Origin of the sequence: Sinomonas sp. G460-2, assembly GCF_047759905.1 — a bacterium.
Taxonomy (GTDB): Bacteria; Actinomycetota; Actinomycetes; order Actinomycetales; family Micrococcaceae; genus Sinomonas.
Genome location: NZ_JBKZWT010000001.1, coordinates 1 through 86,218 on the forward strand (window position 1 = coordinate 1; position 86,218 = coordinate 86,218).

Sequence of the window (86,218 nt, forward strand, 5' to 3'; positions counted from 1 at the left end):
CCGCCGAGTCCGGCGTCAGGGTGGGCTGCTTCCGCCCGCCCTCGGTGCCCGACGGAATCTCACGCCTGCGGCTCACGGCCCACGCCGGCCTCACCCCCGACGACATCGACCGCGCCTGCGCCGTGCTGGCGAGCCGGCTGAAGGAAGCCCTGTGAATTTCGCTTCAGGAGACATCCCCAGTGTCATCGTCGTCACTGGGACGGACACCGGCGTCGGAAAGACCGTGACGACCGCGGCCCTCGCGGCCGCGCTCCATCGGCGCGGCCGGACCGTCGCCGTGTACAAGCCGGTCCAGACCGGGAGCGCCCACGGCGACTCCGACATCGCCGAGGTGCGCCGCCTGTGCGGCGACGTCACAGCTCACGCGGGCACGGTGCTCCGCGAGCCGCTCGCCCCTCTCCCCGCAGCGGAGTTCGACCGCATTGCGCTCCCGACGGTCGCCGAGCATGCACGCCGCGTTCGCGAACTCGCCCGGGTGCACGATCACGTGGTGGTCGAGGGCGCGGGGGGCCTCCTCGTGGAGCTCGACGATTCCGGGGCGACGATCGCCGACCTCGCCCAGGCAATGGACGACGGCGGCACCCGGCCCGGCGTCGTCGTCGTCACCCGCGCGGCGCTCGGCACGCTCAACCACACGGCCCTCACGCTCGAGGCCCTCGAACGGCGCGGTCTGCGCGTCCTCGGGCTCGTCCTCGGCTTGCGGCCCCGGCAGCCCGGGCTTGCCGAGAGGGGCAACATCCTTCGGCTCGCGAGCTGGGATGTTCCGCTCGTTGGAGCGATCCCCGAGGGCGCGCCGCTCCTGGCGTCCGAGGAGTTCGGCGCGAGCTCGGCGGTGTGGCTCGCCGGGCTGGTGCCGGCATGAGCGCTGCATCTCTCAGTGCCGCAGCTCCCAGTGCCGCATCTCCCAGTGCTGTACCCCTCACCGCCTATCACGTCGTGCGGGACCCGGGTCTCGCGCGGGAGGTCCTGCACCGGCCCCAGGACTTCAGCCCTGCGAACGCGCTCGTCGCCGTCACGCCCCTTACCGGGGCGTCGCTGCGCGTCTTGCAGCGCGCGCGGTTCGCGCTCCCGCCGATCCTGGCCAGCAACGACACCGACTCGCATGCCGGCATTCGCAAGGTGGTCGCTGGCTTCTTCACCCCGGCAACGGTCGCGGCGATCGAGCCGCGCATCCGCGAGCTCGCCCGGGAGTCGGCGCGGACGGCGGCCGCGCTGAGCCTGTCCAGTGGCGCCCTGGGAGACCGCATCGACCTCGTTGACGCCGTGGCCGCGCTGCCGCCCGCGATACTCATGCTCGAACTGCTCGGCATCGACGTTCCGGGCGACGAGCTCGCTGCGCTCAAGGCGTGGAGCAGGGAGTCACTCGAGCTGTTCTGGGGCTGGCCGGATCCGGACCGCCAGCTCGAACTCGCCCACAGCGCCGCCGAGTTCTACGACTGGCTGCGGGATCTGGTGGACCACTCCGTGGTGTCGCCGTCGCGGAATCTGTTCGGAGCGCTCGATGCGCACGGCCTCTCGAATCCGGCGATCTGCTCGCTCGGCTACTTCCTGCTCATCGCGGGCCAGGAGACCACGACCCAGCTCATCAGCACCGTGCTGTTCCGGGTGTTGGAGGGCTCGTGCTCGGTCACGTGGGCGGAGGCCTCCGATCCGGCGCTCGCTCGAGAGGCGGTCCGGCGGGTCCTCGCGACCGAGTCGTCCGTACCAACGTGGCGCCGCGTGGCCGCCCGGGAAACCGAGCTCGGCGGGGAAACGATCCCCGCCGGCGCAGAGATCCTTCTCGAACTGACCGGCAACCATCGGCTGGCCGCTTCGGGGCGCCCAACCGACTACGGTCTCGCGTTCGGCTCAGGTATCCACCGCTGCCTCGGCGCGAAGCTCGCGGAACTCGAGGCCGCCGTCGTCGTCCACGAAACCGCCGCCGCACTCCCGCGCGTCCGCCTTGCCGACCCGGCCCCCGAGTGGATTCGCCTTCTCTCGTTCCAGGCGCCGCGCATGGTCACCGTTGAACGGGTGAATCTGGAGGCAACGTGAGGTCGTCGTGCGGCCTTGTGACGGTGGACGACGCGCATCAAAAGTCCTCAGGCAGCCGCGGCGCGCGCACGGCCATGAGCTGGCGCAGGTCCTCGTTGCGGCGGTCGAAGGACTGGTCGATCTCGGCAGCTGCGGCCCAGGACCGCCGCAGGCTGTCGCGGAGTCGCTCGATGCCGGCCTCGATGCCCCGGATCAGGAGCGCGCCGGCATGCTCGATGCGAAGCCCGCTGACACTGAGGGTCCTCTGAAGCTGCGCGATGGCGGTCATCGTCGTGCCTTTCTCTGAAATGGTGTTCCCTGTTCCTCTATTCGATCGCCTGCTGGGACCACCCACATCCGTGTTCAGTACGGATTTCCGAAGCCGGCATGTGCCATGATGAATTCATGAGCGTGGGCGAGGTTCCTGCGACTCTGCGGCACGCTGGCGTCACGCAGCGGGAACTGGACGTGCTCCGTCTGGTGGGGCTGCGGCTGCGCAATAGCGAGATTGCCGCCCAGCTATTCGTGTCTGAGCGCACCGTAGAAAGCCACGTCTCGGCATTGCTCCGCAAGCTGGGCGGGAGCGATCGGCTCTCCCTGGCCGCCGCAGCCGAGCTCTTGAACCGCGCTGGGGTCCCAGCGTGGACGCTGCCGCGACCGCTGACCTCGTTCATCGGGCGCGAGGAAGAGATGACGAGGCTGTCGGAGCTCCTCACGCTCCACCGACTCGTGACCGTCACCGGACCCGCTGGGACGGGCAAGACCCGTCTGGCTCTCGAGGTGGCCGCCAGCTCGGAGCGCGGGATTCCGCTCCTCATCGACCTCGCCTCATTGCCGCCCGAGGGGGACGTTGCGGTCTTCGTCGCGGACTCGCTCGGACTCGAGCACGGAGGCGGCAGCCTCCCGGACCGCCTCACCGAGGCCCTCCGGGAGAGCGAGACGTGGATCCTGGCGGACAACTGCGAGCACGTCGTCGAAGCCCTCGCCGAGCTGCTCCGCGAGTGGATGCCGCGCTGCCCGGCCCTGCGAGTCCTGACAACGAGCCGGCGGCCGCTTCGCGTCGAGGGCGAGTCCCTGTACGAGTTGGGCCCGCTTTCCGTGCCGTCCGAGACCGACGACCCGGACGTGGTGCTGGCATCCTCGGCCGGACGGCTGTTCGCCGAGCGGGGAGCGAGCTCGCTGGCCAGCTTCTCCGTCAACCCCGAGAATGCCGGCGCCGTGGCGGCCGTGTGCCGACATCTCGACGGTCTCCCGCTCGCGCTCGAGCTCGCAGCGGCCCGCCTTCGTGCGCTCACGCCGCAGGAACTGCTTGCCCACCTCGACGAGGCACTTCTCAGGTCGGGACCCGGCGGTGCCATCACGCGGCACAGCACCCTAGAAGCCGCCCTCCAGTGGAGCCTTGAGCTCCTCTCCGACGAAGAGCTGTTCCTCTTCGAACGATGCTCTGTGTTCCCGGCGGACTTCGACTACGGCACCGCAGAACAGGTCCTGGCCGCCCCTCCGCTCACCAGCCCCGACGTGCGCCGGTTGCTGCCCCAGCTCGTAGACCATTCCCTCGTCTCCGCGCGAACGGTCGGCGGCATCACGGTCTTCAGGATGCTGGACAGCGTGCGGCACGCGGCTGCCGCCCGGCTCGCGGAGCGCGGCGAGTCAGAGCTACTGGCCAGGCGCCATGCCCGGTACCACTTGGACCATGCTCTCGAGCTGGCGCAGGGGCTCCGTGGCCCGGACCAGCCGCGGGCACTCTCCTGGTTCGAGCAAAGGTGGCCGGATCTGCGCACCGCGATGTCTTGGACGCTCGAAAGCGGCCAGACCGCGGATGCCTGGGCTTTCCTGGCTGGCATCGGGATGGGCTGGGAGACCCTCGGGGTCCGGCGAGAGATCTTCGACTGGCTCGACCAATTGGAGAAGTCGCCGCCACCGGCGGCTCTGAACGCAGGCGCCTGCGCCGCAGCCGCCGTCGTCCTCTGTTGCCAGGACACGGGAGCGGCGCTGGACAGGGCCCGACAGGGGGCTGCGCTGGCCGCCGACGGCGACAGCGCCACCGTGGCACTGACGCAGCTGGCCTTGGGCTGGGCCTTGGGATACCACGAAGGCTCGGGGGCCGGCCAGGCCGAACTCGAGGCAGCGGAGCGGACCTTCGGTGCGTTCGGCGACCGCTGGCACCAAGCCCTCGCGTTGGAGGGCCTTGGCCTCGGCGAGGAAGCGACGCCCCGTTCGGTGGCGAGCCTCCTCAGGGCAGCAGCGCTATTCGGAGAGCACGGCGATCAGGTCAAGCGGGCCAACTGCCTGAACCAGATGGCTCATCGCTGCGTGGACGCCGGGATACGGCTGGACGAGGCGAGTGCGTGGCTCGAGGAGGCCCGTGCGCTCGCGCTGGCCACCGGCAACGAGCACGAGCTGCTGCACTCAGACCTTTTCCGAGCGCGGCTCGACCTCAGAACTGGCAACCGGGTAGCCGCGGCAGCCGGCTTCGGGCTGCTTCTTGGTGGGTTCCGGCGCATTGGGGACCGGCGATGCGCCGCCCGCTGCTTGCTGGGCCTAGGCCAAACGGCCGCGCTGCGCGGAGACTCGAGTGCGGCGGTCGGGCTGCTGACCGAGAGCGCAGGGATGGCCGCCACCACCACGGACGCCTACGAGTTGACTACCGCGCTGGCGCTGCTGGCCACGTCAGCGCTGACAAGGAAGGGCCCCCGCGCGGCAGCGGTGCTTCTTGGCGCCGCCGAGGCCGCTGCCGTCCGCCTCGACGACGCGCGCCGAGATGCCATCCCGGAACTAGACGAGGCCCGCGCGGCGCTGCCAGGGACTCTGAATCGCGAGGAGTGGGAGGCGGCGCTCGCAGAGGGTGCGCGGAGCCCGATTCCGGCGCTGCTGCACTTCTGATCCTCAAGTACGCGGTCTTCTTGTCGTAGAGGTTTTGCCATGCCGAACGACGACGAAGCGCCGCTGCGCAAGTTGCCCGTCTCGGAGTGGACCGCGCCAACAGGGTTTGGCCGCGAGCGGGAGTAGGATCGCGGGCATGCATCGGTCTTCGGTGTTGATCTGCGGTGCCGGTATCGCTGGGCCGACTCTGGCGTACTGGCTGGCGCGATATGGGTTCCACCCGACGATTGTGGAGCGCGCCGAGGATCGGCGTTCGAGCGGCAACCCCGTCGACGTCCGCGGCGAGGCCGCCCAGATTGCCAGCAGGATGGGAATCTTGCCGGGCCTGCGCGAAGCCGCCACCTTCGCGACCGGTTTTGCCTTCGTCACCGACAGCGGTCGCCCAATCGGTCCGCTGCGGCTGGGCCGGCCACGCAGTGACGAAGTCGAGGTGCCAAGAAACGACCTCGCGGCCATCATCAGCGACGCCGCTCGCGACGACACCGAATTCTTGTTCGGCGACTCGATCACCGCGCTGCGCCAGGACCCCGGCGGGGTTGAGGTCACCTTCCGCCGCACCGCCCCGCGCCGATTCGACCTGATCGTCGGCGCCGACGGACTGCACTCGAGCGTGCGTACGTTGGTGTTCGGCCCTGAGGAGGAATTCGTCCACCACCTCGGCCTGTACATCGCCACCCTGCCGCTCGATCGCCCCGCCGCCGACCCGACCACCATCCTCATGTACAACGCGCCGGGTCGTTCTCTGACCGTGCACCCGGTGCGCGGCGAAGCAGGAGTCGGCTTCATCTTCCGCGGGCCGGCCATCCCCGACCTTGGCCATCGCGACACCGAAGCCCACAAGCGGGTCGTCCTCGACGCCTACGCCGACGACAGCTGGCATCCGCCCGACATCCCGGACCTCCTGGACCGCCTGCGCGCCGTTCAGGACCTGTACTTCGACTCGATCAGCCGGGTTCGGCTGCCGGTCTGGTCGAGCGGCCGGGTGGCACTCCTCGGGGATGCGGCCTCCTGCGTGTCCCTTTTCGGAGACGGGTCCAGCCTGGCCATGATCGGAGCAGCAACCTTCGCCGAGTCTCTGGCCGCCACGCCCAACGACCACGCCGCCGCGTTCCGCGCCTATGAGACCCGCCACCGCAAGGCGAGCGGCCCGCGCCAGCGCGGCTTTGCCTTGGCCGCCGCGTTGCTGGTCCCCGCGACGCGTACCGGCATCACCGCTCGCAACCTCATCGCTGGCATGCTCCCGCGTGTGGATGGCTGAACACCGCATGATCCCGGTGGCATCACGCTCAGCGGCAGCGCTCATCGGCCCGGTATCCAGCGGACGCTACGCCGAATCGCCACCGATGGCCACGGCGATCTGCGCCCCTCCGTCGGCAGCTTCGCAGGGCGTGCCTTCCGTCGACGATGGCCACGCTTGTCGGAGGTGACCAGGGGAAGCGCCCCAGGCGGCGAGGATCGTAAGGATCGCCTGTCGCATCCACCGGGGACCCAGATGACGATGTGCAGGTCGCCCCCAAGAGCCGTTGACCATCCTGCCCACGCGGCGACCATGTCAGGATGGGCTATGACCGAGCGCCTCATGCTCCTCGACACCGCCTCGTTGTACTTCCGCGCCTTCCACGGGGTGCCCGAGTCGATCCGGCGGGAGGACGGGACGCCGGTCAACGCCGTCCGCGGACTGCTGGACATGATCGCCCGGCTCACCGTGGACTTCGGCGCCACCCACCTCGTCGCGTGCTGGGACGACGACTGGCGCCCGCGTTGGCGCGTGGACCTCATTCCCTCCTATAAGGCCCACCGGGTCGAGCGGAACGTGGCGGACGGCCCCGACGTCGAGGCCGTCCCCGCAGGCCTCGTCGCCCAAATCCCGCTGATCCGCCACGTGCTGGGCCTCGCCGGGATCGCCGTCGTCGGCGCCCCGGAACACGAGGCAGACGACGTCATCGGCAGCTATGCCGAGCATGCCACGCTGCCCGTAGACGTCGTGACCGGCGACCGCGACCTCTTCCAGGTGGTCGATGACGCCCGCGACGTGCGGATCGTCTACACCGCGCGCGGCATGAAGAACCTCGAGACCGTCACCGAAGCCGTCGTAGTGGGCAGGTACCGCGTGCTGCCCGAGCAGTACGCCGACTACGCGGTGCTCCGCGGCGACGCCTCGGACGGGCTCCCAGGCGTGGCGGGTATCGGCGAGAAGTCCGCCGCTACCCTGATCGGGCGCTTCGGCACGCTCGAGGGCCTCCTGGAAGCGGCCGAGGATCCCGACAGTGGGCTGCCGGCCCCGATGCGGGCCAAGCTCAACGCAGCCGCCGATTACCTCGAGGTGGCTCCCGCAGTGGTGAATGTGGTCCGCGACCTCGACCTCCCCGCGCTCGACGCCGCCGGGGCACGGCTCCGGGCGGTCGACGACGGCCCCCGCCTCGAGCTCGAACGGCTCGCCTCGGCGTGGAACCTCGGCGGATCGGTCAAGCGCCTGCTCGCGGCGCTCGACCGGCACGGCTGACCATCCCCGCCCCCAGGGACTTCAGGTGAGCCGCAGCGTGGGAGAAGGGCCCCAACAGGACTGCGTCTTCTGGTTCGTCCGCGAGGAGCACGAGCCGGGCCACCCGGATCTGGAGTCGTACTTCCCGCCGGGCCACTCGGCCCCTCGAGCCGACGGCGCGCTCTGACCCGCGGTCTTAATGAGCTTCGGACTTCCGCTGCATCTTTTCACGGTAGAAAACTAGATCGCCCGCCTGCTGGGGGCTTACAAACGGAACACTCGCAGGATTTGACTGATGGGGCCCGCGTTACCCCAAAGCGTTCGGGTAACTGGGTCTATACGCCTCGCAGTGCGCTCGCACCCTTGAAGCGTCCTCGCACGTGCTCAATGCGCATCGATTGGATCAAGGCTCAGGGCGTCAGGACAGGGCGGAGTCTCTCGGTGAGCGGGGCCTCGCGGTTCGCGAAGTCCGCCGGGGTAATGCTGATCCCTCGGCCGAGGATGGCCTTGACTGCGTTGAAGTCCTTCGGAGCGCCGATGGTGTCTGCGGCTAGGAGGATCCCTTCCTTGAAGTAGCCGACAACCAAGGTGTGGTCAGTCTGTTCGCGGATGACCTCTTCGTCGAACCCGGTGAGGATGCCTGCGGTCTGCAGCTTGAACTCGTACTGGTTCGACCAGAACCACGGCACGCCGCGCTCGGGGATCGGCTGCCCGAGCAGGTCGGCGGCGACGAACCGTGCATGTTCTGTCACGTTCGGCACAGACTCGAGACGGAGCCGTTCACCCCCGAGGAAGTATGAGTTCCGCTGCGAGGCGATGTCACCGACCGCATAGACGTCGGGCAGGGTGGAACGGCAGGCCTCGTCAACTACGACGCCGTTGGACACCTCGGCACCGGCCGACGAAAGCACCTCGACACGGGGAGCGACGCCGACGCCGACGACCATGATGTCGGCCGGAAGCCGTTCGCCGTTCTCCAGCATCACTGCTGTTGCCCGATCCCCATCGGTTTCGATGGCAGCGATCCGGGCTCTCGTCACGACCCGCACGCCGCGAGCTTCGTGCGCCTGTTGGAGGTGCCCGGCGAGCACTGGGCCGGCGACCCGTGCGAGCAGCCGATCAGCCGCTTCCAGCACGGTCACACAGAGGCCGAGCTTCGAGAGCGTCGACGCCGTCTCTAGGCCGATGTATCCGCCGCCGATGAGCACGGCGTGCTTCGCTTGACGCGTGAGTTCGGCGAGCCGTTGCGCGTCCTCGAGGGTCCGGACCGAGACCACGTTCCGTGCGTCTGCCCCCGGCAATTCCAGCCTCCGGGCGGCAGCCCCGGCCGCCCACACCAAAGCCCCGTAGCCTATGACCCTGCCGTCCGCGGTCGTCACCGTGTGCCCGACCGGATCAATCTGGGTGACCGTCACGGCAGTGAGGAGCTCAGCCGCTCCGCCGGCCCAGTACTCCGCCTGGCGCAGCAGTAGTTCCGCTCCGCCGACCTCGCCCAGCATGTATCCCTTGGAGAGCGGGGGGCGTTCATAGGGCAGCTGCGCCTGGGCCTCGAGCACCCCGATCCGGCCTTGGTGGCCGGACTTGCGCAGCTGGCCCACGAGCGCGACACCCGCGTGGCCGCCGCCGACGATGAGGACATCGAATCGTTCCATCAGCGTTCAGTCCTCAGTGGTCGCGACTGTGACACGCACGCCGTCGTGCTCGGGCCTCAGCTTGAGCTGGCAGCCGAGCCGGCTGTCCGGCTGGCGGTCCACGATGTCGAGCATGACAGCCTCGTCCCAGTCCGGCTCCGAGAACTTCATGCGCCAGGACTCGGCGACCCGGACGTGGCAGGTCCCGCAGTTCATCTCGCCACCGCACTCCCCCTCGATGCCCGGGATGTCATGGTTCACCGCCGTGGTCATCACCGAGTCGCCGGGCGTGAACGCTACTTCGTGCTCGACGCCGTCAGCCGGGGTGATGTACGTGATTTTGGGCATTGGTCTCGTTCCCTTCTTCAGGCGATGGCAGGTACGCGCGGCTCGAAGGCCAGCGGAAGGCTCGTCAGGCCTGTGGTGTTGGTGGAATGCACCCACTCCGGCTCTCCGGCGAGGTGCAGGTCGGGGAAGCGTGCGAACAGCTTCTGCAGGAGGACGCGCAGCTCGAGACGCGCAACGTTCCGGCCAAGACAGATGTGCTCGCCGTCGCCGAAGCCGAGGTGCGGGTTCGGATTGCGGGTGATGTCGAACTCGGTCGCGGACGGGCCGAACACCGTCTCGTCGCGGTTGGCCGAGACGACCCACCCGACCACCCAATCGCCCTGCTTGATCTGCCTGCCGCCGATCTCCAGGTCTCTGGTTGCCACGCGCAGTCGGTTCTTGGACGGGGTCACCCAGCGGATGATCTCCTCGACCGCGGTCTTCGCAGCCTTGTCGTCTTGCAGTAGCGCAGCCTGCTCGGGGCGCTTCGCAAGCTCCATAATCGCGATCGCGGCAGCATTGCGGGTCGTCTCCAGGCCGCCTGCCACGACGGTGAAGCCCATGTTCCCGGCTTCCCGCTCGCTGAGAAGCTTTCCGCGGTAGTCCTTGTTCGCAATGAGGGTCGCGAAATCGCCGCCGGACTTGCCGCGGCGGGCGAGCACATGGTGGGACATGTAGTCGTTAAGCTCGCCCATAGCGTCGGCGATCATCGCGTTGTAGTCGGTCGCGTTCGGGTCTCCCCAGCGGGGATCGTCGGGGTGCAGCATCCGCAGCGTGATGCCGCGCACCTTCTGCCAGTCCTCGCGCGGCACATCCATCAGGCTCAGGAAGAGCCGGACGGGCAGCAGCGCGGCGATCTGGGTGACCCCCTCCGCCCTCCCGTCTCCGGAGATCTCATCGAGAATCTCGTCGACGATCCGGTCGCAGTCTTGATGAAACTTCGCGACGGCAGGGACGCTGAAGTGCGGGTTGAACGGAGCACGCAGTGCCTGATGCTTCGGCGGGTCGAGCACGACGAGATTGACGTCGTACCCCATCTTGTACCGCTCCTCTTCGGTGAGGTCGCGGCCGTTGGGAGGGATGTGGGTGCCCGCAGCGCTGGAGAAGTTCTCCGGTTCCTGGAGCAGGCGGAGGCAGTCCTCGTAGCGGGTCAGCGTCCAGAACCCGCGCGAGTACCCTGGCGCATCCGTCCAATGCACGGGGTCCTCCTCGCGGAGCTGCTTGAGCACGGCGTGGAACTCGGTGCCGGCGAAGAACTTGGGATCGACGAGCTTTGCGTCGATGTCCTCAGGCAGTGTCATGGCGTTCTCTCCTTTGGTCAGTATCCGCGGTAGCCCTGGACCCAGAGCTGGTTGCGGGCCTCGAGGTACTCGATGGGGGCGGGGTGTGTGAGGCAGTAGGGGTCGTTGTGCACGATCGCCTCGACGACCTGCTTGCCGACGTTCTCGGCCGTCTTGGGTTCGTTGTGGGCCCATTTCGCATCCCGGACCTGGACGTAGGCGATGCCCTGAGACAGGTCCTCCCCAGTTTCCAGCTTCCGGATGTCCCGGCTGCGCTCGCCGATGCCGGTCGTGATCTGGCCGGGGTACAGCACGGTGACGCCGAAGTCGTCGCCATGGTCGATCAGCTCCTCGCGGAGGGTGTCGCTGAGGCCATCGACGGCATGCTTCGCGGCCGTGTACAGGCCGTGGCCAGGCGTGAGTGACGTGGTCGCCATCGACGAGGTGTTCAGGATCTGCTTGCGGCCTTCCTGCTCCCGCATCCGCGGAAGGAACGCCATGACGCCATTCACGACGCCGAAGTAGTTCACCTCGGTCATCCAGCGGAAGTCCGCGAGCGTCGCGTTCCACACTGCACGGAAGGGCCGCCAAGTAACACCGGCGTTGTTGTGGAGGATGTCGACCCGGCCGAACTCGCTGAACGCCTCGTCCGCCAGCGACTCGACCGCGGCGTAGTCGGTGACGTCGAGCTTGCGGGAGCGGGCCGTGCCGCCCGCCGCGCTGATCTCCTCCGCCGCACCGGCCGCAGCGTCGCCGTCGAGATCGGCGATGAGCACCCTGGTGCCCAGACGCCCCAGCTCGAGGGCAATCGAGCGGCCGATCCCGTTCCCAGCACCCGTGACGACGGCGCTCGCGCCGTCGAACTTCATTTCCGTGACCACTTTGAATGAGTCCTCTCCACTCGACGGTGCATCCTCTTTGATGCGACTTACCGGCGAGCCGGTCTCCCTGTACTGTATGGAGGGCCAACCATGCTTCACTAGCATGTAGCTATACTTTTCAATACGATTTGTGAATAACGAGGGAGTCGCTCGTGAAACTGATCTGGCCCATCCGGCGCAGCTTCGTCGGTTATGTCCGCGGCAGCGAGGGAACCGTGGCCCTCGGCGACGGCGCAGAGGAGACCGAGGAGGGATTTGTCTTCCAGGGCATTCCCAGGTCCTCGCTTGCCTTTGTCGGGAGCGTGCACTTCCAGGCGCACGGCGGAATGCTCGACGTGTTGATCGGCGATCCGGCCTTTGCCATCGACGGCGAGGTCGGGACGCTGAGCATCACAACCGGCCCGGGCGCGGCACGCAACACGATTGCGAGGCTCACTGGGATCCGCGACGGCGACCCGGCAAGCGGGCAGCTACTCCTGACGTACGAGGGCACCCGGCTGCTGGGAGACGTCTACGAGCCCGGCTCGCCCCTCGACCCATTCCGGATCGAGCACGACGATGCTTGACATCGTCAAGCTCGAGCAGTTCACCGTGCTCGCCCGCCATGGCAGCTATACGTCCGCAGCGGCGGCGCTGCACGTGTCGCAGCCCACGCTCACGCGCACCGTCCAGAGCCTCGAGCACACCCTTCAGGCGAAGCTGCTCGATCGGGGCCGCAACGGCGTTGCCCTGACCGAGATCGGCACCGAGTTCCTGCAGCACGCAGAGGACCTCCTCCGGCACGCAGTCAGCATCGAGGCCGACATCGCCGACCGCTCGCGGGGCATCAAGGGCACCGTCCGCTTCGGCGCCGGACCTGCCATCGGCGGAGTCATCGCGCCGGACGTGGTGCAGTCCGTCGTCGAAAGCGGGCACGAGGTAACGCTGAGCATCGTGCTCGCCCGGGCACAGGCCATGTACTCGATGATGCTCGACGGCGACCTCGACTTCTTCATCTCCCGCGCACCCAACCCCGGCTGGAGCGACAAGCTCCAGTCGACCGTGCTCGGCTACGCCCGGACCGAATTCTGGGTGCGTCCCGCGCACCCTCTGGCGGCACAGAAGCGCGTGACGTTCACCGACGTCGGGAGCTTCCCCCGGGTGTGCGGCACCGCGTGGAACGAGCTGCTGTCGGCCCGGACGTCTCCCGAGCTCGCCAAGCTCGTTTACGCCACCATCGAGGTCGACGACTCGGGCATCATGAATCGGCTCGCCCAAGACACGGACGCCGTGCTCATCTCGTACCTCGATCCCGGTCTCGATGGCATGGTCCGCCTCGAGATCGCCGACCGCGGCGAAGAACTCGGCGATCAGCCGGTCATGCTCAGCAGGCCTGCGCACCGCACCCTCTCGCCGGCTGTCCGCTACGTCATGAGGCTCGCGGCCGACCGCGCACGCGCGTCGTATTCGCTGGAAGAGGTCAAGCACCCCTGGTGATCCTCGGGGAAGAACTGCGGGGCAATCCGGCGGCTGTGCCCGCTGGCGCCACCGACCTCACCTCAGAATCCCTCAGTCTCCGGCATGGCCGGCCGCAGGAATCCTGGCGGAGTCGCCCGCGTAGTCGACCTCCTGGACTCGACGTGGCCGCCGTCGCGGCACCAGCAGACCGATTCCCGCGCCGGCCAGTCCAGCCGACGCGCACGCGATCAGTCCCACCGTGAACGCCGCCGAGGTCGGCCCGCCCTGCACCGCGAGAATCGCCCCCGGGATCGCCGCGCCCGCCGATGTGCCGAACGTGCGGATCTGCGCATTGAGCCCGTTGGCCGCGGCGATCTGGGCGCGCGGCACCGAGGCCATGATGACCTGCGGGAAGGCGGAGAACACGAACGCAAAGCAGACGCCGACCACGATGTTCACGACGACGATGACCCAGATGCCCGATGGGGCGAATGCCGGTGCCGCAATCGCCGCCGAGCCGATCCCTGCACCGGTGATGAGCATGGCCTGTGGACCGGCCAATCGGCCCATGCGGGCCACGAACGGGGTTGCCAGCATCTGGGAGAGCGCCGCGGCCATCATCACGAGCGAGGCGGTCAGCGGATCCACGCCGAGGCCCATAAGACGCGGCTCGGTCATGAGCTGCGGGAGGACGACGTTCGAGCCCATGTTCGCGAAGTTGATCAGCAGCGCGGCCGAGTTCGTGAACAGCACCGGTCGCCGCAGGGCCACGCGCACGTCGATCAGCGGCTGGGGCGTACGCAGCATCCAGGCGTTCGAGAGAAGGAGCGCGACGACGCCGGCACCGATCAATCCCAGCACAGGTTCGGACGACCAGCCCCATTCCATGCCTTGGGCAATGGCTGTCAGGAGCGCCGCCGAACCGAGAAGGGTGCCGGCGGCTCCGAGGAAGTCGAACCGTCCGGCCGGCGGGCCGGCGCGCTGCGGCACCGCCGCTGCCAGCCACGCCGAGCAGCCCGCCCCGAGCAGGGCGCACAGCCAGAACACGACGTGCCAGTCGAACCACCGCGCGATCGCCGCGCCGATCGGCATACCGAATGCCGCACCGCCTCCGAGCATCCCCGATGCGAGCGCGATCGCTCCCGGCAGGCGCTCCGGTCCCACAACATCCCGCATGATCGAGACGGACAGCGGGACGACGCCGATCGCGATGCCCTCCACGATCCGGGCAGCGATCATCACACCGGCATCCGAGGTCAGGGCGGCCGTGATCGAGCCGACGGTGAACACGACCATGACGGCGACCGCTGCCCGCTTGCGCCCGTAGAGGTCTCCTGCGCGCCCGCTGATGGGAGCGAATCCGGCCGCCCCTGCCGCAGCACCCGTGACGACCCACGCGGTCAGCCCGCGCGGCGCGCCCAGGAGCGCGGGAAGCTGCGACTGGAGGGGGATGACGACGGTCTGCAGCAGGCCCGCCGTCAGACAGGCTCCCACAAGCGCCGCGACCGTCGAGCGGCTGGAGTCGCCGGACGGTCGCGTGCGTATCGCCCCCGCGGAGCACTCAGTCATCGACATTCGGGTTGTTGGCGTAGTCCCTCTGCATCGACCCTGGGAGGTACTTCTCCTCGTAGCCCCGGACGTCCTGGTAGCTCGGCCTGACGAACCTGTCCCCGGGTCCGACGAAGAGGTCGGTCCCCTTCAGCGTGTGGTGCTTGGCCATGTAGTCGGCGAGAGGCTCCGAACTGCCGTTCTCCCTGATGTCGAGCAGCATCTTCCACGGCTCGATGACACCCGGATAGATGAACGGCGTGACCTCGATCGACTGCCCCATCCCGGTGAGCTCGGCAAGACCCGGCCTGGTGTTCAGATTGGACGAGGGTATGACGTACGCGGGCGTGCCTGGGGTAGCCGCGAGCGCCTCACGGATCTGCTCCCACGTGTGCAGGCCCTCATAGAAGACGACGTCGGCGCTGGTCTCCTGAGCATAGAGGCGACCGCGCCGAATGGCCTCTTCGAGACTGCCGCCGCCTGCCCCATAGCCATCAGTGCGGGCGACAATGACGAAGTCGGGGTCGAGTTCGTCGCGAGCATCGCACGCTGCGTTCAGGCGGCCGATCGCGACCTCGTCATCGACGAGCGCGATGCCTGTCTGGCCGCCGGCCTTCTTCGGGTCGGCCTGGTCCTCGATGTGGATGCCGGCCACACCCGCCCCGATGAATTCCTGGACCGTACGGCGGATGCTAGCCGGCCCTGGGCCATACGCCGTGTCCGCGTCGCAGAACACGGGGATGTCGACGGAATCGGCGACCCGCTTGCAATGCGCCACCACCTCGGTCATGGTGAGCAGGCCGACGTCCGGCACGCCGTACCAGAACGCGGTCATGCCACCGGACACCTCAAAGGCCTCGAATCCCGCGGCCTCTGCCATCTGCGCGTGGATCGGCATGATGCCGAACGGCATGATGACCGTTTCAGGGCGATGGAACAGCGCCTTGAGCCTCGTCGTCTTCTTCTGGGTGATGGTCACCTGAGTCCTCGCTCTCGCCGTCGAATGGGCGGCGCCAATGCAGCGCCGCCGGTTCAACGCTAGGGATCGGAAGGCGATAGGGCCAATGCATCTTAAGTGGTACTTGAATTCATCTGGTGCATGGAATGGAGGAGCGCATGCGAGAGCCGCGCAGCCCTCCGACCACGCGGTTCTCGCCCTTCGGCTTGCTTCGCTCAAGCCTCGATCACCGACGCCGCGATGGGCTCTGCCGCTCGCGAGCCGAGATTGCGACCCGAACGGAGGTCGCCGGCGCCCGGCAGGAGCCGCTGGACGGTGAACAACGCCATCCCGACCACGAACAGCCCCGCGCCGAGCCAGATGGCGCCCGTGTAGGAACCAGTCCGGTCGATGATCTGCCCGAATGCAATCGGGAAGAGGAGCCCGCCGATCCCGGACGCGATGTACGAGACCGCGAACAGGGTCCCGAACCGCGAACGCGGATACTCCCGCACGACGAAGTACGCAATGATGTCGCCCTCTGCGCCCTGATTGACGCTCACCAGGATCGCGCCCAGACCCACCAGCACCACGGGCAGCAGCCTGGCCTGGGTGAGCAGCAGCGCTCCGATCAGGGAGATGCCGAGGAGGATGTACGCCGCCTTGTACCTGGATACGACGTCCAGCAGGAAACCACCGCCGAGTCGGCCTGCCACCGCGCCGACGCTGAACACACTTGTGATCACGGTGGCCGCCACCACACCCAGACCACCGTCGAGCAGGATGGGCGCCATATTCGAGAGGAACGCGTTGGCCGCCCCGGCCACGAACAGGTTCGCGAACATGAGCGCCCAGAATCTCGGCATCTTCAGCACGTCACGGACCGTCCGCCCGTCGCCATCGAGCGGGACTTGACCTTCGGGCGCGACTCCTGCGTCGGCCTCTTCCACGGCCGCGGCCGCAGACACCTGGACTCCCTCACCAGGCATCGGCTTGACGATGCCGAATAGCACGGCCGGGATCGCGATGACCAGCGAGAAGGCCGCGAGGACAAGATAGCCGGTGTGCCATCCCCATGAGTAAACCGCCCAGCTCACAAGCGGCACCCCTGCGAACGGCATCAGGGTCCCTCCTGCGCCGACCAAGCCGAACGCCGTCCCGATGCTCTTCTCGAACCACGGAACGATGGCCCGGTTGAGAACGACAAGGTAGCCGAATGATCCGAAGAAACCGATGAAGGCGGCCACCGTGTAGAAGAGGAACAGGTTCGAAGGAATAATCGCGAAGACCACCAGCAGGATGGTGTAGGCAACAAGGCCGAGGCCAGCTGTCAGCTTGACACCGCGACGGTCGGCGACGCGGCCAGCGATGACGGAGAAGACGCCGAACATCAATGAGAGCCACGGAGAGATCAGCACCTCGGTGGTCGTCCAGCCCGTAGCCGCGATCGTCGGCTTGATGAACACGCTCGCCGTCGTGAGCATGAGTACTGGACCCGCACCGTAGGCGAACGCCGCGGCGAAGGCTGTCCGGCCGCCTCCGCCGCCCCATTCGCGCTTGGCCGAGGGCCGCTGCCCTGACGTCCCCGCGGTCACACGAGGCCCCAGATACCGAAAGATGGAGTCATGGCACTTGCGCTCCTTTGCGCTCTGACTGATGGGTGCGCGGGTGCAGCAAGATCAACAACCGGCGCCCGCTTCCACGAATGTAAGAGGCATCACAATCCCACGTCCAATGCAATCAATCCCTTGATCCGATACGCGTGGTGCATAGATGTCGTGGCAGAGGCTACGTTGGGCCCGAGTTTCAGGACCCGCGGAGCCACTGAGCGTTTCCGATGATTCATCTGAGCGATAACTGCACTCTCTGGCCCAACTGACGACCCAAACGCCACCGGCCCGAGGGGCACCAGCCATGCCCAGATGCTCAATTGCGCAGTGAAACCCCTCGCACGAGCAGGTCGCGGGCTTCCTTCCTCGTCAATTTCGTCGCACTGGGTGCACCCAAACGCCCCATCACCCAGAACCGCTGTTCCGCGGGGCAATAGGGTGGTTCGAGGCCTTTCGCAACGGTTCCGTGCAACGATCTAGAGCTGGTGCAGCGTCGGCTGAACTAGTTGGCGGATCGATCTCGCCGCGCATGGCAAAGGTCTTCGGAAAGGGCATACATGCCGCTGGACTGCAACTTGCTCGGCGTCCGCCGAACAGATCGTGAGCCTCCGCGGCCTAGCATCCGAGGAAGCTGCAAGTCGCGAACAGCGGAAATGGACGGCCTATCTGCAAGTACTTGCAGATAGGCCGTCCGCTTTTTGCAAATAGAGGATCAAACTTGCAACTAGACCTCTATCTCACACTCTCTCTCTCAGAAGGCCCAGTTCTTGCCCGTGAAGTCGGGAGGCGCGGAATCCTGCGGGTTCGGCAGTGCTTCCGCCCATTCATGCCTTCTACGTGCCACTCGCAACGAGAACCGCGTCAATTCGCACGCGAAAGAGCCACACGCGGTATCAGTTTACTCGCTCCATGCTTCTAAACGCCGGACAACCACAGCAGAGCAGCCCAGGCTCCACCTTGACCCCCAGGTGCCCGGATCACCCCTCTAACCGCCCTTGACCAGAGGTTTTGGCTTTCACGGCTGCGCTCCATGAGTCACGTTTTGCAGGTTTTGCAGGCTGTAGGTCACCGAGTGGTCCACTTCAAACGTCACCCGCACTTTCAGCCGACCAACGGGATCGCCGACGCAGCTTATTGAATGAGTCGCTCCCGGACTCGGTCTTACCCTGAGCCTGGGAGCACCTGCCGGCTGAAGCCGAGGAATAACATCAACACACCCGGCGTAGGTAGACCAGCGGCGCACCTCCGCGCCGGTAGACTCCGGCCTAGGTCCCCAGTGGGACTAGGCATCGAGCCGGTTTGGAGCAGATCACGGTTGATCACCGCCTGCCTCCACTGGGGCCGTCGTCGCAAGTCGGCTGCCCGCATGGTGCACATTTTGCCTGGACTCGAAGCTGACGCTGGGGCTGAGCATACTGCGCAGCCCCAGCACGTTATCGAAGATGAGGGAGGTGCTCATGTGGTGGAAGCTTGATGAGCATGTCCGGGGAGCGTCCGTCCGGCTCATCAAGGAGCATGAGACATACGCGAAGTTCGTCCACGATGAGAACGTGAGGCGCCGCAGGCGCAGCACGGAAGCCCCGACGATCCTTCCGGTTCGCCGCCCTGAGACGTGGAATCTCGATCCGGGCTTTAACCCCTACGTCGTTCGCTCCCACCACAAACGCATCGCCCATGCGATCACGGAGCGACTCAGAGACCGCGCCTACTCACCCAGGCCTCCAGCCGGATTCAGCGTACCCAAGCCTTCGGGCGGCAAGCGCGTCGTCAGCACCTTTCAGATCGCAGATGAGGTGGTCTCCAACCGTCTACTGAGATCTCTCACGAGGAAGAACCTTCCACGGATAAGCGCCCGCGCCTACGCTTACAGGCCGGACCTCGGTCCGCACGACGCGATCTCATACGTCTCGACTGAGTTCAGAAGGGAGCACCGACTATTCGTCGCCGAGTATGATTTCAGCAAGTTTTTTGACACGGTTGATCACGGATTCCTGCTGGAAACACTCGACACGATGGGAATCACGAGGACACCGCTTGAACAGTATGTGATCGAACGCTTTCTTGAAGCCCCTGAACCTTACCTCACGGCAGCAGACAAATCTGTAAGTAAACCATCGCGCACGCAAGGGATCCCCCAAGGAACCTCACTTAGCCTGTTCCTTGCCAATGTTGCCGCGTCTCAGCTCGATCGCGCTCTGGAGAGGCTTGGCGTGGGTTTCGTTCGCTACGCAGATGACACTCTCATTTGGAGCACGGACTATGGACGCATCGGCGAGGCCGCCTCCATCCTTCACGATGCATCAAGCCATATCGGCTCGCCAATCAACTCCGAGAAAAGCCTTGGCATACGGCTCCTCGCCAAGGAGGAGACAGCGCATGTCGAGATGTCCTCAACAAAGCACGTGGACTATCTCGGGCACCGACTTGGATTGCGCAACGTAAAGATGAAAGATGCCTCGGTCGACCGGATTAAGGACAGAATCGGCGATCTGATTTTTACCAACCTGCTTTTAGAGCCGCTCAAGGGAACGCAAGAACCAAGTCGTCTTAGTGATGTTGATCGAGACTATGCAACTCTGATTTGGCAGCTCCGGCGCTATCTCTACGGCCCCTTGTCCGAAAAGGATATCCGACGGTTTCAGACAGGCGCTATACCGCCGATGTCCTTCGAAGGAGTCATGTCATTCTTTCCCTTAATAGACGACGAAGACGGTCTCCGAAAGCTTGATGCATGGATCGCGGCGCGTATCTGGCTTGCGATGCGAAAACGTTCGCGCCTACTCCGAGCCGGCGGCTTAACCGTCCCGCGCCCTCATTCGCTTGACAGGGCTCAGCTCATCGGCTTCACGTCAAAGTCTTCCCGCACGGGCGACATAGTAGATTTGAGGATGCCAAGCGTCCGCAAGATCGCGAAGGTCATCCGACTGGCCGTGTCTACTCACGGTCTCGGTGTTGTCTCAGGCCGTGCACCTCTGTACCTCTACTCCGAGGATTAATGACCGGTGCGGTCAGCTCAGGGACGAGCATGACGCTCTTGCCCTTTCCCATGGGGCAGTGCGCGGGCGGGCCGGAAACGCTCGACCGACCCGTGCGTGGCAGCCCGTGTCAGCGATCACGGCATATGCCACGATCTCCCGCATGGCGTACCGCACGAGTCACGCATACGGGTCGCGCGATACACCGCATTGGTTCCCGCACGAGGTCCCGCATCGATCCGAGCTAGAGGCGCCCGGGGACATTTAGGGGCCATCATCGCTCTGAACTAGGAAGCACAGGGCCTACGTCTCGTCCAGCCATCGCTCGAAAGCTTCACGATTGAGTGCGCACGGGGGCTGGTGGCGTCCTTTGTTCCGGAGGACGTGAACGTAGGACCAGAGGGTGTCCCTGTCAACGAATCCGCGCCGGGCGGCCACACGGAGCAGCTCCCAGGTTGTGACGATGGAGACCTGGAGCCCGTTGTCGGGCTGCTCTTGGATGGCTCGGGCTACGCCTTTGTCGTCGGTGACGAAGATTCCCCTCATCGAGCGGCTTTCGATGATGGCAAGGGTCTCGGCCTCCCCGTAGTTCTTGTAGGGGGCATCTCCGGGGCGGGCGATCTTGGTTCGATAGGTCTGGATGGCCACGTGCTCTGCGCCGGAGTCGGGCCTGAGTGGCTCGCCGAAGATGTCGTTGGCCTCAACAAGGTCTTCGAGGTCAGGCTCCTGGGAGGATTCGTTGCATTCGTGGGCAACAGTGGCGCACCATGCGGGGTTCTTAGCGAGCTTGCGCAGGAGGTCCATTCGGTGCAGGTACGCGAAGTTGATCAGAACGGTGTTGTCGGGGAACAGCTGGATCGACACAGAGGGCGGCCTGCCGCTCAGAGGCCCAGCGCGGCGGACAGCTCGTCGGCTGACATCGTCGGTTTCGGCGCGGGCTCGTCCACTTCGAGGCTGTCGGCTTCGACGCCGAGCATCCATGCAAGGGTGTCCTTGCGGACCCTGCCCTGGGCTATGAGGGAAAGGTGGGCGTCCTGAAGCGCCAGGGGGAACCGCCTCGCCGACGCGGCGTCCATTCGACGGGTGATCGGGTCGCCGTCCTCGGTCGGGACCCAGTGGCGGCGCAGCAGCTTCTGGGTGGTCTCCGAAGCCCATTCCCCCACAACGGGCGACGCGGTGATGCGGAGGCTGTTCAGCCTCTTGGCAAGGGCGTCTGTCGACACGCCGAAATCCCAGACCCTGCCCGCAAGCTCGGCCGGGGCCACCGTCAGCCAATCGAGGGACCGCATGCGCTCAGCTGGCAGAAGCAATTCGGCGGCGAAGGCGTTGGCGTTGCGCTCGTTCTGGTCCTTCACAGCCGTGTCCGGTCCCGGATCGGAGTGGCCCAGCACGAGGTGGCCCAGTTCGTGGGCAAGGCTCCAATTCTCCCGGAACCAGTTCCCGCTCCCCTGGATCACGATGACCGCGCGGCCGAACCGCAGCAGCGAGTACGCCGTGGAGAGGCCCGGCAGCCTGACGACATCGATGCCGAGCGCCTCAAGACGGTCGATGAACGGACGAACGAAGTCAACGCCGCCCAGTCGCTCGCGCGCGTCCTCGACAGAGGAGGGAATGATCGACGGGGCCAGACCAGTCAGGTCGGCCTGCCGGTAGGCGAGGTCGACGTAAGACAGCCCCTGTCTGTCCCCGTCAGCGCCGGGAACCGTACGACGTCCGGTTGCGGGATCATAGTCATGCCGGGCTACGAAGACTGCGCGCGCAGGGTCCGGTTCTCCCGTGATCAGATAGTGCAGGTCAGCATCGAGCAGATCGGCAAGCTTCGCCAGCTCGATCGCCGCGAACCCCCTCTCCCCGCGTAGGGCGCGCGAAAAGGCATCCGGAGCCATGCCGATCTCGGACGCGACGGACTTCTGAGTGCGATCCTCGGGAATCAGGGCAGACACACGCGCACCAATGCTGTCCATGCACTCAATAGTAACTGGTCAAGTTGGGAAAATCCCAAGCCCTGCTCCTGGCCTGCCGTGAGACGATGCAGAGGGGTATCAGTGGCGAGCCGCCCCTCGAAGATCTCGGCATGAGGCCTCTGCGCGAGACGCCGGGTGCGCTCTGCATCGTGTCGGCGTCTCCTGCTCTGTCTTCCGCAGCAGCCCGGCTCTCGCTGTTGCCGAGTAGTTCCCCGTTCCCTTCATTGAGGCCACGCATCCCGTCCAGACGGGTGGGACACTTGCCGGCACGAGAGAAGACGCGGCCGCAGACCGGGCCAAATCGGACACCGTCACAAAGCCACGATATTCCTCGCATATACATGGCGGTTCTAGGCGATGGAATAGACGATCGATGGAACAGGCAGCCTCCATCGTTTCGAGAATGTCCCGTTCTAGAGTGAACTCTGGTCGGGTTTTCGTATGAGGTGGAGGTTAGAGTGTCGCGGCGTCGGGGGTTCCTTGCAGAGTTTCAGCGTCAGCAGCGGTTGGCCCAGCAGCGGGCGAATGCGGCCCAGCGGGCTGCTGCTGCAGCTCAGGCCAGAGCGGAGAGGGCGTATGCCGCTTCCGTGCGCGCGGCCGCTGCGGCTGAGCGTGCGTCCGAGGCGGAGAGCAAGCGGCTCGAGAAGGAGGCCCGCGCCGCCCACGTTGAGGCCCAACAGGCAGAGGTCGAGAGGGTCAACGAAATCCTGAACAACGAGTACGCCGAAGTCGATGGCATCCTCGCCGCCACTCTGGAGTCTGACGACTGGGTCGACCTGCAGTCCCTGAAGCGGACCGTACAGCACCCACCGTTCCCGCGCCCCGACCTGGAGCGCCAGAACCCTGGCCCTGCCCCGATCGAAGTGCCCCCGCCTCCTGTCTTCCGGGAGCCGATGCCCCCGACCGGGCTGTTCGGCCGGAAGAAGAAGCTTGAGGCCGCGCGACAGCAGGCCGAGGCCGAGTACCAGCAGGCCATGCAGGAGTGGACCGCATACCGGGATTCGATCCCCGCAAGGGAGGCCTCGCTCAAGGCAACCCACGCTGCCTTCGAGGAGGAGCGGCTCCGGCAGCTCAAGGCCGAGATCGCCCGGTACGAGACTGACTGCAAGGAGCGAGAGAAGGAGGTCGTCGAGCACAACACCGCGATCGACGACCTCGCAGCCGGCCTCGCCTATGGCGCCGTGGACGCGGTCGAGGAGTACGTTGGCATCGTCCTGGCGAACTCGGCCTACCCCGAGCACTTCAAGGTCCGGCACGAGGCTCAGTTCGATCCGGAGACCGCCGAGCTGAAGCTGAGCGTGGTCGTGCCCGCCCCGGAGGAGCTCCGCACCGTGAAGGCCTACCGATATGTCAAGGCCAGCGACGAGATTACTGAGACCCAGCTGTCGAAGAAGGAGGCGAACGACCGCTACGCTGGCGCTCTGCATCAGGTGGCCATCAGGTCCCTGCACGAGATCTTCGAATCCGACCGCCAAGGGATCATCCAGGCGGTCTCCCTGCAGGTCGGGCCCCAGACCAAAGACCCCGCGACAGGGCGGGACACCTTCATCCCCCTGGTCGCCGTGACCGCGCCCCGCCAGAAGTTCCTGGAATTCGACCTCTCCGGGGTCGTCCCCGCGGCTACCCTCCAGCACCTCGGCGCGGCGGTGTCGAAGAATCCCTCGTCGCTGGCCGCGGTCGACCCGGCCGGCGTCCGCCGCTCATGAGCCCCGAGGGATCGCGCTTCAATCCTCCCCCCGGATGGCCGCCCGCACCGGCAGGATGGAAGCCCCCGGCCGAATGGAAGCCGCCAAGCTCCTGGCCCGCTCCCCCGCCCGGATGGCAGCTCTGGCTCCCCGACGAAGACGCAGGGGAAGACACCGTCCCCGGGGACGGCCCCTCGGTCGTGCAGGATCGCGGAGACCAAAGCGCCGAGTCGGTTCTGAAGGGCACAGAGCCCGACCACGACGGGCTCGCGGGGGACGGGGTCCGGCTGGAAAGGCTGAGAGCGCTCGAGGCCGAGAACGACAGGCTCCGCCAGCTGCTCGCTGACGCGTCGGCCTCCGACGCCATGGTGCAGCTCGATGACCAGAAGGTGCTCCAAGAGGTCGGCATCTACCGTTACCACCATCCCCTCGAGAACGCCGCCGCGTACCTCCCTCGCCTCAACGGCATCGAGGCCCGGCTCGCGGCCCTCATCCGCGACCGCCACGCGATCGAGAAGTCGAACATGTTCGCGTTCGACAACTCCCTGGCCAAGGGACGGAAGATGTCCGACGATCTGGCCAAGCTGATGCTCCGCGCCTACAACGCAGAGGCCGACAGCAGCATACGGACGCTCAAGGCCGGCAATGTCCAGACCGCCAAGCGGAGGCTCGAAGCCTCGCGGACCGCGATCGCCCGGCTGGGGGCGATGATGCAGATGCGCATCGGCGACGCGTACCACGCCCTGCGCCTCGAGGAGATCGAGCTCACAGCCGACTGGCTCATGATGAAGCAGGAGGAGAAGGAGCACGAACGCGAAGAGCGGGCCCGCCTGCGCGAGGAGCGGCGCGTGGAGAAGGAGCTCGCCGAGGAACGCGCACGGCTCGACAAGGAACGTGCTCTGCTCGTGCAGACCCTCGAAGCCCTCACCGTCGCCGGGACCACGAACCCCGACCTCGTCCAGCGGCTTGCCGACATCGACCAGGCCATCGCGGAGAACGACTACCGGGCGGCCAATATCCGCGCCGGCTACGTCTACGTCATCTCCAATCGAGGCGCCTTCGGCAAGGGGGTCGTGAAGATCGGGCTCACGCGCCGGCTCGAACCCGCCGAGCGGGTCAGCGAGCTCAGCGGGGCTTCCGTCCCGTTCCGGTTCGACATCCACACCATCTACTTCTCAGAGGACGCCGTCACCCTCGAGACCGAACTCCACCGGCATTTCGCGGACCGCGCCCTCAACCAGGCCAACCCAAGGAAGGAGTTCTTCTTCGCCACACCTGCCGAAGTACGCGAGGTCCTGGCCTGCAAGGTCGGCAACCTCCTCGAGTTCACCGAGGAAGCAGAAGCAACCGAATACTTCCAGTCCCTCAGCTCATGGCCCGCCCAGCGACGCGCCTTGGACGGAGACACCGGAAGCACACGGTAAGGACAATCCCCGAAGGCGAGATCACCCGCCACGTCGAGGCCTTCCTGCGCGCCGAGGACCAACGAACGCCGTGGTCGAGGCGACCGGAACGGTGCTGGGACTTCTCCTTCGACCATTTCCAGGACCACCCGAACCCCACCGAGGTCACGGAGCTCTCCTGCCTCCACCTTGGCTACTAACTGGCCTCGTGGGACGCTCGGACTCAAGACATCATCGGCTACAACACAGCAATAGGGGGCACCAGCGTCGGACCCAGCGCGCTTCAAGACGTTTCATAGGTCTCGAGAATTTTCCTCGGCCCCAAACCCGAGCAAATCCGCGACGACCTGAAAGAGCCGTACGCCGGCTCACACCCGCCCGGTCGCTTCCGGCAAACTACCCCACGCGCCAGCCCCGGTTTGTCCGACCCAATGAATCTGGCCCCTGGCCATCGATCCGGGCCAGGAAGCCTAGGCGGGATTCGAACCCACGACCTCAAACTACGTATCAGGTAGGCGCTCTATCCGCTGAGCTACTAGGGCACGAAGTGCTCATCGGTCCCTCCCCCGACAACGAGAGCACCGATCACGACCACGGCGACGATGCCGTCAGCCCCCTCCAATATCCGTGTCACGCTCTGATCACATCACCCAAGGAGTCCACTTGTCACAGACCGACGAATTCCCTGGCCGATGTGCTGGCCGGCCGTGCCGCCGCTCGCGAGTGACTTCGTGCGACGGCACGAACGATATGCAAGGGCGCGATCCACAGCTTTGGCTTGATGCCTCACAGTTGTATGGGTTTACCAATTGTGCACCGATGCCAAGGGTTCGTGAGGCATGTGACCTATGCATCGAGGCGCCTCATCGACCGGCGAGACACCGCCCCTGACGTGAACCACTGCACGAGTATTACTGCGGCCATCACCGCAATCTCGGCTTCTTCCTGGGTGATGTCGAGCCGCTGAGCTTCGTGGCCGCCGTGCCGATCGGCATGCCCAGCCCACAGCATCTTCATGATTCCGAATAAGGCGGAGCCGCTCGTCACGTCCGGATCGTCACGCTGCATCGGAAGGGACCAGTTCTTCTGGTCTCGCATCTGCCTGATGACGGTGCCTAGCGTGGGGTTGCCAGCCGTGGGGCATACGAGTGGAATGGCCGCGTCCTCTACCGCTTTGACTGAGAGAGCGTAGGCCTTGGAAGGGTCCGGGCGCATGCCGAATGTCGCTGACCATGCTTCAGCAAGGCGCTTCCCGGCGTGACCGGATGATGCCATCGCTCGATCGGCCGCATCCTGGACTGCTTCGGGCACACGGCGTACGAGACCAGGCTTGCCGGCACGTGTACCGACCTTCCACATCGAGCCGGCCTCATGCAGGATCGTCTCCAATGACTCGGCACGTGACGGATGGCCCTCGGCGATGAGGAAGTCGGCGAGAGTGAGTTCGAGTCCCTTACGCTCGAGAGCTCTCTGCATGTTTGCGAGCTCCTTGCCTACGTTGGGGTCAGCAACAAAGCCAACGCGCACGCGGCACCTCCGCTCGAACCGCATGAGCCGGTCACGGTCGAACCCGAAATCTTGCCCGCTCTCGTAAGCTTGCTGGGCGTCGAGAGGGACGTGGAAGGCTGTGAAGACCCACGACCAGAACGACGAGTGCATCCATTCAGGAACGCCGTCGACCAGAGCGTCGTATGCATCTACCTCATCGTCTTCGACCCCGAACGGGCGCCACGGTTCACTCATGCGCCCAGTCTCTCAAACGCGCCTAAGCAGGGTCCGGCCGCTGTGGGCACGTGGCGCGGCCTCATTCCTCGCTCGACCGTTGGCGGATTTCGTGACGATCACCGGGTCCAGAGCTGCGACTTCCTATGGGGAGCGCGTCGCCGAGGACCTCCCGAGCTCGGCGGCACTGGGCGCGTGGTGTTGGCCGGTGGGGCTTACGGGATCGAAGGGGCCGCTCACGGCGCAACCGTGGCAGTCCGCGGGGACACGATCGCGGTAATCGCCGGTGGCGTCGACCGGCCCTATCCGAACGGGCACCGTGAGCATCTGGAGGGGATTGCGGATGTCGGTCTTCTGGTGAGCGAGTTGCCGCCGGGGTCGACGCCGACGCGGCAGCGGTTCCTGGCCCGGTGACCTCGGTGACCAGCGCGGGCCCTCATGCGCTGCTGCGCAATGGCGCCGCGCGTATCGTCACCGGTGCTGTGGATGTGGAGGACTTGATGAACCGCGCACCGTAGCGTGGAGCCGGGCGGACGGCGCTGGGGCCGGAGTTCGCTCGCCGCCCGACACCGTTCAGGAATGCCCGGACTCGCTTCATTTAGATACTTCCTTCCCCCGGGTCCGGTATCCGAAGCGGTGCGAGGCGCCCGCTGTCGTGTCCGCGGTCGGCGCCTATAGCCTGAGTTCGCGGGTGAGGTGCTGCGTGGTTCGCCGTTCCTGGCCTTGGTCGTGCGGGTTGGTCAGTGCTCGGAGTGCGGATTCGGCGCGGGCGCGGTCGATCCTCTGCGCGGTCGAAGCCGGTGGGGTGCCAAGCGGCGTGGTGTCGGCGATGGCGTAGCGATCCCGGTAGGCCGCTACGACCCGTGCACGCTGACGCCACAGTCGCTGACCGTGCGCGTCCTTCGGCATCGCCCCGAGCGTCCGTGTCCAGGGCTCGTTGTCCTGCAGGGCGGTGTCGAGGACGGCCTCGGCTCGGGCTGCGATGAGTCGGCGGCGCTCTTCGAGGGCATCGCGCATGTCCTGGCTCATCGGTCCGTCGGCGTGCGGGATGAGGCCGGCGATCAGACGCGGCGGTTTGCGGGTGCGCCCGGAGCCGGCGGGACGCGCGGTAGAGCTTGCGAGGCGGTGGTGGATGACGGAGGCGATGTCGTCGGCATCGTCGAATCCGCGAGCCTGGACGAGGCGCGGCAGGAGCGTATCGAGGTCGTGGTGGTTGGCCTCGGCCTGCCGCAGTTCGGCTGTGAGGGCACCGAAGGCGTCGGAGTCGATGACGGCCTCGGCCTGGTCGGCCCTGAGGCCGCTGGTGCGGATGAGGCGGGCCCAGCGGTCGTGTTGGGCGGCTTGGGCGATGGTCTCGTACTCGGCGGCGAGCCGGCCGATCGAGCCCCACGCCTCCTGCTCGGCGGTGATGGCCTCGTGAGCGGAGAGTTCGGCTCCGGCGTGCTGGAGCACCCCGTACAGGACGCTCCGTGCGGTGGCCTCGGGGTTGTCGGACGGGTGGGGTGCGGTGTGGTCGTCGGGCCTGTTCAGCACCACGTATGCCTGGTTCGCTTCGCGTCCGCGGGTCATGGCGACGTAGAGGTTCTCCCGCGTCGACGTCGGCTCCACCAGCACGTGGGCGGTGTCGGTCGTGATGCCCTGCGCCCGGTGGGCCGTGACCGCGTACCCGAGATCGACGTGCTCGGCCACGTACGCGGCAGGCAGCACGATCGAGCCGCCGAACCGGCGCGCGGCCCTGCGGACGGTGATGGAGCCGTCCCCGCGGACCGCGGTGATCGTCCAGCAGTCTCCGTTGCGGGCCCAGTCCCTGCCGTTGCGCAGCCGCCGGTCGTTGCGGCGGGTGATGACCGTGTCACCGAGCCCTGCTTGCGTGCCGTCGTTCAGTTCGACCTCGCGCCCGGGTGCGAGGACGCCGTCGAGGATGAGGTCGGCGCGGGCCCGGTGGTTCAACGCGGTCACCTGTTCGCGGGACTCGGCGATCAGGACCGACACCCGGCCATTCGCGCGGTCGGCCCGCCAGGCCGTGTAGGCGGCCTCGCTCATCTGCTCGACCTCTCCCCCGGCAATCCGGCCGTGGTCGCTGTACGTGTCGATCGCCTCGATGCGCCCGGACCGCAGCGCCAGGGAGGCGGTCTTCTCCCACTCGTGGGTGAACCGGTGGACATCGAGGAGCTCGGGGGCATCGGCGCGGTCGGAGACCAGGAGGCTGAACGCTCCGCCGGCGTCCACGGACTGGAGCTGCGCGTAGTCGCCGACGAGCAGGACCTTCGCCCCGGCGTCGGCGGCGACTCGGGTGATCCGGTCCAGGGACAGGGTGCCGGCAAGGGAGGCTTCATCGACGATGACCAGCTGCCCCGCCTCGAACGTGCTGCCGTGGAGCTCGTGGCTGCTCCACCACTTCGCCGTGTTCTCTGTCCCGATCCCGACCTCGTCCGCCAGTACCTGCGCTGCGGCCGCCGACGGGGCGAGCCCGACCACGGAGCCCTTGCCGTATTCTGACTCCCAGGCCCGGCGCAGGGCGTTCATCGCCATGGTCTTGCCCGCCCCGGCCGGCCCGACGAGGACATCGACGACGCGGCCGGATGCCGCGACCGCGGCCAGGGCGGCGGCCTGATCCTCGCCGAGCACACGGGCCTCCCTGTCGGGCCCGGCGGCAATCTTCTCTAGCGTGGCGAGCGGGACCGTGGGCCCGGCAGTGTTGCGGGAGCGTTCGAGCAGCCGGTCTTCGGCGGCCAGCAGGTGCTCGGAGGAGAACACGGTCGAGTGCTTCGGCCGGAAGACACTGGACCCGTCCGGGCGGCGGAACAGTGCCGGGCTGGTCGCGAGCTCCGGCGGGGTCAGCCGCAGCGACGCGGCCTCGGCCGCGTCCACGACGAGCCCGACGACGGCCTCGCGGTCCTGCGTGCTGGCGAACCGGTAGCCCATCGTCTGCCGTGCGGCCTCGGCGACCAGGTTCCACCGTCGCCATGTGGATCGCTTCTCACCGACCGCCTCGACCACGGTGCGGCCGAGGCTGGCGACCATGTCCAGCGGGATGTCGTCCGCGCGCAACAGCACCGCCGGCCCGTTCTCCGTGACCTGGCGAGCCCATGCCGTGGCGTCCTCCCCCAGCATGCCGCCGGCACGGCGGCGCCAGTCCGCGGTGAGGTCCGCGAGCGAGCGGACTTCCTTCTCCGGCCGCGTGGCCAGGCTTGCCTGGGCGCGGAGCTTCAGGATCGTCGCGGTCGAGGGCTGTCGTCCATGGCGCTGGACGTATTCCTCGATCAGCCGGTCCTTCTCCGCCTCGATATGGCGGGAGCGGGTGGAGAACTCCGCCACCAGCCCCTCGGGAACCGCGCTGATGGCCCACGCGGGGTTGCGGTCGCGGCCCATCTCGCGCTGCTCCCAGCCGAGGCCGAACGCGCGGGTCAGGTGGTCGGCGAAGACCGCCTCGTGCAGCTCCGAGAGCGCCACGGTCGCGGCGTGCATCGGCCTCCCATCCAGCGACCGCCACCTCCCGTCCTGGGCGGTCTTCACCTTGTTCGAGATCACCACATGGGTGTGCAGGTGCGGATCGCCCGCCCGCGAGTCGTAGTGGTCGAAGGCGGTCGCGACCACCCCGCTCACGTCGACCTGCGCAACCGCCCCATCGGCCCCGGTTGCACCGATCCGGGTCGCTGCAACCTCACGCTCGAGGAACGCAACCATCTCCGCAACCGCAGCATGATGCGCGCCCGCGATCAGCGCCTGCGTCCCCGCATCGGCCACCGCCCACAAAACGCTCGCGGACTTCGGGATCGAGAACGTGTAGTCGAACCCCGCAACCGCCCTGCGCGTGCCGCGCGCGGCCTCTTCCGACTCGATCGCGGCGATGGCGTCTGCCCGCCCGGCAGGACCCAGTTCAGGGTCGAGCCCTCGCACTCGCCCGGCGACCCGCTCCGAAGCGGGCCGGTACTCGGGATAGGCCCGGCCCAGGGGCTCACCGGTGATCGGGTCCCGGCCCATCCCGACCAGCAGCTGGAGCTGAGGCTCTGAGACCTCGTCGCCGGCACGAAGCTGCCCCGCGCCCAGGGCGGGCAGCAGGCCGCTGCCGAGCCAACGGCCCGGCGGGGTCCCCGCCTCGGCGTAGTACCGGGTCAGAGGGGTCGACAGCGACCTGTCCCCGTCGGCAGCGGCCACCGTGCGCAGCAGGTACCTGTACCCGTCCCCCGCGCTCATCACCCGCATCGAAACCGTCACCACCGCCTCCTCCACGGTAAGGTGAGCAGCAAGGGCCTGTCGCATCTGACACGACTCGGGAATGCGCTTTCCCTCGAATGCAAGACGCGTGGCGGTTTGGATGGTGGTACAGTCGCCGGATCCGTGACCGCGTCGAGGCGCTCATCAATGCGGGCGTAGAGGGCGACCGGATGCCCACCATGGGCGAGCTCCGCCGCCGCTTCGACGGACCTCCAACGGCGCCGTCTAGCAGGCACTGGAGCCTTTGAAGGCTTCCGGCGCGGTCGTGACCACCCGCGGGCCCCAAGGCGGCCACTTCATCGGCCCCAAGGCCGCCGCCGAGCCCCGGAGCATGCTGCGCGTGCTCAGGGTACAGCTCGACGCCGACGCCTCGGCGCTGCGAGCCGCCGAATCGCTCCTGGGCGAGCTGGAGAACGTGAGGGGGAACCCGGGAGCCTCGTAGCTCCGCTGCATCGGCACAACCGAAAGCACCGCAGCGCTCGGAGCGCCGCGAGCAGGCGCCTCAGGCGTGGACTGGCCTGCTCACGGGTCCCTGCGCCGTGTCGACGATGTTGGCCCCGCTGCCGCCGGGCGACACTATCTGGCCAACGCAGTTCGGGGCATTGAGCAGGTGGTTCGAAGGGCGTTGCGCCGGGTGTCCCTGTCCCGAGCCAGCCACGAAGGACGGGCTGCTCGGGCTCTTCGGGGCTGGTTCTCGGCCGCCGATCGTCGAGGGAGCACCCGAGTCCCTCTCGTGAAGGCGGGCCGCGTTGGCTTCCCGGCTGGTCTTTGTGTCATCGGGTAGCTGAGGAGGTGGGAGTGCTGTCAGCTTTCCAGGGGACGCCGACCCAGACCTGCTTCTCGCAGGTGGTGCCGTGGGGGATGCTGTCGTGGAGTTCGATGGTGAACTCCGAGGGTGAGCGGCGGGTGACGAGGATTCCGGGTCCTTGCGTGGCGATGGAGAGCTGGCGGAGGGCTGCGACGCCCTCGTCGAGCGTGCGGTCCATCTCGTTTCGGGTTTCGACCCGCACGTTGATGGTCTTGTCGTCGGCCCAGGCGAGGCTCATGGTTCTCCTTGCGGTGTGTGCAGAGTTAGCGTCATCTGGCCCCCTGCACGGGGTTGGTCATTTCGCCGATGCCCTCCGCCGAGACCGTGACCGTTTGGCCGGCGGCCAGGGTTGTCCGGCCTGGGGGGCTTCCCGTCAGGATCAGGTCCCCTGGCTCGAGGGTGAAGATGTCGGCTGCGTAGGCGATCAGTCCGGCCACATCGATGACCATCTCGGCCGTTGTTCCGTCTTGGACTACCGCCCCGTCCACGACGCCGCGCAGAACGACATCTCGGGGATCCAGCTGCGTTTCGATCCACGGCCCGACGGGGCAGAACGTGTCGTAGCCTTTGGGCCGCGTCCAATGACCATCGCTCATGTAGTCGCGCGGTGACGTCGTTGACGACGGTGTAGCCAAACACTCGGTCCAACGCGTCACTATCCTCGATTCGGTGTGTCCGGGTGCCGATGACGACCGCGAGCTCAGCCTCCAACTCAACTTGGCGGGCGCCGCTTGGGAGGATGATCGGTTCGCCCGGCCCGATGACGGCGGACGGCGGTTTGAGGAATGTGACGGGAGCTCCCTCCCGCCATGAGCTCACGCGGGGAGCTCCGGTGAAGTTCTTGCCGAAGCCCACAATCTTTGTGGGCCTGGCCACGGGAGCGAGAAGGCGGACCATCGAAATGGGGAGTTCTCTCCCAGTCCTGGCAACCGAAGGACCGTCGTGGAGGGGGTCCCCGTCGAGAACGTGGAACTGGAGTTCCCTTGAGCTGTCTGTGACGTGGCCGAAACATACGTCGTTGCCGATCTGTGCCCGGGCTATCCTCATTCCACACCTTTTCGCCTTTGTGCCGTCGCCCTGGACTGATGAGTCCGTGGGGGGGATGAGGACCTCCTCGTCACTGGGCTGGTCGCCCGCCTTGACTTCGGAGGTCCCCACCTTTTGTTTGCTCACCTCATGCGCTTCAGTTCCAGTCGACGACCAGTACCTCGTGGGCATCGATGGAGCTGACCGTGACGCTGATTGCGCCCCCGAGGTCTTCTGCCGGCGTGTCGGCGCCGTGGACGCGGAGCCGGATGGCGGATGCCGTGCTGGAGGGCGTTGGCTTGGCGATCCGGACAACGGCCGGACCCACGGGGTGGACGCGGTCCTGGCGTGCCGCGATGGTCGAGGTGGCGATGGTGTTGGTCAGGTGCACGATGGTCCTGTCCTTCTGGGCGTAGGCGTTGACTGCAACAGCCCCCGGTGTCGTGGCCGAGACCAGTGATGCGTCTCCGATGGCCCAGCGGACAATGCCGGCGAGCAGGGACCGGGCGTCGGGCAGCTGGTTGCGATCGGCAAGGCGGTCGAGGTCGGCCAGTACCATCGCGGTCCGGCGGCCGTCCGATTCGCCGATGACGAGTGCTGGGATGCCACTGTCCGATGTGCGCATCCACGCTGTCTCGGGCGGATAGATGGGGAATCGGGGGACGAAGGTGGCCAGGGCCTCGAACCCGGGCAGGACCGCCGATTCGCGCAGGTAGCCGCCGAAGGAGACGATGTCCGTGTCATCGAAGCCGGCAAGTGCCGGGTGCCGCGGCGGCACGGCCAGCTCGTCCCGGTCGACCGCTCCCCTAGCCGAGTTCCGGGCAGGGTGGAGGCGGAGGTATGTGTGGCTCCGGGCCGTCTCGAAGTTAAGGTCAGCGCCCTTCCAGTCGCCGTGGTCGCCCGATCCAAGTGACACTCCGATGATGTCGGAGAGTCCGTAGTCTTCCCGTGGCACGCCGTCCTCGTCGTACAGGGAGGTCTCGCCGGTGGCAACGACTGAGCCTCCCTGGGCGTGGAACTCGCGGACCGCAGCGAGCTGGTCGTCGCTGAGCGCGCCGACGTTCGGCAGCAGGAGCACGGCGAAGCGTCCGATCGCTGCGCGGACGTCGTCCGCGTGCACAGGCACGTAGGTCAGTCCCGCCTCGACGAGCGCTGTGACGGCGCCCCGGTAGGGGCTCGCCGTCCTGGCCTCGACGGACTCGCGGCCGAAGAAGTCGTGGTTGTCCGATGACCAGACGACCCCGACGTCGGCCAGGGGGGTGCGGTCGAAGAGCACGTCCTCGTTCTCCTGGTGCCACTGGAAGATGGGCGGTGCCGTCTCGTACTGGCGCCGGTCCTCGTGGAAGGAGCCGATGTGGTGCCACCAGGGCTGGATCCCAGCGGCGAAGCCGTTGGCGGACCAGAGCTGCGCCTCTGCCTGGGGCATCGCTGCGAGGCGGAACGCGGGCATTCCGAGGCTGTACATCGGCATGCTCTCCGGCATCACCGCGTCCCAGCCGACGAGTTCGTGCACGCGCTTGCCGGCCTCGGCGTTCTGGTGGAAGCCCTCCCCCGGCCACCGGAACTGGTGGTCGAGCATCGCGAAGGGCGAGCCGCGCAGGATGCGCCGCTGGTCGTTGAACCGTTCGGCCGCGTGCGTCTGGCTGCCGCTGAGCATCCCCATCCAGATGCAGTGCTCCCCGCCGGCTGCGGTGGTCGCCTCGTTGTTCCGGCGCCAGATTTCGACCCGCCGGTCGTAGTTCCAGCGCACCCAGCTCCGGTAGTCCTTGTCGTCCCAGTCCGTGCGGGCCGGCAGCTGGCTGCCGGTAGCGGTGCGGAAGCCGCGCTGGCAGTTGTCGCAGTAGCAGATCTTGTCCCTCGGCAGTCCGGCCCAGCTGTTGTCGGCGAAGCCGTCGGGCGAGGAGCGTCGGGTGATCTCGGCGAGCACTTCGAGCAGGTAGTCGTTGTAGTAGTCGCTGTTGACGCACGTGATCCATTTGTCTTCTGTCGTATACGGCTCGCCGTCGGCATCTCGGGCCATCCATTCCGGGTGCGCCGTGAAGAAGTCCTCTGCGACGCGGTTCGAGTCCATCCGCGCGATGACCGAGAGTCCTTCATCACGGGCCGACGCGACGATGCGGCCGTATAGGTCGTTGTCGTCGCTGATGCCTGCGGCCCGGTGGTGCAGGTCGAACTGGGACGGGTAGTAGGCGACGATGCCCCCGGCGTTCACGATCACTCCGTCGATCCGGGTCCGCCGCCAGTATTCCCGCCACCACGCGTCGTCGTAGCGGTCGGGGTCGATCTCCACAAGATTGGTCTGGCCCCATCTGCGGCTTGTCCTGTACCAGGGTTGCGCGGTCATGAATGCGTTTCCTTTCAGTTATGACGCGGGACTGCGTCAGAGGCACGTCTGTGCGATGGGCTGCGTGACTATCAGCCGTCGGTCGGGGGGCCACCGGCGACAGTTGCCTCCAGGTCCGGGCGGCCTTCGCCGAGGGGAATGCCGACGGCATCGTCGGCGAGGAGGGATCGGCCCGCGGTCTCCTTGAAGAAGAACATCGACCCGATGCCCAGGACGACGCCGAGGCCGGTCAGCCCGATCAGGGCTACCGAGAGGCCCATCGTGGCGGAGAGGAAGGCCGCGAAGGTCGTGCCGAAGGCCCCGGCGAGTGCTCCGAAGTTGTGCGCGAATCCGTAGCCCGGCGATCGCAGGTCTGTCGGGTACTGCTCGGTCTCGAACACCGCGAGCGATGCTCCGAGCGCTCCGTTGACGAACCCGAAGCAGATCCACGAGACGAGGATGACTGCGAAGTTCGGGACGGTGAACGTGACGGCGACGGGGACCAGGAGCAGGCAGAACAGGGTGATGAAGGTCCGGCGCCGGCCCAGCTTGTCGCAGAGCCATCCGCCGAGCAATGAACCCGGCATGGCCGCGAAGCCGCTGACGGATCCGATCAGCGCAATCTCGCCGACGCTGAGATGGATGTTGTGCAGGTAGGTCGGCAGCAGGCTGCCTGAGGACTGGGCGAAGAAGTTCCCGTACTCCAAGACGGCGATCAGGACCGTGGTGCCGATGAATCTGCGGCCGAAGATGGCCAGGAAGCTGCGCCCCTTCTTCCCCTGCGCCTGCGCGGAGCCCGGCGCCCCGGATGCCCGGATTCCGGCTCTCGCGGCCTTCCAGACTTCGGATTCCTTGAGTGCGAAGATCAGGTACGGGATGAGCAGGAGGACGGCGGATTCCGTGACGAACACGCCCCGCCAGCCCCAGGTGGGGAGGAAGAGGTAGTAGAACACAGGTGAGAGCGCGGCGCCGCCGAACCAGCCGAGGATCATGATCCCGGAGAAGAGGCCGCCGCGCTTCGCCGCCGATTCCCGGATCAGGGCGCCGGCAGTTGCATAGACACCGCCGACGCCGAACCCGAACAGCAGCCGGATGATCAGGATCGTCGCGAAGTTCGGCGAGAGCCCGCTCAGAAGGGTGAAGACGCCGCAGGTGGCCACGGCGGCGATGAGGATCGGCTTGCGCCCGAACCGGCTCGCGAGGGATCCGAACAGCAGGGCGCCGACCCATCTCGTGCACGTGGTGGCAAGCAGAAGCAGGGAAGCCGTGCCGAGGTCAAGGCCGAACTCCTTCTGAACGAACGGCAGCAGATACGTCATGATCACCAGGTCGAAACCGTCGGCGCTCAGGGCTGCAGTAGCGGCAATCAAATTGCCCCAGTGTGATTTGGTCTCGTCAACTACACCGGCGTAGTTGGAAGTTCCGACAGGTTTCGAGCTCATTCCGTCCTCCTTCATTGGTTGACGTGGGGATAGCTACAGATTCTGCACCCAAATGAGCCAATTGGCTACCGTTATCGGAAAAATTCTTCTGCACTCCGTAATCCGATGGAATATCCGAAATAACCGGAATACCGAAGTTCGGAAGTCCGGAATTCGTGCGCGATAGGGGCGTCTTCTTTCGTGCTCGCGCAAGGCTGCGTGCAAGCACGGGCGCGTTGGCGCCGGGGAGGCGCATGGGCAGCCCCCATCCGGGATTCCGGGAGAGCCTTGACAGGATCTTAGTGTAACGAAATACTTAGAGGAACATCAGCCCCGAAAAATCAGCTGTCTAGGCAGTGTGTATCGATTGCCGAACCGTAAGCTCCTTCGCGAGTGTGGATCGGGCTGGACGGAGACGGGGAGAAGGAGCTGTGGCGACATGACCTTTGCAGACTACGAACGCAAGGAGGCGCGGCTCCGGCCAGACCAGTTGGATGATCTGGGGACACTGGCAAGGCGGATCCAGCGGGCGAAGGTGCCGGGCGGAGCTCGCATCACAGACAACACCCTCATCAGAGTCGCGATCGACCTCCTGCTGGCCAATCGGGACCGACTTTACGGTTCCACCGAAGAAGACCTACGCCGATCCGTCGACCTATAATCGGAACCGGTCATGCTGCAGGAATTCTGTTCAGGATCCTGCCCACGAAATGGCATCTTTAATGAAGGGGGGGTGAATGGCTCGTTCAGCCGGACGCGTGACAATTGCCGATGTCGCGGCTTTGGCGGGAGTTTCGCCGGCCGCGGTGTCAAAGGTCTTCAATAGTACTGGAAGCATCTCCCCGGCCACGGCCGCGCGGATTAGAGAGGCTGCCGAGAAGCTCAACTGGACCCCGAGCCCGGCCGCAGTCGCCCTGCGGCAGTCGAAGACCAAGGCGATCGGACTGGTCCTCAACCGGCCGCGCGCCACGCTCGACCTTGACATGACCGATTCGCTGCTGCTCTCGGGCATCGAGACAGTGCTCGCCCCTCGGGAATGGGGCCTGTTGCTCTACCTTTTCGACCGCGCCTCTCAGGAGCAGGTCGAGTTCTATCGACGACTTGTTACGGCCCGCCGGGTTGACGGTCTCATCCTCGCCAACACCGAAGTGGGCGACCCACGCTTCGAGCTGCTGCGCTCGCTTCACATGCCCGCATTCCTGATCGGCACGCCGTGGAACGAGGATCCGATCCCGCACGTCGACTCCAGTCCTCCCCACGCCGGAGTCGCCGAAACCGTGCAGCACCTGCTTGATCTGGGGCATCGACGGATCGCCTACGTGGGCGGCCCGCCCACGTTGTACCTGCCCCTGCTTCGACGGGAAGCCTTCGGCCGAAGCGTCGAGGCCGCGGGGCTGACGCCGGCCGCCACCTTCACGGCCGACCACTCCCCTGCCACAGCCGCGGAGGCCACAAGGCGCCTCATGGCCCAGGACACCCCGCCCACAGCGCTCGTCTTCGAAACCGACACCATGGCCATCGGCGGAATGAGGCAGGCCAAATCCATGGGTCTGAACATCCCTAGGGACCTCTCGATCGTCGGCTACGGCGGCACCCCGATGGGCGAATGGCTCGAGCCTCCGCTGACCACGGTCGACAGGCATAGCTTCAACCGAGGGCAAGCCGCAGCCGCGGGCATGATGGCCCTCCTCGGCGAACCCATCGACCCTGAGGACCATCCCCTGCGGCAGCCCGAGCTCGTGGTCCGATCATCAACCGCTCTGGCCCCTACCCGAGAGGGCGTGCCTACGCTGCTCACGTCATCGGCGGCCGAATAGGGGGAAACCCACTCTGTGGAGAATCCCGAACCTTCCACCGAAGCCGCGGCAGAGAATGGTGTGAGGTGATGCGGCTCACCCGGTCATGGAACGCTCGGTCTGGGGCGCCATGCAGCGCGCTCTTCCGGACCTCGGGACAAGCGTCCAGAGGCCAATTCGCGTACAAACCGTGTGCCCTCGTCGCCATCGCGATCCGCCGAAGAGCAGTGCCGGCCCGGGGTTGTGGACCGCGAGCCGATCCCGGATGGACGGCGGCAAGCGTCTCAGCGTGGGGCGATGACCTCCTGCCGCTGGGTTCCCAGACCGCTGACGCCGAGCTCCATGGTGTCCCCGGGCTGAAGCCAGATCGGCGGGTTGTGGCCCATGCCGACGCCGGGCGGGGTGCCGGTGTTGATGAGGTCGCCTGGCTCGAGGACCATGAATTGGCTCAGGTGGTGCACGAGGAAATAGGGGTCGAAGACCATGGTGGACGTCGAGCCCTTCTGACGCCGGACGCCGTTCAGGTCCAGCCACATCTCCAGATTGTTGACGTCGGGAATTTCGTCGGGCGTCGCCAGCCAGGGGCCGCACGGATTGAACGTCTCGGCGGATTTGCCCTTGGACCATTGGCCGCCGCGTTCCATCTGGAACGTGCGCTCGCTCACGTCGTTGACGAGGACGAAGCCGGCGATCACGTCCTCGGCCTCCTCGACTGAATCGAGATAGGAGGTGCGCTTGCCGATGACGATGCCGAGTTCGACCTCCCAGTCGGTCTTCGTCGAGCCGCGGGGAATGCGGACATCGTCGTTCGGGCCGACGAGTGTGTTCGGGGATTTCATGAAGAGGATGGGCTCCTCGGGCACGGGGTTTCCGGTCTCGGCGGCGTGGTCGCTGTAGTTCAGGCCGATGCACAGGATCTGGTGGGGGCGCGCGATGGGCGCGCCGATCCGCTCGCCGTCGAACGCCGTCGTCCTCCCTGCGGCGACCCGCTCCTCGACGAGGCCGGCAAGTGACGAGAGCCCGTTGCCGCCGAAGAATGCCTCGTTGAAGTCCTGGACGACGTCGGAGACGTCGACGTACTGGGTGTCGCTGATCCGGACGGCAGGCTTTTCGCCGCCTGGGCGGCCAAGGCGCATGAGCTGCATGGTCTTCTCCTGCTCAGAGGTCGATTCCGATGTACTTCTCTTCGAGGAATTCGAGGATTCCCTCCGAGCTGCCTTCGCGGCCGAGGCCGCTCTGCTTCATGCCGCCGAACGGCGCGGCTGGGTCGCTGAGGACGGCCCGGTTGACGGCGACCATTCCGGCGTCCAGCCGCTGCGCGACGGCGAGGGCTGGGGCGGATTCGCCGTACACGTAGGCGATGAGCCCGTAGATGGTGTCGTTCGCCATCCGGACGGCGTCGTCGACGTCGTCGTATTCGATGACGGAGGTGACCGGGCCGAAGATCTCGGTGCGGGCGATCGGGCTCTCGTGGGACACCCCTGAAAGCACGGTGGGCGAGTAGAAGGCCCCGTGCTCGGAGGAGTTGCCGCCGGTGACCACGAACGCTCCGGCGGCGACGGCCGCATCCACGAGCTCGGCGACTTTGTCCCGCTCGTGGACCGAGACGAGGGCGCCTAGCTTGTTCTCGCGGTCGATGCCCGGGCCGACGCTCCACTCCTCGAGCTCGGTGGCCATGCGGTGCGCGAAGTCCTCGGCGAGGGAAGAGTGGACGTAGAAGCGGTTGGCGGCGGTGCAGGCTGAGCCGCCGTTGCGCATCTTCGCCACGAGGGCGCCGTCCACTGCCGCGTCCAGGTCAGCGCCTGGAAGGATGACGAATGGCGCGTTGCCACCGAGCTCCATCGACGCGCTGACCACATTGTCGGCGGCCTCGTGCAGCAGGATCCGGCCGACCTCGGTGGAGCCTGTGAAGCTGAGTTTGCGGACGTCGGGGTGGTGGAGCATGCGGGCGATCGCCGGGCCTGTGGGGACGGGCGTGACGAGGTTGACGACGCCGTCGGGAACCCCGGCGCGGCGGAGCGCGTCGACGACGTGGGTCGCCGTGAGCGGGGTTTCGCGGGCGGGCTTGAGGATCACGGTGCAGCCGGCTGCGAGGGCCGGGGCGATCTTGCGCGTCGCCATCGCGGCGGGGAAGTTCCACGGCGTGACGAGCAGCGAGACTCCGATCGGCTGGTGCGTGACCACGATATGCTTGTCGCCGCTGGGCGAGAGGCGGAAGTCGCCGCGGATGCGGACGGCTTCCTCGGCGAACCAGCGGAAGAACTCGATCGCGTAGTTCGCCTCGCCGAGCGCGTCGGCGTAGGACTTGCCGTTCTCCAGGACGATGGTCTCGGCCAGCTGCTCCTTCTCCTCGGTGAGGATCTCGAAGGCGCGGCGGAGGATCTCGCCGCGCTCCCGCGGGGGCGTGGCCGACCACGCGGGCAGCGCGGCGGCTGCGGCCTCGACGGCGGCGTCGCAGTCGATCTCGTCCGCCGCGGCGAAGGAGGCCAGCAGGCTGCCGTCGGCCGGATTGATGACGGGGAAGCGGCTGTCCGTGGCACCCGGCGTCCAGCGCCCGTTGATGAAGAGGTCGGAGATGAAGGTCATGCTCGTGTTTCGCTTTCGTTCGCAATAGCGGCGGAGGGGGTCAATTCCCGGTGCATGCCGGTGTAGGCGGCGTGCACGATTCTCTGCAGGTTCTCGGCAGTGGGTTCGAGGGTGGAGTTCGCGACGAGTCGCCGCACGGTGAGCGAGAGCTCGACGACGCGGTCGAGGTCCGCCTCGTCGACGCCCATGGACGCGAGATCGCGAGGGAGACCGATGTCGCTCATGATCTCCGTGATCTCGCTGATCGCGGCGTCGGCGGATTCCTCCGCGCTTGCCCTGGCGACGCCGAGCGCGCCGGCGATTTCGGCAAGCCTTTCGGTGTCCGTCGGCAGGATCGCTCGGAGGACGTAGGGCAGCATCATTCCCGTGCCGAGGCCGTGCGGCGTATGGGTCAGCGCGCCGACCGGGTACTGGATGGCGTGGGAGAGGTGCGTTCCGGCCGTCCCGAACGCCATCCCGGCCAGGAGGCTCGCGTACGACATCTCGGCGCGGGCCTGGAAATCGCTCCCGTCCCGCACTGCGCGGCGCAGCGATCGGCCGATGAGTCTGATCGCCTCGAGCGCGAGGGACGAGCTGAGCAGGTTGCTCCCGACGAAGACGGGCAGCTGCGAAGCCCATTCGGGCTGGCGCCGCTGGGCGGTGTAGGCCTCGATGGCGTGGACCAGGGCGTCAGCGCCGGAGCTCGCCGTGACCGACGGGGGCGCTCCGAGGGTGAGCCGGGGGTCGACGACGGCCGCGCGCGGAATCAGGTAGGGGCTGGAGATGCCGACCTTGAGTTCGCGCTCGGGATCGGCGAGGACGGCCACAGGGGTGACCTCGCTGCCCGTGCCCGACGTCGTGGGCACGGCGACCAGGGGCAGGACCGGGCCGGGTACGAGATTCTCTCCGTAGAACCGATTGAGCGGCGTGCCGTGGGCGAGGCCCAGGGCTACGAGCTTCGCCAGGTCGAGCGCGCTCCCTCCTCCGAAGCCGACGACGACGTCAGGCGCCGCCGCGCGGGCCCGCCCGATGGCGGCTTCGACCTCGGCGACCGGCAGCTCCGGCACAACGTGGGAGTCCACGGTCGCCGCAACCCCGAGGGCGTCGAGCCCCTCGAGCAGTTCCGAGAAATACCCGGTCGAGGCCAGGAACGGGTCGCAGATCACGAGGGCTCGCCGGCCCAGGCGGGCGACGGCGGCAGGGATGCCCGCACGGGATCCGTCGCCGAAGGCGATGGAGTCGGGGAGTCTGAGCAGTCCGAAGGACCGGGTGAGATCGGCGATGTCAGTCATGAGCGAGAGATCCTTCCGCATAGGCCAGAGCCCGCGTCCAGACCTCGCGGTCGACGCGGATGCCGTTGGTGAGGTGGGCGCCGCGGGCGCGTCGGGCCCGGTCGCCGGGGATGTCGACGGGTGCGGCGACGCCGGTCTGCCGCACCTCGTCGAAGTACTGTTCCAGCAGCGGGAGCATGCCCTGCAGCCCCAGCCGCTCCAGGCTCACGCAGATGAGCAGGTCGCCCTTGGTGGCAGGCAGCTCGGTGTCGAGCGTTCCGACGACGTGGGTGCCGAAGGCCGTCGCCGTGAGCACTCCGACCAAGGCCTCCAGCGCGATGCCGAGCGCGTAGCCCTTGGGGCCCCCGAAGGGCGAGATCGCTCCGCCGTCGACCGCTGCCCGCCCGTCGCTGGTCGGGTGCCCGAAGGCATCCACCGCCCAGCCGTCCGGCAACGCGCGCCCTGTCGCTGCGTAGTCGATGACCTTGCCCATCGAGACGGAGGCCGTCGACATGTCCAGGACGAGCGGCTCCCCCTGCGAGGGCACGCCGATGCCGATGGGGTTCGTGCCGACGGTCGCCCTGCGGCCTCCCCAAGCGTGCACCAATGCCTCGCTCGTGGTGAGGAGCAGCGCGGCCTGACCGCGCTTCGCGATCGATTCGACGTAGGGGGCGAGCATCCCGATGTGGCTCGAATTCGAGATGGCGGCTAGGGCTATCCCGGTCTCCTCGGCCCGTGCGACGGCCTCGTCGATGGCGCGCTGGGCGACGACGGGGCCGAATCCGCGCTTTCCATCGACACGCAGGACAGCCGGGGCAATCCATTTCAGGTCGGGCTCCACGTTCGGGTCGATAAGGCCCTTCCGCATTCGCTCGATGAGAACCCTCAGGCGGCGGATTCCATGCGACGCGTGGCCCCGCAATTCGCCCTCGACGAGGTTAGCGGCCTGGATTTCTGCTTTTTCGGCGGCGGCGCCGTTCACGGTGAGCGCGACTCGGATAACTTCATACAGCTCATCAGGACTTATCACGCTGCTATTCGCAGCGGTTTGGTTTTCCGTTGTTTTCACGGGCCCTCCCTCGGTACGCTTGCTCGATCATGTCTTCACGCAAGGAGGCCGCGCATGCCCCGTCCCGCAGAGCAGGACGCTGGTTCTGCATCATCACTCTCGAGGGGTCTGGCGCTGCTCGACCTCTTCACCTCCCCCGATCAGGTGCTGAGCATCAGCGAGATGGCCCGGCGCTCGGGCATCCCGAAGTCCACGGCGCATCGGCTGGTCCTTGACCTGGTCGCCTGGGGCGCGCTCGAGCGGCGGGTCAACGGCTTGGCGCTGGGGGTTCGGCTCTTCGAGCTCGGCTCCCTCGTCCCCTCGTCCAACACGTTCCGCGAGCTGGCGCTGCCGTTCGCCCACAACCTCAACGAGGTCACGAAACTCACGAGCAACCTCGCCATCCGCGAGGGCAACGAGGTGCTCTACATCGAGAAGATCACGACCCGTACCCTCAAGGTCCCGCACTCGCGGGTCGGTGGCCGCGCCCGCATGCACGCCACCGCGCTGGGCAAGGCGATCCTCGCGTTCAGCGAGCCCGAGTTCGTGGACTCCGTCCTCTCCGGTGAGCTCAACCCCCAGACGCCCAGGACCATCACCGATCCCGATGCCCTGCGGCGCGAGCTGGAGATCGTCCGCATGGAGCGGGTCGCGTACGACGTCGAGGAGTCCCGCCTCGGCCTCTTCTGCGTCAGCGCCCCCGTGTTCGCCGGCCCCGGAGGCCCGGTAACCGGCGCGATCTCGGTCACCGGCGCCACCGAGCTGGCCATCGCGAAGCGGTACGCGCCGGCCGTTCTGGCCACCGCGATGGCCCTCACGAGCTCGCTCGGCAACCCCAAGCGGGCGCAACGGGCCCGCACCGCCTGACTGCCGTCCCGCTCCCCGGGACGGGACCTGACAGCCAGTCACGGACCAGCGTATTCATTAGTTCGAAGCCACTTGGATGTGGCGGCGAACACACAAAGGAGTGACCGTGACTGAGATACGGAATTCAACGGCAGGCATAGCCGCTGCCGTGCACGAGCTGACGAGCGAGGAGAAGCGCCGGACGATTCGGAAGGTCGCCCTTCGGCTCGTGCCGATTCTCGCCTTCGCCTATTTCTTCAATTCCCTCGAGAAGACGAATATCAGCCTCGCCGCCCTGCAGATGAATAAATCGCTGGGCCTCACCACCGCTGCGTTCGGGCTCGCGGCCGGCCTGCTCTTCGTGGGATATGCGGTATTCGAAGTCCCGAGCAATCTCCTGCAGTATCGGGTCGGCGCCCGGAAATGGATCGCGCGCATCATGATCACGTGGGGCATCGTCGCCGCGGCAACGGGCTTCGTGAACGGCGAGGCCAGCCTGTACGTCATGCGCATTCTGCTCGGCGTCGCCGAGGCCGGCTTCTATCCTGGCGTCATCCTCTACTTCACGCTCTGGTTTCCGAGGCAGTACCGCGGCACCATGTTCTCGCTCTTCGTGCTCGGCGGAACCCTCTCCGGCATCATCGGATCCCCGCTCACTGGCCTGCTCCTGACCCCGAAGACCTACTTCGGCTTCGAGTCCTGGCGCGCCATGTTCGTCCTCGAAGGCATCCCCGCAGTCGTCATCGGCATCGTGTGCCTCTTCGTCCTGCGCGACCGGCCCGCCGATGCCAAGTGGCTCACGACCCGTGAACGGAACTGGCTCGAGGGCGCGATCGCGGCCGAGGAAGCCCAAGTTCAGGCGAAGCACTCGGCCATCGGCTTCTGGCGCTCGCTGGCAGACCTCAGAGTCCTCATGCTCTCTCTGATCTACTTCTGCCTCAAGTTCGGCCAATACGCAATCGGCTTCTTCCTCCCGCTCATGATTGTCGCCTTCCAGAAGGGCGGCACGAAGCTTGATCCCTTCCAAGTTGGGCTCATTTCGGCAATTCCCTATCTGGCCGCCGTACTCCCAGCAATTTGGTGGGCACGTCGTTCAGACAAGACCGGGGAACGGATCTGGCACGCCGCCATACCTGCGATCCTGGGTGCTGTCGGGATCTGCATTTCTGCCCTCACACACGAGCCTGTCCTGATTCTGGCTTCGCTCTGCATCGCTGTGATAGGTCTGAACTCTCAGAGCGCCCCGTTCTACCAGATCCCGGGGCACTTCCTCACCGGGGCCGCAGCCGCGACCGCCTTCGCACTCATCAATTCGCTGGGCAACCTCGGCGGCTTCGTCGCTCCTACCGTCTTCGGAGTGCTCAAGGACGCGACCGGCGACTACACCCTCCCGAGCTTCATCATGGGCGGCGTCCTGATTCTCGCCGCAGTTCTCACCGTCATCCTCCCTAAGGTCTTCAAGATCGATCCGAAGGCCATGAACGTCGAAAAGGTTTCCGCATGATCGAGGCCAAAATCTCCTCAGTCCGTCTCGTCGAAGTCTCCGCAATCCTCGCCCCAGACCCCTCGAACCCTGGATTCGCTCCCCAGACCCGTCCGGTCAGCGTCTACGACCAGCTCCACCAACCTGAAGGCTGGCCTGCCCCCACCGATCCGCGCCGCAAGACGTCCCTGTACCTCGAGATCGGCACCACCGCCGGCGTCACGGGCCGCTACGGCCCAATCGACCAGGAAGCCGTGGCCCCGCTCGCAGAGGGAATGGCGGCCTCCCTGCTCGGCCAGGACGCCCTCGGCGGCAACTTCATCTGGGAACTGCTCCAGCGCGGGAACCGCCACTCCCGCCACGGCAACCGCAAGATCGCCATCAGCGCCGTCGACAACGCACTATGGGACCTCCGCGGCCGCCTCCTCGGCCTCCCCGTCTGGCGCCTCCTCGGCGGGGCCGGCCGGCCCAACATCCCGGCCTACGCCAGCACCCTCGGCACCTTCCACGGCGAAGGCCAGGTCGAGGAGACCGCTGCCCGCCTCCTCGACGAGGGCTACACAGCGCAGAAATGGTTCTTCGGCGACGGCCCCGGACAGGGCACCGAAGGAATGGACCGCAACGTCGCCCTGGTCGAACGCACCCGTGGAACAGTCGGAGATCGATCCGCGCTCATGTTCGACGCCTTCATGAGCTGGGACCCTGCCTACGCCCGCCGCTGGGCCAGTCGGGTCGAGCAGCTCCGCCCTGACTGGCTCGAGGAGCCCTTCCCCGCCAGCGCCGTCGAGTCGTTCGCCCAGCTCCGCGCCACCACGAGCATTCCCCTGGCAGCCGGCGAGCACCTGTACGACCGCTACGACATCCTGCCCTTCCTCCAGCGCGGCCTGCTCAGCGTCCTCCAGGTGGACCCCGAATGGTGCGGTGGCGTGACCGACCTCCTGCGGATGTGCGCCATGGCCGAGCCTTTCGGCGTTTCCGTCATCCCGCACGGCCACAACATCCACGCCGCACTCCACGTGGTCGCGAGCCAGTCCCCGGAGCTGTGCCCACGAGTCGAATACCTCTTCCTCCACGAGCCCGAACGGCACTACTTCGAGATCGACGTCCCGGCCCCGAAGGGCGGCATCATCGCTCTCCCGACGCGCTCGGGATTCGGTATCGAGCTCGACGAGGGACGTATCAAGGAATCAGTGGACGTCATCGCGATCTCCTGAGGGGACGACATAGGACTGCCCCCAATCTGCACCTTCTGCTGTTAAGGCTGGGCACGGTCCTTGATAACGTCTTTGGCAGGTGCCCTATGCTCCGGGCATGGCTGTCACTCGCAACGATGCCCGGCGCGCGGGAGTCTCGCCGGGCCACATCTCGCACGTCCTCGGCGGAGGCCCTCGTCCCGTATCCGCAGAAGCACAGCTCGGATCGAGGCGGTGATGGAGCAGCTCGGCTATCCGCGCGATGGCGTGACCAGATTCCTGGGCGCCGGCAAGACGAATTCGCTCGGCCTGGTGCTGCCGGGTATCGCCCTACCGTATTCCCTGAAACCACCAAGGAACGCAAATGCGGACGTTCGACGCTGGCTATCAGCTCCCCATCGCGACCACCGATTCGACCTCCAACGTGAACGGGATCAGCTCAAGAGCCTTGCCGAGCGGCGGGTGGACGCGCTCATCCTGATGAGCGTCGAGCCCGAGCAACGGACTTCGTCGAGCAGCACATCGACCGGATGACCCCGGCCGATGTGCTGATCGTCCAATGCGAGCTCTCACGGAACACGATTGATTTGGACTGACGGCTGGCCGTCGGCGCGGCGAAACAGTCACCCTGAACCTCGCGTCACGGTATCACCGGCTCTCACCCGCCGCGCGCTCGTGCGTACCGTGATCGTAGTCAACGAGAGCGAGGCGGGGCGGGCTTCGTCTCCGCAGCCTTGCCGCTCTCGACCCGGCCGCCGTCGCCCTCTTCATTGCGAGCGCCTTCTCGTGCCCCTGCATCCCCACCTCGGGAGGCCGCGGCTCGGTGATGGCCGAGGGCGATCGCGTCACCGAAGTCCCCGCGCTGGCGGTCCACGAAGAACTCGGGCAGCATATCGGTGGGCTGCCCCAGAGAGCGGCTCCTCGACCCCGCGGAGCACACCACCTTTTCGAATTCAAGGCCCCGATTCGTCTGTGCGAATCTCGCGAATTGGGACGCGACCAGCCCGCGGCACAACCGGGAGATGACCGATTTCCACCTCTCCCCCGTCAGCATCAGGCAGGGAATCATGCCCCATCGCGGGCGAACCTGAACAGGGGATGCGGGAGGCCGAGGATATTGCTTCTGTCGGGAAGAGGGGGTGTCACCACCCGAATCAATGGATTAAGCCGGGTCTTTCGAATGGAGCGCTCCAGTCGACCCAGTGCGTCAGCAGTGCGCTCAATTCCGGTGCGGAGCTTCTTGTGATCGGCGGCCCCGCGCGACCTACTTGAGGAGTAGCAGCAGACTGGCTGCTATCTGCCACGTTGGGAATGAGGAGAAGTAGGATGTTTATCCGAGTCAGCACCTATAGGCACGGGCCGGTAAGCAATGGACAGCCATCCCAGGAGACGGTTAATCGCGTTCTTGCACTGACCGGCTGCCGCGGGCTCTACTACCTGATCAACGACGGCGGCAAGTCAATTTCACTAACCCTGTGGGAGGACCGGCAGGCCCTCGATGCCAGCAGGGAGGCGACCGATGCGATCCGTGTCGAGACGACGGCCGAGCAGCACATGGATGTCCTCTCGGTGGAGGAGTACGAGGTGCTCACCCAGGAGCTGAAGCCCTAGACCCGAGCGGGGCGAGCGCCGGCAGGCCCTCTACCCCCTGCACGAGGCCCTTGGCTCTGAGGTGTTGAAGGTGAGCGGCGGTCTCGCTGAGTGCGAGCCTGAACTGGAGCCCTTGCAGCGACTCGAAGCCGCGTGACCAGTAGATCTTCCGTGCCACGTTGAATACGGTCGGTTCCGCCTCGCCGGAGACGGCTTCGACAATCTGGGCAGAACGTTCGTCTATGCCTGCGAGTAACTGTCGGGCGCGTGTTGCCGGTGCCCGGAACCTGTACTCGTGGGCAGGGAGGACCTCGTAATGGTCGTTCAATTCGATGAACTGTAAGGAACGAATATAGCTTCCGAGTGGATCCGGATCACCGCGCATCTCGAGCGAGACATTAGGGGAGATTCGTGGAAGTAGATGGTCGCCGCTGATCAGCATCAGACGTTCTAGTAGCTCCAAGCAGATGTGTCCCGGTGTGTGCCCTGGGGTTTCGATGGTCCGAACGGTCGACCCGCCGAAAGGAACGTCATCGCCGGCGCCAACCCGGTAGTCCGCGTCCGGAAGGCGACGCAGATGCTCGAGAGCGTCGACGGTCATGGCCCCCTCAGCCACCCGGTCCGCCGGAACTCCCCAAAGACACATGCGGGCACGGTCCAGCGCGACCTCCCCCTCTGCGTCGCGGTAGTCAGAGATGTACCTTTGCTCAGCGGCGCCGAGGCCGATCGGGGCGCCGGACACATCCGCCAGCCGGCGGGCCATCCCTAGATGATCTGTGTGGAAGTGGGTCGCGAGTATTGAGGTGACCTCAGTGGGCGTGACCCCGGCGGCCGCGAGCCCTGCAGCGAGCTGCTCGAACCCCTGGCGGGTGTCGAATCCCGGATCGATGACCAGGCAGTCCTCGTCGGAGATCAAGGCGTAGCAGAGGGTGTAACGCATGGGATTGCCCGGAAAGGCGATCGGGATGGACCAGAGACCTCGATCGAGCCTTTCGACGGGCGGGAACACCTTGTCGGCCCAGGCCTGCCGCTGAGCAGTTCCGGTGATCTCTACAGACATCAGGCCTGCCGGGGATCGAAGAGACGGAAGACGCTGGTCGCGCCGCCATCGATGAGCAGATCGGCGCCGTTGATGCTTCGGGCCTCGTCCGTGAGGAGGAAAGCGATGAGCGCTCCGATCTCCTCGGGCGTAACGATCCGCGCCGTTGGGACCTTGTCAGGAACCTGGTCGCGCACCTCCTGAATGACCATTTGGGTGTCGACAACGCCGGGGCAAACGGAGTTGACGGTGATCCCGGTGCCCCAGAAGTCCACCAGAAGGGAGCGGGTGAGGTTCGACAGGCCTGCCTTCGACGCCGCGTAGCTCGGGTACGGGTACCCGGTGGTCCCCGCGATGGACGAGATGTTCACGATCCTGCCCCAGTCTTCGTCGAGCAGGTCCTGGGCGAATTCGCGGATCACGGCGAACGGGCCAGTCAAATTGATGTTGAGCACCCGGGCAAACGACTTGACGTCGAGGTCCAGGAGCATCTTTCGGTCCAGAACGCCGACGGCATTTACGATGGCCTGGACCCCGCCGACCTTCTCGTGGATGTCACGGTGGAGCCGTTTGATCCGGTCGGGCTCCGTGACGTCGACGGCGAATGCGTACGCTTTGCCTCCAGCGGAACGAACAGCCCCCGCGGCTGCTTCGCTTCGTTCGGCATCGAGGTCGACGCAGATGATGGTGTGACCGGGCTCGGCGAGTCTGAGGTTGATGCCTTGGCACATGCCTCCGCCTGCGCCTGTGACGAGGACATTTAGGCTGCGCAAGGGAGGCCTTCCTTTCGATGTGGGAATGCAGCGGCGGAGGAGTTCACACTCGGGACTCAAAGGTCTTCAGCCCACGGTGTTTCCAGAGTTTCCAAGGCGTTGGACGTCTCCGCCTTTCCGGACAGAAAACGCATACTCAAGCATAGACTAGCAAGCGCTCGTTCGAGAAGAGGGGACGGCCCGCAAGCTGCGTCCTTGCACAACCTTCCTGGCTGGACGATCTGCTCGGCCACCGCAATCGCAGCATGAAAAACCGTGAGTCAATGGCGAACAAACGCTCGGGAGCATAGTATGGTAAGACTGCGCAACTAGGAGGACTGATGCCGGCGACAACGGAACGCAAAACAGCTGTGGCCATCCGCGAGGAGGCCGCCAAGCTCTTCTTTGAGCGCGGCTACAACGCTACCTCGCTTCGCGACGTCGCCGCGGCGGTCGGCCTCAAGGTCGGCAGCCTCTACAACCATATCGACAGCAAAGAGGATCTCCTGCTGCAGATCATGGGTGGAATCATCGACGACCTCCTCGAACGCGCCCGACAGGCGTTGGCTGAGGCGAACGGTGACGCGGTCGACAGGCTTCAGGCAGCCCTGAGGGCCCACCTGCGATTCCACGCCGAACGGGCTCAGATCGTGTTCATCGGGAATACAGAGCTCCGCTCACTCTCCCCGGATGCCCACCAGACGGTCGTGGACAAGCGGCGCGAATACGAGACCTTTCTTCGCGACCTCGTCGAGGATGCCGGCAGGGCTGGACTGGCGGCCATTATCGACCCGCGCATTCACGTCTACAGCTTCGTGGCCCAAGCAACGCACATCGCAGGCTGGTACCGCCCCGGTGGCCGGAAATCGCTCGACGAGATTGTGCGCGACTACACGAAGCTCGCTCTCCGGGAGCTCCGGGTCGTCGACGCCGACGAGCGGGTGGAGCGACACCAGGAATGGACCGAGTCTGCGGCTGTGGCGAGCGCAGGATGAAGAACTAGTCGGCACTAGTGTCGACTAGACGGATCTGAACCGTAGGGGTGAACCGGCCAGCGGGTTCCTGAGCCTTCCCGGCGTGTGGTTCGATCGCGCCCTGGGGCTCCCCTCGGCGGGCCGCACCGCGAGCTCGCGAAAATGTGCGCGTCGACCGCACGCTCCCGGGTTTTCGTAACGAGTAGCTCTCTCACGCGGCAGCACACCCACGCGCAGGCATCGGCGCGAGCCCGCTACTGCTCTTCGCGAAACTGGCTGGGTTTCTCGAAAGGACCACCCGGGAGCGGTCCATAAGCGTTGCCCATTTCCTCGGCTTACCGATTGGGGACCGACAGTCGGTTCGATCTATGACGTCCCGCCTTCTCGTCGCGAGGGCGATGCTGTCGACCGGGGACGATGTCGGCGGCGCTCGGAAACTGCACAGTTGCGGCGCTCGGGCAGCCGGCTCGCAACTGGTGCACGTCATGATGGCGAAGCCAGAAGCCAGGTCAGTCCGCTCCATAGCGGCCGGTCCTCCAGTGTCGTGGGGACCTAGCGGAAATGAGTCGGTCGCCCCATTTCCTGCAACTGCACACGGCATTGAGTCGAGGCCCAGCAGCCTCGATGAGGGCTGTATGCCAAAGACAAATGACGCCTCCACGGGGTCTAATGTCAATGAGTGTCGCGAGCGAACGCTTGTTCGATCTTCCCCCTACCGAGCCAGATTGCTCCCCTGTTTCACTTGCATGAGAGCGTGGTCACATCTATCGTAATGTACGAACGATCGTCCATTTATATGCTAATGCCTTGTTCATCGGGGCCCTACTTCGAGGGGAGGCCCCCTCCAATTCCGAGGAGAGAGCGATCTCCCATGCCCGACTTCACCAATTCCACCAACGAGACGACGCTGACGGGATCCGCCGCCGAGACCATCGACGGTCTGGGGTGGCCCATGAGGGACCGCCCAGCGCCGCCAAGAGTCATCTCTGCGGCTGACAGAAGGCCGCTCACCCCTGGTCGCAAGGAGTCTCTTTCATGAAGGTTCCCCCTTCCCTCGCGGTGTCGGCCGGGCGCTTCGCTGGGTTCGGCGTCGTGGTTACAGGTGGCGCCTCTGGCATAGGGTTCGCCATCGCTCAGCGATTCCTCAGCGAAGGTGCCGAAGTTGTTCTCTGGGACGTGAGTCTAAAATCCGTCGCCAATGCCCTCGACCTTCTGAGCGACACTTCAACGACAATCAAAGGGGTGGTCGTGGACGTGTCCGACCATGCCTCCGTGGCGAAAGCAGCCGTCCAGACTCTCGAGATGCTTGGAGGTGCTGTACGCGTTCTCGTAAACAATGCGGGCGTCACCGACTATTCGGCATCGATCCTGGAGACGTCCGAGGAGATTTGGGATCGCACTGTTGGTGTGAACCTCAAGGGGATGTTCCTTGTAACCAAGGCTCTTCTGCCTTCAATGTTGCAGGTTGGAGAAGGGGCCATCGTCAACATGGCTTCGGTTGCAGCGATAGTGGCGGGGGCTGGAGGCCCCGCCTACACCAGCTCCAAGCATGGCGTAGTGGGCCTCACCAAACAGCTGGCCTCCGACTATGGAGGACGAGGGATACGGGTGAATGCAGTCGCGCCAGGTGCCGTCGCGACGAGCATGACGGAAGGAATCATCGACAACGAAGACCTCGAAGTTGTAAGAGTCTTGCGCGCCACACCGGCTGGCCGCTACGCCGAGCCCGAAGAACTCGCCAGCATCGCCGTCTTCCTTGCAAGCGAGGAAGCCCGATTTATGCACGGCTCAGTACTCGTCGCCGATGGGGGCTGGTCAATTCGCTGATCTTCAAGTCGTTGCCGTGACCCGCCGATGAGATCACGCATGGAAGTCTCTCTGCCGCGGAGGTCACTGCACACGCGAAGCGCTGAGGCCGTCGCGGGCCGCAGCGCGGACGACGAACCAGACGCCGGCCTTGCCTGTCAGGGGTCCAACTTGGCGATGTCGGCAAGGGGTTGCGAACGCCCAGCGCCTGTCTGCACGCGGTCCCTCGGCGCATCTGGCGGATAGGTCGCTGTCTGAGCAAAGACTGATTGACAGCAAGTGAGATCTGGGCAACACTGAAGCGGCAAGAACAAGCGATCGTTCGCTTGATTCGGTCAACGAAGATCTGCGGGAGAAAAAGATGAAAGCACTGGTCCTCACGGAGTTTGGCAAGGACCTGGAAGTTTTGGACGTCCCCGAGCCTGAGCTGACGCCCAGGGGGGTGCTTCTGCGGGTCGAGGCAAATGGGATCTGCCGCAGCGACTGGCATCTCTGGATGGGTGACTGGGACTGGCTGGGCCTGAAGCTCGAACTCCCGCACGTGATGGGACATGAGTTCGCCGGCGTGGTCGAGGAGGTTGGCAGCGAGGTAACGCGCTACCAGGCTGGCGACCGTGTCGTCGTTCCGCACGCCCACGGTTGTGGCCACTGTGAATACTGTCTTTCCGGGCACAACAACATCTGCGAGAACGTGTCGTTCGCAGGCACGAACTACTGGGGCGGCTATGGCCGCTACGTCGCGGTTCCGGACGCCGACCGCAATCTGGTGCGCCTCCCTGACAATGTGGACTTCGGTTCAGCAGCCGGGCTCGGTTGCAGGTTCATGACCGCTTTCCACGGCGTTGTGGACCAGGTTCAGGTGAAGCCCGGCGAATGGATGTCGGTGCACGGCTGCGGAGGCTTGGGCCTCTCTGCTATCCACATTGCCTCGGCCATGGGCGCCAACGTCATCGCGGTAGACATCAACGAGGATTCGCTTGCCCTCGCCAAGTCCCTTGGCGCCGTGGCTACGATCAACGGACGCAATGAGGACCCTGTTGCTGCTGTTCGCGATCTGACCGAAGGTGGGGCCCACGTCGCCGTCGACGCGCTCGGCATCTCCATCACATGTCAGGCTGCGGTCAATAGCCTTCGCAAGCGGGGACGGCTGCTGCAGGTCGGCCTGACCTCGAAGGAAGAGAAGGGTATGATTCCACTTCCGATCGACAGCATCGTCCTCCAGGAACTGTCCATCGTGGGATCCGCGAACATGCCCGCTCACCGCTACCCGGACATGATGCGGATGGTCGAGCGAGGGATCCTGAACCCGGGCGCGATGATTACCAGCCACGTCGGGCTCGACGAAGCGGGCCAAATCATCGCTTCAATGGGCCAATTCAAGGGCAGCGGCGTGAGCGTCCTCGATCGCTGGTGACCGAATCCGAGACCGCACTAGCTAGGAATCCGAGAGGCTTTTCAAAATGAAGATGATCATCAATGGTGAGAAGCGGGACGCCCGGGACGGCGCCTTCTCCGAAACGCGCAACGTCGCCACGAACGAAGTGATCGACACGATCCCTTCAGCGACGCCCGAGGACATCCAGGAGGCTCTGGAGCACGCTCGGGAGGGAGCGAAGGTCTGGGCTGCGACGCCCGCTCACAGGCGCTCGGCGATCCTGACGAAATTCGTCGAGGCCCTGCGTGCCAATATCGACGAGCTGGCGGTCCTGCTCGCGGGCGAGAGCGGCAAAGTGCTCGCTCATTCCCGGAACGAACTCGAGACGACGGCACGCATCTTCGAGGGCTTCGCTGAGGAATCGAAGCGAGTCTTCGGTCAGTCGATCCCGTTGGACATCCAGCCAGGGCTGGAGGGCGATCTGCTCGTCACACGCCGGGAGCCGCTGGGCGTCATCGCTGCCATCCTCGCCTTCAATTTCCCGGCCGAGCTCTACGCACAGAAGGTCGGCGCGGCCCTCGCAGCCGGAAATGCAGTCATCGTCAAGCCTCCCCGGGACGACTCGCTGACCTGTGTCCGGATGACCGACCTGCTGCTCGAGGCCGGCGTGCCCGGCAACGTCCTCCAGATCATCACCGGCTCAGGTGCAGTGGCCGGGGAGTACCTGTCCAGGAGCCCGCTGATCAATGGCCTCAGCTTCACTGGCAGCACCAAGGTTGGCGAGCGGATTGCTGAGAATACTGCACGCAACGTAGTGCGCACCTTCCTCGAGCTCAACGGCAACGATGCGTTCATCGTTTGCGACGACGCCGACCTCGATCTCGCTGTGCAGCACGCCGCGATTGGGCGCCTGTACGGCAACGGCCAGGTTTGCGTCGCCACGAAGCGCATTCTCGTGGAAGAGTCGCGCTATGAAGACTTCTTGGAGCGCCTGACCGAGCAGGTCAAGGGCAAGAAGGCTGGCGATCCGACTGATCCTTCCACCGAGATTGGGCCACTCATCAACGAGGGGGCGGCGAAGGACGTCGAGAACCAGATTCAGCACGCCGTCTCAGAGGGAGCGAAGATCCGCCTCGGCGGCAAGCGGAACGGAGCCTTCATCGAGCCGACCATCCTCGAGATCACGCGAGAGGTCGGCATCGCCAAGGATGATGAGATCTTCGGACCGGTCTTCTCAGTCATCCCGTTCAATGGTGTGGACGAGGCGGTCGAGATCGCCAACGATTCGTCGTTCGGACTCGGAGGGGCCGTCTTCTCGAAGGATTTCCACAAGGCGTTCAACGTTGCCTCCCGGATGGAAACCGGCATGGTGTCCATCAATGGCGGCAACTGCTACCGTCCCGACGGAAGTGCGTTCGGCGGGTACAAGAAGAGTGGAATCGGGCGCGAGGGATTCCTCTACACGCTCGAGGAGCTGACCCAGATCAAGAGCATCGTCATGCGCGGAATCCTGAACCAGCCGTGACCGCGTAGACCATTTAGGGTGGCCCCGCGACCGTTCAACGGGCGCGCGGGGCCATTCTTTCCCATGCCCGCTGCTCGCGGGTTTCCGTCACCAGATCGGGGAACAACAAGAAGGAGAGAGCCTCGAGCGTCCCAGCCAGCAAACCGCCCCTCGCGGGAGCTGCTCAGAGACTGAATCGCGACTTGCGCTTCGAGGCACCTCTTCCGTCGGACACGCCTCCGTGCGCCACCGTTTCGTAGATGTGGCCGGATGGGACATCACCCTGATGCGGTACCCGGACATGTAACGGTCGGCCACGTTCAAGATCATGAATCCAATTTGGCTCGGGTGGGCAATGGCTTTGAGTCTTGGTCCCGACGACTCAATGTCCGATTCCAGAGCCATGGCCGCCTCGTCACAGGCCAGCAAGGCCTCGAGGCCGGCCTCCTCGAGTCGATCAACCAGCTTGTCCGGAACTTCGTCCGACACGCCGTGCGACTCCTTAACCTCAGAGACCGCTTCGACAACGTTCTCTTCGACAGCTCCACTCGCCTGAACCGCCTGAACCGCCTGAACGAGATTCTCACGTTCGATCGAGACTTCATTCCCGCCGATCTTCGCCACGATCTCCGACTAGTCGGCACCGATCAAGCCCACGACTATCGAACCTCCCCCACTGCTCACGGTTCTTACGCTCCCGCAACGCCGTCCTCGGCGCAAGCTGCGCGGCCGGCAGAAGGCAGATCGGCAAAGCTGTGAGTGACGCCCTCGGCGCCAACACGATGCATTAGGGGATAGGCTGTGGAGGCAATCGGGAGGGCAAGCCTTCGGCCCGTTGATCTCGCTCTTACACGCCCACCGAACCTCAAGAGCTTCGCCAGTTGCTACAGCGATGGAGCCAGCGAGACGACTCTTCATCCGGACGGTTCACAACAGGCGCCCCGGCCATCTGCGCCCTGGCCTCGTCAATCACCTCAAGCACCGAAAGGGTCTCATCCAGTGTGTAAGGAGGGGATTCCGAACATTCCCCACTGACCACCTCGCCAAAGGGTTGGCCTGATAGTGAAGTCCGTCATAGAAGTTTGGGGCGTCCGGTCAACCCACTCGGCGGTTCGAACCTCAGAACGGTCTTGCCGTTCCTCACGACCCGGATGCCGCTCGCACCGGTGAAGGGGGAGCACGGTCTTGCTGCCGTCTGTGCTCTCGTTGCGATCCTTGAGCGTGCGGTCCTGTTCAAGCATGCGCTAACTCCTCCTCCCTCCTATCGGCGACGACGGCTCACGCAGCGTCGAAGTCGATTGGAGAAATTCCCCCGCCGGCTTTCACGAGATCCCGAGCGGCACTCATGATCTGAGCCAAACGGAGAGAGCTGCCCAGCGAGTGCAGCGGCGAATCAAGCAGGCCTTCGTCGACAAAACGAGCGAAGGCAGCTGCCTGCCAGGCCAAGCCTTCTCGTCCGCGCAGCTGTGCGGGGTCTCGCCATTCGCGCCGCCTTTCGCCTGTGACCAGGTTGAATCCTTCGGCGAACACGGCGTGGCCCTGGATCTCGAAACTTCCGCGGTCGCCGGTGATTTCGGCGTGCCCACTGGTCAAGCCTTCAAGAGTGAGGGATACGGATGCCATGCGGCCCTCGGAAGACCGAAGAGCCGTCACCACCTGAGCGTCCACGCCACCCAGTTCTGTGCCTATTACCGCCATTTGGGTGGGCCATCCGACTGCGAAACAGGCGAACCAGTATCCATATACCCCACGGTCGAGGATCACACCCCCGTCGGCATCCCAGATCTGGGTTCCGTCATTGGGCTCTGAACGCCACCCGACATCGACGCCGGCCAGCCTCACATCTCCAATTAGCCCCAAATCAAGTTGACGCTGCAGCTCGACGTACGTAGGCAGGTACCGGGGCCACATCGCCTCCATTGCCAGGACCCCGGCGTCTCGAGCGGCGTCTCGAACGGCACGAACCTGAGAAGGGTTGGTGCCAAGAGGCTTCTCGATCAAGACATGCTTTCCAGCGGCGATAGCCCGGAGCGCAAGATCCGCGTGTTGCGAGTTGACACTGGCGACATAAATGACGTCGGCGTCGCTCTCAAAAAGGGCGTCGTACTCGCCGAAGTGGCTGGGGATTCCGAATTCCCGCGCAAAGCTTTCGGCGCGATCGGAGGACCGCGAGCCAACCGCGACGACCTCCTGATTGGTGTTCCTCAAGACCGTGGAGGTGAAGTCCCGGGCGATGAATCCAGGGGCGGCAATACCCCAGCGTAGAGTGGGACCGCCTCGCAGAGCCGCATATGGGGAACATACTTCAGTCATCGTCGACTCCTTTACAAAATCTCTGCTATAGCGAGATTTGGATATTCAATATACGAATGTGCCCTCGTTTATTTGATTTCGTTTTACAACCGCAGCTCGATCGCACCTCTGCACAGTTCGCGTGACTCGGCCCGGTCATGCAGTCATATGCGACGAGGCGAACTAGCGCACTCGGTCCGTGACGCGACAAAGAGCAAGCGTCGACGTGAGCGGCGCCAAGGTGCTCTCTGAGCGATCGACGAGAATGTTTTGCACGACTTCTTCGTTCTCCGACACATACCCATTGCCCTCGTGGCTATGGTCGAACTTCTCGACCGTGTCGTCCGAGCCGCGCAGAGTGTGCTCCTCAATACGGTGCAGGCTGCGTGCGACCTCGATCAAACCATGCGAGCCTCGGATCAATGCACTTGAAGCGTCCCACCCGGGCAGCCGGGACGAGGAGTCCGGTTGCGAGCAGCGTGACCGCCGCCTTCCCATTCGACGAGCTCCCCAAGCTTGAGCGGCAAAGGCATCGGGAGTTTATCGGTCATTGTTGAATCCTCTTGTTTTCTCCGCCTGGAGCCAGTTCCGGACGATCGCCATTCTGAGAGTGCCACGGTTCCAAGCGCAGGTTCCGGACTTTCGGGTGCTGAAATTGCGCATGCGGAACGTCATGATGGGCCAGCCTCGGGCTCATTCGTCTAGCCGCAGGAGGTCCAATGTCAACGACGCAAGATAATGATCGCCAGTGCCCTCGAGACCGGACACAGCGACCACGCCGATCATTGAGCTGCCAGAGACGATAGGAACGCCTCCCGCTGCAGGCGTGTACTCCTGGGCTGAAAGTCCGAAGAGGGTGAAGAAGTCGACTCCCATGTCACCGAAGCGCTCCTGGACCTCCTTTGACGAGCAGCGGAACCGTCTGACGGTGTTGGCCTTGCGTTCGACCCAGCTGTCATTGTCGGCGCTGGATCCGGCGAGTGCTGCGTGAAATACGCGCTGGTCGCCCAACCAGATGCCGATAGTTATGGGAAGTCCTTCCCGCCGGCATTTGTCGACGATCTTGCTGCCTGCGTCCCACGCTTTGTCGTAATCGGTGGAATGGTCGGCTTGATTTGTTTCAGTCATTCGATGAACACTCCTCGGGTGAATTCATCCCGGAGACCAGCGCGCTCGGAAGCCGGCCTCGGCTGGCACTCGGAACGCGTGTCCCGGACTCGGTCAGACTTGGTTGCTGAAGGCGGCGTCGAAGGAGGCGGTGCTGGGGGCGAAGTCGAACTTCTTGAGCGCGGCGAGGGCCTCGGGGGCGCCCTGGAGGCGGTCCATGCCGGCGTCTTCCCACTCGACGGAGATCGGCCCGTCGTAGCCGATCGCGGTCAGGGCGCGGAAGCAGTCCTCCCACGGCACGTCCCCGCGGCCGGCCGAGACGAAGTCCCAGCCCCGGCGCGGGTCGCCCCACGGCAGGTGCGAGGAGAGGATCCCGGCCCGGCCGTTGCCCATCCGCATCCGGGTGTCCTTGCAGTCCACGTGGTAGATCCGATCGGCGAAGTCCGTGATGAACGCCACCGGGTCCAGCCCCTGCCACATCATGTGCGACGGGTCCCAGTTCAGCCCGAACGCGGCCCGGTTCCCCACCGCGTCGAGGGCGCGTCTGGTGGACCAGTAGTCGTAGGCGATCTCCGAGGGGTGCACCTCATGGGCGAAGCGGACCCCGCACTCGTCGAACACGTCCAAGATCGGGTTCCACCGGTCCGCGAAGTCCCGGTACCCGGCCTCGATCACCTCAGCCGGAACCGGCGGGAACATCGCCACATACTGCCAGATCGAGGACCCGGTGAACCCGACCACGGTCTTCACCCCGAGCGCCTTGGCCAAGCGCGCGGTGTTCTTCAGCTCCTCCGCCGCCCGCTCGCGCACCCCCTCGGGCTCGCCGTCGCCCCACACCCGCGAGCCCACGATCGCCTGATGGCGGAAGTCGATCGGGTCATCGCACACCGCCTGGCCCTTGAGATGGTTCGAGATCGCGAACAGCTTCAGCCCGTGGCGCTCCAGGATCCCGAGCCGTTCGGCAATGTACGCCTCGTCGTCCCACCGCCACGCGTCCAGGTGCTCCCCGGACACAGCGATCTCGAGCCCGTCATACCCCCACCCCGAGGCATACCGTGCCACCTCCTCGAGGGTCAGATCGGCCCACTGGCCGGTGAACAGGGTGAACGGGCGGGGCATAGGGGTTCCTCTCCTGGTCTGCGCTGAAGGTGGGGGTCGGACGAAGGCAAAGGGTGATGTCTAGGAAAGGTCCCGCTCCCAAGTGCTGCCATAGGGGACTTCGTCTGAAAGTTCGGCCATAAAGGTTGTCGTATCCAGTCTGGTCATCAGAATCCCGCGATTGCGGCCGCGGGCGGCTTCTGAAATGAGCTCCCTCTCCGCGGTGTCCAAGGCTTTCTGGAGCAGCTCCGGGTGGCCATTCCAGGCCAAGACCCGGCGCCCAGGCAACTGCCTAGTTGCGGCATCAATCTGCTGTGTCACTCTGCTGCTTCCTCCTCTGGCTTGTGCAGGACGGGTGCTTCGGGTGATCTCTGTGAGACCGCATCCGCCTTCATGTAGACCTCGTATTCGCCTAGATCGATGATTCGGCGTTCACCGAATCTTGAGACCGCCCAGAAGAGGCGGAATTCCGGCATGATCTCGTCCACTAGGCCTGTGAAGTGCACGACGCCGTCACGCTGTGCCACGACGGCGCCATCCCGTGTGAGGTCTTTGCACGAGGCGCCCTCACATAGCCAGACACAGTGCGATCTCCTCAGATCTGGATGGTGATGGACTTGGCGGCGGCGGATTCCTCGATCGCGGCCAGGACACGCTGGACCTGCAGGCCGTCCTCGAACGACGGCGACGGAGACTTGCCATCCCGGATGGCGACCAGGAAATCGCGGATCTGGTGGACGAAGGTGTGCTCCCAGCCGATCACGTGCCCCTGGGGCCACCATGCGTCGATATAGGGGTGGTGCGGCTCAGTGACTACAATCCGCCGGAATCCCTGCTCGGCTTTGGGGCCGTACACGTCGAGGAACTCGAGCTCGTTCAGTCGCTCGAGGTCGAACGCAAGAGCCCCGTCGGCTCCGTAGACCTCGATCCGGAGCGAGTTCTTCCGGCCCACTGCCACGCGGGAGGCCTCCACCGAGGCGATAGCGCCGCTGGCGAGGGCCAGGGTGGCCCACGCGGCGTCGTCGACCGTGACGTTCTCAGCGCCATTCGGCCCAGGGCGGCGGGGCACGAAGGTGTGCAGGCGGCCGGAGGCCTCGGTGACGGTGTCGCCCAGGAGGTACTGGACCTGGTCGATCGCGTGCGAGGCGATGTCCCCCAGCGCACCGGACCCCGCAGTCTCCTTCCGCAGCCGCCACGTCATGGGCGCCTCCGAATCGGCGAGCCAGTCCTGCAGGTAGGAGGTTCTGACTTCACGGACTGTGCCGAGTCGGCCATCGGCGATGAGCTTGCGTGCGTAGGCGAGCGCCGGGACACGGCGGTAGTTGAACCCGACCATCGACTGCACCCCACGGCTCTGTGCGGCGGCCGCGGCGGCGACCATGGCCTCCGATTCGGCGAGCGTGTTCGAGAGCGGCTTCTCCACGAGCACGTGCTTGCCTGCCTCGAGCGCGGCGATCGCGATCTCCGCGTGCAGCCACCCCGGGGCGCAGATGTCGACAATGTCCACATCGTCCCGCCCGATGACCTCGTGCCAGTCCGTCGCTGACTCCGCCCACCCGTACCGCGCCGCAGCCAGTGATGCCTGCTCTGCGTCGCGCCCCACGAGCACCCGCTGCTCGATGGCGGGAACCTCGAAGAAGGCTGCTACGTTCCGCCATGCCTGAGAGTGCGCCCTGCCCATGAACGCGTATCCGATCGCCGCGATCCCGAGGGGACGAGTGCTCATTTTGGGGACTCCCAATCAACTGCGAGGGCCTCCAGATAGCGCAGCGACGCGCTCAGGCCGTCGAAAATGTCCGCCGAGTAGTCGTCGAACTCCACGACAGCGACTTCAAGGGTCGTCGCCGCGTCGATCACGGCTCCCCATACACCGACCTCGCCCTGGCCGGCCGGTTGCTGGGCCTTTGCCGCCAGGGCATAGTCCTCCGGAATGAGCCTCTCCGCATTCACGAGCCGCTCCACATTCGCCCCATGAACGGGGCCATCCTTGATATGGAGCGCTACGACGCGATCGCCGAGCCGCTCGAGCAGCGCGAGAGGGTCCTCGCCCCCGACGACGGCCCAGTAGGCGTCGATCTCGAGGACAACTTCGGGGTCAAGCAGCCCGGCGAAGTATTCGAGCGCCGTTGTGCCCCTGACCTTGGAGGTGAACTCCCACCAGTGGTTGTGGTAGCCGGCCCGGACGCCGTGCTCGGCTGCCTTCCTCGTGGCCGCATTGAGACGTGTTGCGGTCTCCTGAATCGCCTCGGGATCCCGCCAGTGCTCGGCCGGGATGTACGGATCGATCACGATGCCGATGCCCAGACGGTTGGCCGCGGCGAAGATCTCGTCCTGGTCTGCCGTCAGCAGCGGGGCATGCCCGGACGGGGCAGTGATGCCGTTCTCGGCGAACGCCGCCGCGAACTCCTCAGCACGGGCGACAAAGTCGTACGGCTCCACCTGCGTGAAGCCGATTTCAGCCAGGCGTCGGACGGCGTCGGGCAGATCCGCCTCGACCGCGTCACGGACGGTGTAGAGCTGGGCGGAGTAGGCCATCGGGGAAGGGTCCTCTCTAGTGGAACAGACCGGGCGCACCCTGTCCTCCTTATGTCGCTGATTCGGCGAGCTCGGAGACGGGATTTGGAAGGGAACCAAAATCGATTACGAACAAGCGTACGTATGTATCGAGGCCCAGTCAAGAGCGGCCACAACCCTATATGGGGCCCGCCTTTTCGGGCAGGTTGGCACAACTATGAACGAACGCTTGCTTGACTGCAAGGCGATGCGAACTTGATACTGATGAGGAGCCTTCACGCTTGCGGTCGGCGATGGCGCCGCCGGGGTCACGATGAAAGGAATCCGATCTTGTAATCAGCCCACGGTGGGGCCAGTGATGCGGGTTCAAGAGTCCCGTTCTCCTCGCTAGCACCGCCATCCCGCCGCAGGCATGGTCGACATCGTACGGTCACGTCCGGGGGGCAAGCGCGCTCGGGAGAACGCGGAGCCCCGAGGCGACGGGAGACGGCGCTTCTTCGACGGCCATGAATGCGCGGGACCCATTGCCCTTCATATCGCGGGTTCTCGCAACTCTCCCACCACGATGACATGGGCAATGACCCTCGTCATGGCATCTCTCGACATCTGTCCGCGAACCCGAAGAGCCGCCTCTTTTTCAGCTCACCCTCCCAGGAGAAAAAGGAACAGGAATGACCGACACGACGTTCGACATCAACAAGAACACCGGCATCTTCCGGGTATACCGGGCGGGAGACCTCCAGGCAGCGCCGGGTCAGACCTTCAATGCCCGCAGGATCTCCGGCGTGAGCAGAGAGAACTCGGCCGCAGACGGCCTCTGGTTCGGCAAGGTGTACACCGGTCCCGGAGAAGTATCGGGAGCCCACCACCATGGCGAAGCGCAGACCGGTGGGTACGTCCTCAAGGGCCATGGCTTCATCCGGTATGGCGAAGGCTATGGCCAGATCGTCTATCTCGAGGAAGGCGACTTTGTCTTCGTTCCCCCGTTCATGCCGCACATCGAAGGCAATGCAAGCAAGACCGAGGAACTCGTCTGGATGACGACGCGCACTCCGGACAACATCGTGGTCAATCTCGATGACCAGGACATCGTAGACCTCGAAATCGAATACCGCTCCTGAGCGGAACGAGGAGAATCAAAAACAAGCTCCCCACGAGTCGGACTGAGCGGATCAGCCATACCGTGGGGAGCATTGTTGTGCGCATTGCCAGCCGCAGGAGAGGCCCGCAAGCAAAGCTTGGCATCTGTCTCTCCGACGCGGGAGAAGTCTCCGCTGCCACCCCGCCGGGTGGGACCGCAACAGGCCAACGCAGCACGAACGCCCCGGGGCGGCCGGCAAGAGAGTCCCCTAGGTTCAGATGGTGGGCGTCAGGTCAAAAGAAGGCACGGCTACATTCGAGGTGTACACCGACTCCGAAGATCGCGAGTTGGCGGCCGCCTTGGCATGAAGGTGCGCGTTCTCGTGCGATGCGGGAATTCGAACGTCGAAGGACAGGACTCTGCAAACAGCGGAGCCGGAGCTTCCGTCGGGGTTGATCCCCCACCCGCGCCAGCATCATCCGGTCATTCATTCATTCTTCTGCCGGAGCCGATGGGCTTTTGCGGACCTCCGGCTCGCCGTCTAAGCGGCAGCGTCGTGACGCCGCCGTTCAACACGATCGTCGGCGTCGACGACATTGAGCTGACGGAGGGCAAGCTTGGTGTAATCTCTCACGAATTCATCCAATCCCTTCCGTCCCCCAAGCCTGTACCAGCTGGCAATATGGGTTGCCTGGGCGACGAAGCTGTACACGTGAACCCGGCCATCGACGACGTCAGCGAGCCCCGCTTTCCCAGCGTCCTCAACAAGGCCACGGAGGAGCGCCTCGTACTCCTGCCGCTTGTCGGCGATCTTCAGGTGCGCTTGCGCAGGTAGCGAGCGAAGCTCGGTGTTTCCGATGAAGACCTGCTGCGCCCGTTCGGCATGGAATCTAAGGTGGGCCGCCAGGACTGCCTGAAGCTTGTCGACTGCGTCGCCGTTGGCTTTGGCGAGGGCCTGCCGAGCCTGCGCGAGCAGATCATCGATGATGCCGCCCATGATCTGAAGCAGAAGGTCTTCCTTGCTGGCTATATGGTTGTACAGGCTGCCCACCATCAACCCGACCGCTGAGGCCACTTCCCTCAGTGAAGTTGCGTTGTAGCCACGCTCGAAGAACAGCTTGGCTGCCTCCTCGCGGATCGCAACTGCAGTCTTCCGCTCGGTCACGTTCGCCATTGCACCTCCTGTTGTCGGTCACTCAGCCTAACTCCCGAACGTTCGTTCGCCCGATTGGGATGTTTCAACTCCCCAGGGCGCACGCTCGAGTTCCTCGGGAATGCCATCTGAAAGGCACCCGGCGCAGGCGCAGTGCCGCCATGTCTGAACAGGTCAATGCCTGCAGTCAGTCGGCAGTTGCCGTCTTGAGCTCGGCGACGGCTCCTTCGCGGCGCTTCATCAGCGCCGTTCTGCGAACTGCGCAGACGAGTTCGCCCTTCTGGTTGTAGCCGCGGTGCTCGATTCCGACGATTCCGGTTGCAGGACGCGACTTGGAGACCCGTTTGTCGAGCGCCTCGGTCTCGACCCGGAGAGTGTCGCCGATGAAGACGGGCTTCGGGAATTCGATGTCCCGGAATCCGAGATTGCCCAATGTAGTGCCCAGAGTCGTGTCCTGGACGGGGATCCCCGTAACGAGGCCGAGCGTGAAGATGCTGTTCACGATCTGGCGTCCGTACATGCTCTGGGCCGCGAATTCGGCATCAAGGTGTAGTGGCTGGACATTCATCGTCAGGGTTGTGATCAGGAGGTTGTCTGCCTCGGTGACCGTTCGTGTGACCTCGTGGCGGATCGTCTCCCCTACTTCGAAGTCTTCGTAATACATTCCTGCCATTGTCTGCTCCTGTGTCTGTTGAGGGCTGTGGGACTGGGTCTAGTCTGCGACAGCCAGGTCGAGGACCTGTCGTGCGTGGTTGGCGTGCGCGAAGTCGATGTGGTCGCCCCGATACGATACGGCGCCGTGCCCTTCGCGCTGGCCTTCCTCGAATGCAGCAATGAGGCCCTCATAGTATTCACGCAGGTAGTCGGAGAGCCCGTACTGCTCGTTGGCTATCGGGGCGTGCGAGGGGTGGATCAGGACCTGTCCGGTATAGCCGAGCGAGTGGTTGGCTGAGGCAAACGCCCGCAGCCCGTCGAGGTTCCTGACCTCCTGCCACAGTCCCAGGACGATGCTGCGCAGTCCCGCGGCGCGGGCGGCGAGGACGACTCTGCTGCGCAGATAGAGGGTCTCCTGCCCCTCAGCCGTCCAGCTGAATCCGACCTCCCTGGAAACGTCGGCGTCCTTGGCAGCTGCCGCCATTACCCCACCCACGCGCGGTCCATCGAGGATCTCCTCGACCTTCTGGATGGACGCTGCGGTTTCGAGGGAGGGAACGAGTTCGACGGTTCCGCGCGACAGCCCGTTCGCGACTTCAGCAGCAGTCACCAGCGCATCGAAGCGGACGACGTCGTCCCGTGAGAAGAGCTTCGGGAGGAGGAAGGCCGCGAGCTTGGCGTGGGTCACCACACGAACATCCTCCCCGAAGTGGTCGGTGTCCAAGGCGTTGGGCCGGACTAGCACTCCCCTATCGTCGGTGAGGGCTTCGAGGGCGTCTCGGGCGTTTGCTCGGGCCTGCGCCTTCTCTTCGGGCGGCACTGAGTCCTCAAGATCGATGATGATGGCATCGGCGTCTGAGGCCAGGGCCTTGTCAATCCAGGACCTCTTGTGTCCCGGGACGAACAGCAGCGAGCGATATGGCTTCACGCGGCACTCTCCTCGAGCTTGAGCTGGGTGAGAAGTGTTCCGGCAGCGAGGGACTCGCCAACAGACGCGTTCACGGGCCCCACGATCCCGGCGGCGGGAGCTGTTATCGGATTCTCCATCTTCATGGCCTCGAGAACGAAGAGAACCTCCCCGGAAGAGACCTTCTGGCCCTCGACGACATTGACCTTCACAATGGTTCCCTGCATCGGCGCCTTGACGGTTCCGTCGGACGCCTTGCCCGCCTTGCGGGCCTTTGCGCTCCGGCCGCTGCGCGAAGCGTTGGCAGGCGTGGCATCGGGCGCTGTGGTTGCCGTGGGGGCCGCGATGGCAAGGGCAGCGCCAGGGCGTCCGGCGTCCGGGAATACGGGGATCGTGTAGATGCGTCCCCCGACCTCGACCTCTTGGCGCGAGGCCTCAGACTCTTCAGAGAAGTCGACGGCTTCCTCGAGCCAGCGAGTTGAGAACCGGGCGCTGCGGAAGTCCTCGTGCTGGACGATCGTCAGCGCGGCGGGGACTGTGGTCGGCACCCCCACGACCTTCAGCTCCCGCAGCCCTGCTGCCAGCCGCTCGAGGGCTTCTTCTCGGTTGTTGCCGTAGGCGATGAGCTTGCCGATCAGACTGTCGTAGTAGGGCAGGACCTCGTCGCCTGACTCGTAGCCGGCGTCAAAGCGGAGACCTTCTCCGGTAGGGGCTTCCAAGGTCTCCAGCGGCCCTGGCGCAGGGAGGAAGAGCCCTTCGGCTACATCCTCGGCGTTGACTCGGGCTTCGATCGCAGCACCTGTCGGCGTCAGACGGTCCAGGATGCCAAGCGGCTCGCCGGCGGCGACCCTGATCTGCTCTGCGACGAGGTCTACGCGGTGGACCATCTCCGTGACGGGATGCTCGACTTGGATGCGGGTGTTCATCTCGAGGAAGTAGAAGTCATCTCCCTCCACGAGGAACTCAACCGTGCCGGCACCGACATAGCCGACGTGCTCGGCGAGGCGCACTGCAGCGGCACCCATAGCCTGCCGTGTATCGTCGGAGAGACCCGGCGCCGGGGATTCTTCGATCAGCTTCTGGTGGCGTCGCTGCACCGAGCAATCTCGGTCGCCAACGAAAATGGTGTTGCCGTGGCGGTCTGCGAATACCTGGACTTCCACATGGCGGGCGTTCGTGAGGTATCGCTCGAGGTACACCTCGCCGTTGCCGAACGCTGCGCTGGCCTCCCGTGTAGCGGCAGCGACTGCCTCCGCGGCCTGTTCTTCCGAGTGGACCAGACGCATTCCGCGCCCGCCGCCGCCCGCGGAGGCCTTCACCAGGATGGGATAGCCGTGTTCAGCGCCGAACTCGATCACGTCGGCAGCACCGGAGATAGCACCCTTGGAACCCGGCGCGAGGGGAACTTCGGCAGCGACGGCGACGGCCCTCGCCGCGACCTTCTCGCCCATCGTCGAGATGGCAGCTGCACTCGGACCGATGAAGACCAATCCTGCATCCTCCACCGCTTGAGAGAAGGCAGCGTTCTCGGAGAGGAATCCGTAGCCGGGGTGGATAGCCTGTGCGCCCGTCGCGTGTGCCGCATCGATGATCTTCGCGATGTTGAGGTAGTTCTCGCTGGCGGCGCCGGCGCCGAGGTCGACGGCTTCGTCGGCGATGCGGACGTGCATGGACTTCGCGTCGGCCTCAGAGTGGACGGCAACCGCCTCGATGCCCAAGGACTGGCAGCTGCGGATGACCCGCACTGCGATTTCGCCTCGGTTGGCGATGAGGATCTTAGTGAACATGGATGTTCCTTGTCTCTGTGGAATCTGCGGGAGCTGCCGCGCGGTTGACGCAGAGGTTCTCGGTTTCCCCCACCAACGCGATGCTCGTCCTGAGGACCGAGCCGGGGCGGAGGAATTCCTTCGGATCGCGTCCGTCCCCCACTCCCCCGGGAGTTCCGGTGAGGATGACGTCACCGGGGCGCAGGGTCGTGATCGACGAGATGTAGGAGACCAGGTCGATCGGCCCGAAGACGAGTTCGGACGTGTGCGAATGCTGCTTCTGGACCCCGTCGACGCTGCAGTTGATTTCCAGCTCGGGTTCTGGGCCGACCTCGTCCGCAGTGACGAGGAAGGGACCGAGCGGGGTGGTGGAATCGAAAGTCTTGCCCTGAAGCCATTCGGTGGTCCGTCGCTGGTAGTCGCGGGCCGAGACGTCGTTGGCGGCTGTGAACCCTGCGATGGCGGCTGCGGCGGTCGGCCGGTCGGCGCGGGCGACGGTGCGTCCGACGACGACGGCGAGCTCTGCCTCCCAGTCGACGCTCCCGGATCCGGGGGGAAGGATGATGTCGTCGTTCGCTCCGACGAGCGAGTCGGCAAACTTGGCGAAGAGCGTGGGGTACTCCGGGATGGGGCGGCCCATCTCGAGGATGTGGTCCCTGTAGTTGAGTCCTACACAGACGATCTTTCCAGGCCGGGGCACGAGCGGCGCGAGGGCGGCGTCGTCGACCGCCACAGGCTGGCCTGCCACGTGTTCCGTCCACGCCGGCGACCCCGCTTCGAGCCATGCCCCGACATCTTTGAAGGAGAGGGGCATCAGGTAGCCAGCCTTCAGGACTGCAGCCCGGGTGCCCTCTTGAGTCCGGATGGTCGCAACCTTCACTTGCCGCTCCATCCGAGCTGGGCCTTCAGTTCGCTCTTGATGAGCTTGCCGGCCGCCGATCTGGGCAGCTGGTCGGCCGTCAGGAAGACCATCTGCTTCGGGATCTTGTACCCAGCCAAGTGCTGTCGCAGGAAGCTGGACAGCTGGGATGCGTCGGCTGCCTCCCCGCTCCTGAGGACAACAACCGCCCGTACCTCTTCGTCCCATTTCGGGTCGGGCACACCGACGACGGCTGCCTCGAGAACGGACGGGTGGAGGTGAAGGGCCTGCTCGATCTCGGCCGAGTAAACGTTCTCCCCGCCCGTCTTGATCATCTCCTTGAGCCGATCACGGAAGTAGAAGTAGCCGCGCTCGTCCTGGACAGCCAGATCTCCAGTGTGCAGCCATCCGCCACGCATTGCGTCGTCGGTCGCGTCTGGGCGACCGTAGTAGCCGCTCATGAGCGACGGGCCTTTGACGCAGATCTCCCCCAACTCGCCGGGGGGAACGGGCAGACCGTCGCCATCCAGGAGCTGAGCTTCCACCAGCAGATATTCGGTGCCGATTGAGCCGTCGACTGCTGGATTGAGCATGTCGGCCGGCTTGAGGCGGGTGACCATGGGGCCAGCCTCGGTCAGCCCGTAACGGAAATAGAGCTCAGTCTGAGGCAGGATCTCCGTGAAGAGCTGCTTGTCCGGCATCCTAAGGAGTCCGGCCCCGGTGTGGACGGCCTTGAGGTTCTTCTTGATGGCTGGGTCGGCAAGCACCCCCAGATCCATCAGACGCCGCATCATGTTGGGGATCATGAAGGTGTTTGTCACGGACTCTCGCCCGACCAGATCGACGACCGTCTCATCGCTGAACTTCGGCGCGATCACGCTTGTGGCCCCTGCAATGAAATGCGGCACCAGCCAGCACAGCAGGGCGGCGGAATGGAACAGAGGGGTCAAGATAAGCCCTCGCTCGTGCTCTCGGCTGCCGACCCCGCAGTCGTACATCTCGTTGAGTGCGTTGGCCAGTGCGGCGCGGTGGGACAGGACGACGCCCTTGGGGGTGCCCGTGCTTCCACCCGTGTAGATGATGCAGAGCGGCGATTCTGAATCAATGGCATCGTTCAGAACGCCTGTGCCGATACGAAGGCTGTCCACTTCCAAGCCTTCCCGGAAGATGGCGGGAACTGCCTCGGACCTTGAGGCGACGATCTCCAAAGCCTCCTCGAGCAGCGGGAGGTGGGCCTCTTCGACGAGGATCCCTTTCGCTTTGGTCTCGAGGATGCCATTGGCCAGCTCGACGGGGGCCCACCGCCAGTTATAGCCGATGTAGACGCCACCACTTGCTGCGACCCCCAGAAACGATTCGGCATTGAACACCGTGTTCCCGGCTAGGACACCCACTCCGTCCCCCGCAGAGATCCCCTTCTCCCGCAGGCCCCGCCCCAGCTGCCAAGCCCGTTCGGCCGCCTCGCCGAACGTGACCCGGCCGTCGATGCCGACGAATGCCTCTCTTGCCGGATTGCGGCGGCTGTTCAGGCGAATCCAATCTCCGATGGTCCGCATCATTGCCTCTCTTGAGCGAACGTGCCCGCAAAGCCCAAGACTGTATGGACCTGTGTGCGAACAAGCGTACGTCCGTCATGTTCGTCAATCAATATTTCCCTGCGCATTGGGCGCAAGTCTGAAGGTACTCCCCGGATTGTGAGTCATTCCCCCGAAGAGGCGGGGATTTGTGACCCGCCGCAGAACGCGGCCCTCTGGCGGAGACGTGGCCTCGTTTGCGGGAGCTGCCCGAACCGGGACTCACTAATCGTTCAGGTCGATCTCTACCTCGTCGGCGAGGAACCACTGTATCCGCTCGAGGAACTGCTCCTCGTGCTCGAAGAGCCGCTTCGCCTCCTCGCCCGCATAGGCGGCCTTGACATCGGCGACGCTGGCGAACCAGAGCTCGGCCATGCCGTCGAACGGCCATTGCTCGCGGTGCTCGATAGCGGGGTTCTGGCGGTACCTCCGCAGCCCAGGCAGCTTCCGGACGAGGACCGGGTGCTCGACGTTCCACTTGTGGAGGAACTCCTCGCGGCTGATTCCTGGCTTGGCGTTGAGGACTGCGACGACTTTGATCATGGCTTCTCCTAGACGGGGGTGACGGCCTGGCGGCGATCGACAGGGACAGCCTTGCGGCGCCCGTACAGGTCAAGGCGGCGCATGAGGTCGGAGCGGAGGCCGTTGGCTGGCACGACGGCCTCGACCGCATTCGCGTTGGCGATCTTGAACACGTCGATCCCCTCGGCGTACTCGCTGTGCTTCTCCATGATGAACTTGCGGCGCTCGTCGGGGTCCTGGATCTCGTGGATCTGGTTGTAGTAGATCCCGTTAATGGCCGCATCGGGTCCCATGAGGGCCGGGCGGGCGGTAGGGAGAGCGATGACGGCGTCGGGGTTCATAGGGGCGCCGGACATGGCGAGGTAGCCGCCGCCATAGGCCTTGCGGACAAGGACGGTGATCCGGGGGACGCGGCATTCCGAGACGGCGAAGATCATCTTGGCCCCATGCCTGATGATGCCTTGGCGCTCGACCGCGGAGCCGATCATGTAACCAGCGATGTCCACGAGGAAGATGATCGGGATATTGTAGGCGTTGCAGATCCAGATGAAGCGCGCGGCCTTGTCCGAAGAGTCCGGGAAGATCGAACCGCCCATGTGCTTGGGCTGGTTCCCCACGAGACCGACGGGGCGACCTCCGATGCGGGCCAGGCCGGTGAGCATTTCGGGCGCGAAGAGCTCCTTGTAGGGGAACCAGGTCCCCTCGTCGACAAGAGACTCGACGAACTCCTCCATGTCGAACACCTCGGCCTCGCGCAGGGGCACGATCTCCTCGAGGGTGCGCCCAGCGCGCGGCTCTGCGGGAGGGGCGATGGGGGCAGGCTGTTCCCAGTTCGATGGGAGGAAGCTGAGCCAGACGCGGATGGCCGCAATGGCTTCGGCATCGTCCTCGACGAGGACGTCGCCCAGCCCGGAGACCGTGCAGTGCATCTCCGCGCCGCCCATCTCCTCCAAGGTAACCTTCTCCCCCGTGACCATCTCGGCCAGCCGAGGAGATCCGAGGTAGGCCGTGGCGTGGCCGCGGACCATGATGGTCAAATCGCAAAGCGCCGGCACGTACGCCGAGCCTGCCGGCGACGGACCGAAGAGTGCACAGACCTGGGGTACGCGCCCTGAGATCTGGACCTGATTGTAGAAGATGTTCCCCCACGCGTGGCGGCCGGCGAAGCTCTCGAACTGTTCGTCGATCCGGGCTCCGGCGGAATCGAAGAGGTAGACGAGTGGAATGCCAGCCGCGGTCGCCTTGTCCTGGGCCGCTGTGATCTTTTCGAACGTGCGGTTGCCCCACGTTCCGGCCTTGACGCTGAAGTCGTTGGCGATGACGCAGACCTCACGCCCGTCGACGCGCCCGAAGGCGATGACGACGGCGTCGCCGGGCAGGCCGTCCTCGAACCGGGCCAGGAGGCCGTCCTCGATGTACTCGTTGTCGTCGAAGAGCAGCGCGAGCCGGTCGCGGACCAGCAGCTTCCCGGATTCGACGATCTTGCGCCGGTTCTTCTCCGAGCCGCCCAGCTTCGCCTGGTCCGTCTTCTCTCTCAGGAGCTCATGGACGGTCTTGGCCGACTTGGCGGCGTCAGCGTCCACTGCCGAATTGATTTCAGTCGTGCTCATATGGGCCTCCCCTGAAAGCACCGAAAAACATTGTCTCACCCAGTATACGAACAAGCGCTCGCTAGTCTAGTCTTTAAGCGAGGGCATCCAGCTCTCCAAGACCGAGGAGTGAAATGCGGGGATTCGACGACGACGTCGCTGTGGTCGGGACAGACACACCCAAGGGAAGGCCTGACCACCGGTGGGGGGCCCTCGTAGAAGGAGATCGGGTTCACAGCCCCGGCATCACGATCACCGAGGCCCACCTCGTCCAGTGGGCCGGGCTCACAGGCGACTGGGTATCCCTGCACCTCGACGAGGTGTACGCATCGAACACCCAGTTCGGGCAACGAATCGGGCACGGTCCTCTCACGCTGTCTGTCGGCTTGGGCCTCCTGACCCAGACAGGCTACTTCTCCAACGTGGTCGCGTGGCTCGGTCTCGACGAAGTCCGTGCTGTCCAGCCGGTATTCATCGGCGACACGATTCACACCGAGGCGACCGTGCGCGTCGCCCGCGAGACGAAGAAGCCCGACGTGGGCCTCTGGACCCTCGACTACGTCGTCGTCAAGCAGGACGGGAGATCGGTCATGACCTTCACGAGCAGCTTCCTCGTGAGGCGATAGCCCTTGACGCGCCAGCCCACCCGACCCGCAGCCGCCCCCGACGTCGGCAGCGCCGCCGACCTGCTGGACATAGCACGTTCGGTCTTGGCGGATTACGCGACAGAGGAGCGAGTGCGTGAATTCGACGAAGCGGAACGATTCGATGCGGAGCTCTACCTTGAGCTTGCCCGGGCTGGTCTCCTGTCCGCGGCGCTCTCCACGGCCGGGAAGCCGCACCATGGTCGCCAGACAGCCATTCTCGAGGAACTCGGAGCCGGGCCGACGTCGATCGGAGTCGCCTTCGTCGTGCAGTACATGGCGGTCGAGCTCTTGGCATCGCACGGGACGGAGCAGCAGAAGGCAGAGTTTCTCGATCCTCTCCTCGAAGGAGCCGCGCGCGCCTCATTCGCGCTGAGCGAGCCCGACGGCGGAACGGACGTCGCCCGGGCAATGAAGACGGTCGCGGTCGCCCTGCCCGACGGCAGCTACTCGATCAGCGGCCAGAAGAAGTGGATCGGGGGCGCAATGGATAGTGACTACCTCATCCTCTTGGCCCGCACGGCGCCGATCAGCGGCTCCGCCGCAATCAACGGGATCACGACCTTCCTCGTCCGTCGAGGCACGCCGGGTATCGAGTCGCAGGAGATCGAAACGATGGGCATCCGCGGGCTCGCCCAGTGCGACATCCGAATGGACGACGTCCGGGTACCAGGCGACTGCGTTCTGGGGCGTCCAGATTTCGGGTTCCGCCAAGTGCTCGCCACACTGAATGGAGAACGACTGAACGCGGCGGCTGTCGCACTGGGAATCGCGCGCGGAGCATTTGGGACGGCGCTCGACTGGGCACGGTCACGATACGCATTTGGCCGCGCGGTCGGCGGCTTTCAGGCCCTGCAGCACTCGCTCGTCGATACGAGTCTCAAGATCGAGGCGGCCGCGCTCCTGCTCGAGAAGGCCGTTAAAAGCGCCGACAGCGCGAGCGCCAGCGCGGACGTTGAGTCGGCCCTCGCGAAACTCGCCGCCTCAGAGGCCGCGATCAGCACCACGGATGTCGGCATGCGCCTCATGGGCGGCTGGGGCTTCGCCCGAGCGATGCCCATGCAGCGATACTTCCGAGACGCACGGCTCTATGCCTTCGCTCCGCTCACGAACGAGATGATCCGCAACTACCTCGGCGAGAGAATGCTGCACCTCCCGCGGTCGTACTGATCCGACGCCAATCAGCCAGAACGAAACCGCCGTCAACGGCACAGACGCAGAAAGCCGAACACCAAGGAGAACACCATGACACAGCGCCTCTTCGATCCCGTCCTCGTCGGAGGACAGCTCCTTCCCAACCGGATCGTGCTCCCTCCCCTGACAAGGAGCCGTGCGACATCGGACGGCGTCCCGACACCTTTGATGGCGAAGTACTACCGGCAGCGTTCTGGGGCAGGACTCATCGTCGCGGAAGGAACCGTCGTCTCGCCACAGGGCAATGCCTATGCCCGGGTGCCGGGGCTCTACTCGAGGGAACAGGTCCAAGGTTGGAAGCCCGTCGTTGAGGCGGCGAAAAGCCAGGGTGCGGCCTTCTACGCCCAGCTCTGGCACGTGGGCCGTCAGGCCCACTCGATGGTCCAGCCGGATGGCCTTGCCCCATTGGCTCCGTCGCCTATTCCGATCACCGGCTGGGGGTACCGGACTCCTGAGGGGAAGAGAGTGCCGTACGAGACCCCGCGGGAGCTCACCCGTGAAGGGATCAGGGAGATCCTAGGACAGTTCGCGGATGCTGCCGCAAATGCGATGCAGGCAGGTTTCGACGGCGTGGAGCTCCATGCTGCCAACGGGTACCTCTTCGACCAGTTCTTCAACAGGAGCTCGAATCAGCGCATCGACGAGTACGGCGGATCAGTCGAGAACCGGGTCAGGTTCTTGAACGAGGTGCTGGGGGCGCTTGCCCAGGTCATCCCGCTGAACCGTGTGGGAATCAGACTCTCACCCTCGTCTGGCTGGATGGACATGCGCGATCCTGACAAGCGCAGTGTCTATTCCGAGGCCGTGCGAATTGCCAGCCGTCGAGGTCTGGCATACCTTCACCTTGTCGAGCCGGGAATCGAAGCCTCTGACGATGTCGACCTCGGCGAGGACTGGATCCCCTCGGGCGAACTCGCGGCGCTCTTTGACGGTCCCGTCATCGTCACGGGTGGCCATACTGCGGAGACAGCCTCAGCACAGATCGTGGCGGGCGTGGCCGACATGGTGGGATTCGGCCGTCTGTTCATTTCCAACCCGGACCTCCCGCACAGGTTCCAGCACGGCACGGAATTGCAGGAGGCGCACGCCGACGGCCTCTACTCGGATGACGAACTCGGCTACACCGACTACCCGTGCCACCCCAGCTATGCGCCCTCGCGCAGCTGACCAAGCGCAGAACCCACGTCGACGTAGACCCTAGGCGGGGGCCGTCGGGGCGGCGGGCTCGGAAGTCTCCGGCGACGGCCGGCGAGACCACGGGCCCGCCCCTGGCACCGACGCTAGACGAGCTCGTGCCATAGAAGGTGGTAGTCGCGATGGCGGTGACAGGATGCCGAGCTCCCCTCTCCCAGGCCCCTCAGCAAACTTCTCCTCGTCATTCCCCGGACTCCAAAAGGTCGCGCCAACAACGGGGAACCGGCGTAATCCGAGCGGGTCGCCGGAACCAGGTGCCTCGACGGCCTACTCCGCCATTCCTTGGCTGGAGTCAAACAATCAGGGTCAGTGCCGTCGCCTGAGACCGGACTGGACGCGTTCGAGAACGGGCGCGATGCGAGCGGCTGTGAGCGCGTGTTCTTGGCCGACGACGAGACCTCCGGCCGTACCCGACCAAGTTCCGAGGAGGGGCCGGGTGATGACGAGCCTGCGGGTGGCCAGTGGCAGAGCCCGGCGATAGACGACCGCGCGCGCTTCGGTCAAGAGATCGTCGCTCACGCCGGTCAGTGAACCTCCCATAACGACCCTGGCCGGATTGTAGGCCTGGACCAGGTCTGCGACGACCTCACCGATGAGGGCCGCCGCTTCCCGCACCTGACCCACGACGAGGCGGTTGTTGGCCCGAATGGCCTGAAAGAGCTCCTCAATGGAGGCGGGCACCTCGTCGTTGGGGCCGGCGATCCGCTGGACGCTCCGCAGGATCGACGGGACCGCGGCCACAGCTTCGAGGCACCCGACGTTCCCGCAAGGGCACTCCGCGTGCTGCGGCGCCGTGACACGCACGTGCCCGATGTCGCCCGCCGCACCGTCGGCGCCCCGGTACAGCTCCCCGTTCGTCGTGACCAGGCCGCCACCGATCCCCGTGCCGACCTTGATGTAAAGCAACGGGCTCTGGCTCTCCGGGAGCGCGCGCGCTTCCCCCAAGGCACGGAGGTTGACGTCGTTCTCGCACAGAACGTCGCATCCAAGCTCCGCCTCCAGTGCCGCTGCGACGGGGAAATCGTCCCAACCGGGCATGATAGGCGGCTTCACCGTAACGCCCTGTCCGGGATCAACTGGACCCGGCATCCCGATCACCATTACCAGGCGCTCACGGGGGGCTACACCCAGGTTGGCGAGCACAGTGCGAAACCTGACCGCCAGCTCGTCGATTGTCTTCTCAGGGCCTCGGCTGACGCTGGCAACGAATTCCTCATGTCCCAGGACCGACTGGCCGGCATCGTGAACGCTTATCCTGGCCCGGCTGGCACCGAGGTCGGCGACGAGGACCACCCCGAAGGCTGGATTCAACCCAAGCAGCTCGGCAGGGCGCCCTCGCCCTGCCACAGGCCGCACCCCGTGATTCTTGACCACGCCGGCCAGCTCCAGCATGAGGAGAGCCTCGGTGATCGATGATCGCGCAAGGCCCGTGCGCTCGATGAGTTCAGATCGTGTCACCGCAGCACCGCTGGCAATCAGCCGCACGAGCACGCTTGCAAGGCAATCGGGAGAGACCCGAGTCGAGACCGAGGGAACGGAGAGGCGGACCTTGCGCCCGATCGGCTCCAGCCGCGCCCTTGCGGCAATAGTCACGCGTCCTCCGAAGGCTAGTCAATCCTGGCAGCTACAAGCGTGCGTTTGTTAGTGTATCAGCCCTCATCGCGCTTGTGTCAATCAGAAGGCGGCCGGGGCCCTTCGGCACGAAGTGTGAGGTTTTTGTCCTATTTCTGTCGCGAACAGGCCAAATTGAAAGTCTTGATCGGGCGAATGTGACGTGTCTAACGTAATCGGCATCATCCAAACGATCGCTAGTACGGCGGACTCAAAGGAGGGCCCCTTGCTTCATCGGACCCAATGCTTCAGCCGGGGGGATGTCCGGCTATGACCAGAGTGATCTTGCACCGCCTCGCGGTTGCCATCCCAGTGCTCTTCCTGATGTCGATCTTCACGTTCGTCCTCGTCTCGTTCCTGCCTGGCGACGCGGCGAAGGCCCTCCTCGGGGAGAACGCCACTCCTCAGCAGATCGAACAGCTGCGCCAGCAGATGGGCCTGAACCGGCCATTGGCCGAGCAGTATCTCGCGTGGCTGGGCTCCGCCATGCACGGCGACTTCGGGAGCTCGCTCCTCAACGGCCAACCCGTCGTCGAGATCCTCAATACCCGCCTTCCCGTCACGCTTGGCCTGATCTTGGCCACCACCGTCGTCACGTCCGTCGTCGGAGTGGTGCTCGGGTTTGCCAGCGCGCTGCGAGGAGGGTGGCTTGGACGTCTGGTCGACCTGCTCGCCTTCGTGAGCTTCGCCTCACCCCCTTTTTGGATCGCACTCCTCCTCATCACGCTGTTCTCGGTAGAGTGGCATGTCCTTCCGCCGAACGGCTTCGTGCCGCTGGCCGAATCACCGTTGGGCTGGGTGCAGACGATGCTGCTTCCAATCGTCGCGCTAGCGACGGGAGGCTTCGCCGGCATCGCGACCCAGACCCGCGACTCCACGATGGACGCGCTGGGGCGAGACTTCGTCCGGGTCCTGTTCGCGAACGGCCTCACCCGGCGGTCAATCGCGTGGAAGCACGTGTTGCGATCGTCCGCCCCCGCGGTGCTGACAGTGATCGGCCTCATCTTCGTGAGCCTGCTTTCGGGAGCGGTACTGATTGAGCAGGTCTTCGCGCTTCCCGGAGTGGGCCAGGAGGTTGTAACGGCAACCACCAACCACGACATCCCTGTCATCCAAGGCGCTGTCCTATACCTGACCGCGATCGTTCTGATCGTCAACCTTGTCGTGGACATCATGTATGGCTTCGTCGACCCGAGGGTGCGTGTGCGATGACCGAAGTTCTCGTTGAAACCACTGCCACATCGGCTGCCACCAAACTCGCCCCACCCCGGCGTCCGAAGCTGGTCGGCCGCGTGCTCAAGAATCCCCTTGGGCTGATGGCTTCCCTCTGGATCCTCTTGGTTGTGGCGGTCGCAGTCGCCGGCCAGCGGATCGCTCCATATTCGCCAACCGACATTGACCTCAACGCCATCGCAAGCGGATTCACCGGTGAGCACCTTCTCGGCACGGACAGCCTTGGCCGTGACGTCCTGTCGAGACTCATCGTGGGCACCACCCCAAGCGCCGAGGGCGTAGTGGTGGCCGTCCTCGTGTTTGCAGCGATCGGCATCCCCGTCGGCGTCCTGGCCGGCTACTACGGCGGCTGGCTGGACGCGGCCGTCGGTCGCGTCAATGACATCGTGATGAGCCTGCCCGGGCTCATTCTGTTGCTGGTCGTCCTAGCTGTTTTCTCCCACAATCAGGATGCCGCCATGATCGCGCTCGGCATTCTCGGCGCACCTGGGCTGATCCGCGTCACCCGTGCAGTGACCATGTCCGTTCGCGAGGAGCTCTATATTGCCGCCGCACGCGTCTTTGGGCTCACTGGATTTCGCATCCTCGTGCGGCATGTGCTCCCTCGCATCCAGAGCACCGCCATCGTGCAACTCGCCCTTTTTGCCGCTGCCGCGCTGGCAGTTCAAAGCGGTCTGGCATTCCTTGGCTTCGGTCCCCAGCCCCCGGCGCCCAGCTGGGGCGGGATGATCGGGGACGCCTCCGCGGAGATCATGAGCCAGCCCTGGCAGATCGTTCCTCCCGGACTGGCAATCGGTCTGACCATGGTTGCCTTCGGCTTGCTTGGCAACTCGATTCGGGATGCGGTGGCGTCGTCGTGGAGCCACATCCAGTCCGATCTGCTCCGTCGGCACAAGCCCACTCGTAACACCATCGGCAAACCAATCGGCGCCAGAGGCGCGCTGTTGTCGGTCCGCGGCTTGTGCGTAACCGTCGTTCGCGACGGTGTCAAGCAGACAGTCGTGCGATCCGTCGACCTCGACATCATGCCTGGAGAAACGGTGGGCGTCGTCGGGGAGAGCGGCTGCGGCAAGACGCTCACGTCGCTCGGGATCCTCGGCGCGCTACCCCCCGGGGCCCAAGTCTCGGCAGGCAGCGTGATGCTGCGAGGCGAGAACCTGGGGGAGATGACAGCGGTCCAGCGGGACGCCGTGCGAGGACGGCGCATCGCGTACGTCTCCCAAGAGCCCGCCTTGGCCCTTGATCCCATGTTCAGCGTGGGCAGCCAACTCCGCGAAGCTGTCCGCCGCCACCACGGCCTGAGCCGGAAGGAAGCCGATGCGCGCGTGCTCGAATTGCTCGAGATGGTCAGGCTTCCCGAGCCGGCTCTCATCTCCCGCAAGTACCCCCACCAGCTTTCGGGCGGCATGGCGCAACGCGTAGGAATAGCGCTGGCGCTTTCTGGGCAGCCAGAGCTCCTGATCGCAGATGAGCCGACGACCGCCCTGGATGTGACGACCCAGGCCGAGATCCTGAGCCTTCTCGCCGAGCTGAATGACGAGACGGGCATGGCGACACTGATCGTCACACATGACTGGGGTGTTGTCGCCTCGCTCTGCGACCGGGCAGTGGTCATGTATGCCGGAGAGGTCGCCGAGGTTGCACCAGTCACCGACGTCTTCTCCGACCCGAAGCATCCCTACACCGCGGCCTTGCTCAGATCCAATCCTCACGTCGTGCTGGAGCTCGGCTCGGACAGAGCCGGCGAAGGCGGTGACATCCCTCGGCTGCCGACCATCCCCGGTGAGGTGCCCGCTCCGGGTGCGCTCGGCGTCGGGTGTGCCTTCGCTGACCGCTGCGCCATCTCCGGCGCCGAATGCCGGACCGGCCTCATCCTCCTCGAGAGCCGCGGACCGAACCACAGCAGCCGGTGCCTGCGCCCAAACCAGGTCAACAACCGTGAAGTGGTGAGCCATGAGACTGCCTGACCGCAGCCCACAGACGTCCCTCCTGAAGGTGAACGACCTCGTCGTGCGGTATGGTAGCCGCCGTCGTTCCGAACCTGTCGTTCGAGGCGTGGGCTTCAGCATTGAGCACGGGCAGACCGTGGGCCTCGTCGGAGAATCGGGCTCCGGCAAGTCCTCGATCGGCAAGGCGATTCTGGGTCTCGTGCCTCCCGAGTCGGGAAGCATCCATCTCGCCGGTCGGAACATCATCAACCTTGCGCGGTCTGCTCGCCGCAGCCTCTCAAAGGATCTTCAGGTCGTCTTCCAGGACCCGAACAGCTCCCTCAACCCGACACGCACCATTGGCAGCAGCCTTATCGAACCGCTCTTGGCGGCCAGGCGGTGCACACGCATCGAGGCCCTCGGACGAGCTCGCGACATGCTCGCAAGAGTAGGCATGCCGGCAGACTCCATGGACCGATACCCCTCTGCCTTCTCCGGAGGGCAGCGCCAGCGCATCGCCATCGCACGAGCACTCGTCATGGATCCGAAGCTCATCGTCTGCGATGAGCCGGTGAGCGCCCTCGACCTCTCCGTTCAGGCGCAGGTGCTCAATCTCATGGTCGAGCTCCAAGCCCGCGACGGGCTGTCCTATCTGTTCATCAGCCACGACCTCTCTGTTGTCCGCTATATCTCCCATCACGTTCTCGTCCTGCAACGGGGCGCCGTGGTGGAGGAAGGCTCCGGTGACCAGGTATGGAATGCGCCGGTCCACCCCTATACGCGCGCCTTGATCGATTCGATCCCAGAACCGGACCCCGCGCGTCGACAGCGAAGGAGGGCTCCCGCTTCAGTTTGAACCCCGGCCGAGGGCCACATCGGCGCCACCTCGGGTCAGACTCCGGCTGCCCGCCGGTCTGCCAACTAAGTGCGACAAGGAAGAACAACGATGTTCAAGATCGACAGGCGCCATTCGGCGCCGACCATCGGCGCGGCAGCATTGGCTGCGGCCACTCTGCTCCTCGCCACTGCTTGCGCCCCCTCCGCGAGCGAAAGCTCCTCCAGGACACATTCAGGTGGGCATGGCGACACCCTGACAATTGCCACAGCAAATGCTCCCGCCACCTTGGATCCTGCCCTCATGGGCGCGGGCAATTACATGATCTGGACCAGCGAACTTGGATACGACTCCCTGATCCATCTCGCCGGCGACGGCTCCTACCAGCCGGATCTGGCCGCCAAGTGGGAATACAAGGGACTCAATGAGTTCGACATCACCCTGCGTGACAATGTCACATTCGCGGACGGCACAACGCTCAATGCCGACGCGGTCGCAGCTTCCCTCAACTACGCCTTCAAGGCTGCCGGCGCCACACAGGCATGGGCTCACAATGTGACCGAAGCCAAAGTGGCCGGGCCGATGACGGTTTCAATCGCGTGTAAGGCATCATGCCCGGAGCTTCCGTTCCTGTTGAGCCAGAACGTACAGCTCGGAAGCATCATCAGCCCGGCCGGGCTAGCCGACCCAAAGGCGCTCTCCACCGCGACCTTTGGAGCCGGGCCCTACATCCTTAACAAGTCCCAATCCGTCACAGGCGACCACTACACCTTTGACTCCAACCCAAAGTACTGGAACCAGGCGGCGATCCACTTCAACCACGTGGTCCTCCGCGTGATCGCGAATGACAACGCGCGACTCTCCAGCCTGAAGGCTGGGCAGGTGGACATTGTCGATAACGTGCCTTTCCAGTCCGCTGCCTCGGTCAAGGCTGGCGGCGCCGCCGTCGCATCCCCGCCAACCGGCTTCCTAGGCATCGAATTCCTCGACCGGACCGGGCAGCTTCAGCCAGAACTCGCAGACGTCCGGGTTCGGCAGGCGCTCAACTACGCCGTGGACCGAGACGCGATCGTCAAGGCCCTTGGTTATGACCATGCAACCCCCACAGAGCAGATGACTGGCTCTGGATCCGGCGCCTACGACCCCGCACTGGACAAGACCTACCCGTACGACCCGCAGAAGGCCAAGCAGCTCCTCACCGAGGCGGGATACCCCAACGGCTTCACCATCAAGCTCGAGACCCAAGTGCCCATGCCCCACGTGAGCAACTACACCCAGGCCGTCATGAGCCAATGGGAGAAGATCGGCGTCAAGACCGACCTGACGAGCGATCAGACCTTCCCGGCGTGGATCGACAACATCGCCGCTAAGAAGTTCCCAGGCGCCAGCTATCTCTACGGCACGCTGCCGTTCTCACTGCAGTCGACCAGCTTCTACACCAACACCGGCGGACCCTACAACGCCTACAAGACCGACCCCAAGGTCGACGAGATGCTCAAGGCAGCGTCAGCCGCGCCAGGTGACCAAGCGACCGAGATCTACAAGCAGATCAACAAGTACTCCGTCGAACAGGCCTTCTCGGTCCCGCTCGCCCAGGTCGACGTTCTCTACGCCGCCAACAAGACCGTAAACCTGCCCGGCGGCTCGGCGACAAATGCCGTCCCGATCCTGACCGACGTCACTGCCAACTGATCAACAACCCCACCTGAGCCGACGGAGCCGCGAGACCAACCTTCGCGGCACCGTCGGCGCCGAAAGGAGACAAGCATCATGCCCATGACCGCGCTCGACTACGAACAGATCAAGCAGCGACACGCCCGCTACGGCCACAGCATTGACTTCCACGATGTCGAGGGCGTCGCATCCTGCTTCGCCCCCGAAGGCACATTTGTCGACGACGACGGCGAAAAATCCTGGATGGGGACGGCGCAGCTGCGCGAGTTCGCCGATAGCGTGCACAGCAAGCAGCTGGGGCGTGCGCGTCACACGATGCTCTCATCGCTCATCAGCGGCGACGGCGAGCGGGCCCGCTCCCTTACTTACGCCCTCATTACGCGCGACTATGGCCCGGGGCAGGGCAAGGGCCAGACCACCCACTCTGCGGTGCTCACCACCGGTGTGTACGAAGACGAACTCGTCAAAATCGACGGCAACTGGGTCTACGCCCGGCGATGCTTCCAGCATGACGGTTGGCCCAAGGTTCTGGGTCGGCTTCGAAAGCCGGCCCCGGTCGCAACCTTCGAGGCCGCCGATGAGGGGTCCGGCAAGGAGCTGACCGCGACGGACCACGAGGAGATCAGGCAGCTGCTTGCCCGCTATTGCTTCACTCTGGACTTCGGCGACTACGACGGTTTCGTCGAGTGCTTCACCGAGGACGGGGTCTTCGGCGCCCCGACTTCTCACGATCCCGTGCGCGGATCGAAGCGCTTACGCGAGTTCGCCGTCAATGTCGACACAAAGGTCCAGGGGCACGCGCGGCATTCCAGCGTAAGCCTTGTGATCGAGGGCGATAGCCAGAAGGCGCGGGTGGCATCCTACGGGTTCATCCCGATGGACTACGGCACTCCGCGACAGTGGAACCAGCGCGACAACGCAACTGTCGGGACCACTGGAATCTACCACGACGAAGTCGTCAAGGTCGACGGCCGCTGGCGCTTCGCCCGCCGCACCTTCAGCTACGACGGATGGCCCGCCGTGGTCGAGATGCTGGGGCGGCCGTTCGACATGGCGCCGTTCGACTGATCGACCGACAAGAATCCACCGCCTCACCTGACTTCACTGAAAGGACCCATCATGGGAATGACTGCCGCCGACTTCGAACAGATCAGGAATCTCCTGGCCCGCTACAGCCACACGCTCGACTTGGGCGACTCCGATGGTTTCGTCCGCTGTTTCACCTCCGAGGGCGAGTTCGACACCAGCAGCCCAGAAGACGACCTGTTCGGCACGCACCGAGGACACGGCGAGCTTCGCAAGTTCGCTGTCGCATCAGCCGAGTACTCGGTCGCGCGTGTTCGGACCACCTGCGCAAACCTGCTCATCGAAGGGGACGGCTCGACGGCGAAGGTCAGCTCGTACGCCTTTGTGACCCGCGACTACGGCCCGCCGATTATCGAGGGACAGGTGACGTACGCCCGCCTCGTCACGACAGGGATGTTCTTTGACGAGCTCGTCAAAGTGGGGGGCGACTGGAAGTTCGCGCGTCGTGTGTTCAGGCACGACGGACTACCGGATGTCCTCGAACGTGTCAGCAAGCCGATCAGCGTAGGACCCGGGACGGCTTAAACTGCATCTGGTCTGGCAGTCATGAGCCTCACAGCCCTCGATTACGAGCACATCCTTCAGCTGCATGCTCGCTACAGCCACGCCATCGACTTCAACGACCTCGAGGCGTTCACGAGCTGCTTCACAGCGGATGGCGCGTTCGTCGCCCCTGACGTCGACCACCGTGGGACTGAGCAGCTTCGCCGCTTCGCGGCGAGTGTCGCGGCCAAGGATGTGGGCCATGTCCGTCACATGCTGATGACCTCGCTGGTCGACGGTGACGACACCACGGCCCGTTCCTTCTCCTTCGCCTTCATCACACGCGACTACGGTCCCATCGCGGGGAGGCTGCAGGTGCCGCCGTCTGCGGTGATCGCGGCCGGGGTCTACGACGACACGCTTGTGAAGTGCGAAGGCGAGTGGCGCTATGCCGTCCGGGCGTTTACCTGGGATGGCACGAGAGAGCAGCTGGCTCATTTGGAGGAGGCCCGCATTCCGTCGCATCGGAGCCTGCGCGGGGCCGCTTTGGCCCTCTCGGACGAAGACCGCTGGGACATCCGGCAATTGCTGGCCTCCTTCTGCCACGCGCTCGACTTCGAGGACATTGAGGGGTTCGTCGGCTGCTTTCAGCCGACGGCCACCCTCGAGTACGAGTTTGCCGACGGCAGCACTGAGCGCATACAAGGCGAGGACGCAATAGGGGCCTTCGCAGCGCGGTCCCAGGGGGTACGGGCGCGAGCGCGCCACCTTGCGCTTAATCCGGTCATCGAGGGGACTGGGTACGCCGCCCACGTCACGTCCTACTGCCTGATGCCAATGGACTACCTATACGGATTCGTGCGCGTGGACTGGCCCTCGCCGGGCCGCTGGGCCCAGCTTCACAACCCCACCATCGGGCATTCCGGAATCTTTCACGACGAGGTCATCAAGGTCGAAGGGCGCTGGCTCTTCGCCGGTCGCCGCTTCGTCGAGGACGGACGACCCGACCAGCACGAAAAGGAGATACTCCCCTGAGCACATCGAGGATCACCCTTGGCGATTTCCATGTTGGGCGCCTCGGATACGGGGCAATGCGGATCACCGGCCCGCACTTCGCCGGACCCCCAGCAGACCCTGAGGCCGCGAAGGCCCTCCTCCGCCACGCCGTTGACCGAGGAGTGACGTTCATCGATACCGCCGACTCCTACGGTCCGGGCGCCTCTGAGGAGCTGATCCGGGAAGCCCTGCATCCCTACCCGTCCGAGCTGGTCATCGCGACCAAGGCCGGCTACACGCGAGAAGGACCCCCAGACTACGGGTGGGGGTTCGGCGGACGTCCGGAGCGCTTGAAACGGTGCTGCGACGAATCCTTATCACGTCTGGGCCTGGACGTCCTTGACATCC

Annotated in this window: 75 protein-coding genes, 1 tRNA gene and 2 pseudogenes; 37 read left to right on the forward strand and 41 right to left on the reverse strand. The window is 65.3% G+C overall.

The features are described 5' to 3' along the window. The 3 genes and pseudogenes from ACLN58_RS00005 to ACLN58_RS00015 all read left to right on the forward strand — a co-directional run. Positions 1–155 (forward strand): annotated as a pseudogene (locus ACLN58_RS00005) (8-amino-7-oxononanoate synthase); the annotation flags it as partial. Further along, positions 152–862: a dethiobiotin synthase gene (gene bioD, locus ACLN58_RS00010; RefSeq protein WP_415853217.1), complete on the forward strand. Its 711-nt coding sequence runs from the start codon at positions 152–154 to the stop codon at positions 860–862. The pseudogene ACLN58_RS00005 and the gene bioD, both read left to right, overlap by 4 nt. 74 nt (positions 863–936) lie before the next feature. Beyond that, on the forward strand, positions 937–2,034 hold the full coding sequence (locus ACLN58_RS00015) for a cytochrome P450 (RefSeq protein WP_415853218.1): 1,098 nt from the start codon (positions 937–939) through the stop codon (positions 2,032–2,034). 37 nt (positions 2,035–2,071) lie between these two features. Here ACLN58_RS00015 and ACLN58_RS00020 read toward each other — a convergent pair whose 3' ends face one another. Further along, positions 2,072–2,302: a hypothetical protein gene (locus ACLN58_RS00020; protein WP_415853219.1), complete on the reverse strand. Its 231-nt coding sequence runs from the start codon at positions 2,300–2,302 to the stop codon at positions 2,072–2,074. Between the two features lie 116 nt (positions 2,303–2,418). On the opposite strand from ACLN58_RS00020, the gene ACLN58_RS00025 reads away from it, so the two are divergent. The 4 genes from ACLN58_RS00025 to ACLN58_RS00040 all read left to right on the forward strand — a co-directional run bounded on the left by ACLN58_RS00025 (position 2,419) and on the right by ACLN58_RS00040 (position 7,565). Next, on the forward strand, positions 2,419–4,896 hold the full coding sequence (locus ACLN58_RS00025) for an ATP-binding protein (RefSeq protein ID WP_415853220.1): 2,478 nt from the start codon (positions 2,419–2,421) through the stop codon (positions 4,894–4,896). A gap of 136 nt (positions 4,897–5,032) precedes the next feature. After that, entirely contained in the window at positions 5,033–6,154 is a 1,122-nt protein-coding gene (locus ACLN58_RS00030; protein WP_415853221.1) for an FAD-dependent monooxygenase, read from the forward strand. A 306-nt stretch (positions 6,155–6,460) separates the two neighbouring features. Then, positions 6,461–7,399 (forward strand): 5'-3' exonuclease, encoded by a 939-nt coding sequence (locus ACLN58_RS00035; RefSeq protein ID WP_415853222.1) that lies wholly within the window; start codon positions 6,461–6,463, stop codon positions 7,397–7,399. Positions 7,400–7,424: 25 nt separating this feature from the next. Continuing rightward, the gene (locus ACLN58_RS00040; RefSeq protein WP_415853223.1) at positions 7,425–7,565 is read left to right on the forward strand and encodes a hypothetical protein; all 141 of its coding nucleotides are present in this window, start codon (positions 7,425–7,427) and stop codon (positions 7,563–7,565) included. 223 nt (positions 7,566–7,788) lie between these two features. On the opposite strand, the gene ACLN58_RS00045 is transcribed toward ACLN58_RS00040, so the two are convergent. Genes ACLN58_RS00045 through ACLN58_RS00060 form a run of 4 tightly spaced genes read right to left on the reverse strand, consistent with a single transcriptional unit; the run spans position 7,789 to position 11,497 of the window. Then, on the reverse strand, positions 7,789–9,030 hold the full coding sequence (locus tag ACLN58_RS00045) for an NAD(P)/FAD-dependent oxidoreductase (RefSeq protein ID WP_415853224.1): 1,242 nt from the start codon (positions 9,028–9,030) through the stop codon (positions 7,789–7,791). A 6-nt stretch (positions 9,031–9,036) separates the two neighbouring features. Then, positions 9,037–9,357, reverse strand: coding sequence for a 2Fe-2S iron-sulfur cluster-binding protein (locus ACLN58_RS00050; RefSeq protein WP_415853225.1), 321 nt, complete (start codon positions 9,355–9,357; stop codon positions 9,037–9,039). Positions 9,358–9,374: 17 nt separating this feature from the next. Then, positions 9,375–10,637 carry a cytochrome P450 gene (locus ACLN58_RS00055; protein ID WP_415853226.1) on the reverse strand — a complete coding sequence of 421 codons (1,263 nt, stop codon included), beginning with the start codon at positions 10,635–10,637 and terminating at the stop codon, positions 9,375–9,377. Positions 10,638–10,654: 17 nt separating this feature from the next. Continuing rightward, on the reverse strand, positions 10,655–11,497 hold the full coding sequence (locus tag ACLN58_RS00060) for an SDR family oxidoreductase (protein WP_415853227.1): 843 nt from the start codon (positions 11,495–11,497) through the stop codon (positions 10,655–10,657). Positions 11,498–11,649: 152 nt separating this feature from the next. On the opposite strand from ACLN58_RS00060, the gene ACLN58_RS00065 reads away from it, so the two are divergent. Both ACLN58_RS00065 and ACLN58_RS00070 read left to right on the forward strand, forming a co-directional pair. Continuing rightward, the gene (locus ACLN58_RS00065) at positions 11,650–12,063 is read left to right on the forward strand and encodes an HtaA domain-containing protein (protein WP_415853228.1); all 414 of its coding nucleotides are present in this window, start codon (positions 11,650–11,652) and stop codon (positions 12,061–12,063) included. Further along, positions 12,056–12,973 (forward strand): LysR family transcriptional regulator, encoded by a 918-nt coding sequence (locus tag ACLN58_RS00070; RefSeq protein WP_415853229.1) that lies wholly within the window; start codon positions 12,056–12,058, stop codon positions 12,971–12,973. Before ACLN58_RS00065 ends, ACLN58_RS00070 begins: the two co-directional genes overlap by 8 nt. A gap of 72 nt (positions 12,974–13,045) precedes the next feature. Here the strand turns inward: ACLN58_RS00070 and ACLN58_RS00075 are convergent, their stop codons facing one another. The 3 genes from ACLN58_RS00075 to ACLN58_RS00085 form a co-directional block, all read right to left on the reverse strand. Next, positions 13,046–14,503 (reverse strand): MFS transporter, encoded by a 1,458-nt coding sequence (locus ACLN58_RS00075; protein WP_415853230.1) that lies wholly within the window; start codon positions 14,501–14,503, stop codon positions 13,046–13,048. Then, positions 14,496–15,461 carry an isocitrate lyase/PEP mutase family protein gene (locus ACLN58_RS00080; protein WP_415853231.1) on the reverse strand — a complete coding sequence of 322 codons (966 nt, stop codon included), beginning with the start codon at positions 15,459–15,461 and terminating at the stop codon, positions 14,496–14,498. Before ACLN58_RS00080 ends, ACLN58_RS00075 begins: the two co-directional genes overlap by 8 nt. A gap of 194 nt (positions 15,462–15,655) precedes the next feature. Further along, complete coding sequence (locus ACLN58_RS00085; RefSeq protein WP_415853232.1) at positions 15,656–17,014, reverse strand: MFS transporter; 1,359 nt, start codon at positions 17,012–17,014, stop codon at positions 15,656–15,658. 1,457 nt (positions 17,015–18,471) lie between these two features. Here ACLN58_RS00085 and ACLN58_RS00090 point away from each other — a divergent pair. Continuing rightward, a complete protein-coding gene (locus tag ACLN58_RS00090) occupies positions 18,472–20,025 on the forward strand; it encodes a reverse transcriptase domain-containing protein (RefSeq protein ID WP_415853233.1) in 1,554 nt (517 codons plus the stop codon). A gap of 282 nt (positions 20,026–20,307) precedes the next feature. On the opposite strand, the gene ACLN58_RS00095 is transcribed toward ACLN58_RS00090, so the two are convergent. Both ACLN58_RS00095 and ACLN58_RS00100 read right to left on the reverse strand, forming a co-directional pair. Beyond that, a complete protein-coding gene (locus ACLN58_RS00095; RefSeq protein WP_415853234.1) occupies positions 20,308–20,868 on the reverse strand; it encodes a hypothetical protein in 561 nt (186 codons plus the stop codon). A gap of 17 nt (positions 20,869–20,885) precedes the next feature. Continuing rightward, entirely contained in the window at positions 20,886–21,968 is a 1,083-nt protein-coding gene (locus tag ACLN58_RS00100; RefSeq protein WP_415853235.1) for a helix-turn-helix domain-containing protein, read from the reverse strand. Positions 21,969–22,555: 587 nt separating this feature from the next. Between ACLN58_RS00100 and ACLN58_RS00105 the strand changes: the two genes are divergently transcribed. Beyond that, entirely contained in the window at positions 22,556–23,674 is a 1,119-nt protein-coding gene (locus tag ACLN58_RS00105) for a hypothetical protein (RefSeq protein ID WP_415853236.1), read from the forward strand. Positions 23,675–23,853: 179 nt separating this feature from the next. Further along, positions 23,854–25,077 carry a DUF4041 domain-containing protein gene (locus ACLN58_RS00110; RefSeq protein ID WP_415853237.1) on the forward strand — a complete coding sequence of 408 codons (1,224 nt, stop codon included), beginning with the start codon at positions 23,854–23,856 and terminating at the stop codon, positions 25,075–25,077. Positions 25,078–25,523: 446 nt separating this feature from the next. On the opposite strand, the gene ACLN58_RS00115 is transcribed toward ACLN58_RS00110, so the two are convergent. Continuing rightward, positions 25,524–25,598: transfer RNA gene (locus tag ACLN58_RS00115), tRNA-Ile, on the reverse strand. 304 nt (positions 25,599–25,902) lie between these two features. Beyond that, positions 25,903–26,799: a hypothetical protein gene (locus tag ACLN58_RS00120; protein WP_415853238.1), complete on the reverse strand. Its 897-nt coding sequence runs from the start codon at positions 26,797–26,799 to the stop codon at positions 25,903–25,905. A 177-nt stretch (positions 26,800–26,976) separates the two neighbouring features. On the opposite strand from ACLN58_RS00120, the gene ACLN58_RS00125 reads away from it, so the two are divergent. Next, complete coding sequence (locus ACLN58_RS00125; RefSeq protein WP_415853290.1) at positions 26,977–27,192, forward strand: DNA-processing protein DprA; 216 nt, start codon at positions 26,977–26,979, stop codon at positions 27,190–27,192. A gap of 258 nt (positions 27,193–27,450) precedes the next feature. Here the strand turns inward: ACLN58_RS00125 and mobF are convergent, their stop codons facing one another. Beyond that, positions 27,451–30,984 carry a MobF family relaxase gene (gene mobF, locus ACLN58_RS00130; protein ID WP_415853291.1) on the reverse strand — a complete coding sequence of 1,178 codons (3,534 nt, stop codon included), beginning with the start codon at positions 30,982–30,984 and terminating at the stop codon, positions 27,451–27,453. A 277-nt stretch (positions 30,985–31,261) separates the two neighbouring features. Between mobF and ACLN58_RS00135 the strand changes: the two genes are divergently transcribed. Further along, positions 31,262–31,438 (forward strand): hypothetical protein, encoded by a 177-nt coding sequence (locus ACLN58_RS00135; RefSeq protein WP_415853239.1) that lies wholly within the window; start codon positions 31,262–31,264, stop codon positions 31,436–31,438. A 331-nt stretch (positions 31,439–31,769) separates the two neighbouring features. Here the strand turns inward: ACLN58_RS00135 and ACLN58_RS00140 are convergent, their stop codons facing one another. The 4 genes and pseudogenes from ACLN58_RS00140 to ACLN58_RS00155 form a co-directional block, all read right to left on the reverse strand. Beyond that, positions 31,770–32,042 carry a hypothetical protein gene (locus ACLN58_RS00140; protein WP_415853240.1) on the reverse strand — a complete coding sequence of 91 codons (273 nt, stop codon included), beginning with the start codon at positions 32,040–32,042 and terminating at the stop codon, positions 31,770–31,772. Positions 32,043–32,073: 31 nt separating this feature from the next. Beyond that, a pseudogene (locus ACLN58_RS00145) lies at positions 32,074–33,022 on the reverse strand (fumarylacetoacetate hydrolase family protein). Beyond that, a complete protein-coding gene (locus tag ACLN58_RS00150) occupies positions 32,988–35,174 on the reverse strand; it encodes an alpha-amylase family protein (protein ID WP_415853241.1) in 2,187 nt (728 codons plus the stop codon). Before ACLN58_RS00150 ends, ACLN58_RS00145 begins: the two are co-directional and overlap by 35 nt. A 71-nt stretch (positions 35,175–35,245) precedes the next feature. Continuing rightward, complete coding sequence (locus tag ACLN58_RS00155; protein ID WP_415853242.1) at positions 35,246–36,595, reverse strand: MFS transporter; 1,350 nt, start codon at positions 36,593–36,595, stop codon at positions 35,246–35,248. A gap of 418 nt (positions 36,596–37,013) precedes the next feature. On the opposite strand from ACLN58_RS00155, the gene ACLN58_RS00160 reads away from it, so the two are divergent. Further along, positions 37,014–37,235 (forward strand): hypothetical protein, encoded by a 222-nt coding sequence (locus ACLN58_RS00160; RefSeq protein WP_415853243.1) that lies wholly within the window; start codon positions 37,014–37,016, stop codon positions 37,233–37,235. A gap of 97 nt (positions 37,236–37,332) precedes the next feature. After that, a complete protein-coding gene (locus tag ACLN58_RS00165) occupies positions 37,333–38,391 on the forward strand; it encodes a LacI family DNA-binding transcriptional regulator (protein WP_415853244.1) in 1,059 nt (352 codons plus the stop codon). 263 nt (positions 38,392–38,654) lie between these two features. Here ACLN58_RS00165 and ACLN58_RS00170 read toward each other — a convergent pair whose 3' ends face one another. Genes ACLN58_RS00170 through ACLN58_RS00185 form a run of 4 tightly spaced genes read right to left on the reverse strand, consistent with a single transcriptional unit; the run spans position 38,655 to position 43,236 of the window. Then, the gene (locus ACLN58_RS00170) at positions 38,655–39,515 is read right to left on the reverse strand and encodes a fumarylacetoacetate hydrolase family protein (RefSeq protein ID WP_415853245.1); all 861 of its coding nucleotides are present in this window, start codon (positions 39,513–39,515) and stop codon (positions 38,655–38,657) included. Between the two features lie 13 nt (positions 39,516–39,528). Continuing rightward, positions 39,529–40,956 carry an NAD-dependent succinate-semialdehyde dehydrogenase gene (locus tag ACLN58_RS00175; RefSeq protein ID WP_415853246.1) on the reverse strand — a complete coding sequence of 476 codons (1,428 nt, stop codon included), beginning with the start codon at positions 40,954–40,956 and terminating at the stop codon, positions 39,529–39,531. Then, positions 40,953–42,227, reverse strand: coding sequence for an iron-containing alcohol dehydrogenase (locus tag ACLN58_RS00180; RefSeq protein WP_415853247.1), 1,275 nt, complete (start codon positions 42,225–42,227; stop codon positions 40,953–40,955). The genes ACLN58_RS00175 and ACLN58_RS00180 overlap by 4 nt, the downstream gene beginning before the upstream one ends. Beyond that, complete coding sequence (locus ACLN58_RS00185; protein ID WP_415853248.1) at positions 42,220–43,236, reverse strand: Ldh family oxidoreductase; 1,017 nt, start codon at positions 43,234–43,236, stop codon at positions 42,220–42,222. The genes ACLN58_RS00180 and ACLN58_RS00185 overlap by 8 nt, the downstream gene beginning before the upstream one ends. 93 nt (positions 43,237–43,329) lie before the next feature. Here ACLN58_RS00185 and ACLN58_RS00190 point away from each other — a divergent pair, with 93 nt between their 5' ends. From ACLN58_RS00190 to ACLN58_RS00210, 5 genes are all read left to right on the forward strand, one after another. Further along, positions 43,330–44,121: an IclR family transcriptional regulator gene (locus ACLN58_RS00190; RefSeq protein ID WP_415853249.1), complete on the forward strand. Its 792-nt coding sequence runs from the start codon at positions 43,330–43,332 to the stop codon at positions 44,119–44,121. 106 nt (positions 44,122–44,227) lie between these two features. Then, entirely contained in the window at positions 44,228–45,604 is a 1,377-nt protein-coding gene (locus tag ACLN58_RS00195; RefSeq protein ID WP_415853250.1) for an MFS transporter, read from the forward strand. Beyond that, a complete protein-coding gene (locus ACLN58_RS00200; RefSeq protein WP_415853251.1) occupies positions 45,601–46,797 on the forward strand; it encodes an enolase C-terminal domain-like protein in 1,197 nt (398 codons plus the stop codon). Before ACLN58_RS00195 ends, ACLN58_RS00200 begins: the two co-directional genes overlap by 4 nt. Positions 46,798–47,010: 213 nt before the next feature. Beyond that, a complete protein-coding gene (locus ACLN58_RS00205) occupies positions 47,011–47,310 on the forward strand; it encodes a hypothetical protein (protein ID WP_415853252.1) in 300 nt (99 codons plus the stop codon). A 792-nt stretch (positions 47,311–48,102) separates the two neighbouring features. Then, a complete protein-coding gene (locus ACLN58_RS00210; protein WP_415853253.1) occupies positions 48,103–48,387 on the forward strand; it encodes a hypothetical protein in 285 nt (94 codons plus the stop codon). On the opposite strand, the gene ACLN58_RS00215 is transcribed toward ACLN58_RS00210, so the two are convergent. Both ACLN58_RS00215 and ACLN58_RS00220 read right to left on the reverse strand, forming a co-directional pair. Then, a complete protein-coding gene (locus ACLN58_RS00215) occupies positions 48,365–49,426 on the reverse strand; it encodes an MBL fold metallo-hydrolase (RefSeq protein ID WP_415853254.1) in 1,062 nt (353 codons plus the stop codon). The genes ACLN58_RS00210 and ACLN58_RS00215 overlap by 23 nt on opposite strands. Next, a complete protein-coding gene (locus tag ACLN58_RS00220) occupies positions 49,426–50,238 on the reverse strand; it encodes an SDR family NAD(P)-dependent oxidoreductase (protein WP_415853255.1) in 813 nt (270 codons plus the stop codon). The genes ACLN58_RS00215 and ACLN58_RS00220 overlap by 1 nt, the downstream gene beginning before the upstream one ends. A gap of 260 nt (positions 50,239–50,498) precedes the next feature. Between ACLN58_RS00220 and ACLN58_RS00225 the strand changes: the two genes are divergently transcribed. The 4 genes from ACLN58_RS00225 to ACLN58_RS00240 all read left to right on the forward strand — a co-directional run bounded on the left by ACLN58_RS00225 (position 50,499) and on the right by ACLN58_RS00240 (position 55,837). Continuing rightward, positions 50,499–51,152, forward strand: a complete 654-nt coding sequence (locus ACLN58_RS00225; protein ID WP_415853256.1) for a TetR/AcrR family transcriptional regulator — start codon at positions 50,499–50,501, stop codon at positions 51,150–51,152. A gap of 1,014 nt (positions 51,153–52,166) precedes the next feature. Continuing rightward, positions 52,167–52,958: an SDR family NAD(P)-dependent oxidoreductase gene (locus ACLN58_RS00230; RefSeq protein WP_415853257.1), complete on the forward strand. Its 792-nt coding sequence runs from the start codon at positions 52,167–52,169 to the stop codon at positions 52,956–52,958. Positions 52,959–53,298: 340 nt separating this feature from the next. Continuing rightward, positions 53,299–54,351 (forward strand): zinc-dependent alcohol dehydrogenase family protein, encoded by a 1,053-nt coding sequence (locus ACLN58_RS00235; protein WP_415853258.1) that lies wholly within the window; start codon positions 53,299–53,301, stop codon positions 54,349–54,351. Between the two features lie 46 nt (positions 54,352–54,397). Further along, the gene (locus ACLN58_RS00240; protein WP_415853259.1) at positions 54,398–55,837 is read left to right on the forward strand and encodes an aldehyde dehydrogenase family protein; all 1,440 of its coding nucleotides are present in this window, start codon (positions 54,398–54,400) and stop codon (positions 55,835–55,837) included. An 87-nt stretch (positions 55,838–55,924) separates the two neighbouring features. Here ACLN58_RS00240 and ACLN58_RS00245 read toward each other — a convergent pair whose 3' ends face one another. From ACLN58_RS00245 to ACLN58_RS00285, 9 genes are all read right to left on the reverse strand, one after another. After that, positions 55,925–56,440, reverse strand: a complete 516-nt coding sequence (locus ACLN58_RS00245) for a hypothetical protein (protein ID WP_415853260.1) — start codon at positions 56,438–56,440, stop codon at positions 55,925–55,927. A gap of 654 nt (positions 56,441–57,094) precedes the next feature. Beyond that, positions 57,095–58,129 carry a Gfo/Idh/MocA family protein gene (locus tag ACLN58_RS00250; RefSeq protein WP_415853261.1) on the reverse strand — a complete coding sequence of 345 codons (1,035 nt, stop codon included), beginning with the start codon at positions 58,127–58,129 and terminating at the stop codon, positions 57,095–57,097. A 162-nt stretch (positions 58,130–58,291) separates the two neighbouring features. After that, positions 58,292–58,510, reverse strand: coding sequence for a hypothetical protein (locus ACLN58_RS00255; RefSeq protein WP_415853262.1), 219 nt, complete (start codon positions 58,508–58,510; stop codon positions 58,292–58,294). Between the two features lie 291 nt (positions 58,511–58,801). Next, positions 58,802–59,236, reverse strand: a complete 435-nt coding sequence (locus ACLN58_RS00260) for a heme-binding protein (protein WP_415853263.1) — start codon at positions 59,234–59,236, stop codon at positions 58,802–58,804. Positions 59,237–59,329: 93 nt separating this feature from the next. Then, positions 59,330–60,334: a sugar phosphate isomerase/epimerase family protein gene (locus ACLN58_RS00265; RefSeq protein WP_415853264.1), complete on the reverse strand. Its 1,005-nt coding sequence runs from the start codon at positions 60,332–60,334 to the stop codon at positions 59,330–59,332. Positions 60,335–60,394: 60 nt separating this feature from the next. Beyond that, a complete protein-coding gene (locus ACLN58_RS00270) occupies positions 60,395–60,634 on the reverse strand; it encodes a hypothetical protein (protein ID WP_415853265.1) in 240 nt (79 codons plus the stop codon). After that, entirely contained in the window at positions 60,631–60,840 is a 210-nt protein-coding gene (locus ACLN58_RS00275; RefSeq protein ID WP_415853266.1) for a hypothetical protein, read from the reverse strand. The genes ACLN58_RS00270 and ACLN58_RS00275 overlap by 4 nt, the downstream gene beginning before the upstream one ends. Before the next feature lie 68 nt (positions 60,841–60,908). Beyond that, complete coding sequence (locus ACLN58_RS00280; RefSeq protein ID WP_415853267.1) at positions 60,909–62,039, reverse strand: Gfo/Idh/MocA family protein; 1,131 nt, start codon at positions 62,037–62,039, stop codon at positions 60,909–60,911. Then, positions 62,036–62,848 (reverse strand): sugar phosphate isomerase/epimerase family protein, encoded by an 813-nt coding sequence (locus tag ACLN58_RS00285; RefSeq protein WP_415853268.1) that lies wholly within the window; start codon positions 62,846–62,848, stop codon positions 62,036–62,038. Before ACLN58_RS00285 ends, ACLN58_RS00280 begins: the two co-directional genes overlap by 4 nt. A gap of 650 nt (positions 62,849–63,498) precedes the next feature. Here ACLN58_RS00285 and ACLN58_RS00290 point away from each other — a divergent pair. Further along, complete coding sequence (locus ACLN58_RS00290) at positions 63,499–63,948, forward strand: cupin domain-containing protein (protein ID WP_415853269.1); 450 nt, start codon at positions 63,499–63,501, stop codon at positions 63,946–63,948. Between the two features lie 501 nt (positions 63,949–64,449). Here ACLN58_RS00290 and ACLN58_RS00295 read toward each other — a convergent pair. From ACLN58_RS00295 to ACLN58_RS00330, 8 genes are all read right to left on the reverse strand, one after another. Continuing rightward, positions 64,450–65,082 carry a TetR/AcrR family transcriptional regulator gene (locus ACLN58_RS00295; RefSeq protein ID WP_415853270.1) on the reverse strand — a complete coding sequence of 211 codons (633 nt, stop codon included), beginning with the start codon at positions 65,080–65,082 and terminating at the stop codon, positions 64,450–64,452. A gap of 166 nt (positions 65,083–65,248) precedes the next feature. Then, positions 65,249–65,734 carry a MaoC family dehydratase gene (locus ACLN58_RS00300; protein WP_415853271.1) on the reverse strand — a complete coding sequence of 162 codons (486 nt, stop codon included), beginning with the start codon at positions 65,732–65,734 and terminating at the stop codon, positions 65,249–65,251. Positions 65,735–65,773: 39 nt separating this feature from the next. Beyond that, positions 65,774–66,643, reverse strand: coding sequence for an HpcH/HpaI aldolase/citrate lyase family protein (locus ACLN58_RS00305; protein ID WP_415853272.1), 870 nt, complete (start codon positions 66,641–66,643; stop codon positions 65,774–65,776). Next, a complete protein-coding gene (locus ACLN58_RS00310) occupies positions 66,640–68,409 on the reverse strand; it encodes an acetyl/propionyl/methylcrotonyl-CoA carboxylase subunit alpha (protein ID WP_415853273.1) in 1,770 nt (589 codons plus the stop codon). The genes ACLN58_RS00305 and ACLN58_RS00310 overlap by 4 nt, the downstream gene beginning before the upstream one ends. Further along, on the reverse strand, positions 68,399–69,268 hold the full coding sequence (locus tag ACLN58_RS00315; RefSeq protein ID WP_415853274.1) for a fumarylacetoacetate hydrolase family protein: 870 nt from the start codon (positions 69,266–69,268) through the stop codon (positions 68,399–68,401). The genes ACLN58_RS00310 and ACLN58_RS00315 overlap by 11 nt, the downstream gene beginning before the upstream one ends. Next, positions 69,265–70,806 carry a class I adenylate-forming enzyme family protein gene (locus ACLN58_RS00320; protein WP_415853275.1) on the reverse strand — a complete coding sequence of 514 codons (1,542 nt, stop codon included), beginning with the start codon at positions 70,804–70,806 and terminating at the stop codon, positions 69,265–69,267. Before ACLN58_RS00320 ends, ACLN58_RS00315 begins: the two co-directional genes overlap by 4 nt. Before the next feature lie 240 nt (positions 70,807–71,046). After that, positions 71,047–71,364 carry an EthD family reductase gene (locus tag ACLN58_RS00325; RefSeq protein ID WP_415853276.1) on the reverse strand — a complete coding sequence of 106 codons (318 nt, stop codon included), beginning with the start codon at positions 71,362–71,364 and terminating at the stop codon, positions 71,047–71,049. 8 nt (positions 71,365–71,372) lie between these two features. Continuing rightward, positions 71,373–72,953 carry an acyl-CoA carboxylase subunit beta gene (locus tag ACLN58_RS00330; RefSeq protein ID WP_415853277.1) on the reverse strand — a complete coding sequence of 527 codons (1,581 nt, stop codon included), beginning with the start codon at positions 72,951–72,953 and terminating at the stop codon, positions 71,373–71,375. Positions 72,954–73,066: 113 nt separating this feature from the next. Between ACLN58_RS00330 and ACLN58_RS00335 the strand changes: the two genes are divergently transcribed. The 3 genes from ACLN58_RS00335 (at position 73,067) to ACLN58_RS00345 (ending at position 75,937) form a co-directional block, all read left to right on the forward strand. Then, positions 73,067–73,558 (forward strand): MaoC/PaaZ C-terminal domain-containing protein, encoded by a 492-nt coding sequence (locus ACLN58_RS00335; protein WP_415853278.1) that lies wholly within the window; start codon positions 73,067–73,069, stop codon positions 73,556–73,558. A gap of 3 nt (positions 73,559–73,561) precedes the next feature. Then, the gene (locus tag ACLN58_RS00340; RefSeq protein ID WP_415853279.1) at positions 73,562–74,746 is read left to right on the forward strand and encodes an acyl-CoA dehydrogenase family protein; all 1,185 of its coding nucleotides are present in this window, start codon (positions 73,562–73,564) and stop codon (positions 74,744–74,746) included. Between the two features lie 75 nt (positions 74,747–74,821). Continuing rightward, complete coding sequence (locus tag ACLN58_RS00345) at positions 74,822–75,937, forward strand: alkene reductase (RefSeq protein WP_415853280.1); 1,116 nt, start codon at positions 74,822–74,824, stop codon at positions 75,935–75,937. 333 nt (positions 75,938–76,270) lie between these two features. Here the strand turns inward: ACLN58_RS00345 and ACLN58_RS00350 are convergent, their stop codons facing one another. Continuing rightward, positions 76,271–77,557: an ROK family protein gene (locus ACLN58_RS00350; protein WP_415853281.1), complete on the reverse strand. Its 1,287-nt coding sequence runs from the start codon at positions 77,555–77,557 to the stop codon at positions 76,271–76,273. Positions 77,558–77,845: 288 nt separating this feature from the next. Between ACLN58_RS00350 and ACLN58_RS00355 the strand changes: the two genes are divergently transcribed. From ACLN58_RS00355 to ACLN58_RS00390, 8 genes are all read left to right on the forward strand, one after another. Continuing rightward, on the forward strand, positions 77,846–78,787 hold the full coding sequence (locus tag ACLN58_RS00355; protein ID WP_415853282.1) for an ABC transporter permease: 942 nt from the start codon (positions 77,846–77,848) through the stop codon (positions 78,785–78,787). Then, complete coding sequence (locus ACLN58_RS00360) at positions 78,784–80,775, forward strand: dipeptide/oligopeptide/nickel ABC transporter permease/ATP-binding protein (RefSeq protein WP_415853283.1); 1,992 nt, start codon at positions 78,784–78,786, stop codon at positions 80,773–80,775. Before ACLN58_RS00355 ends, ACLN58_RS00360 begins: the two co-directional genes overlap by 4 nt. An 88-nt stretch (positions 80,776–80,863) precedes the next feature. Next, positions 80,864–81,592, forward strand: a complete 729-nt coding sequence (locus tag ACLN58_RS00365) for an ATP-binding cassette domain-containing protein (protein WP_415853284.1) — start codon at positions 80,864–80,866, stop codon at positions 81,590–81,592. A 90-nt stretch (positions 81,593–81,682) separates the two neighbouring features. Beyond that, entirely contained in the window at positions 81,683–83,263 is a 1,581-nt protein-coding gene (locus ACLN58_RS00370) for an ABC transporter substrate-binding protein (RefSeq protein WP_415853285.1), read from the forward strand. A gap of 84 nt (positions 83,264–83,347) precedes the next feature. Continuing rightward, on the forward strand, positions 83,348–84,313 hold the full coding sequence (locus tag ACLN58_RS00375; protein ID WP_415853286.1) for a nuclear transport factor 2 family protein: 966 nt from the start codon (positions 83,348–83,350) through the stop codon (positions 84,311–84,313). A 51-nt stretch (positions 84,314–84,364) separates the two neighbouring features. Next, positions 84,365–84,856 carry a nuclear transport factor 2 family protein gene (locus ACLN58_RS00380; RefSeq protein WP_415853287.1) on the forward strand — a complete coding sequence of 164 codons (492 nt, stop codon included), beginning with the start codon at positions 84,365–84,367 and terminating at the stop codon, positions 84,854–84,856. Between the two features lie 21 nt (positions 84,857–84,877). Then, positions 84,878–85,849 (forward strand): nuclear transport factor 2 family protein, encoded by a 972-nt coding sequence (locus tag ACLN58_RS00385; RefSeq protein ID WP_415853288.1) that lies wholly within the window; start codon positions 84,878–84,880, stop codon positions 85,847–85,849. Between the two features lie 56 nt (positions 85,850–85,905). Further along, a partial coding sequence (locus ACLN58_RS00390; protein ID WP_415853289.1) for an aldo/keto reductase occupies positions 85,906–86,218 on the forward strand: 313 nt, incomplete at its 3' end.

Bases quoted from the DNA above. Each gene is read 5' to 3' on its own strand.
- ACLN58_RS00290 (WP_415853269.1), top strand. From the start codon at position 63,499: ATGACCGACACGACGTTCGACATCAACAAGAACACCGGCATCTTCCGG.
- ACLN58_RS00295 (WP_415853270.1), bottom strand. From the start codon at position 65,082: ATGGCGAACGTGACCGAGCGGAAGACTGCAGTTGCGATCCGCGAGGAG.
- ACLN58_RS00285 (WP_415853268.1), bottom strand. From the start codon at position 62,848: ATGGCCTACTCCGCCCAGCTCTACACCGTCCGTGACGCGGTCGAGGCG.
- ACLN58_RS00265 (WP_415853264.1), bottom strand. From the start codon at position 60,334: ATGCCCCGCCCGTTCACCCTGTTCACCGGCCAGTGGGCCGATCTGACC.
- ACLN58_RS00330 (WP_415853277.1), bottom strand. From the start codon at position 72,953: ATGAGCACGACTGAAATCAATTCGGCAGTGGACGCTGACGCCGCCAAG.
- ACLN58_RS00175 (WP_415853246.1), bottom strand. From the start codon at position 40,956: ATGACCTTCATCTCCGACCTCTTCATCAACGGGCGCTGGACGCCGGGT.
- ACLN58_RS00150 (WP_415853241.1), bottom strand. From the start codon at position 35,174: ATGACCGCGCAACCCTGGTACAGGACAAGCCGCAGATGGGGCCAGACC.
- ACLN58_RS00075 (WP_415853230.1), bottom strand. From the start codon at position 14,503: ATGACTGAGTGCTCCGCGGGGGCGATACGCACGCGACCGTCCGGCGAC.
- ACLN58_RS00385 (WP_415853288.1), top strand. From the start codon at position 84,878: ATGAGCCTCACAGCCCTCGATTACGAGCACATCCTTCAGCTGCATGCT.
- ACLN58_RS00045 (WP_415853224.1), bottom strand. From the start codon at position 9,030: ATGGAACGATTCGATGTCCTCATCGTCGGCGGCGGCCACGCGGGTGTC.
- ACLN58_RS00215 (WP_415853254.1), bottom strand. From the start codon at position 49,426: ATGTCTGTAGAGATCACCGGAACTGCTCAGCGGCAGGCCTGGGCCGAC.
- ACLN58_RS00230 (WP_415853257.1), top strand. From the start codon at position 52,167: ATGAAGGTTCCCCCTTCCCTCGCGGTGTCGGCCGGGCGCTTCGCTGGG.
- ACLN58_RS00210 (WP_415853253.1), top strand. From the start codon at position 48,103: ATGTTTATCCGAGTCAGCACCTATAGGCACGGGCCGGTAAGCAATGGA.
- ACLN58_RS00120 (WP_415853238.1), bottom strand. From the start codon at position 26,799: ATGAGTGAACCGTGGCGCCCGTTCGGGGTCGAAGACGATGAGGTAGAT.
- ACLN58_RS00355 (WP_415853282.1), top strand. From the start codon at position 77,846: ATGACCAGAGTGATCTTGCACCGCCTCGCGGTTGCCATCCCAGTGCTC.
- ACLN58_RS00055 (WP_415853226.1), bottom strand. From the start codon at position 10,637: ATGACACTGCCTGAGGACATCGACGCAAAGCTCGTCGATCCCAAGTTC.
- ACLN58_RS00090 (WP_415853233.1), top strand. From the start codon at position 18,472: ATGAGGGAGGTGCTCATGTGGTGGAAGCTTGATGAGCATGTCCGGGGA.
- ACLN58_RS00375 (WP_415853286.1), top strand. From the start codon at position 83,348: ATGACCGCGCTCGACTACGAACAGATCAAGCAGCGACACGCCCGCTAC.
- ACLN58_RS00020 (WP_415853219.1), bottom strand. From the start codon at position 2,302: ATGACCGCCATCGCGCAGCTTCAGAGGACCCTCAGTGTCAGCGGGCTT.
- ACLN58_RS00370 (WP_415853285.1), top strand. From the start codon at position 81,683: ATGTTCAAGATCGACAGGCGCCATTCGGCGCCGACCATCGGCGCGGCA.
- ACLN58_RS00190 (WP_415853249.1), top strand. From the start codon at position 43,330: ATGCCCCGTCCCGCAGAGCAGGACGCTGGTTCTGCATCATCACTCTCG.
- ACLN58_RS00050 (WP_415853225.1), bottom strand. From the start codon at position 9,357: ATGCCCAAAATCACGTACATCACCCCGGCTGACGGCGTCGAGCACGAA.
- ACLN58_RS00235 (WP_415853258.1), top strand. From the start codon at position 53,299: ATGAAAGCACTGGTCCTCACGGAGTTTGGCAAGGACCTGGAAGTTTTG.
- ACLN58_RS00250 (WP_415853261.1), bottom strand. From the start codon at position 58,129: ATGACTGAAGTATGTTCCCCATATGCGGCTCTGCGAGGCGGTCCCACT.
- ACLN58_RS00335 (WP_415853278.1), top strand. From the start codon at position 73,067: ATGCGGGGATTCGACGACGACGTCGCTGTGGTCGGGACAGACACACCC.
- ACLN58_RS00155 (WP_415853242.1), bottom strand. From the start codon at position 36,595: ATGAGCTCGAAACCTGTCGGAACTTCCAACTACGCCGGTGTAGTTGAC.
- ACLN58_RS00360 (WP_415853283.1), top strand. From the start codon at position 78,784: ATGACCGAAGTTCTCGTTGAAACCACTGCCACATCGGCTGCCACCAAA.
- ACLN58_RS00345 (WP_415853280.1), top strand. From the start codon at position 74,822: ATGACACAGCGCCTCTTCGATCCCGTCCTCGTCGGAGGACAGCTCCTT.
- ACLN58_RS00025 (WP_415853220.1), top strand. From the start codon at position 2,419: ATGAGCGTGGGCGAGGTTCCTGCGACTCTGCGGCACGCTGGCGTCACG.
- ACLN58_RS00325 (WP_415853276.1), bottom strand. From the start codon at position 71,364: ATGATCAAAGTCGTCGCAGTCCTCAACGCCAAGCCAGGAATCAGCCGC.
- ACLN58_RS00260 (WP_415853263.1), bottom strand. From the start codon at position 59,236: ATGACTGAAACAAATCAAGCCGACCATTCCACCGATTACGACAAAGCG.
- ACLN58_RS00180 (WP_415853247.1), bottom strand. From the start codon at position 42,227: ATGACTGACATCGCCGATCTCACCCGGTCCTTCGGACTGCTCAGACTC.
- ACLN58_RS00225 (WP_415853256.1), top strand. From the start codon at position 50,499: ATGCCGGCGACAACGGAACGCAAAACAGCTGTGGCCATCCGCGAGGAG.
- ACLN58_RS00100 (WP_415853235.1), bottom strand. From the start codon at position 21,968: ATGGACAGCATTGGTGCGCGTGTGTCTGCCCTGATTCCCGAGGATCGC.
- ACLN58_RS00035 (WP_415853222.1), top strand. From the start codon at position 6,461: ATGACCGAGCGCCTCATGCTCCTCGACACCGCCTCGTTGTACTTCCGC.
- ACLN58_RS00200 (WP_415853251.1), top strand. From the start codon at position 45,601: ATGATCGAGGCCAAAATCTCCTCAGTCCGTCTCGTCGAAGTCTCCGCA.
- ACLN58_RS00160 (WP_415853243.1), top strand. From the start codon at position 37,014: ATGACCTTTGCAGACTACGAACGCAAGGAGGCGCGGCTCCGGCCAGAC.
- ACLN58_RS00320 (WP_415853275.1), bottom strand. From the start codon at position 70,806: ATGATGCGGACCATCGGAGATTGGATTCGCCTGAACAGCCGCCGCAAT.
- ACLN58_RS00380 (WP_415853287.1), top strand. From the start codon at position 84,365: ATGGGAATGACTGCCGCCGACTTCGAACAGATCAGGAATCTCCTGGCC.
- ACLN58_RS00170 (WP_415853245.1), bottom strand. From the start codon at position 39,515: ATGCAGCTCATGCGCCTTGGCCGCCCAGGCGGCGAAAAGCCTGCCGTC.
- ACLN58_RS00280 (WP_415853267.1), bottom strand. From the start codon at position 62,039: ATGAGCACTCGTCCCCTCGGGATCGCGGCGATCGGATACGCGTTCATG.
- ACLN58_RS00300 (WP_415853271.1), bottom strand. From the start codon at position 65,734: ATGGCAGGAATGTATTACGAAGACTTCGAAGTAGGGGAGACGATCCGC.
- mobF (WP_415853291.1), bottom strand. From the start codon at position 30,984: ATGCGGGTGATGAGCGCGGGGGACGGGTACAGGTACCTGCTGCGCACG.
- ACLN58_RS00070 (WP_415853229.1), top strand. From the start codon at position 12,056: ATGCTTGACATCGTCAAGCTCGAGCAGTTCACCGTGCTCGCCCGCCAT.
- ACLN58_RS00030 (WP_415853221.1), top strand. From the start codon at position 5,033: ATGCATCGGTCTTCGGTGTTGATCTGCGGTGCCGGTATCGCTGGGCCG.
- ACLN58_RS00240 (WP_415853259.1), top strand. From the start codon at position 54,398: ATGAAGATGATCATCAATGGTGAGAAGCGGGACGCCCGGGACGGCGCC.
- ACLN58_RS00310 (WP_415853273.1), bottom strand. From the start codon at position 68,409: ATGTTCACTAAGATCCTCATCGCCAACCGAGGCGAAATCGCAGTGCGG.
- ACLN58_RS00140 (WP_415853240.1), bottom strand. From the start codon at position 32,042: ATGAGCCTCGCCTGGGCCGACGACAAGACCATCAACGTGCGGGTCGAA.